Below are 111,314 nucleotides of genomic sequence, written 5' to 3'. Positions count from 1 at the left end.
GGGAAACGATCAGCAGGGATTTTTTCATGGGTTTTCCTTAAAATTCAAAATTAAACACAATTGTTGCGATTAATAATTACCGGTAATTATCGCTCATTAGGTCGTCTTCGAAGGCTTTCGTACCTGGAAATGGTGCCTGCCAGACAACGGAAACTTCCTAACCGAATATTATAGCGATTTTTAGTGCGTCGCAATAGGACAAACAGTCGTTCCCACAACTATTTTGCGATATCGCAACATTTAACTTTCGACTTCCTTTTAGGGAAATCGTGCCTAATTACCAGCGTTCGCATCGAACACACGCATTTTACCCGGAACTGGCTCACAATCCAGTTGAGTTTGCATACAAACCGGGGCTGGATTCTAACCAAATTGTAATAAAACGTTCCGAACTGGTCTGGACATCGGCCGGCGAGTCGAAAACCGCTTCACCACGGAAATGTTCAGCATGAAAGCGGCGCACGATATCGCGCTGGTCGGCGATGCAGAAGGAATCCGTCAATTGCCGCAGGTTCTGGCTGGTGCGGCGCACTTCCAGCAAATGGCCGTAGTCCTTCAGCAGGCGCAGGAAGCGGGGCGCGTCGCGCTCCATGTGGCGGCCGTCGTGCGCCACCAGCTGCAGGCGCCCGCCGTTCTGGAAGAAGCGGCGCAGCAGGGCGTCGGTGGCGCTGCTGCCCAGTTCCCAGATGGCGAAGTCCGGATCGAACATCTCCAGCGTATGCTCGGCCCGGCCGAGGCAGTTGGACAGGTGCTGGGCAAACTCCGCCCGCGTCGTGAAGGGAAATGCCTGCCTGTCCATATTGCCTCCTTGTTTAGTCCAAACCCTTTAGCCCAGTTCGATCCAGCCGTCCTGGTACCAGGTATAGAGCGCGTCCATGACGTCGTCCGACGCCTGCGCCATCTCCGCGCCGGCCAGCGCGCGGTTGTTGGCCAGCAGTTCGAGGGTGATCTTGTCGGCGCGGCTGACGCCGAACGATTCGCCGTTGATGAAGACATTTTTACCGCGGTACAGCATCTGCGTCTTGCGCGACAGCACCAGGCCTTTTTTCGCGGCCGCCTCGGCGAACTTGCCGACCGTCAGCGGCTTGGCCGGGCCGGTGAAGAACACATTGTGCTTGGGCTCGGACATGTACTCGCCGAAGAAGATGGTGATGTCTTCCTCGGTGAAGCGCACCTTGTTCAATTCCTCGGCCAGCGAGCTCAGCATGTGACGGGGGATCTCCGCCGGCTTGGCGGTCGCCTCCAGTTCCGGATCGGCGTAGCGGCCCGGCAGGTCGATCGAGTCGGCCATGAACTGCAGGAAGGCTTCGCCCAGCTCCTGGTACGACGGCGAACGGAAGCCGATCGAATAGGTCTGGCAATCGCCGATGGCGACGCCGTCGTGCGCGTAGTGCGGCGGCAGGTACAGCATGTCGCCCGGATTGAGCACGAACTCCTCGTTCGGCTTGAAGTTGGCCAGGATCTTCAGCGGCAGGCCCTCGACCAGGCTCAGGTCCTTTTGCGGGCCGATCTTCCAGCGGCGCTGTCCCTGCGCCTGCAGCAGGAACACGTCGTAGGAATCGAAGTGCGGACCGACGCCGCCGCCGTCGGTGGCGAAGCTGACCATCAGGTCGTCCAGGCGGGCATCGGGGATGAAGCGGAACTGGCGCAGCAGCGCGTCGGCCTTGGCGTCGAACAGGTTGACGCCCTGGACCAGCATGGTCCAGCCCTTCTGCGTCATCGGCGGCAGGCTTTCCAGCGGGCCGTGCTGCATATTCCACTCGCCGTCGACCGAGGTGATCAGGCGCGATTCGGCGTGGTTGGTCGCGGCCAGCTTGGTCAGCGCCTCCATGCTCAGCAGCGGTTTGAAGCCGGGGATGGCTTTACGGATCAGCAGAGGCTTCTTGTGCCAGTAGTCGCGCAGGAACTGCGCCGGCGTGATGTCGCCGAGGAGAGGTAATTTTTTCATACCGCATTATAACCATCCGCCGCAGCAATTGCCGGGCCGGCGGCGGCCCGGGCGGCGATCCAAGGTATAATCGCGGGGCTTATATACAGAAAGGAATTAGAAATGAAGATTGCCAAGAACACGGTCGTGACTGTGAATTACAAGCTGTCCGATGCCCAGGACAATCTGATCGAAGACGGCCGTCAGCCCATGGTCTACCTGCACGGTGGCTACGAGAACACCCTGCCAAAAATCGAAGAAGAACTGGACGGCAAGGAAGTCGGCTATTCGTCCATCATCCAGATCGAACCGGAAGACGCGTTCGGCGACTACGACGCCGCGCTGGTCAAGGTCGAGCCGCGCAACCGCCTGCCGGAACCGCTGGAAGTCGGCATGCAGTTCGAAGGCATGCCGGATGGCGACGATGGCGAAGAGGCGATGATCTTCACCGTCACCGATATCGCCGACGACAAGGTCGTCCTGGACGGCAACCATCCGCTGGCCGGCATGGCGCTGCGCTTCTCGCTGAGCGTTGCCGAAGTGCGCGAAGCGTCGGATGAGGAAATCGCCCACGGCCACGTGCACGGCGCCCACGGCCACCACCACGGTGACGAGGACGACGAAGGCGAAGACGGCGACCACGTCGCCATCCACCCGATTCACTAAGTCCTAGTGCGTCAAGGCGTCGTTTCGGCGCCGCCGCCCTTCAATGCAAAGAGGGTGGCGGTGCCCGGAGCGACGCGCACCTCGGCCCATTCGGCGGCCAGGCTCAGATGTCCCACATTGCCGCGCCAGTTGATGGCGGCCTCGGTCCCGGCGGACGCGCCGCCCTGGGTATCGATCAGCAGCACCTTCCCTTTGAATTTTTCCGCCATCGCCCGTATCTGCCGGCGCGGTTCGGCGAAGCCGTCCTGCTTCGATTGAAAACTCGGCAGCAGCGAAAACCCTTCCTCCGCCTGCACGCCGACGTCGCCGTCCGAGAACAGCACCAGCCCTTGCAGCTTCTGCCGCTCGGCCAGCGTGAACAGGCGGTGCAGCCACGCGCGGTTGGCCACCAGGCGGTCCTCGTACTCGCTGTTGCGGCCGGCCTCGGGGCGGAAGTGGTTGTTATTCGCCGGCAGGTTGATGGTGGCGAACAGCACCTTGCCATGTTCCCAGTGCGCGTTCTCGGCGTAGCTGCGGAACTTGGCGGTGGACGACAGCCGCGTGAGCGGCATGCGCTTCGCGCCCAGCGATTCGGCGTCGGCGTAGAACAGTTCGCGCAGGCGGTTCAGGCGTTCGATGGCGTTCGAGCGGCCGGCGGAATTGAGGCAGCCGCTCCAGTCGCTGCCGGCCAGCGACACGATCATCGGCGGCGGCGACTCGTCCAGCAGCGCGCGGCGCTGGGCATACAGCTTGTCGCTGCAAGGCTCGCTGGCGGACTTGATGCCGGTGGCGACGATGAAGGCCGGATTGACCTGCGCCGCGTCGGCGATGGCGCGCTTGAGCACCGCTTCGTCCGGAGCGTTCTTGAACGAGTGGCCGATCACGCCGAAGCGGAAGCCGGCCGTCGGCGGTACCGCCTGCGCAAACAGCGCCGCCGACGCGACGATCGCGCCGAGCAGCATGCGGCGGGTGCAGCGCAGGCGCATCATGCCTGCGCCGTCTCCGTCAGGCGCTTGAGCTGATACAGGCGCTCCAGCGCTTCGCGCGGCGTCAGCGCATCGGGATCCAGCTCGTCCAGCGCATCGAGCAGCTCGCGCATGGCGGGGCTGGCGGCGGCCGGCGCGGCGGCGATCTCCTCGTCGTCGGCATCGGCCACCGGCGCGGCGAACAGGTCCAGCTGCGGACGGGCGTCCAGCGCCTGCGATTCCAGCCGCGCCAGATGCTTGCGCGCGGCCTTGATCACCGGCTGCGGCACGCCGGCCAGCTGCGCCACCTGCAAGCCGTAGCTCTGCGAGGCGGGGCCGTCCTGCACCGCGTGCAGGAACACGATGCTGTCCTTGTGCTCCACCGCCGACAGGTGCACGTTGTGGGCGGTCGGATGGCTGTCCGGCAGCTGCGTCAGTTCGAAGTAGTGGGTGGCGAACAGCGAGAAGCTGCGGCTGGTGTCGATCAGGTGGCGCGCGATCGCCCACGCCAGCGCCAGGCCGTCGAAGGTCGACGTGCCGCGGCCGATTTCATCCATCAGCACCAGCGAATGCTCGGTGGCGCCGTTGAGGATGGCCGCCGCCTCGGTCATCTCGACCATGAAGGTGGAACGGCCGCCTGCCAGGTCGTCGGTCGCGCCGATGCGGGTGAAGATGCGGTCGATAGGGCCGATCACCGCGCTCGCCGCCGGCACGTAGCTGCCCATGTAGGCCAGCAGCGTGATCAACGCCACCTGGCGCATGAAGGTCGATTTACCGCCCATGTTCGGGCCGGTGATCAGCAGCAGCCGGCGCTCGTCGACGAAGCGGCAGTCGTTGGCGATGAAGCGCTCGATCTGGTTTTCCACCACCGGGTGACGGCCCTCGGCGATGTTGATGCAGGGCGTGTCGACCAGCTGCGGCGCGCACCAGTTGTGGCGCAGCGCGTGGTCGGTCAGCGAGACCAGCGCGTCCAGTTGCGCCAGCGCTTTCGAGATGGTCTGCAGGCAGCCGATGAACGGCGCCAGGTCGCCCAGCAGCTGGTCGTACAGCATCTTCTCGCGCGCCAGCGCCTTGTCCTGCGCCGACAGCGCCTTGTCCTCGAAGGCCTTCAGCTCCGGCGTGATGTAACGCTCGGCGTTCTTCAGCGTCTGGCGGCGGCGGTAGTCGTCCGGCACCTTGGTGGTCTGGCCGTGCGTGACTTCGATGTAGAAGCCGTGCACCTTGTTGTACTCGACGCGCAGGTTGGCGATGCCGGTGCGGGCCCGTTCGCGCGTCTCCAGGTCGACCAGGAACTGGCCGGCGTTTTCCGACAGCGCGCGCAGCTCGTCGAGCTCCGCGTCGAAGCCGCGCGCGAACACGCCGCCGTCGCGCACCATCGCGGCCGGCTCCTGCATCACGGCGCGCTGCAGCAGGTCGAGGCAGGCTTCCGGCGTGGCGATGTCGGCGTGGATGGCGTTCAGCAGGCCGTCGGCGTCGGTCAGCGCGGCCTGCAGGCCGCGGCGCAGCGCCGGCAGTTGCTGCACGCCGTCGCGCAGGCTGGCCAGGTCGCGTGGACGCGCCGACAGCAGCGCGATGCGGGTGGTGATGCGTTCGATATCCGGCACCTGGGCCAGCGTGTGCGACAGCGAGCCGGTGGCGTCGGCCTGGCCCAGCGCGGCGATGGCCTGGTGGCGCGAGCGGGCGATGCCCTGGTCGCGGCGCGCATGGTGCAGCCAGTGGCGCAGCAGGCGCGAACCCATCGCCGTGCGGCAGTGGTCCAGCAGCGAAAACAATGTCGGCGATTCCTGGCCGCGGATGGTCTCGGTCAGTTCCAGGTTGCGGCGGGTGGCGGCGTCGAGGCCGATGAATTCGTTCTCGGTTTCGGTGGCCAGCGTGCGCACGTGCTGCAGGCCGCGTCCCTGCGTGGACTGGGCGTAGCGCAGCAGCGCGCCGGCCGCGCCGAACGCGGCGCCCAGGCCGTCGGCGCCGAAGCCGGTCAGGGTGGCCACGCTCAGCTGATCGAGCAGCGCCTTGTGGCCGCTGACGACGTCGAAGTGCCAGTCGGGCACCCGGTTGACGTGGCAGGGAATGGTTTCCTCGAACAGGTCGGCGTTATCGCCGCGCAGCACCTCGGCCGGCGCGATGCGCTCCAGCTCCTGCTGCATGCGCGCCTGCACGGTGCGGCTGTCGCCGGAGAACTCCATCAGCTTCAGCGCGCCGCTGGCCAGCGACAGCCACGCCAGGCCGGCGGTGGCGACCTTGCGCTGGCTGATGATGCACATCGCCAGCAGCGGACGTTCGGCCTTCTCCGGCAGCAGGTCGGCGTCGGTCAAGGTACCCGGCGTGACCACGCGCATCACCTTGCGTTCGACCGGGCCCTTGCTGGTGGCCGGATCGCCGATCTGCTCGCAGATCGCGCAGGACTCGCCGATCTTGACCAGCTTGGCCAGGTAGCCCTCGAGCGAATGGAACGGCACGCCGCACATCTTGATCGGCTGGCCGTTCGAGCTGCCGCGCGCCGTCAGCGTGATGTTCAACACGCGCGCCGCTTTTTCCGCATCCGAATGGAACAGCTCATAGAAGTCGCCCATGCGGTAGAACACCAGCATGTCCGGGTACTCCGCCTTGATGGCGAGGTACTGCTGCATCATCGGCGTGACTTTTTCGGTAGGACTGTTCTTGACGGCTGCGGCGTTGATTTCGTTCGGGACGGTGGTCATTGGTTCTTTTTCGGCGATGCATGAGTCGGTTTTGCGGCGGCTCAACCGGCCACCGCGCTGAACCCGTCATTTTACCGCGTTCGGCTGTGCCACTGGAGAATTTGCAAAGGGCGGGTGCGGATCTGGATTGGTGCCTGCGATGCACCAGCATGTATCCCTGTCGGGCACTACCGTCGCCGGTCCTGCGCGGCCATGCTTCGTCGCGCAAAATTGCCCGGGCTCGCAAAGCGGCGGCCGATAGTGCGATCCGGCAGAGCGTATTATTATTGTAGGAACGTTTTGGACGGGTGATATTTGCAGTAGAAAACACTTCGTAACCAATTTTATAGGATGACTTGATATGACATTGCGCCATCGCCAATCACCGCTGGTGTTATTTGTCGCATTCCCCCAAATGGGGCTGCTGGACCTGACCGGCCCCCAGTCGGCATTTTGGGTCGCATCGAAGAATATGGTGAAGCGTGGCGCGCCCGGTTACGACCGGCATACCGTCAGCTTGCACGGCGGACTGATTCAAACAGCGGAAGGGGTGGGCATAGACACCCGGCCGTTCAGCGATTTCGAGGGCAGCGAGATCGACACGATAGTGGTTCCGGGGGCGCCGTATGTCTTGGCGGCACTGGAGGAAGTCCAGGAAACCGTGGACTGGATACATGTCAACTCCCAATCGGCGCGCCGCACGACCTCGGTTTGCACGGGTGCTTTCCTGCTGGCCCAGGCGGGCTTGCTGCAAGGGAAGCGGGTCGCAACGCACTGGGCCATGTGCGACGAGTTGCAACGGCGCTTTCCCGCGCTGAGCGTGGACCCGGAGGCCATCTTCGTGCAGCAGGGCGCCACCTGGACTTCAGCCGGCGTTACCGCCGGCATCGACCTTGCGCTGGCCCTGATCGAAGCGGATTGTGGCCGGGACATGGCCATGCAGGTTGCCAAGGAGCTGGTGGTTTTCCTGAAGCGCTCAGGGGACCAGGCGCAGCATAGCGAGTTGCTTCGGGCGCAGTCGAAGGATACTGCGGTCTTTGACGAACTGCACCTGTGGCTGTCGGAGAACCTCGGCATGGCCGATCTTTCGGTGAGCGTGCTGGCCGAGCGTGCGTGCATGAGCCCGCGCAACTTCTCCCGCGTGTACAAACAAAAGACCGGCAATGCTCCCTTCAAGGCGCTGGAGTTGTTTCGCCTGGAGGCGGCACGGCGCCTGCTTGAAAACTCGGAGCGGAATCTGGACCAGATCGCCCGCCAGTGCGGCTTTGCCGACGAGGAGCGCATGCGGGTGACTTTCCACCGCAATCTGGGGATTTCGCCGTCGGATTATCGGAAGCGCTATTCGCGCCCTGCCGAAGCTCAATAGGCAAGGGGTTCGACGGCGGCTTGTCCGCCCCCGGGCGTGAAATGCGTAATGCAATGCAGGTCCAGCGCGCGGATATGCAGGGTCATGTAGTCGATGAAGACCCGTATCCGTTGCGGCAGGTGGTGGCGGCTCAGGTAACACACATAGTGGCCGCGATCGTCGGGCGCGTAGGAGGCGAGGCAGGCCACCAGCCGGCCGGCGCGCAGGTGATCGCATATCTGATAGCCCGCCATCTGCGCCAATCCCTCGCCATCGAGCACGGCCTGTAACACCAGGTCGGCGTCGTTGTAACTGCTGCTGGCCTGGGGCAGGAATTTTTTCTCAACCCCGCCCACCTTGAACTGCCAGTCGCAAGTCCGGCCGGAGGCCAGCAGCAGGTTGATGCATCGGTGCTGCGCCAGTTCGCCGACGGTGTGTGGCATGCCGTGCTTCCGAACGTATTCGGGGGATGCGCAAACCAGCATTTGCATGGGTATCAGCTGCTTCGCCACCACCTGGCTGTCATCCATGCGGCCATTGCGGAATGTCACGTCGATCCGGTCGGAGATCAAGTCGGCCTGGCTGTCGTCGAGCAGCAGCTCGACCCTGATCTCCGGATAGCTCTCGCGGAAACCGCGCAACAGCGGTGCCACTATCTTGCGCCCGAAACCCACCGTTGCGCCGAGACGCAGCAAGCCCCTCGGCGCCCCGCTGCGCAGTTCGCGCATCTCTTCAATCGATCGGACGATGCGTTCCACCCCCGGTTTGCAGTTCTCGTAAAACAGCTCGCCTTCGCCCGTCAGCGAGGTGCTGCGGGTGGTGCGTAGAAACAAACGGGTATCGAGTTGCCCCTCCAGTTTTTGCACGCTACGACTGATCGCCGAGCGGCCGATGCCGAGTCGCTCCGCCGCCTTGGCGAAGCTCCCCTCATGGACCACTGCGATGAAGGCGACCACGCCCGCGTAGGTGGTGGCGAAACTCGACGCCAGCGGGTCGATCTCGTGGTTCGGTTGGAGTTGATGAAGTGCCATATATACGCCTAATCACGTTGTCACATACGACCCAACTATATGGGGCAGCGTCTGCGCAAGGTCGGTAGTCAGGGCGGAGTGCCTGCTCAGCGCGATCCTTGTTTCCTGAATGGGATGTTAGGTTCGAACTTACCCGACGTAAATGACAAATATCCCTTTAATTATGACAAGCGCCCACGCGATTGTTGCCCCCCATGAACCATCGTGCGGCCCGCCGCAGGCCTACCGCACTGCCGGGGGCGAGCCTAGAATTTCTTCAGCAATACCGCGCTATCACATCCATCTCGAAAGGCAGGACAATATGAAAATCGTCGTTATCGGAGGCTCCGGCCTCATCGGAAGCAAGCTGGTCAACATTCTCCGCGCACGCGGCCATGAGGTGCTTCCTGCTTCGCCTGCATCCGGCGTCAACACCATCACCGGCGAGGGACTTGCCCGGGCGCTGGCCGGGGCCGACGTGGTGGTGGACGTCGCCAACTCTCCCTCGTTCGAAGACCAGGCGGTGATGGAATTCTTCCAGACTTCCGGCCGCAACCTGCTGGCTGCGGCCGCAGCGGCGGGTGTCCGGCATCACGTCGCGCTGTCTGTCGTCGGCGCCGACCGCCTGCCCGACAGCGGCTACCTGCGCGCGAAAATCGCGCAGGAAGAGCTGATCCGAAAATCGGGCCTGCCTTACACCATCGTCCGTGCGACCCAGTTCATCGAATTCCTCGGCGGCATAGCCACGGCAGGCTTCGATGGCCAGGTGATACGCCTGTCGTCCGGCTTGATGCAGCCGATCGCTTCGGACGATGTCGCCGCCGCCGTGGCCGACTTTACCCTGGGTGGTCCCATCAATGGCATTGCTGAAATTGCCGGCCCCGAGCGCGAGAGCATGGCCGGCCTGGTGCAGCGCTATCTGAAAAGCACCAATGACGCCCGTCCTGTCGTGGCCGACGCGCACGCACGGTACTTCGGCGCAGAGCTGGCCGAGCTTAGCCTGGTGCCTATCGGTCAGGCGCGTTTGGGCACGATCACGCTCGGGCACTGGCTGAAGACCGCCGGCGCCGTGCACAAATAAGTCGGTCCGGCAGCAGGTCTGCCGGGATGAATGTTGGCCCATGGTGTGGCCCAGACGTAGGAGCTTCCCCCCAATGAAAGAACTGTCCCCGCCACCGACTTCCATGCTGGATAAATACGTCGGTGAGAACTTTAAACCCCTGTACTCGACCAGTGTCAGCGTGACCGGCGGGATCGCATCGCACGGACGGGCTTCGGGCGTAGCCCGCTCGGACGACGGCAGTCTCGACGTCGAGCTGCGACTGCCGAAGGCGCTTGGCGGCCCCGGTGGCGGCACCAATCCCGAGCAATTGTTTGCCGCTGCCTTGGGCGCCTGCTTCCACGGCGCGCTGAACTTGCTGGCAACCAAGGCCAACATCAAGTTCGAAGGCTGCCAGGTCAACGTCTCCGTCTCTTTTGGACGAGACCCGGTGGACGGACTTTATATGCTGGTTGCCGAGGTCACCATTGAAATCCCTGGCGTCCCCGTCCCGGCGGCGGAAGAACTGGTTCGAAATGCGGAACGCGTGTGCCCGTACACCAAGATGGCGAGGCACGGCATCATTTGCATCGTCGCCTTGGCCAAGCCGGCGCGGTAGCGCCGGCAGTGGCACTCCCAGGCAATATTTTTTGAAAGAGAAAATCATGAATATCTTTGACGGCGGTCCCGACAACGCAGGCCCGGGGGAGCTCAACCCGCGACGCCAATTCCTGCGCTACATGATATCCAGTCCACTGCTCGGCAGCGGTGCTGGCCTTGCCACCTTGACGTCGCTGCTGGCGGCCTTGCCGGAGGCTGCCCAGGCGCAGAGCTACGATGTGTTGCGCGCCCAGACCAAAAAAATCGGCGACATTATTGACGCTCCGGAAGATGCGCTCGATGTGTTTGACTTCGAGCCGGCGGCGCGCAAGGCTTTGCCGCCCGCCCATTACGGTTATCTCGCCACCGGCGTCGACGGTGACGCCACACTACGCGCGAACAGCGAAGACTACGCCAGGATCCGCATCAAGGCGCAACGCCTGGTCGACGCCCGCAAGATAGACACCCGTCTTCAATTGCTGGGCGCCACCTTTGCCAGTCCGATCTATATCTCTCCCATCAGCAGTCAAGGCGCCTTTCATTCAGACGCGGAAGGGGCCGTGGCACGCGCCGCGCGCGCCAGGGGCATGCACATGATCTTGTCCTCGGTGGGCAACACGTCGATTGCCGATGCGAGCAAGGAGCATGGCTCCCCCGTCTGGCTGCAGGTATATCCGACCGATGACTGGAACGTGACGATGGCGTTGATCAGGAAGGCGGAAGCGGCCGGCACGCCCGCGATCGTGCTGACCGTCGACCGCCAGGGCGGGCGCAATACGCAGACGCTGTTCCGTTACCGCCGCCAGGACGACCGGACTTGCATTGCCTGCCATGGCGGCGGCTTCGCCAATGAGGTGTCGCGCAAGCCGAATTTCCAGGGGATCGACGTGTCGAAAGTCACCAACCTGTACGGCACCGGCATGACCTGGGACTTCGTGGCGAAGCTGCGCATGGCCACCAAAATGAAGGTGATACTGAAGGGCATCATGACGGCCGAGGACGCGACAAGAGCGGTCAAGGCCGGCGTCGACGGCATCATCGTTTCCAACCACGGCGGAAGGGCGGAGGAGAGCCTGCAGTCGACGATCCGCGCGCTACCGGATGTGGTGACGGCGGTCGGCGGCAGCATTCCGGTGCTGGTCGACGGCGGGGTACGGCGCGGCACCGACGTCTACAAGGCTCTCGCGCTGGGCGCGACCGCCGTGGGCATCGGCCGGCCCTATTGCTGGGGCCTGGCGGCCTTCGGCCAGCCGGGCGTCGATGCGGTGCTGGCCATCCTCCAGCGCGAATTCGAAACCATCATGCGGCAAGCCGGAGCGACCACGCTGAAGCAGATTACGGCGGCGTCTGTCATCAGCGACTTTAATCAAGCGTCGCGCTGATTCCGGGAAGCCCTATGCAAACCCTTGCCTTCTCTGCTGAGTTGGTCAGCAAGCGGACGATCCAGGTACATGTGATGCACAAGTGTCCTATCGTCAGCGCGGGCTTGAGCGCCATCCTGTCCATGCAGCCCGACTTCCGCGTCAGCACTGGTCCGTGCAGTGCGTTGTTGCGCGTGGGCGCCTGCGTCGTCATCGCCGACTACGAATCCGGCATCGCCGTGGCGCGTGAGCGTTGGCGTCAAGCCAGCGGGTATTCCGTCCAGCCGGTGCTCGCATTGACCTATCAGGTGAAGGCCAGCGCGATCAGGCATGCGATGGAGAGCGGCGTACGCGGCTATGTCATCCAGGGTTGCGATGCCAGCGAGGTGGTCGAGGGCGTACGCATGCTGAGCCGCGGCGATTGCTACCTCAGCCCGATGGCCGGCCGCCTGGAAGCCGAGTGGCTGCGACGAACGCCATTGACCCAGCGCGAGGCGGAGGTCTTGCAGGTGCTGGTGCGCGGAAGTTCCGACAAGGTGATTGCGCGAGGACTCGGGATCGGGGTCGGAACCGTGAAGAGCCATATGAAGCAATTATTCCAGAAACTGGGCGTGTCCACCCGGACCCAGGCCGTCATCAAAGCCATGGATCTTGGGCTGCATGAGCCGCTAGAAAACATGGGGGGCTGGAATATATAGCGACCGATTGATGCTGATAGGGAACCACTGTGAAGCCTGGCATGGCACTACCGAAGCACGGGCTTCCGCCACTAGACTAGATGGCCAACAACAGGAGAAACACATGTTCAATATTAAGAAATTCGCCGCCGTGTTTTGCACCATGGCTAGTGTGATCGCCACGCAGCACGCGAGCGCCGCCCCGGATGCATTGGTTACGCCACTGATCGAGAAGCCATTCAAAAAACTGCCCGGCAAAGAGGGGCTGATGCTGCTGGTTGAATATCCGCCGGGCGCCGTCGACCCGGTCCATCGCCATGACGCGCATGGCTTCATCTATGTGCTGGAGGGCTCCATCGTGATGGCCGTAAAAGGCGGGAAGGAACAGACGCTGACGCCCGGCCAGACGTTCTACGAAGGCCCCGGGGACATCCACACGGTGGGCCGCAACGCGAGCGCCACCAAGCCTGCGAAGTTTCTGGTTTTCCTGGTCAAGGACGAGAAAAAGCCGGTGTTGATACCGGTGAAGTGAACGCTGCGGTACCAAGGTTTGTTTTCATCTTTTTCATCTTCAATAGGAGCTGTTCATGCGTATTCCTTTCATCGCAACATCTTGCTTGTTGCTTGCCTCCGCCAGCGCTTACGCGGCGGACGTGAAATCCATCTCCCGCCTGGCCGCCGGGCCGGATAACATTCTGTTCGTCGCCGACTGGAAAGCGGCGCGCGTGCACGCCATCACGCTTCCGGCGGCGCCGCAAAAACCGGCCGGAACGGTGTTCAACATACTGGACCTGGAGGAGCGCCTGTCCCGCCAGGTCGGCGGCGCCAAGGTCACCGTCGAGGACATGGTGGTCCGGCCCGGCACCGCCGAGGTGTATGTCGCGATCAGCTACGGCGCCGCGAAAACGCCGGCGCTGATTGCGGTGACCAGCGACAAAAAGACCCGCCGCATCGACCTGAAGGCGGCGCCGTCGACCTCGGTGGCGCTGCGCAACGCACCTACCACGAACTACAGTTTTTGGAAGGAGACGCCCGAGCGCAGTTTCACTGTCACCGACATGAAGTGGCGCAACGGCGAGCTGTTCGTCGCCGGCCTGTCCAATCAGGATTTCGCGTCGACCCTGCGGCGCATCCCGTATCCGTTTGGGGCGCAGCAGTCGGCCACCTCGGTGGAAATCTATCATGCCGGTCACAACCTGATCGAGACGAGGGCGCCGATACGGGCGATGAGCTTTGCGACCTGGGGCGGCAAGCCCTACCTCGTGGCCGCCTATACCTGCACGCCGCTGGTGACCATTCCGCTCGACGACCTGAAGGATGGCGCCCACGTCCGCGGCAAGACGGTCGCCGAACTCGGCTACGGCAACACGCCCGCCGACATGATCTCGTACACCAAGACCGAGCAGGGCAAGGCTGAAGATTTTCTTTTGCTGGTCAATTTCAGCCGTGTGGCGAACGTCATCCCCGTGTCGCAACTGGAAAGCGCGGACGCCGGCCCGGGCATCGAAAAGATCGTGCCGTTCGGACAGGTTACCGGTGTGAACGTGGCGCAAGTTCCGCTGGCCGGCACGCTGCGACTCGACAACCTGGACGAGAAGTCCTTCATCGTCGTGCGCCGGGAGCTTGAGCAAGATGCGCTGCAACTGGTCTCCATGGGGAAGGACTTGAGCTTCCGCCTGTCCGACCACGTCTCGGAGTATGCGTTCCCGGAATACAGCTTCAAGGGCAACGCCTTCCAGATGCAATACGTCAAGCCGCGGCTGGACGTTCTGCTGAAGGAAGAGGGTTTCCCTGACTTCATCAAGGCATCGGAGTAGTCCATGCATCCGCGTCCATCGATTGCCGCCGCCGCGCTGGCCGTTGTGCTGAGCGGCACTTGCGCCGCGCAGCAAGCGCCGCGCGTGGTGCTGGTTCAGCCATCGGCGGCCGAGGTTCCGGCCAACCTGCTGCGCATCTCCATCGAGTTTGCAGCGCCCGCCGAAGGTCCGGTCCTGCCCAGGCTTGCCATGTCGCACACCGATGGCAGGCCGGTCCAGCAACCGTTTCTTCAGCAGGAGCTGTGGTCCCCGGACGGCAAGATCCTGACCATCCTGATGCATCCGGGGCGCGTCAAGACCGGCCTGCAGGCGAGGGAGGAAATGGGGCCCATCCTGGCGGCCGGGGATGACGTCGTCCTGGCGCTGGACGGGCATCCTATCCGGCGCTGGCGTGTCAGGCCAGCGGAGGAGAACGGCCCGCGATCGACGGCGTGGAAACTGTCGACCGTAGAGGCCGGGTCGAAGCGAGCCCTCGTCGTGGCGCTGGATAGGCCCATCGATGGCCGGGAGGCCGACTACCTGGCGATTGCGGACAGCCACAACCGGCGGATCGACGGACGCGCCCAATTGAAGGACGGTGAAAGGGTCTGGACCTTCACGCCGAGGGGGCCATGGCGGGCCGGCGCGTACAAGCTGGTCGCCCGTGGCACTTTGGAGGATCCCGCCGGCAATCGTTTGGGGGGCCAGTTCGAAACGGCAATTGACACGCCGCCCAGCTCTCCGGTGGATGCGGTGATCGACTTCGCTGTGGGGCCGGGCGGGAGACCAGGCGCAGGCATGCACCCGGCACAATCGGACCGGCAATGACGATACAGGAATAAGTCATGAACAGCTTTCTACTAACAGCCGTCTGCGCCGGCGCCATCGCCGCCCTTGCGGGGTGCGCGAGCGATGGCGGATCCCGGCCGCAATCGAGGATCGCGGCCGCGGACGGCTTGACGGCCGAGAATGCCCTGCGCACGGCGCAGCTGTCGCCGGCTGCGTGGCCCCGGCAGGATTGGTATATGCGTTACGGTGACGCGCAACTCGATGCCATGATCAAGGAGGCGCTGGCCAACAATCCCGGTATCCGGGTGGTCGATGCCCGGGTACGACTGGCGGCCGCGGCCGCAGGCGTCGCAGCATCGGCACAATCACCGCAACTGTCGGCCGGCGCCCGGACCAGCCGGCAACTGTTCAGCGCAAACAGCACCGTTCCCAAGCCGCTTGCCGGCAACTGGGCTTGGAGCAATGACGCCGGCGTCAACCTGTCCTACGAGCTGGATTTCTGGGGCAAGAACGAGGCTGGCCTGGCAGCGGCCATCGGCCGCCTGCGCGCCAACGAAGTGGAATCCCGGGCGGCGCGCCTGATGCTCGCCGTCACCATCACGCAAGCTTATTTGCGGCTGTCGCAAACCTGGGCGCAACTGGACCTGGCCGAGGCGACATTGCGGCAACGCGAACAGGTACTCGCATTAACGGCGCAGCGCGTGCATGCGCACATAGACTCCCGCGTCGACCTCAAGCAAGCGGAAATGGCGCTCCCGGTGCAGCGCGAACAGCTGGCCGCCACCCGCGAAGCGCTGGCGCTGGCACGTTATCAGCTGGCGGCCTTGCTGGGCGCGGGGCCGGATCGTGGCGACGCCATTACCCGGCCACGCTTGCCGAAATCGGCCCCGGTCGCGGTACCGGCGTACCTGCCCAGCGACCTGATCGCAAGGCGCCCGGACCTGGTTGCCCAACGGTGGCGTGTCGAAGCGGCTGCGCAGGACATCAAGCTTGCCCAAGCCCAGTTTCTGCCATCGTTCAATCTCGGCGCCCTGATCGGTTTGCAGAGCCTGGGATTTGACCGCTTCCTCAACGGCAGCAGCCGCACGACCGGCGCGGGCTCGGTCCTCAGCCTGCCGATTTTCGATGGGGGCCGGCTGCGCGGCAACCTGGCCGCGCGGGATGCCGAATACGACGCCGCCGTGGAGCAGTACAACCTGACCTTGCTTGAGGCTGTGCGCGACGTGGCCAGCCAGCTGACCTCGATTGCCGCGCTCGCAGAGCGGGCCGCGCTCCAGGCCGACGCATTGGCCGCCGCGCAGCAGGCAAACGACCTGGCCATGCAGCGTTATCGGGCCGGCGTGGGCAACTATCTGCAGGTGCTGGCAACGGAAGTCCAGGTCCTCGCGCAGTCGCGCGCCAGCATCGACCTCGACACGCGGGCGTTCGACCTTGAGATCGGCCTGGTCCGCGCGCTCGGTGGCGGCTATGCGATGGACGTCGCGGCGCCCGCTTTAAACTAACTTTGCACAAGGTGCGCCATGACTACACCAGACACTTCTCCAACCGATGCCGCCAGCGGCGGCGCCGGCAAGGCCCTCCGCGTCGGCGCGGCCGCATTGATTGCCTCCGCCGTCGGGGCCGCCCTCTGGATGCACTACGCCGACGGCGGCAGCGAGACCACGGAAGACGCCTACGTCGATGGCAACGTGGTCCAGGTGACGCCACAACTGGGCGGCACGGTGACCATGATCGCCGCCGATAACACGGAATTTGTCGCAGCCGGCCAGATACTTGTGCAGTTCAACGATGTGGATGCCAGGCTGGCGCTGGAGCGCTCGCAGGCCCAGCTGGCGCGTGCGGTCAGGCAAGTGCGCGCGCAGTTCGCCAACGCCACGCAAACCGGCGCCAATGTGGCGCTGCGCGCGAGCGACCTGGCCCGGGCCGAAGCGGACCTGGCGCGCCGGTGCCAACTGGTGGACAACGGCGCGATTTCCGGGGAGGAACTCACCCACGCGCAAGATGCCGTGCTGGCATCCCGCGCCGCCTTGTCGGTCGCGCGTGAACAGCAGAGCAGCGCCAGGTCGCTGGTGGACCGCACCAGCATCGCCACGCATCCGGACGTTCAGGCCGCCGTGCTGCAATTGCGCGACGCCTATCTGGCGAATGCGCGCACCCGCGTGCTCGCGCCGGTGAGCGGCATCGTCAGCAAGCGCGGCGTGCAGCTGGGCCAGCGCGTCAACGCCGGCACGCCGTTGATGTCCATTGTTCCTGCCGAGCAGATGTGGGTCAACGCCAACTTCAAGGAGTCGCAGCTGCGCCACCTGCGCATCGGACAAACGGTGACCCTGCAAGCCGACCTGTATGGCAGCGCGGTGCTTTATCACGGCACCATCGTCGGACAGGATGCGGGAACCGGCAGCGCGTTTTCGCTGCTGCCTGCGCAAAACGCCAGCGGCAACTGGATCAAGGTCGTCCAGCGCGTGCCGGTACGGGTCGCCATCGCGCCGCAGGAACTGGCGGCGCATCCGCTCAAGCTCGGCTTGTCGATGCAGGTGGCAGTCGACACCCGCCGCCGCGATGGCGCCGTCGCGATGACGCAGCCTGGCAAGCGCAGCAACTATCGGACCGATGTGTTCAACGGCGAGCTGGCGAAAGCGGACGACCTGGCTGCGCGAACCATCGCGGCCAATCTGGGCGCCGCTGCGGCGCGCTGACATGGACGCCGCCCGCCATCCGCAGCAGCCGGCGCTGCTCGCAACCATATTCATGCTGAACAGCGTGGAGTTTTTGCAGACGGGGATGATCGCCTTCAGCGCCAGCGCCATCATGGGGAGAATTAACGTATCGCCGGATGAATTCGTCTTCGCGACGGTGCTGTATGCGGCGATCGCCATCACAGCGATTGCAACGCAACACTGGATGGTCGAGCGTCTCGGCTGGCGCGCCTTCGTTCAGTTGTCGGTGGCGCTATTTGTCGTCGGCGGCGCGATCTGCGCGACGAGCGGTTCGCTCGCTCCCTTCCTGCTCGGCCGTGCGATCATGGCCTGCGGAGGGGGCGGCTTCATGACCACGGCGCGCCTGCTGATCAACCTGATTCCGCCCAGCCCCGAGCGCTTGAAAGGGATTGCCGCCTTCGGCACCGCGCTGGCGCTTGGCAATGCACTGGCGCCCTGGGTCGCGGTCACGGCTTTCGACACCGACAACTGGAGCGCCATTTTCGCCATCCCTTCGGCGATTGCGGCATCGGCCGTCGTCTTTGCGAACGCTTGCCTTCCGCGCGGGCTGACACTCGACAAGGACAGGAGCCAGTCCAGCCCATGGCTTGCCGCGTCGATTTTCTGCGTGAGCCTGCTTTCGCTCTACGCGGTACAGCGCGCGGTCTACGACTTCTACAGCGACGCGGTGCCGCTGCTCGTTTGCCTGGTTGCCGGCCTTGCGGGCGGTTGGCTGGTCATACGCCAGCAGCGCCGGCACGCTCGTCCGATGATCGCATTTCTCCGTCTCATGCATCCACGCTATCTGACCGGGCTTGCCGTATTTTCCTTATGCTACGTTATTCTCGGCGCAAACAATGCGATGCTGCCGCTGCTGCTGCAGCGTTCCCTGGGCGCGCCCTGGCGGGCTGTCGGCACGATGCAGACTATCGGTCTGATGTCGTCCCTGCTTGCGTTCGTCGCCATGGTGATGCTCCTCAAGCGATGGCCGTCGGCGCGCAAGTTTTACGTCGCCGGCTTCGCCTTCCTGTTCTTTTTCGCCCGGCAGCTGTCGCGCCTGACGCCGGAGGCCAGTCTATGGGAAGATGTGCTGCCGGCCATCGCTGCCTTTGGCGCTTTCCTGATCCTGGCGATGGTGACCACGGCAATCCACAGCTTCGCCGATTTGCAGAACGATCCAATCGGCTTCAACCACGGCCAGATGGTCAAGAATATGGGCTCCCAGTTTGGCGTTGCCCTTGGTGTGGTCGGATCGACGCTGTTGATGCAGTGGCGCATCAGCGAGCACACTACAACGCTGGCGGAGCGATTCCATGGCGGTAGCGCGCTGTTCGTTGGCCCGCGCGACCAGCTAAACGCCGGCATGGATGCGCCACAGGCGGTCGTACAGCTCAGTCAGATGCTCACCCAGCAGGCGAACCTGTTGGCCGGACTCGAGTATTATTCTCTGCTCATGGTCGTGGCGGTCGCCCTGGTCGGGATCGTGATGGTTCAACGTGTGTTCAAATAGCGCAATGCCTTTCCAGGAACGTCTCCGGCCCCGCTATTCACTACAAATTGTAAGGACGCAGCTATGAATAAGCCCATCAAAATTCTTTTGCAGACCACCATCGTAACCACCGACAACGACTGGCATATCGGCCGTTTCTCTTTGCTGCGCGATTTGCTAGCCGGCTTGACCGGCGCCGACGGCAAGCCGCTGTTTGACGTGACCGCGCGCGATCGCGTCAGCGTCGGCAACGCCGATCCGGTACTGTCGACCTTGGCGGAGTCGGACTATGGGCAAGTGTGGCTGTTCGCGGTCGACACCGGCGACGGCTTGCATGCCGACGACAGCGCGGGGCTATCGGCGTTCCACCGCAGAGGCGGGGGCTTGATGGTTACGCGCGACCATATGGATTTGGGCTGTTCAATCTGCTCGATAGACTTGATCGGCGCGACGCATCTTTTCCATACCCACAATCGCGCAGCGGGCAGCCCGCTGCCGGCGCCCGACGATCGCGGCACGCCGCAGATCCTGTGGCCCAATTTTCATTCGGGGGCAAACGGCGACGCTCAGCGCATCACAGTCGTCAAGCCCGCGCATCCGGTGTTGTGCGATGCGGAGACGGACGACGGCCTGGTACATTATCTGCCGGCACATCCGCATGAAGGGGCGGTCGATGCTCCCGCCGGCGTGGCGCAGGCGCGCGTGATCGCCACTGGCATCAGCAAGGCCACCGGCAACCCGTTCAATATAGCCGTCGCGATCGAACCGGCTGCCGGCAACGGGCCGGTGATCGCGCAATCCACTTTTCACCATTTTGCCGACTACAACTGGAATCCGCAGCTGGGCAGCCCCGACTTCGTGAGCGAGGCGCCGGGGAACAGTCTGGCGACGACTCCTCACGCACTGCGTTCAGTGCACCGTTACGTCAGCAACGTCGCGCTGTGGCTGGCCGGACGGCTGGGCTCCGTCGGGCTCGTCAATCTTCCTGATTGAACTGGCGGTGCGCGCCTGGCTCGGAGCGCCAGTAAATAAAGCTCCGCACCGCGCAAAAGCTGTGATAAGATCGGTCCTGTTATCGATAACTTGAGGTTCAGCGGTTTTCGGTAGCGGTTGTTTCACCGTCACTCGCCAGTGTTTAGGCGGCCGTCCCGGCCGCTTTGATCCGGCGGCATTTTCAGCCGCCGGCCTTTTTTCGTCCGTACACTTGCTGCGTGGCGGTGCAACACCGCGTCCGGGCCGCTAAACTCGGGCTTTGCGCCTGACTTTGCTGGGTTTTCTCAACCTGACCGCATATAATCGACACTTGCCTGAACAACCGGAATCAATGGTGCCTGTAAAACAAACTGACCGTAGCCAGAGTGGCGCAACCATCTACGACGTCGCCCGGATAGCCGGCGTCTCGGCGATGACCGTGTCGCGCGTCATGAACGGCAATACGCACGTCTCCGAAGCCACGCGCGACAAGGTGGTGGCGGCGGCCGCATCGCTCAACTACCAGGTCAATTTTGCCGCGCGCGCGGCCCGCATCGGTACGCTGGGCGTCGGCCTGTTGTACAGCAATCCCAGCTCGGCCTACCTGAGCGCCTTCCTGGTCGGCGCGATGGAGCAGTGCAGCCAGAGCGGCGGACAGCTGATCCTGGAGCGCTGCGACGACATGCGCAGCCAGCGCAGCGCCATCGCCCGGCTGATCGCCAACGGCGCCGACGGCATCCTGGTGCCGCCGCCGCTGTGCGATTCCAAATCCGCGCTCAAGCAGCTCGACCAGATCGGCATGCCGACCGTCGCCATCGCCACCGGCCGGCCGCTGGCCGGCGTCTCGGCCGTGCGCATCGACGACTATGAAGGCGCGATGGCGATGATGCGCTACCTGCTGGAGCGGGGCCATACCGACATCGCCTTTGTGCAGGGCGATCCTCTGCACACGCCGGCGCAGCTGCGCTACCAGGCCTACCTGGACGCGATGGCGCAAGCCGGCCTGACGGTGGCGCGGGAACGCGTCGCACCGGGCCTGTTCACCTACCGTTCCGGCCTGAGCGCGGCGCGCCAGCTGCTGGGCCGCAAGAGCCGCCCCAGCGCCATCTTCGCCGCCAACGACGACATGGCGGCCGCCGTGATCGCGGTCGCCCATGGCCTGCACCTGCAGGTGCCGGAAGACCTGGTGGTGTGCGGCTTCGACGATACGCCGGTCGCCACCACGGTCTGGCCGGAGCTGACCACCATCCACCAGCCGATCGGCGATATGGCGCGCGCCGCCGTCGACCTGCTGATCGAGCAGATACGCCGCCGCCGCGCCGGCGGGCCCGCGGCGGTGCAGCACAAGCTGATGCCGTTCACGCTGATCGTCCGCGAGTCGTCGGACCCGGCCGCCGCCGGCATCCAGGACGGCGACGCGCTTACAGGATAAGGATGCCCTGCAGCGAAGAGATGCGCTGCGGATCGGACCAGCCTCCCAGCAGGCGGCCGGCCGCATCGAACTCCAGCAGCTGACGGCCCTTGGCGCCGTTGTCCGGTCCATGCCCCTGCCAGTTGGCCACCGCCAGGTGGCCGTTATCGAGCTGCTGGAAGCTGGCATAGAAGAACGGCGCGATCTCCGGCGCCATGTTGCCGTCGCTGTCGCCGGCGCCGCCGAATGTGCGGGCCAGCCGACCCTCGGCATCGAAGCGCGCCATGAAGCCGCCATAGCCGGCCGCCACCAGCGTCGAGCCGTCGGCGCAGCGCTCCGCCTTCCACGCATGTTCGAAACCCGGCGCGCGCAGTTCACGCAGCGCGTTCAGCGCGCTGTCGGTTTCCAGAATATGATCGTTCATGCACAGCAGGTAGCTGCCGCTGGGCGTGGGGCGCATCAGCCGCACGTAGTCGCCGTCGCGGCGCGCGGTGCGCAGCAGCTGGCCGCCGCCGTCCAGCGTCAGTACGTTGATGCCGCCTTCGCCGTCGAGGTTAAAGCCGGTCACCAGCGTTGTGCCGTCGTCCATGCGCCGGGCCGAGGTCACGTCGGCCCAGCGGTCGCAGGCCGCCAGCACCTCGCCGCTGCCGATGTCGATCTCGAAGTAGCCGCGCTCGAAGCCGATCAGCGCGCGGTTGGCCTCCAGCCGCTGCATGTCGCGCGCCAGGGGGAAGTCGGCCAGGTCGCGGCTCCAGCCTGCGCCGGGGCGGGTGGTGTCGATCAGCGACAGCCGCTGGCGGCCTTCGTCGATGGCCAGCAATCGGTGGTTCAATGTCATGTGTGCTCCGTGTTACCAGTAGGATGTCCAGCTGCGGCTCAGGCGCAGCAGGGCTTCGAGATAGAAGTAGTCGCCCCAGATGCAGCTCTCGTCGATGCCGACGCCGTGCGGCTTGTGGTAGACCGCGTGCCGCAGCAGGCCGCCGCCGGGGATCTCGTCGCCCTGATAGTGTTCGGACAGCTGGCGCACCGTGCGCAGCGCGGCGCGCTGGTAGTCGTCGCGCAGCGGATCGAGCAGCGGCAGGTTGTTCGACAGCTCCAGCAGGCCGCAGGCGGCGATGGCGGCGGCCGAGCTGTCGCGTTCTTCCTCGCCCGAGGTGAAGATCAGGTCCCAGTAGCAGATGCCGTCCTCCGGCAGCCGGTTCAGGTAGTAGTTGGCCAGTACCTTGGACAGCGCCAGCAGCCGCGTATCGCCGTTGTGGCGGTACACCAGCGGGAAGCCGGAGATGCCCCACGCCTGGCCGCGCGCCCAGCACGAATCGTCGGCATGGCCCTGGTGGGTCTTGCCGTGGCGCGGCGCGCCGCTGGCCGGATCGAAGTAGAAGGTGTGGAAGGTCGAGCCGTCGGCGCGCACGATGTGGCGCGCGGCCGCTTCGATATGGCGGTTGGCGGCGTCTCGGAAGGCCGGGTCGCCGCTGTAGGCGCTGGCCCAGTACAGCAACGGCAGGTTCAGGTTGCAGTCGATGATCATGCGGCCGGCCTGTTCGGGATCGTTCAAGTCGCCCCAGGCCTGGATGATGCCGGCGCGCGGCTGGTAGCGTTCCAGCAGCAGGCGCGCCGCGCCCATCGCCGCCCCGGCCGCGACGGCGCTGCCGGTCAGTTTGTAGGCCGACACGCAGGACAGGCTGTACAGGAACCCGAGGTCGTGGTGGTTGACGTTGTGGCGCTCGGCCTGGCGCCGGTGGAAACTGAGCACGTGGCGCTCGGCGGCTTCGCGGTAGCGCGGGGCGCCGCTGGCCTCGTAGGCCAGCCACAGCATGCCGGTCCAGAAGCCGTTGGTCCATTCGTCGTTGCCCATCGCCGGATACACGCCGCCGACGCTGGACGGCGCCGGGAACTGGTCGCCGAAGTGGGCAAGGTTGCGGTCGACGGCGGCCAGCGCGCGCGCCAGCGCCTGTTCGACCATGCGCTGGTCGTCGCGCTGCGGCGCGCTGCCGTTCTTCAGTTGTTCCATGACGGCGGGGTTAAGAGACGGAGGCATTGGATTCCTTTGCAAGCGGGGCAGGTGAGTTCATGCGTTTGATTTCGGGCGGCGTGGCTTCCAGCGCCCAGGCGGACAGCGCGAGGAACACGGCGCCCAGGCCGGCCAGCAGCAGGTAGGTGGCCGGGAATCCGAGCAGGTCGTAGCTCTTGCCGACCAGCGGCGACAGGATCGCCAGTCCCAGCGAATGGCCGAAGCTGACGCCGACCATGTACAGCGTGGAGGCCAGCCGGTTGTCGAAGTGATGGGCGATGTAGCGGAACACCGACACCACCAGGATCGGCAGCTCCAGCGAGTGCAGCATCTTGAGCACGGAGATCGACAGCGGACCGACCGCGAAGCTGGAGCCGCCTATGCGCAGCAGCATGATGGTACCGGCCAGCATCAGTCCGCGCTTGGCGCCGATGCGGCGCACCAGCAGCGGCGACAGGAACAGGCCGCCGGCCTCGATGAAGATCTGCGCCGAGTTCAGGTAGCCGAACATGGCGGCGCCCTGTTGCGGCGTCGGGAACAGCGATGCGAAGTAGCTGGGGAACTGCTGGTCGAACACCAGGTACAGATTGGTCACGCCGAGGATGAACACCATGAAGCGCCAGAACTTCGGATCGCCCAGCAATCCCAGCGCGTCGGCCAGCTTGACTTTGCCGGCGGCGGACGTGGCCTCGTCGTCGGCGCCGCCGCCGGTCTTCCACAGTGCCAGCATGGCGATCAGCAGCAGGCCGGCGCCGGAGGCGATGAAGAAGTTGATGCCGGGGTTGATGTTGTACAGATGGCCGGTCAGCATGGCGGCGCTGGCGAAGCCCAGCGAGCCGCACAGCCTCACGCGGCTGTACTCGAAACCGTGGCGGCGGCCGATGCGGTCGACATACGATTCGATCGCGTAGCTGCCGGCGATGAAGGTGACGCCGAGATAGACGCCGCCGACGGCCGCGCCCAGCAGCAGGTTGGCCTTCAGCAGCGGCGCGTAGACGTAGACGAAGAACAGGCCGCACAGGCTGCACAGCGTGCCGACCGCCCACAGGATGTGCTTGCGCGTGCCGACCTTGTCGGAGATGAAGCCATACACCGGCTGCGAGCACATGGCGGCGATGAAGTTAGCGGAGAACACCACGCCGGCCTCGGCGCCGCTCAGCTGCAGCGTGCTGCGCAGCCACAGCGTCAGCAGCGACACGCTCATCGCCTGCGCGAAGAAGTAGATGAAGACGAAGCTGGCGAGGAAGCGGAAATGGTTTTGCTTGTCGGTCATGGCCGGCTCCCCGCGGTGGCCGCGACGGGCGTGATCCAGATCGCCTGGCCGCCGGACGGCGACAGGCGCGCTTCGATGACGCTGGAGGCGTCGACCAAGCGGCGCTCGATCGTCACGTGGGTCCCTTTGGCCGTTGCGGGCGCGCCGGCGTCGTCCGAGTAAATGCTGGCCTGGTACTGCTTGCCCGGCGTGAGGAAGTCCAGCTTGACCGACAGCGCGCGGGCGTCGTTGTTGGTGATGCTGCCGATGAACCAGTCCTCGCCCTTGCGGCGCGCGGTGGTGATGAACTGGCCGGGCATGCCTTGCACGATCCTGGTCTGGTCCCAGGTGGTCGGAATGCGGTCCCAGAATTCCAGTTCCGGCTCGTTGTGCTCCATCTCCGGCTTGTCGTACCAGTACAGCGTCTGCAGCGGGCTGTAATAGATCGCCGCCAGCGCCAGCTGGTGCGCGTGGGTGGTCTTGATGCGCGGGTCGAAGTAGCAGATCGTGTAGTCGGCGGCGCCGGCCAGGTAGCGGGTGAAGGGCAGTATCGTGTTGTCGGTGGCGCTGGGCATTTCCTCGTTGCCGCGCACGCCCTCGGCGGTCATCAGGTTCGGCCAGGTGCGCTGCTCGCCGGTCGGACGCCAGTCGTCGTGGACGTTGACCATGATGTGGGCGTCGGCCGCCTGGCGTATCGCCTGGTTGATCCAGGTGGACCAGCGGTGCGAGCCGACCTGCACGAAACCGAACTTGACGCCCTTGACGCCCCAGTCGCGGTAGGTCTTGAACAGCGTGTCCGATTGCGTCAGCAAGGCTTGCTGGTTCACGTACAGCCAGACGCCGATGCCCTTGCTCTTGCCGTAGGCGATGATGGCCGGCAGGTCGAAGTCCGGTATCGCCACCTTGCCGGCGTCCGAATCGAAGCTGAAGGCGGGGCCGTACCACTTCCAGTCGAACAGGATGTACTGCAGGCCGCGGCGCGCGGCGAAGTCGATGTTGGCCCTGGCGCTGGCGGTGGTCTGTGTCATCACGCGCATGATCTTGCCGGGCTTGATCCAGTCGGGTTGCGCGATGCGCGAGGGCGGATTCAGGTTGAGGATGAAATAACTATGCTCGGCCAGCGCGGCGGCCGATCCGGCGACCATGATGCCGCGCCAAGGCGTGGAAAACGGCGAGATCAGGTCGGCCGCGTCGTGCATCGACGTGACCAGCGTATTCGGCCGCTCCTTGCTCAACTTGAACTTGGTGCGCGAGTAGTCGACCATCTGTGCTTCCAGCAGGCTGACATGGATGCCGCCCAGCAGTTCCAGCGTCAGCGGACGCTCGGATTCGTCGGGCCAGTCGACCAGCTCCAGCTGCTTGTAAGGCGCCTGCGCCCAGCCGTGGTACCAGGCCTTGGCGCCCACCGGCAGCGCGAACTCGGTGTTGTCGGCCGTGATGCGGTAGTAGCTGCCCTTCGGGTGCTCGGGGAAGCTGAAGCGGAAGGCCACGCCTTCGTCGCAGGCGCGCACTTCCAGCTGCAGCTTGTAGTCCGGGTTGTCGTCCTTGACCATGGCGATGGTCAGCAGGTTGTAGCGGTCCGGGATCGCGGCTTGCTCGCCGTAGCCCGGCGTCCAGCTGCTGTCGTGGGTCGTGACGCTGCTGCCGGTGATGGCCAGGTTGTCGAACCATCTGGCGCGACGGTCCACCTTCAGCGCCATCGCGCTTTCGGACAGATGGTTGTCCAGCCGCAGCTCAAGCAGCGAATCCAGGATCACCGGCTTGTGCTTGTAGTTGACACGGTAGTACAGCCGCCGCTCGCCGCCGGCCAGCACCTTTTGATAGAAGATGTACTGCAGGTTGTTGTCGGGCGAGGAGACGCTGGCAAGGTGGTGCTGCTGCGTTGACTGGGCATGCGCTGCCGGCGGCATCAGCGCCGTCAGCAGCAGTCCCAGCAAACTGGCAAGGATTTTCATTGTTGTCTCGATTATTATGATTGTACTGCCTGGTGATTGTAGACCGACACGGCCGGCAGCTGCTGCTGCAGCTGTTCCAGCGTCGGCGGGGCGGCGCCCGGCGCCAGGCAGGCCGCCGCGCCGCCGGCAACCGCGTAGCGCAGGTGCTGGTCCATACCGGCTTCCGGCTGCCGCATCAAACTGTAGAGCAGGGCGGCGATGCTGGCGTCGCCGGCGCCGACGGTGTCCGCCACCCGCACTTCCGGCGCAGGCGCGCTCCAGGTATGCCCGCCGTGCAGCAGGCGGGCGCCGGCGGCGCCCAATGTGTAAAGGTAAAGCGCCCCCGGATTGAGGGCGCGCAGCGCGGCCAGCGCCGGTTCCGGATCCTGGCAGCGGAACAGGCCGCACAAGTCCTCGTCCGACACCTTGATCACGTCGGCCAGCGCCGTCATCTGCCGCAGCACCGGATCGTAGCGTTCGTCCATCAGCGCCCGGTAGTTCGGGTCGTAGCTGATCGCCACGCCCTGTTCTTTAAGCCGCACGGCCAGCGCCAGCAGCGTGTCGCGCAGCGGCGGCCGCGCCAGGCTGATGCCGCCGAAATGCACCCACGACGCCGCGCCGTGCCAGCCTGCGGGCAGCCGGTCAGGATCGAAGTACAGGTCGGCGCTGTCGTCGCCGACAAAGAAGTACCGCGGCGGATTGCGCTCGTACACGATGGCCAGCAGCGGCGAATGGCCCAGCCGCTGCAGGAAACGCGAATCGAGTCCCGCTTCGGCGCTGGCCCGCAGCAGCGCGTCGCCAAACACGTCGTCGCTGACCGCGCCGGCAAAGGCGCTCGGCACGCCAAGGCGGGCCATCACGCGGGCCACGTTCCAGGTCGAGCCGCCGACCTGGCTGGTCCAGTTGTCGGCGCCGTCGCGCAGCATGTCGGTCAGCGCCTCGCCGGCCGAGACGAAGACGGGCAGGCCGCTCATGCCTCGCTCCCCAGCACGTGCAGCACTTCGTAGCATGCGCCCATGGTGTGGTAATCGACCTTGCCGGCCGGGCTTTTCTCGTCGCCGAGTTTTTCGTTGGCGGGGCCCAGTATGCGATACCAGGCGCCATGCCGGTGGTCGACGAAATGCCGCCAGCTATAGGCCCACAGCTGGTCGTACCAGACCCAGTAGCCTTCGTCGCCGGTGCGCTGCGCCAGCACGGCGGCCGCCGCCAGGCTTTCGGCCTGCACCCAGAAGTATTTGTCGGCGTCGCAGATCTCGTCGTCGGGGCCGAAGCCGTAGTGGATGCCGCCGTGTTCCGCATCCCAGGCCTTGGCGACGGCGAGGTTGAACAGATCGGCGGCGCGCGGCGCCAGCCATGCCGTCTCGCCGTCGAGCGCCACCGGATGGCGCTCCAGCTGGAGCAGCAGCTTGGCCCATTCGGTCAGGTGGCCCGGCTGGTAGCCCCACGGCCGGAAGATGTTGCTCTTGTCGTGGCGGTTGTAGTCCCAGTCCACCGACCAGTCGGGATGATAGTGTTCCCAGATCATGCCACCGGCCAGCGCCGCCTGGCGCACGGTGATGTTGTAGGCCAGCAGGGCGGCGCGTTGCAGGTAGTGGGTTTCGCCGCTGGCCTCGAAGGCCGCGATCAGCGCCTCGCAGGCGTGCATGTTGGCGTTCTGGCCGCGATAGGGATCCAGCACGCTCCAGTCGGCGCTGGCCTGGTCGGCATACAGGCCGTGCTCCGGCTGCCAGAAGCGGCGTTCCATCAGCTCGAAGGTTTCCGTCATGTAGGCGCGCGCCTCGCCGACGCCGGCCGCCAGCGCCTGCGCATAGGCCAGCAGCACGAAGGCCAGGCCGTAGCAGTGGTTGTCGGCGTCGATGACCTGCTTCCTGCCGTCCTTCCAGGACAGCTGCCAGGCATAGCCTCCGGTGCGCGGATTGCGGTGCGCCTGACGCAGGAAGGCCAGGCCGTGATGCAGCGCCTCCAGGTAGGCCGGATCGCTGAACTGGCGCCAGGCCTTGGCGTAGTTGAAGATGAAGCGCGTGCTGCTGACCAGGTGCCGCGTGTGGCTGTCGTAGACTGTGCCGTCGTCGCGGAAGAAGTGGAAGAAGCCGCCGCTGGGATCGATGCAGCGGGGGTGGTAGAATCGCATGGTGTGGGCGATGTGCGACAGCAGCATCTCGCGCGAGCGAAAATCTGGAAGCATGGTCAATCTCCTTGGCGGGCGTTCGGCCACGCCGCGATGCGGTAGCGCGTGTGCCACGGTTGGTCGGGATGCAGCGCCAGGCCGAGGCGGTCGGCCAGCGGATGGCCGGCCGGCGCCTGCGCCACGCGGCCCAGGTCGAACAGGCTGTTGAGCGGTTCGGCGCCGATCGCCAGGTGGCGGCTCATCCACGGATAGTTGATGCGGCCGCCGTTGCTAATCCATAGCATCAGGTCCGGTAGCTGTTCCGTGTCCCACCACATGCCGACGCTGGCGTCGTAGTCGAGGTAGTGCAGGGCGAACGGCGGCTGGCCACCGGTTCCGCTCAGGTCGCGCACCTGAACCAGTTCCTCGGTGGGCATGGTCAGCGGAAGCCTGGTCAGGTCGAGCGGTCCGTCGACGCCGGCCAGGGCCGACAGCGTGGCCGATCGGGTGTCCGGCAGCAGCCGCGAGACGGCGCCGGGCGGGCAGGCCGGATAGCTGTGGATGCCGGCATGGGGGCCCAGCGCCATTTGCACCCGGCCCGGGGCCGGCGGAATGCGGAAGGTCGGATGCAGGCCGACCGGCACGCGCGCCGCGCGGCGCGCCCAGATGCTGAGGGAGATGTCGAGCGCGGGCGCGTCCGGATCGGCGGCGATCACGCGTTCGATGCGAGCGATGGCGCTGTCGGCCGGGTACTCGATCGCCAGGTGTACGCGCAGCGCGCTGGCCTCGATGCAGGTCCAGCGCTGGTTGGCGGCGTAGCCGTGCATCCAGGCGTCGTCGCTGGCGCGCGTGTGCCAGCCGGGCGGCAGGATGGCCGGGATGTCGGCGCGGCCGAAGGGCACGCACGGCCATTCGCCGCGCAGGCGGCGCAGCACGCCGGGCAGGCCGGCGGCGCCGGTGGTGCCGGCCCATGGCGCCACGTGCATCAGGTCCAGTTCGCGCTCGTCGTCCAGGCGCAGGCTCACCGGTCCCAGCATGCCGCCCAGCGGCTGCACTTCGGCGCTGCCGTGGTCCCAGTTCAAACGCCAGCCGCGGCCGCCGTTGCCCGGTGCGGCAGTGTCGGCGCCGGGGACGGCATGCATCGTCGGATGCTTCATCGGGCCAGCCATCCGCCGTCCACCGGCATGACCGCGCCGTGGACATAGTCGCTGGCGCGGCTGGCGAGGAACACGGCGACGCCGGCCAGGTCGTCGGGACGGCCCCAGCGGCCGGCCGGAATGCGGGCCAGGATCGCCGCCGAACGGTCGGCGTCCTCGCGCAGCGCTGCGGTGTTGCTGGTCTCGAAGTAGCCGGGCGCGATGGCGTTGACGTTGATGCCCAGCGCCGCCCATTCATTGGCCAGCGCGCGCGTCATGCCGGCCAGCGCGCTTTTGCTGGCGGTGTAGGCCGGCACCCGTATGCCGCCCTGGAACGACAGCAGCGAGGCGACGTTGATGATCTTGCCGCCGCAGCGTCCGGCCATGTGCCGGGCCAGCGCCTGCGACAGGAAGAACACCGAGCGCAGGTTGGTGTTGACGACGGCGTCCCAGTCTTCCTCCGTGACGTCGAGGCTGTCGGCGCGGCGGATGGTGCCGGCGTTGTTGACCAGGATGTCGACGCCGCCGTTGAAGGCGATGGAGGCGTCGGCCACCCTTTGCAGCGGTTCGGTCGAGCCGAAGTCGGCCTGCACGAACAGGAAGCGCCGGCCCAGCGCCCGCACCTGATGGCCGGTGTCGTCCGCCGCGCTGCGGCCGGCGGCGACGATGTCCGCGCCGGCTTCGGCCAGGGCCACGGCGATCGCCTGCCCCAGCCCCGTATTGGCGCCGGTGACCAGCGCGGTCTTGCCGTTCAGATTAAATAAATCGGACATGGCGGCTCCTATTTCAACTGGCAGATATCGAGCACGTTCATGTCGGTATAGTCGAGGTTTTCGCCGCCCATGGCCCAGATGAAGGTGTAGTTGGCGGTGCCCGATCCCATGTGGATGGACCACGGCGGCGACATGACCGCTTCTTCATTGGCGACGATGATGTGGCGCGCCGAATCCGGCTCGCCCATGAAATGGAACACCCGCTCGGTCTCGCTCAGCTTGAAGTAGAAATACACCTCGGAGCGGCGCTCGTGCAGGTGCGGCGGCATGGTATTCCAGACGCTGCCCGTTTGCAGCACCGTCAGTCCCAGCAGCAGCTGGGCGGACTGGCAGACACCCGGGATCACGTATTGGTAGATGGTGCGCGCGTTCGAGGTTTCGGCGCTGCCGCGTTGCAGCGGCACCGCCTGCGCATGGGTGATTTTCTTCAGCTCGAAGCGCGCGTGCGCCGGCGTCGAGACCAGGTAGAAGCGCGCCGGGCGGCCGCCGTCCACCGATTCGAACGTGACGTCGGCGCAGCCCATGGGGATGTACATGCCGTCCAGCGGCGCCAGCTCGAAGCGCTCGCCGTCGACGGTGACGATGCCGTCGCCGTCGGCGACGTTGATGATGCCCAGTTCCCGCCGCGCGAGGAAGGGCTGGCCGGCCGCCGAGGCAGGTTCCGTATGGCGCGGCAACATGATAGCCTGCGTCACAGGCGCTGCGCCGCCGACCACGAAGCGCTCATGGTGGCAGTAATTGAGCTTGACCTGGTCGGCGGAAAACAGCTGGCTGATCAGATAACGATCGCGCAATTGGTCGTTGCTGACGCCGGACATCATATCGGGGTGGGTGGCGTGAAAGATTTTATCGTACATGGATGGTCTCCTGATGGTGTCTGTCCGGCGCCGATGTCGATGCCGGACTATCTTTTCATCAAATATTACAGTAAGCTGTTATCGATAACAAGAAAAACTATCAAGGAGACCGCATTGAGATCGACGACGTGTAGTTTGATTCTGGCCCTGTTGCCCATGCTGGCCGGCGCGCAGACGGCGGTTTCCGCCACGCGCGCGCCCTGGGTGGCCGACCTGGGCGACGGCCGCTATCAGAACCCGGTGCTGCACGCCGACTATGCGGATCCGGACGCCATCCGCGTCGGCGATATGTACTACATGGTGTCGTCGAGCTTCAACAACGCGCCGGGACTGCCGCTGCTGCAGTCGTCGGACCTGGTCAACTGGGAACTGGTCGGCCATGCGCTGCCGGCCTTGCCGCCGGCATCCGTGTTCGCCGTGCCGCAGCCGGGCAAGGGCGTGTGGGCGCCGGCGCTGCGCCACCACGCTGGGAAATTCTGGATTTTCTATCCCGACCCCGACTTCGGCGTGTACGTGATGACGGCGGACCGGTTCGCCGGACCGTGGAGCGAGCCGCACCTGCTGCTGGCGGGTAAAGGCATCATCGACCCGGCGCCGCTGTGGGACGACGACGGCAAGGCATGGCTGGTCCATGGCTGGGCCAAGAGCCGCTCCGGCATCAACAACATCCTGACGCTGCGCAGCATGAGCCCCGATGCCACGGCGCTGCTCGACGCGCGCGGCAAGGACATCATCAACGGCGACCTGCTGCCGGGCTACCACACCATCGAAGGGCCCAAGCTGTACAAGGCCAACGGCTATTACTATGTGTTCGCGCCGGCCGGCGGCGTCGAGCAGGGCTGGCAGTCGGTGTTCCGTTCGCGCCGCATCGAGGGGCCGTATGAGGACAGGATCGTGATGGCGCGCGGCACCTCGCCCATCAACGGGCCGCACCAGGGCGCCTGGGTGGATGGCGCGGACGGCAAGGACTGGTTCCTGCACTTCCAGGACAAGGGCGCATACGGCCGCGTGGTGCACCTGCAGCCGATGCGCTGGCGCGACGGCTGGCCGGTGATCGGCGCCGAGGCCGGCCAGTCCGGCGTCGGCGAGCCGGTGGAGAATTACGACAAGCCAGCCGGCAAGGACCGCGGCGTGCTGGTGCCGCCGACCGGCGACGAGTTCGCGTCGCCGCGTCTCGGCCTGCAATGGCAGTGGAACGCCAATCAGGCCAAGGGCTGGTACGCGCTCGATGCGCGGCGCGGCCACCTGCGGCTGTACGCGCAGCCGGCCGCCGGCAGCGCGCGCATGGCGCCGTCGGTGCTGACGCAGAAATTCCCGGCTCCCGCCTTCACCGTGGAGACGAAGCTGGAGCCGCACGGCGCGCAGCTGCAACGCGCCGGCCTGGTGGTGCTGGGTGTGCAGTATGCCTGGCTTGGCCTGCGCCGGAGCGGCGGCGTCACGCAACTGGCGCTGTCGCGCTGCGAGACGCCGGCGCTGGCTTGCGTGGAGCAGGTCGAGCCGTTGCCGGTGACGGTCAAGGGCCCGGTCTACCTGCGCGCGCGGGTGGAAGAGGGCGCTCTGGTGCAGTTTTCATACAGCCTGGATGGCGTGGCCTACACGCCGGCGGGCAAACCCTTCCAGGCGGTTGCTGGCCGCTGGGTGGGCGCGCAGATCGGTTTGATGAGCCTTGCCGCCGAGGGCGTGCAAGACCGCCAGTCGTTTATCGATGTCGACTACTTCCGTGTCGGCCAATAAAACACAATCAGGAGACAATGCATGAATATTCGAATCGCCAGCGCCGTTGCCGCGCTGTTCCTGGCTGCCGGTCCGGCGGCCGCCGCAGCTTCGCAGTTGCAGGTGTTTCCGTTCGTGGAAGCGGTACGCTACTCGCATCACAACGACGACTACACGGTGCGGGTGCGCACGCCGGGTGGCGTCTGGCAGGATCTGTACGAGTACAAGGTCAAGGTTGACCTGGACAATCCCAGCGATGCCTCGATGGTCTATTTTAATTTCGACGGCCCGGTCGAGGTGGCGGTGCAGAAGAACAACGGCCGCTTCAGCGAAGTGAAGATACGGCCATCCGGCAAGGGCATCAAGCCTGTGGTGCGCGGCCGCACCGCGTACTTCACGCTGACGCGCCCGGAAAACCTGAGCATTGAGTTCGACGACGACCACCTGCACAATCTGCACCTGTTCACGCATGCGATCCGCAAGGACATGCCGGCCGCGCCGCCACGCGCGGCCACCGCGCCGATCGGCAACGGCACGCCGCCGGACTTCACGCAGCCGGTGGTGTACTTCGGCCCCGGCGTGCATGACGGCGAGTTCAATGTGCGCTCCAATTCCACCGTCTACATCGACGGCTCGGCGCTGCTGAAACGGCCGCTGATCGTCAACGGCGTGGAAAACGTCAAGATCTTCAGCGACGGCCTGTTCGACAGCGTCGATATGCTGACCATCAAGAATTCACGCCATGTGCTGATCGACGGACCGATCTTCTTCAACCAGCCGCACGGCACCATGCGCTGCATCACCTCGCAGGATATCGAGGAGCGCAGCATCCGCACCATCGGCGGAGGCAAGTGGTCGGACGGCCTGGGACACTTCGCCTGCGAGCGGGTGACCGTGGCCGACAGTTTTATCCGCACCTCCGACGACAGCGTGACGCTGTACAACCACCGCTGGGATATCTGGGGCAATACGCGCGACATCGTGGTCAAGGACAGCACCTTGTGGGCCGACGTGGCGCACGCGGTCATGATCGGCATACATGGCAACACGCCGACGCCGGCCCATCCGGAGCCTGAAGTGCTGGAGCGCATCCGCTTCAGCAATATCGACATCCTCGACCACGACGAGGACGATCCGGAATACGAGGGCGCGATCGGCATCATGGCCGGCGACGACAACCTGGTGCGGGACGTGACGTTCGAGGATATCCGCGTCGACCGCATCGAGGAGGGCAAGCTGTTCAACCTGCACATCGCCTACACGCCCAAGTACAACACCAGTCCCGGACGCGGCATCGAGAACATCCTGCTGAAGAATATCAGCTTCACGGGAGAGGGCGCGCCCAGCGCCTCGGTCATGTACGGCTACGATGCGCAGCACAAGGTCAAGAACATCGTCATCGACAATGTCACCGTGGGCGGGCGCAAGCTGACGGCGCCCGAAATCAACCTGCTCGATATCGGCCAGTTTGTCGAAGGCGTCAGTTTCAAGTAGTTTTTATGTTGTGGCTTCCAAGCTACAATTTACCGACAAGATATCGATAACAGAGAAAACCGTGGACATCTGAAAAGGATGTGATACCATCAATCCTGTTATCGATAACTTGCTTAGACGAATTATCCGATACGCAACAAGAAAAGGAGCGGCACTGCTCCATCACGCGCACAAAGCGCGGATCGCACAACAACGGAGACATAAAATGAAGATGAAGATCAAACACACGCTGCCGGTTTCCGCGCTGGCGTTGACCGTGGCGCAGGGCTTGTTCGTGGCGCCGTGCGCGCTGGCCCAAGCCCAGGCGCAGGGAGCGGATGCGCAGGACGTGACCGTGGTGGTGACCGGCATACGTGCCAGCGCCCGCAACGCGCTGGCGATCAAGAAGGACTCGATTGAAATCGTCGATTCCATCACCGCCGAAGACATCGGCAAGCTGCCGGATCCCAACGTTGCCGAGACCCTGACCCGGATCCCCGGCGTGCAGGGCTACCGTTATGGCGGCGAGGGCGCCTCGCCGGTCGGCGTCGGTTCCGGCCTGACCATCCGCGGCCTGTCCGGCCAGACGGCGTCGCAGGTCAATGGCCGCGCCTACTTTACCGCCGGCGGCCGCGAATACAATATCGAAGGCGCGATCCCGGCCATGATTGCCGGCGTCGACGTGTACAAGAATCCGACGGCCGAGCACATCGAAGGCGGCATCGGCGGCCTGGTGAATATCCGCACCCGCAATCCGAGCGACTTCAAGGGACCGACCGTGTCGCTGGGCGTGTCCGGCCGCTACAACGACCTGGCCAAGGAAAAGGATCCGGAGCTGTTCGGCCTGGTCGCCAACAAATGGACGCTGGAAGGCGGCGGCAAGCTGGGCGTGATGGCCGCCGCCGTCTACCAGAGCAGCACCGGCCGCTCCGACAACAACCCGGCCAACGGCGGCGCCAACTTCAAGCGCGCGGTGCGCGCCGACAGCGCCGAGTACAAGACGCTGGCCGCTGCCAACACCGCCAACAGCCCGAATCAGCCGCTGTCGAGCTATGTCGGCCGTTCCGACGTCAGCTATCTGGCCGGCGTGCCGACGCTGCCGACTTCGGCCACCGTCGGCGCCAACACGCCGAACCTGACGGGTCTGTCGGCCGAGCAGATCGGTAACATCATGACGGCGCCCGCCATCACCAACAACGCGTTCCAGGAAACCATCATGCGCGTGCGCCGCGGCCTGAACCTGGCCGCCGACTACCGCCATGACAACACGCTGCGCTTCTTCACCGAGTTCAATTACACCTACTACCTGTACCACCAGAACTACCGCGGCCTGAACTCGGTCGACGGCGCCAACGTGCAGAACCTGACCACCACGCCGTTCGCCTTCACCGAAGGCCTGGCCAACCGTAACATCAACGGCGGCAGCAACGATGTGCTGGCCAACCAGCGCCTGCTGGGCGGCACCTTCCTCAACTCCACCGTCAACACCGTCGGCGGCGACGAGCATACGCCTTACACCACCTGGATCGCCGCCGGCGGCGCCGACTGGAACCCGACCCCCGAGCTGGCGATCAAGGCCGAGTTCAACTACATCAAGTCGAAGAAGACCCAGGACAACCGCTCGGTCAACATGGACTCGAAGGCCGGCCTGTACTGGAACACCACGCGCCTGGCCGACGGCACGCCGCACCAGCTGAACTTCACGGGCCCGAACCTGGGCGATGCCGCGAACTTCGTGTTCCGCGACTACGCCAACGGCACCAACCAGATCACGGACGACAAGGGCAGCGCCAGCGCCATCAGCGGCAAATACACGGTGGGCGAGGGCTTGCTGCGCACCGTGAAATTCGGCACCCGCTACGCGAACCAGGAAAGCCGGTTCAACAGCTACAACTTCTCCGGCAAGCCGCTGACGGTGGACGGCCTGCCGCTGAACGCGGCCCGCAGCAACGGCATTTCGGCCGATACGCTGGGCGTGACGCAGCAGTCGCCGACCAACTTCATGGACGGCGACGCCGGCTACTCGGGCGGCTACGTGGTGTACACGCCGGGAGCGCTGCTGGGCAACCAGGTCGCCAACCTGTTCCCGAAGGCGGGCATCCCGCAGGATAACGCCTACGTCGAAAACATCGGCGCGCGCCGCTTCCTGCGCGAGAACACGCTGGCAGGCTACGTGATGGGCGAATTCTCGGCGCTGGACGACCGTATCACCGGTAACGTCGGTGTGCGCGTGGTGCGCACCGACAGCAAGGCGGTGGCCATGAACAGCCTGACGGCCGGCGTGTTCACGCCGACTTCCACCAAGACGAGCTACACCAACACCTTGCCATCGTTGAACCTGACCGGCTTTATCACGCAGGACTTCCTGGCCCGCTTCGGCTACGCCAAGGGTCTGACGCGCGCGCCGCTGGACCAGTTGAACCCGACCCTGTCGGTCAACACCGTGACCGGCACCGGCAACGCCGGCAACCCGGCACTGCGTCCGCAAACCGCCAACAGCTTCGACCTGTCGCTGGAACGCTACTTCAGCAAGACCAACTACGTGTCGGCGGCGGTCTTCGACAAGGAGATCGATGGCTTCTTCAACGGCATCGTCGAATGCCAGACCGTGGCCGGCGTGCCTGCCTACAGCGGCAGCCAGAACAACAGCTGCAGCAACGGCCAGTACCAGATCACCAAGTCGGTGAACTCGGAGAAGGGCGATGCGCGCGGGATGGAACTGGCGGGCCAGTACTTCTTCGACAGCTTTGCCGCGCCGCTGAAGAACTTCGGCGTGGCCGGTTCGTACACTTATGTTAAGACGTCGAACCCGGTCAACTTCGGCACCGCCGCCGCGCCGCGCATCGTCGATTCGATCCAGCCGTTCCAGTCCAAGAACAGCTACAGCGTCTCCGGCATGTACGAGGACACCAAGTGGTCGGCACGCCTGGTCTACACCTGGCGTTCGGATTCCATCCTGTTCGGCGCGTCGGCCAATCCTATCGATGCGCGCGGCATTTCCGCCACCGGCATCCTGGATGGCTCGGTCAACTACAACATCGACGAAAACTTCACCTTGTCGTTCAACGCCTCCAACATCCTCGACAAGGCGCTCAACCGCTTCGTCGGCGAGCCTGGCGCCTACCAGACCGGGATCGAGCGCCAGCACTATGCCAACGGCCGCACCTTCAGCCTGGCGCTGCGCTACAAGTTCGGCAAGTAATGTAATCGGTTGACAGCGGTACCGCATGGCGAGCTTCGGCTCGCCATGCGCGTTTGGCGGGCGGCTCGCCCCCGGCGATAGACATTTTCGACCCTTTGGCGTCTAATGAATTTTGGGACAGCTTAAGTTATGTGAAGAAATGAAACTATTCCAAGTATGCGCGATGACGGCAGGGGTGTTGCTTTCCTGGTCCGCCATGAGCGAACCGCTCCGGATTCAAACGATCCAGGGGCCACCATGGGGATTTGTCGGCAGCGACGGCAAGCCCACCGGCATGATGTATGAAATCGGAAATCGCATTGCGGAGGAGGCTGGGTTCTCTTACACAAACGCGCTGGTTCCCTACGCCCGCACCGCCCTCGAAATCGAAACCGGCGGCGCCGACTGTATCTTGCGGTTCAGCAATGAGCATATGGCGCGGGTCGCCGTACCGGTGGCCAGCGTTGCCACCATGCCCGTCATTTTGGTCGGCCCCAGCGGAACGCGTTACAACAACCTGGCCGAGTTGCGCGGCAAGACCGTCGGCGTGGTGCGTACCAGCAATTATGTGGAACAATTCGACAGCGACAGGGCGATCCAGAAGTACCCGGTCAACGATTACGTGACGATGGCGAAAATGCTGGCCATGCGGCGCCTGGACGCGGGCGTCGGCTCCAGCGTGGGCTTGTTTTACGGCGCCTATATGGCCGGCGTCAAACCGGAGGAACTTGGCGTTCCCCTGGTCCTGGGCAGCAACGATTTCATCTTGTTCCTTTCCAAGAAAAGCGCGAAGCCGGAAACGATCAGGGCGCTGAAGGGATCGGTGAGGAAACTCACTGCCAGCGGCGAGATCAAGAAAATCATGGGCAAGTACACCAGCTTCGATGTTGAATTGCCACAGAAATAGACCGCAAGGCGAAAAACGTCGCGCTCTCCACCCGGCTTGGCGCCGCTATTTTCCTGGCCGGCTCCCGACGCGCGACTGTGCCCATTTGACCGACTCGAACCAGGCGACGCTCAACGCGGCAAGCATGGCGCTGGCGAGCAGCAGCGGCAGGCCGGGCAGTGAAAACGCAAACAGTTCGCGTATGGTGTCCAGATAGAGCACCAACAGCAACAGCGACACGGCTGCAAGGCTGATCCAGGCAAACGCCCGGTTCGACGCATGCCGCCGCCATGACGGCAGGGACCAGCTGCGATTGACGTGGATCAGTCCCAGGTTGGACAGGATGAGGGCGAGGAAGGTGGTGGTGCGCGCGATGTCGTCGGACTTGCTGACGTCCCGGGCCAGCAGGTAAAGGCCCACCAGCATCAGCAGCAGGCCGCCCCCCTGCAGCAAGCCGCGTACCAGGATCTCGCGGTCGAACAAATGCATGTCCGGCCTGCGGGGCTTGCTCACCATGGCGTCCGCTTCCATCGGCTCCGCCTCGAACACGATGGAGCAGGCCGGGTCTATCACCAGTTGCAGAAACAGTATGTGCACCGGCATCAGCAGCATTGGCCAGCCCAGCGCCACCGGCAGGATAGACAGCCCGACGATGGGCACGTGCACCGCGACGATGAAGACGATGGCCTTGCGCAGATTGGCGAACAAGCGGCGGCCGTGCTGGACCGCCAACAGCAGCGACGAGAAGTCGTCCCTGAGCAGGACCAGCGCCGCCGCCTCGCGGGCGACGTCGGTGCCGCGCGCGCCCATGGCCACGCCGATGCTGGCCGCCTTGAGCGCCGGCGCATCGTTGACGCCGTCGCCGGTCATGGCGACGATGTCGCCCCGGCGGCGAAAGGCCTGCACCAGGCGCAGCTTCTGTTCCGGGGCGATGCGGCAAAAGACGTCGGTATCCTTGAGCCGCGCTTGCAGCGCCGTGTCGTCCATCTGCGCCAGCTCGGCGCCGGAGAGCACCCCGCCCGCTGCGCCGGTGATACCCGCCTGCTGCGCGATGGCCAAGGCCGTGGCCGGATGGTCGCCGGTGATCATCACCACGCGCATCCCCGCGGCGTGACATTGCGCCACCGCCCGAGGAACCTCCGGCCGCACCGGGTCTTGCAATGCGACCAGGCCGAGGAACACAAAGTCAAACACATGCTGATTGTCCGGCAGGCCGGCCGCCGGGAAGGTGGCGCTGGCGACGCCGATCACGCGCAAGCCGTGGTCCGCCATCGCCGCCACTTGCGCCGAGATGTCCGCCGCCCGCGCGGGATCGAGGTGGCACAGGTCGATGATGGCTTCCGGCGCACCCTTGGCCGCGATCAGGTATTCGGTGCGGTCCGGCGATTGCCACACCCGCGACATGGCCAGCATCTGCCGCGACAGCGGATAGTCGTCAATCAGGGCCCAGTCGGAATGCAGGTGTTCCGTGTTGGCCAGCAGGCGCGTGCCGGCCTGGCCGATGGCGGCCTCCATCGGATCGAACGCTTGCCGGTGGCTGGCGAGGACGGCATATTCGAGCAGGCCATGCAGCGCCTCTTGCAGCACAGCGGCGGCCGGGGCGCGGCAATCGTAGCTGGATTGTTCCGACCAAAGCCGCACCACCTCCATGCGATTGGCGGTGAGCGTGCCGGTCTTGTCGACGCACAGCACCGTCGTCGCCCCCAGCAATTCAATGGCGGGTATGCTGCGCGCCAGGATCTGTTCGCGTCCGAGCCGCCATGCGCCCAGCCCCAGGAACAGCGTCAGGATCACCGGCAATTCCTCGGGCAGGATCGCCATGGCCAGTGTCAACCCCGCCAGCAGCCCCTGCAGCCAATCCCCGCGCAGCCACCAATGGGCGAACGCTAGGCCGGCCGCGAGGCACAAGCCGCCGATGGCGACGGCCTTGACCACGGCGCGCGTTTCCAGCTGAATCGGCGTCAGCTCTCCGCCCAGCGCGGCAAGCGATGCGCCTATGCGCCCCAGCGCGCTGTGCGCTCCGGTGGCGATCACCAATCCGCTTGCCGTTCCTTGCGTGATCAGGGTGCCGGAATAGACGCGGCTTTCCACATCGCCGCCGGCGCCGGACGCGCCGTGCCTGCTCACCGGCACCGACTCGCCCGTGAGCATCGACTCGTCCACCGTCAGATTCGACGCGTTGAGCAGGTCGATATCGGCGGGAACGCGGTCGCCCTCCGCCAGCAGCACCAGGTCTCCCACCACCAGTTCCCTGCCGGCGATGCGCTCCTGCCTGCCGTCCCGCATGACCAAGGCGCGAGGACAGGACAGGTCGCGCAAGGCGTTCAGCGAACGCTCGGTGCGCCGTTGCTGGAAGAATGTGATGCAGATGACGATGCACACAAAACCCAGCAGCATCAGCGCTTCGTTGCGGTCGCCCAGCGCCAGGTAGATGACGCCGCAGGCCACCAGCAGCAGAAACATCGGCTCCGAGACCACGTCCAGCAGCAGGCGCCCAGCGCTCAGCGGGCGCGAGGTGGGCAACTCGTTCGGGCCGTTTTTACGCAGCCTCTCCGCGGCCTCCGAAGCGCTCAGGCCTTCATTTTGCAGTCGTGCCGACATGGAATCCATCCTATTTTCTGTGCAAGCGTAGCACATCGCATGCGGGAAATTGCCGGTGCCATCCGATGGTGCTCAGAATTCCTTAATGTCGCGCGGCGACCATGTCATTGCGCCGGCGAGGTTTCCGCCTCCAGCCTGGCCTTGACACTGTTTGACCAACGCAGAGGAGCATTCGATGAAAGATATTCAAGCCGCGCCCGGGGAGGGCGAAAACCACAGCCAAGTCCAAGGCACGATCCAGGTGTGGGACTTGCCCGTCCGCCTGGTGCACTGGCTGATGGTGTTCTGCTTTGCCGGGGCTTATCTGACGGCGGAAATGGACGCATGGCGCCTGGTCCACGTGACCTTGGGCTACACGATGGCGGCATTGGTCTGCTTCCGCCTGGGGTGGGGATTTTTCGGCACGTATCATGCGCGGTTTTCCATCTTTGTGCGGGGACCGCGGGCGACCCTGGCCTATCTCCGCTCCCTGCCAAGCGGACGGCCGCAGCATTTTACCGGACACAACCCCGCCGGCGCCGTCGCCATCCTGCTGATGCTGGCGATCGCCCTGGCGCTGACCGCCTCCGGTTGGCTGCTGTATGCCGAAAAGGCCGGCGCATGGATGGAGGAGGTGCACGAGCTGATCGCGAACCTGATGCTGGCCGTGATCGCCCTGCACGTTGCCGGCGTTCTGGTAGCGAGCCGGCTGCATCGCGAGAATCTGGTGAAGGCGATGTTCACCGGGCGCAAGCGCGGCGTGCAAGCCGGGCCGGCGCAAGGGCCGGGACTGCGCGGCGGCATCGCATTCCTGCTGCTACTGCTGGTGTTGGGATTCTGGTGGTGGCAAGGCAGCGGCGCGGATATCCCCGGCGACGGCAAGGTGGCGGCTTCGCGCGAGCGCAGCCATGCCGGAGCCGAGGATGACTGAGGTGTTTCGTGGGATAATCCTGAGATGCATATACTACTCGCGGAAGACGATAGATTGCTCGGTGACGGCCTGCAGGCGGGCTTGCGCCAGCTCGGTTTCCAGGTTGACTGGGTGCTGGACGGTGCGGCTGCCGCGCGCGAGTTGCGGACGCAACCCCCTTATGCCGCGGCCGTGCTCGATCTGGGGCTGCCGCTGAAGGACGGCCTGGCCGTGCTGGCCGAAGTGCGGCAGGCCGGCGTCATGGTGCCGGTGCTGATACTGACCGCACGCGATACGGTGCCTGACCGTATCCGTGGCCTGGATATCGGCGCCGACGACTATGTGGTGAAACCGGTGGACTTGTATGAACTGGCGGCGCGCCTGCGCGCCCTGATCCGCCGCTCCCATGGCCAGGTCCAGCAGTACCTGCGGGCCCGCGACATCGAGCTCGACGCCGCCGCCAGGATCGTGCGGCGCGCCGGCGCGGTGGTGTCGCTGTCGGCGCGCGAGTTTGATCTGCTGCAGGCGCTGATGCTCAATGCGGACCGGGTGTTGTCACGCGAACAGCTGGAACAATATCTTTACAGTTGGGGGCAGGAGGTGGAGAGCAATGCGATTGAGGTGCACATCCATAACCTGAGGCGCAAGCTGGGGGCCGATCTGATACAGACGGTGCGCGGCGTCGGTTACATGCTGTTGCGGGCGGCGGCCTAGCATGACGGGCCGCCCGGCGTCATTGCAAGGCCGCTTGATCCGATCGGTGTTGGCGGTGGTCACCCTGATATGGCTGCTTGCCGCCGGCCTGACCTGGTTCGATGCCCGGCATGAACTGGACGAACTGCTCGACGCCCATCTGGCGCAGTCGGCGGCGTTGCTGCTGACGCAAAGGCTGGGCGATTTCGACAGTGATGAGATCGCGCCCGGCACGCCGGGCGTCCGGCATGTCGCCTCCGCCACCGTCATGTTCCAGGTCTATCAGGCCGGCCGGCTGATACTGAAGTCCGACGATGCGCCGGACCAGCCCCTGATGGCGCGCGGCGCGGCGCGGCCCGGCTATGGCGTGGTGACGCATGGGGGGAAGTCCTGGCGCGCCTACGCGGCGCCGGACAGCGCGCGGCGACTCGATGTCTTTGTCGCCGAGCGCCTGGCATCGCGGCAGGAGATTTTGTGGGCGGTGCTGCGCAGCAGCCTGTGGCCGCTGCTGCCGGCCTTGCCGCTGCTGGCCGTCGCCACGTGGTGGACGGTGCGCCGTGGGACGGCGCCGATACGCGCGTTGAGCCGGGCGGTGCTGTCGCGGCAGCCGCAGGCGCTCGAGCCCATCGCGGTGCCGGGCCTGACGGTGGAACTGAGGCCGCTGCTGTCATCGATGAACCAGCTGTTCGAACGCATCGTGGAATTGCGCGATGCGGAGCGGCGCTTCACCGCGGACGCGGCGCATGAATTGCGCACGCCGATCGCTGCCATTCGCATGCAGGCGCAGGTGGCCGCGGCAGAGACCCAGCCGGAAGCGCGCCGGCACGCATTGGCGGCCACGCTCGACGGTTGCGATCGCGCGACCAGGCTTGTTGAGCAGCTGCTGACGCTGTCGCGGCTGGAAACCACCGGCGTGGTCGAGCGGAGGCCCGTCGAATTGCGGCAACTGGTGCGGCAGGTGCTGGCGGAGGTGGCGCCCAAGGCCGCGGGCAAGCAGCAGGAACTGAGCCTGGATGCGGAAAAGGAATGCCCGGTGCTGGGCGACGACATGCTGCTGATGGTCTTGGTACGCAACCTGATCGACAACGCCGTGCGCTACAGTCCGGCCGGCGCCCGCATCGCCGTGCGGCTGGTATGCCAGAATGAGCGCTTCAACCTCAGTATCGAGGATAGCGGCCCCGGGATCAGTCCGGCCCACCTGGCCAGGCTGGGTGAGCGCTTCTTCCGGGTGACGGGCAGCGGGGAGAGCGGGAGCGGGCTGGGATGGTCGATCGCGCGGCGGATCGCCACCACACATGGCTTCGAGCTAGGCGCGGGGAGCTCGGTGTCGCTTGGCGGCATGGCGGCCAGCGTGGCCGGACCACTGGCCGTGTACGCACAATAGGAAATGGCGGACAAAATGTCGATACTAAAAAATCGTAGCGCCGTACCCTTGCTGTGCGGCTGGGCCCTGGCTGTGTTGCTGCCCATGGCGAGCAGCGGCGCCGAAGTCAGGATGGCCTTCGGTGAAAAAATTCCGCCGTTCTGCTTTCCCGAGACCGACTCGGGCATCGAGATCGAGATCATCCGCGAAGCGCTGGCCTTTCGCGGCCACGTCCTCAAGCCGGCATATTATCCGTTTGCCCGCATCCCGATCGCGTTCAAGGCAGGCAGCGTCGACGCGGCCATGACGGACCTGGGCGAGAACATGGACAAGGCGGGCGGATACTATGGCGAGCCGGCGGTTTTTTATGACAACGTGTTCATCACTTTGAAGGAGCGCAACGTGACGATCAAGACGCCGGCGGATTTGCGCGGGTTGACCGTCATCGCGTTTCCCGGCGCCGCCAGGCGCTATCCCTTGTGGCTGGACGACGTGAAAAAATCCGGGCGATATTTTGAGCAAAACAACCAGTCGCTCCAGGTCATGACGCTCAATGCCGGGCACTACGATGTCGCCCTCAGCGATCGAAGCATATTCAGGTATTTTTCATCGGCGCTGCAGAAGACCAAGGATTTCCGTCCCAAGCCCGTGGTCATGCACAGCTTTGTGAAAATGAATCCCCAGGACTACCGCCCGGTATTCCGGGATCCCGTGGTCCGCGACGACTTCAACGCCGGACTGCGGCAGTTAAAGGCGGCCGGGCGGGTCAATGCGATCTATAAAAAATACCTGGGAGAGCAGCAGGACTAGCGCGCGGACGCCCTCGCCAAGGGCTTTTCGCCGGCCGTTGTAATCTGTTTGTAATCTGCGCGTAATGTTTGGGTCATGGGCTGGTTTCTATACTGGGTTTTTAACCTCGATAAAGGACTGGACCATGAAACGCTCACTCATTGCCGCCGCCACGCTGCTGGCGGCCAATCTCGCTGTCGCCGCGCCGTCGGTACACAACGTCGTGCTGGTGCACGGCGCCTATGCCGACGGCTCCGGCTGGAACGAGGTGATCGCCCGCCTGCAGAAAGCCGGCATGCACGTCACCTCGGTGCAGAACCCATTGACCTCGCTGGCCGACGATGCCGAGGCCACGCGCCGCGTCCTGGCGCTGCAGGACGGCCCGACGATCCTGGTCGGCCACTCGTGGGCCGGCACCGTGATCAGCGAGACCGGCAACGATCCGAAAGTGGCGGCGCTGGTGTACCTGGCGGCGCGCGCGCCGGATGTCGGCGAAGACTACGGCGCTTTGGCGGCCAAATTCCCGGCGCCGCCTGCCAGCGCGGGCCTGGTCAAGTCGCCGGATGGTTTTGCACAGCTGAGCGAGCAGGCCTTTGTGCGCGACTTTGCCGGCGACCTCGATCCGGCGCAGGCGCGCGTGCTGTACGCATCGCAGGGACGGATTTCGCAGACGCTGTTCTCCGGCCGTACCACGCAGGCCGCCTGGAAGAATAAACCCAGCTACTACGTCGTGTCGCAGAACGACCGCACCACGTCGCCGGAACTGGAACGCTTCGTCGCCAAGCGCATGGGCGCGAAGACCATCGAACTGGCGTCCAGCCATGTATCGATGATCTCGCACCCGGACGAGATTGCAAACCTCATCCTTGAAGCAGCGAAGTAATTACTGAACGCCGACCAGCACGGGAGTAGCGCTGCCCGTGCCGGCCTCGGTCACCATCAGGCGGTCGGCCTTGGCCGCCGCATCGCTGGCGGCCTGCGCGCGCACCGGCCCGATCATGGTGCCGTTGGCCATCCCCGCGTCGTTGGTGCGGAAGCTGCCGACCGGCGCCGCCTGGCTGCTGAGCGTCACGTTATAAACCGTATTCGGCTTCAGCTTGTACAGGAACACTTCCATCGCATCGACCACGCCCAGGTTGCGCACCACGACAAAGCCCTTGCCTTCGCCGGTTGTCGGCTTGAGCGCGATGTTGTGCGAATCCTGGTTCACGCGCGGCACCAGGTTGGAGCGGTCGTCGGCGGACGGCGCCACCTTGGACAAATACACCAGCGCTTGCGGCGCCTGCCCACCGGGCATGGTGGCGACGATCTTGTTGGTCGCGGGATCGATGACCTGCACGCCGTCGCCGTTTTCCAGACCGACGTAAATGCGGCTGCTGTCGTCGGACGTCCAGATCCCGTGCGGCAGGGCGCCGGTCGGGATGGTGGCCAGCAGCCTGGCTTCCTTGCCGGTGGTGTAGACCTTGACGACGTTCTCGCCACCTATGGTCACGTAGGCGCGCACCTCGCCGGCCACGGTGGCGAAGGCCAGGTGGTTGGAGATGAAGCCGGTGTCGATCACGCCGGTCACCTCCAGCGTCCTGGTGCTGATGCGGGTGACCTTGCCGACGTCCTTGTGCGTCATCCAGATCTCGCTGTAGTCGGGCGTGAATTGCAGGAACGGCGAGAACGGACTGACCACGCCGATGCGCTTGACGACGGTGTGCGTCGCCACGTCGATCACATCGACGGTCGGCGTAAAGCTCGACACGGCAAAGGCCAGCTTGCCGTCCGGGTGGAACTGCACCATGCCGGGACCGAGGTCGGTCTGGATGCGGCGCGTTTCCTTGAACGTGAGCGGATCGATGACGGAGATGTAGTCCTCGCCGCGCACCACCACCCACACCTCCTTGCCGTCGGCGCTGAAGAATCCCTCGTGCGGCGAGCGGCCCACATAGGTCTTGCCCTTGACCTTGTTGGTCGCGGTATCGATGAAGGTCACCGAATTGGAACCGTTGGAAATGGCGATCAGCGTCTTGTGATCCGGCGAGAAGCCCAGGCCGTGCACATTGATCTCGCCGCGATACAGCGGTGACAGCACGTCCGGCCGAGCGTTGCCCAGCTTGATCTGGCCCAGCAGCGTGTTGCTGGCGGGGTTGAAGACGGAAATGGTATTGGTGTTCTGGTCCGCGGTGTAGACGCGGTCCAGCGGCGACGGCGCGGCGGCGGCATAAGCCGACAGCAGCGTTCCTACCGCGAAAGCGATGGTTTTCATTTATTTGCCCCTTTATTGGTCTCTTGTGGTTGTCGTTGCAGCCAGGCCTGCATCACCTTGATTTCGTTCTGCTGTTCGGCGATGATGCCCAGCGCCAGGTTGCGGATCTCCGGGTCCTGGGTGTACAGCAGCACTGCTTTCGCCATGTCGACGGCGCCCTGGTGGTGCGGCATCATCATGGTGACGAAATCGTGTTCGCTCACGCCGTTCATCGGCGCCTGCTTCATGCCGGCGTCCATCACGGCCATGGCGTCGTCCATCAGCGCGTCGAAGGTTTTGGCGGTGCTGGCGACGAATGCCGGCGGCGGCTGGCCGCTGTCTGCGCTGTCGCCGTGGTGGTGATGTTCCTGGGCGCCCGCCTGCGACGCCGCCAGCGCCAGGGCGCCGGCGAAGCCTAGACGGAGCGCGCCGCGTAGTGCTCCACGTGGTGCGCGCATGGCCTTAACCGCGATACAGCGGGTTGGAGGCGACATACACCGTGACCTTGTGGTCTACACTGCCTGCCGGGGCGATTTTCGACAGGTCGAAGGCGGCTTCGTCGTGCAGCGTGTCAAAATGCCAGGTGAAGCTGGTGCCGTTGGACTGGAATTCCACGGTATCGCCGTTGTCGACGTTGACCCAGGGCGTGTTGGCGTTGATGACGATATGGCGCTGGGCGTTGGATGGCGCCACGGCGCTGCCGTATTCGGCGGTGCCGTTGGCGGCGAAAGCGGTGGAGGCGGCCAGGGTTGCGGTCAGGGCTGCGGTCAATGAGGCGATGCGGATGGCGTTGAACATGATGATTCCTATAGTGAGTTGACTGTCGGGGAGTCGATGCATTTGCTGTATCGATGGAGCCAGTCTAGAGAGCCGCCGCTGACGGGAAGATGACGTGCAAATGACAGATTTGTAATCCAAACGGCCTGCGGAAAAGCCGACAATGCTGCATCTGGAGGTAGATCATGAAAATTCTGGTTGTTGAAGACGAGCCGAAAGCGGGCGATTACCTGGTCAAGGGCCTGCAGGAATCCGGCTACGTGGCGGACCTGGCGCGCAATGGCGTCGACGGCCTGGCGCTGGCGCTGGAGCACGACTACGAACTGATCGTGCTGGACGTGATGCTGCCGCAAATGGACGGCTGGGCGGTGCTGAGCAAGCTGCGCGAGCGCAAACAGACGCCGGTGCTGTTCCTGACCGCGCGCGACGACGTGGCCGACCGCGTCAAGGGACTGGAGCTGGGCGCCGACGATTACCTGGTCAAGCCGTTCGCCTTTGCCGAACTGCTGGCCCGCGTCAAGACGCTGATGCGCCGGGGGCCGGTGCGCGAGATGGAAATGATACGCGTGGCCGACCTGGAAATCGACGTGCTGCGCCGCCGCGTCACGCGCCAGTCCACGCGCATCGAGCTGACCGCCAAGGAGTTCGCGCTGCTGCACCTGCTGGCCAAGCGCCAGGGCGAGGTGCTGTCGCGCACGCAGATCGCTTCGATGGTGTGGGACATGAACTTCGATTCGGACACCAACGTGGTCGACGTCGCCGTGCGCCGGCTGCGCGCCAAGATCGACGACCCCTACACCACCAAGCTGATACAGACGGTGCGCGGCATGGGCTATCTGCTGGAAGCGCGGTCATGAAGCTTCGTCCGCTGTCGTTGACGCTGCGCGTCGCGCTGCTGCTGTCGGCGGTCGCCATCGTCACCTTCCTGGCGGCCGGCGCCTACCTGTATCAGACGCTGGCGCGGCAGATGTCCTACCGCGACGACGTGGAACTGATCAACAAGGTGATGCAAATCCGCCGCATCGTGGCCGAGCTTCCGTCGCCGCAGGCCATCGCGCGCGACAAGCGGCCGCTGATGGACACGCTGTTCGGCCACAACGACTTCATGCTGCGCGTGAACGGGCCGGATGGCGCGCCGCTGCTGCAATCGTCCACCACTTCGCGGCCGCTGCCCAAGGTGGACAGCGTGCCGCCGCAGCGCGAGCTGACGCTGGACGACATCCACGACTGGATGCCGGCCATGGGGCGTGGCCGCATGGTCAGCGCGGTCGGGCTGGCCGGCGGCGAACCGGTCAAGATCACGCTGGCGCGCGAGCGCTCCGACCGGCTGCAACTGCTGCGTCGCTATACCTCGGATCTGCTGGCCGCGCTGTGTGGCGGCGCCGCGCTGGCCACCTTGCTCGGCTATGCGATCGTGCGCCACAGCATGCGCCAGCTGCGCTCCGTCATCGGCAAGGCCAACGAGATCAACACCAACCGTCTCAACACCCGTTTGTCGGTGGGCGACGCGCCGGTCGAGCTGCGCGAGATGGGCGAGGCCTTCAACGCCATGCTGGACCGGTTGGAGGACGGCGTGCAGCGCCTGTCCGGCTTTGCCGCCGACCTGGCGCACGACCTGCGCACGCCGGTCAACACGCTGATGGTGGAAACCCAGGTCGCGCTGTCGCGCCCGCGCACGGTGGAGGAATACCAGTCGCTGCTGGCGTCCAATTCGGAAGAGTACGAACGGCTGGCGCGCATGATCGAGAACACGCTGTTCCTGGCGCGGGTCGACAACGCCCAGCTGGCGCTGCAGCGCGAAACGCTGGACCTGCGCACCGAGCTGCTGCGCATCCACGACTACTTCGAGATCCTGGCCGACGACGTCGGCGTCGCGCTGACGGTCGATGCGCCGGCGCTCGAGGCGCATGTCGACCCGGTGCTGCTGCAGCGCGCCGTCAGCAACCTGGTGTCGAACGCGATCCGCTACACGCCGGCGGGCGGCGCGGTGCGCCTGTCCGCGCGCAGGATGGAGCAGGGCGTGGAGCTGGCCGTCAGCAATACCGGTGCCGGCATCGCGCCGGAACATTTGCCGCGCATCTTCGACCGCTATTACCGTGCCGACGCCGCGCGCTCCAACCAGGCCCATTCGGCGGGGCTCGGGTTGTCCATCGTCCGTGCCATCATGGAGTTGCACAATGGAAACGTCCGGGTCGAGAGTTTGCCGGGACAGACCACTACGTTTTACCTGCGGTTTGGTTCCGCGGACAAGTAAATAAAAAAATTAAAAAAACATGTCGATTTGATGCGTGCTGCTTCGTCGTAGAGGTAGAGTGACGATTCACTCGCTTCAACCCACATCAAGGAGATCACCATGACTGCAAAAGTAGATGCCATTCCAGAAGGTATGCACAGCGTCACCCCGCACCTGGTTTGCGAGGGGGCGGCCGACGCCATCGAGTTCTACAAGAAGGCCTTCAACGCCGTCGAAACGGCGCGCATGCCCGGCCCGAACAACAAGTTGATGCACGCCGCCGTCAAGATCGGCGATTCCATCGTCATGCTGGCGGACGATTTTCCCGACTACGGCGGCCTCGGCCCGAAAGCGCTGAAGGGCAGCCCGGTCACGCTGCACCTGTACGTGAAGGATGCGGACGCCATCTTCGCCCAGGCGGTGGCCGCCGGCGCCACCGTCAAGATGCCGATTGCCGACATGTTCTGGGGCGACCGCTACGGCCAGGTCACCGATCCGTTCGGCCACCACTGGTCGATCGCCACCCACATCAAGGACATGACGCCCGAAGAAATGAACGAGGCGATGAAACAGCAAACCCCGCCTTGCGAATAAGGAGACCGTCATGCGTTTCATGATTATCGTAAAAGCCACCGAGGATTCCGAGGCCGGCAAGATGCCGAGCACCGAGCTGCTGACGGCGATGGGCAAGTTCAACGAGGAGCTGGTCAACGCCGGCGTGCTGCTGGCCGGCGAGGGTCTGCATCCCAGCTCCAAGGGGGCCCGCATCCGCTACGACGGCGCCAGCCGCACCGTCATCGACGGCCCGTTCTCCGAGACCAAGGAATTGATCGCCGGCTTCTGGCTGATCCAGGTGAAATCGAAGGAGGAGGCCATCGAGTGGATGAAGCGTTGTCCGAACCCGATGGAAGTGCCGTCCGAAATCGAGATCCGCCAGGTGTTCGAGATGGAGGATTTTGGCGAAGCCGCCACACCCGAGGTGATCGCGCAGGAAGAAGCCTTGCGTGCCCGCCTGTGATGCTGCTACCTTAGCCGTAACAAAAACAGGAGCATTCCATGGAATTCATGATACTGCGCCGGGCCAACCAGAACACCGAACGCGGCCAGCAGCCGCCGGCGCTGGAGCCGGGAATCTTTTTACGTCCGAGCGCCGAAGCGGTGCGGCTGGTGCGCCGCGACGGCGTATGGAGCCAGAGCCAGGGGCCGTTCTCGCCCAAGGAGCTGGTGGCCGGCTTTACGCTGATCGAGGCCGAGTCGCGCGAGGATGCGATCGAGCAGGTGCGCTGGTTTCCGCTGTTCGACAGCGGCGCAGTCTATGAAATCCGCGACCCCGGCTGCCCTGGCGGCTGCGTCGGCTTCGATGATCGCGGCACGGCGGCGGGCACGCTGCCGCGCCGCGACGAAGCGCTGACGCGCTACGTGGTGTTCATCCGTTCAGACGCCGACATGGAGGCCAACAGGGTGCCGCCGGCGGAAGTCATCGACGTGATGAACGCCTACAACGAAGCGGGCGTGCGCCAGGGCGTGCTGCTGGCGGGCGAAGGACTGCGCGGTACGTCCAATGCCGCGCGGGTCCACTTCGCCAATTCGAAGACGACGGTGGTCGACGGCCCGTTCACCGAGGTGAAGGAACTGATCGCCGGCTACTGGATGCTGCAGGCGGCGTCGATCGACGACGCCATCGCCTGGGCCAAGGCCTATCCCTATCCCAGCCCCGGCGACCTGACGCTGGAGATACGCGAAGCCTGCGAGCGTATCGCCCACCAGGAATTTACCCCGGAAATGCGCGCCGCCGAGGAACGCCTGCGCGCCGAGCTGCTGGAGACGGGCCTGCGCGAAGCCTTCAGCAAAAAATCCCGTGCCCGCCAAGGTTGACAAGGTCGTCGAGGCGGTCTGGCGGATGGAGTCCGCCAAGATCATCGCCGTGCTGGCGCGCATGCTGCGCGACGTCGGCCAGGCCGAGGAGCTGGCGCAGGACGCGCTGGTGCTGGCGCTGGAGCGCTGGCCCGAGACCGGCGTGCCCGATCAGCCGGCCGCCTGGCTGACCGCCGTGGCCAAGAACCGCGCGCTGGACGTGCTGCGCCGGCGCCAGATGCACCAGGAAAAAGAGGCGGAACTGACCTACGAACTGGAGGGCGTGCTGCAGGACGCCTCGCCCGACCTGGATGCGGCGGTGGCCGACGCGCTGGAAAACGACATCGGCGACGACCTGCTGCGCCTGGTGTTCGTGGCCTGCCACCCGGTGCTGCCGACCGAAGGCCGCGTGGCGCTGACCTTGCGCATGCTGGGCGGCTTGAGCACCGAGGAAATCGCCCGCGCCTTCCTGGTGCAGGAATCGACGGTGGCGCAGCGCATCGTGCGCGCCAAGCGCACGCTGGCCGAAGCCAAGGTGCCGTTCGAGGCGCCGCGCGCGCACGAGCTGGTCGAGCGGCTGGCGTCGGTGCTGCAGGTGATCTACCTGATTTACAACGAAGGCTATTCCGCCAGCGCCGGCGCCGACTGGATGCGGCCCACCTTGTGCGAGGAGGCGCTGCGCCTCGGCCGCATCCTGGCCGAACTGGTGCCGGGCGAGCCGGAGGTGCACGGACTGGTGGCGCTGATGGAGATCCAGTCCTCGCGCGCCCGCGCCCGCGTGAATGCCAAGGGCGAGCCGATACTGCTGCTGGAGCAGGACCGCGCGCGCTGGGACCAGATGCTGATACGGCGCGGCCTGGCCGCGCTGGAGCGCGCCGCGCACACCGGCCGTGGCCTGGGGCCGTATGGCCTGCAGGCGGCCATCGCATCCTGCCATGCGCGGGCGCGGACGGCGGCCGACACCGACTGGGGCCGCATCGCGGCGCTGTACGACGCCTTGTCGCAGCTGGCGCCGTCGCCTGTGGTGGAACTGAATCGCGCGGTGGCGCTGACCATGGCCTTCGGACCGGAGGCGGGGCTGGAGGTGGTCGATGGATTGATGGATGTGCCGGCGCTGAGGAACTATCACCTGCTGCCCAGCGTGCGGGGAGATTTCCTGGCCAAGCTGGGGCGCCACGACGAAGCCCGCATCGAATTCCAGCGCGCGGCGGAGCTGACGCAAAACGAGCGGGAACGCGCGCTGCTGCTGGCGCGCGCCGGCGCTAAATGAGCCGGGCCTGGAACCAGGCCAGCGCGTCCTCCCACAGCGGCTGCGCCTTCGCCTTGAAGTAGCCCATATGGCCTATGGCGCCAACGCCGGCGCGCGCGGGGTCGATGGTGACGGCGGTGACGCTGGCGTTGCGGTAGCCGGCCATGAAGGCGTCGCGCGAGGCGGGGCGTGCCCACAGGTCGTCCAGCGCGTTGACGGCCATCACCGGCATGCGCACGCGGTCGTAGCTGGCGCGGATGCCGTGCATGTCAGGATCGTCGAAGAAGTAGTGCGGGTAGCGGCACCAGCCTTTCCATTGACGGTAGACGTCCAGCGGCAGGTCTTCGCCCATGCCCAGTTTGCTCCACGCCAGATAGCCCTTCCAGCGCGTCAGTATCGGGCCGGCGATGTTCCACATGATCCAGACCTTGATGCGTTCCAGCGGTGGCATCCAGCCGTGCCAGCCGGCGCCGGTGGCGAACAGGTAGCAGGCGGCGATCTTGTGCTGGTTAGGCAGCAGGCCGAGCGCGTGGCCACCGTAGGAATGGCCGATCATGAACAATGGCAGCCCGTCCTGCTTGCTGGCGTCCATGTGCTCGACGGCGGCGGCCAGGTCGAGACGGCCCCAATCCAGGTAATCCATCTTGAAGCCCTTCAGCGTGGCCGGGCGCGACAGGCCGATGCCGCGATAGTCCAGCGTCAGCACGCGGTAGCCGCGCGCCGCCGCGAACTCGGCGAAGCGGCGGTAGTAGCCCTGCGGCACGCCGGTGGCGCTGGCGACGATCAGGTGCGCGCGGATGTCGCCGGCGGCGGGGTAGAGCGTGGCGGCGATCGGGTAGCCGTCGGCGGCCTTGAGCATGAGTTGCTGTTTGATCATTACGGTTTTCCTTGGAGTTGTGCGCGCAGCAGGGGGAACAGGGTGGCGCTGACCAGTTCCATCGGCGCCACGCTGCCGGCCACGCGGGCTTGCAGCAGGGCGCCCTCGTAGGCCGCCACGATCAGCGCGGCCAGGCCGCCGGCGTTGGCGATTTTTCCGGAGGCCTCGAAGGCCTGCGCCAGCCGATCGCGCACGGCGGCAAAGCCGTCCGACAGCGCCTGCCGGATCGCGACATCGTCGACTTCCGATTCGAGCGCCACGGTGGCCAGCGGGCAGCCGCGCTGGAAACCGCTGGCGGCCAGCAGTTGCTGCGCCTTGCTGGTCCACAGTTCCAGCGCGACCACCGGGTCGGGCGAGGCGGGCAGCAGCTTGTCGAGCAGGGCGCACAGGTCGGCCACCTGCTGCTGGATGGCGGCCACCGCCAGTTCGGTCTTGCCACCGGGAAAATGATGATAGAGGCCGCCCTTGGGGGTGTCGGCGGCGGCCAGGATTTCGCTGATGCCGGCGCCATGCAGGCCCTTGCGCTGCAGCGCATCGCCCATGGCACGAATCAGCCGGTCTCGGGTGGGTAAAGTAGTCATGTCATGGACTGTACAGACCGGTCGGTCTGCTGGCAAGTGAAAAATCCGGGGTCAGAGCTGACATTTGGACACGGGCTCAGCCGTAGCGCCGGCTACGGCTGAGCCCGTGTCCAAATGTCAGCTCTGACCCCGGATTGTTTAGAAGGTGGCTTCGAGGATTTTTACCAAGGATTCGATGCCGTCGGCGTCGGTCTGGTCGAAGCGGTTCGGCAGCGGGCTGTCGAGGTCGAACACGCCGACGATCTCGCCGCCGGCGCCGCGCACCGGCACCACCAGCTCCGAGCGGGAGTTGACGTCGCAGGCGATATGGCCGGGGAAGGCGTGCACGTCCGGCACGACGATGGACTTGCCTTCGACCACGGTGGTGCCGCAGACGCCGCGCCCCTTCTTGATGCGGATGCAGGCCGGCTTGCCCTGGAACGGTCCGAGCACCAGCTCGTCGCCCTTGAGGAAGTAGACGCCGGCCCAGTTCAGGCCCGGCATGCTGTTGAACACCAGCGAGCTGAAGTTGGCGGTGTTGGCGATCAGGTCGCTCTCGCCGTGCACCAGGCCGCTCAGTTGCGAGCGCAGGTCGCCAAACATGGCGATCTTGGCTTCGGGGGAGTCGGTGCTGTAGGCGGTGTCGCTGAGGGTGAAAGTCATGGTTTTCTTCTAAGAAAAAATTCGCTAAGCCGATATGGTAGCCGTTTCGGCGCCGGCGCGCTGCCGGTCACGCCAGCGTTTCGCCGGCCAGGCGCCGCAGCAGGGCGGCGGCGGGATGGTCGTCGGCGACGATCAGGCCGAGGCCGGCCGCCAGCTCGTCCCCTTCCTTCAGCTTGCGGTAGGCGATGCCGGGGCGGCGGATGGCGGCGAAGGAGGCCGGCAGCAGCGCCATGCCCTTGCCGGCCGCCACGTCGCTGAGCAGCACGTGATGATCGTGCGGCTCCAGCAGGAAGCGGGGCGCGAAGCCATGCTTGCGGAACACGGCGTGGCAGTGGTCGAAGAAGGCCGGCTGGCGCGCCCGTTCGAACCAGTACACCGGCTGCTCTTGCAGGTCGGCCAGCGCCAGGCTGCGGCGCCGGGCCAGCGGATGGCGGCTGGCCAGCGCGACCAGCGTCGGCTGTTTTCCCAGTTCCAGCACAGGCAGGTCGAAGGTCTTGGTCGGCAAGGCGATGACGGCCGCGTCCAGCCGCCTCGCGCGCAGGCGGGCGACCAGGCGCGGCGAGGCGTCGAACAGCACATCCAGCGCCACGGCGCCGCCGGTCGCCGCCGACAAGCTATCGGTGAAGGCGCGGAACAGGTCGGACTCCATCGACGAGGTCAGGCCCAGCCGCACTTGCTGCCGCATGCCGGGCTGGCGCGCCTGCAGCGCCAGTTCGGCGTCGTCCAGCAGCGCCAGGATGCGCAGCGCGCGCGGCAGCAGGTCGGCGGCGGCCGGCGTCAGGGCCACGTGCTGGGTATCGCGCTCGAACAGCTTGACGCCCAGCCGCTCCTCCAGCTGCCGCACCGCGCGGCTGAGCGGCGGCTGCGTCATGTGCAGCTGCTCGGCGGCCTGGCGGAAGTTCAAGCACTGCGCGACGGCGACAAAGATCTGCAGCGCGTGGGTATCGAGTTTTCTCATGATACTGAAAAGGTATCACGATTTTTGACATTCCGCCGCCGGCCGCGCGCGCCTAGACTGGCTTCATCACTCACCAACTGGAGCACATCATGAAACTACCGCGCATGGGACTGGGCTGCATGGGCATGTCGGAATTCTACGGCGCCACCGACGACGCCCAATCGCTGGCCACGCTGGAGGCCGCGTACGAGGCCGGCGTTACCCTCTACGACACCGCCGACAGCTACGGTATCGGCCACAACGAAGAACTGCTGGGCCGCTTCTTGCGCGGCAAACGGCAGCAGGTGACCGTCGCCACCAAGTTCGGCCTGGTGCGCCGGGCCGGCAGCTACGAGCGCCGCGTCGACAACACGCCGGCCTACATCCGCGCTGCTTGCGAGGCGTCGCTGCGGCGGCTGGGCGTCGAGCATATCGATCTATACTATATACACCGTTTCAACCTGGCCGAAATGCCGCTGGAAGATACCATGGGCGCATTGGCCGACCTGGCACGGCAGGGCAAGATCGGCGCCGTCGGCGTGTGCGAAGTCTCGCCGGCCACGCTGCGCCGCGCCGCCGCCATCCATCCCATCGCTGCCGTGCAGAGCGAGTACTCGCTGTGGACGCGCGATCCGGAGGACGGCGTGCTGCAGGCCTGCCGCGACGTCGGCGCCGTGTTCTGCGCCTACAGCCCGCTGGGCCGGGGCTTCCTCACCGGTACCGTCGCGCCGCTGGAGGACGGCGACTTCCGCAAGCTCAGCCCGCGCTTTGCCGAAGCCAACCTGCAGGCCAACCAGCGCATCGCCGGCATCGTGCGCGACCTCGCCGCCGGGAAGGGCTGCACGCCGGCGCAACTGGCGCTGGCCTGGCTGCTGGCGCAGGGCGAGGACATCATTCCCATCCCCGGCACCAAGCGCATCCCTTACCTGCTGGAGAACCTGGGCGCTTTGCGGATACAGCTGAGCGCCGCCGAACTGGCCCGCATCGACGCCGCGCTGCCGCCGGGGATGGCCGCAGGCGAGCGCTATCCGCAGGAAGGCATGAAGGGCTTGAATGCATGAGAGCAGTCGAGGCCGCTATTCCTAACGACTCCTAGCCGTTTTCCGAGGCACTCCTACGATATTTGTAGGCACCCTCCGATGGCGCGTCAGCGCGACCCGCGATACTCTGGTTGGCAGTGCGCCGTGCTTCCAGACCGGCGCTTTTGTTGACCAAAGAAAACGGATTCGCTATGCCGACCAGAAAAAAGAACGTAGTCCTGCTGCGTCAGGGGAAGCACAGGTTATCGTCAAGTGCGGACAGAACCGTGCCGGGCGGACCGCCGAGGCTGTCACCGGAAATCGAGGCCATGCTGATGATTGGTGACGAGCATGTTTTAATCAACCAGGAAATGGATGAGAATATCGGCTTCATGACGGAATTTATCGAGCCTGTGTGATCTTGGTGCGGTGACGGACAGAGAAGACATTCCGCGAACACTACAATCGGGCATCGAATTTCGAAAGCAGCCCATGTCCGATATGGTGGTAGTGCGCAAGGAAGGCTTGTACTGCGTCCCCGGCCGGTTTTATATCGATCCATGGCGTCCAGTGGAGCGCGCCGTGATCACGCACGCCCATGGCGACCACGCGCGCGGCGGCCATCAACACTATCTGACGGCGGCGCCCGGCGTGCGCATCATGCAGTCGCGGCTGGGGCCGATCTCCGTCGATGGACTGGCCTACGGCGAGCGGGTCACGCACAACGGCGTGACGCTGTCGCTGCACCCGGCCGGTCATGTGCTGGGCTCGGCTCAGGTTCGCATGGAATACCAGGGCGAGGTCTGGGTGGCGTCGGGCGACTACAAGATCGAGCCCGACAGCACATGCGCGGCCTTTGAACCGGTGCGTTGCGACACCTTCATCACGGAATCGACCTTCGGCCTGCCGGTGTATCGCTGGCAGCCGGAGCGCGAGGTGTTTGCCGACATCAACGAATGGTGGCGTGCCAACGCCGGGCAGGGCCGCGCCAGCGTCATGCAATGCTACAGCTTCGGCAAGGCGCAACGGATATTGAGCGGACTCGATCCGTCCATCGGCCCCATCATCTGCCACGGCGCGGTGCAGGCCCTGAACCAGGTCTACCGTGACGAAGGCGTGGCGCTGCCGCCCACGGTGATGGTGACCGACGTGCCCAGGGATGCCATCGGCAGCTCCATCGTCATCGCGCCGCCGTCGGCGGCCGGGTCGCCGTGGATCAAGCGCTTCGGCGACTTCAGCGACGCCTTCGCCAGCGGCTGGATGCAGCTGCGCGGCGCGCGCCGGCGGCGCGGCGTCGACCGCGGCTTCGTGCTGTCCGACCATGCCGACTGGCCGGGGCTGATGCAGGCCATCGCCGCCACCGGCGCGCAGCGCGTGATCGTCACGCATGGCTCGATACCGGTGCTGGTGCGCTGGCTGCAGCAGCAGGGCTTGCAGGCAAGCGGCTTCGATACCGAATATGGCGACGACGAGGCGGACGAGTCTGTCGCAGCCCCGCCGGACGGAGGCAGCGATGCATGAATTCTCCCGTCTCTATGCGGAGCTTGACGAGACCACGGCCACCAGCCGCAAGCTGGCCGCGTTGCAGGCGTATTTTTCCAGCGCCGCGCCGCAGGACGCGGCCTGGGCCGTCTACTTCCTGGCCGGCGGCAAGCCGCGCCAGGCCGTGCCGACCAAGCTGCTGCGCCAGTACGCCATCGAATACTCGGGCCTGGACGACTGGCTGTTCGACGAGTGCTACCACGCCGTCGGCGACCTGGCCGAAACCATCGCGCTGATCCTGCCGCCGCCGTCCCAGCACAGCGGGATCGGCCTGGCCGACTGGATCGAGCTGGCCATCGCCCCCCTGCGCGGCGCGGCGCCGGAAGCGATCCGCGCCGCGCTGTTCCTGTACTGGGACCAGCTCGACACGCGCGAACGCTTCCTGCTGACCAAGCTGATCGGCGGCGGCTTCCGCGTCGGCGTGTCGCGCCTGCTGGTGACGCGAGCGCTGAGCGCCGTCGCCAAGGTGGACAGCAAGGTGCTGGCGCAACGCCTGATGGGCTGGACCGATGGCAGCGTCAGCCCGACGGCGGCCGGCTTCCTGCAACTGATCTCGGCCCACAGCGAGGACGAGCACGCGCAGCGCGGCGGCCAGCCCTATCCGTTCTTCCTCGCCCACGCGCTGGAGCGCGACCCCGCCACGCTGGGCCAGCTGGCGGACTGGCAAGTCGAATGGAAGTATGACGGCATGCGCGCGCAACTGGTCAGCCGCGGCGGGCAGAACTGGATCTGGTCGCGCGGCGAGGACCTGATCACCGAACGCTTTCCCGAACTGGCGGCGCTGCGGCTGCCGGATGGCGTGGTGATCGACGGCGAAATCCTGATCTGGAACGGCCACGCCCCGGCGCCGTTCGCCGACCTGCAGAAGCGCATGGGGCGCAAGCAGGTCTCGGCGCGGCTGCTGGGCGAGCTGCCGGCGGTGATGGTAGCCTACGACCTGCTGGAGCTGGATGGCCAGGACCTGCGCCACCTGCCGCAGTCCGGCCGGCGCCAGCTGCTGGAAAAGCTGGTGCGCAAGCTGCAGGGCGCGCCGCAGCTGCGCCTGTCGCCGCTGATCGCGGCGGAAAGCTGGGAACAGCTGGCGGAAATCCGCAACGAGTCGCGCGAGCGCGGCGTCGAGGGCATGATGTTGAAGGCTGTCGACGCGCGCTACGGCGTCGGCAGGACCAAGAGCGAAGGCACCTGGTGGAAATGGAAGATCGATCCCTACAGCGTGGACGCGGTGCTGATCTACGCGCAAAGCGGCCACGGACGGCGCGCTTCGCTGTACACCGACTACACCTTTGCCGTGTGGGACGCCGATACCGACGGCGAGCGCAAGCTGGTGCCCTTCGCCAAAGCCTATTCCGGCCTGACCGACGCCGAGATCGCGCAGGTCGATACGGCCATCCGCAAGACGACGATAGAAAAATTCGGGCCGGTGCGCAGCGTCACGCCGAGCATGGTGTTCGAGATCGGCTTCGAGGGCATCGCCAGTTCGCCGCGCCACAAGTCCGGCATCGCCGTGCGCTTCCCGCGCATCCTGCGCCGGCGCGAGGATAAATCGATAGAGGATGCGGACACGCTCGACGTCTTGAAAAGCCTGCTGGCGGCGCCATGAAGGGCGAGGGGGCGGTCGAGGCATGGTTTGCCGCGCGCGGCTGGCGCGTGTTTCCGTTCCAGCGCGAGGTGTGGGCTGCGGCGGCGCAAGGCCGGTCCGGCCTGCTGCACGCCAGCACCGGCGCCGGCAAGACCTACGCCGTGTGGTTCGCCGCCCTGCGGCGCGCCGCTGCCGCGAACAAATCCAGGGCCGGCCTGCGCGTGCTGTGGATCACGCCGATGCGCGCGCTGGCCGCCGACACCTTGCGTGCGCTGGAACAATCGGCCGCCGACCTGGCACCGCAATGGCAGATCGAATCGCGCACCGGCGACACCTCGTCGGCCCAGCGCGCGCGCCAGAACAAGCGCCTGCCCGAAACCCTGATCACGACGCCCGAAAGCCTGACGCTAATGCTCAGCAAGGCCGACGCACGCGCGCAGTTCGCGCAGCTGGACATGGTGGTCGTCGACGAATGGCATGAGCTGATGGGGAACAAACGCGGCGTGCAGACGCAGCTGGCGCTGGCGCGGCTGCGCTTGTGGAATCCGGCGCTGCTGGTATGGGGCTTGTCTGCCACGCTGGGCAACCTGGCCCGCGCGCGCGAGGTGCTGATGCCGGACGGCGTGATCGTCGAAGGCCATGTGGCCAAGGAGATCCGCGTCGACACGCTGATACCGGAAAATCCGTCGCGCTTCCCGTGGAGCGGCCATCTCGGCATCCAGATGCTGGCGCCGGTCATCGCCGAGATCGAGCGGCACGCCGCCACGCTGGTGTTTACCAACACGCGTTCGCAGGCGGAGCTGTGGTACCAGCACCTGCTCGATGCGCGGCCGGATTGGGCCGGCTTGATCGCGCTGCATCACGGCTCGCTGGACAAGGAAGTGCGCGATTGGGTGGAGCAGGGCTTGAAGCAGGGCCAGTTGAAGGCGGTGGTGTGCACGTCGAGCCTGGACCTGGGCGTCGATTTCCTGCCGGTGGAGCGCGTGCTGCAGATCGGCAGCGCCAAGGGCATCGCGCGCCTGCTGCAGCGGGCCGGCCGCAGCGGCCACGCGCCGGGCCGCGTGTCGCGCCTGACGCTGGTGCCGACGCAGAGCATGGAGCTGCTGGAGGCGGCTGGCGCCAGGCAGGCGGTGGCCGCGCGCGACATCGAAGCGCGGCAGGTGCCGGAAAAGCCGCTCGATGTGCTGGTCCAGCACCTGGTGACGATCGCGCTAGGGGGCGGCTTCCGCTCCGAAGCCCTTTACGCGGAAGTGCGCAGCGCCTGGTCGTACCGCGATCTGAGCGAAGAGGAATGGCAGTGGGCGCTGGACTTCGTCGCGCGCGGCGGCCAGGCGCTGACCGTCTATCCCGAGTACCGGCGCGTGCTGCAGGATGAGGAGGGCGTCTACCGCGTGCCGGACGTGGCGCTGGGCAGGCGGCACCGCATGGGCATCGGCACCATCGTGTCGGAATCGTCGCTGCAGGTGAAATACGTCAGCGGCGGGCGTTTGGGTAGCGTCGAGGAATCGTTCATCTCCCGTTTGCGCCAGGGCGATCACTTTCTGTTCGCAGGCCGCGTACTCGAATTCGTGCGCCTGCACGAGATGACGGCCTACGTGCGCCGCGCCACCGGCGCGCGCGGCGCGGTGCCGCGCTGGCAAGGCGGCAAGATGCCGCTGTCGTCGGAACTGGCGCACGCCGCGCTGGAGCAACTGCGCCTGGCGGCGCACGACCGCTACGACGGCCCCGAGATGCAGGCGCTGCGACCGCTGCTGGCGATCCAGCGGCGCTGGTCCGCATTGCCGACGCCGGATACCATGGTCGTCGAGAGCATGCAAAGCCGGGAGGGCTGCCATTTGTTCGTCTACCCGTTCGCCGGCCGCGCGGTGCATATCGGGCTGGCGTCGCTGCTGGCGTGGCGCGTCGGCTGCATCATGCCGGTGACGTTTTCGATCGCCGTCAACGACTACGGCTTCGAGCTGCTGGCGCCGCAGCCGCTGGACTGGGCGACGCTGTTCGGCGGCGAGCGCGGCGACCAGGTGCCGCTGCTTGGCACCGGGCGCCTGCTGGAGGACGTGCTGGCCAGCCTGAACGCGAGTGAGCTGTCGCGGCGCCGCTTCCGCGAGATCGCCCGCATCGCCGGCCTGGTGTTTCAGGGTTATCCCGGCCAGCCGAAAAGCGCGCGGCAGCTGCAGGCGTCGTCGTCGCTGTTCTTTTCGGTGTTCAGCCAGCACGACGCCGGCAACCTGCTGCTGACGCAGGCGCAGCGGGAAGTGCTGGAGCAGGAACTGGAGCTGGGCCGCCTGCGCGCCACGCTGGAGGAGCTGCATGGCCGCGCCATCAGCTTCAACGCCGTCAAGCGCGCCACGCCGTTCGGCTTCGCGCTGATGGTGGAGCGCTTCCGTGAAAAGCTCAGCACCGAGAAACTGTCGGACCGCGTCGCCCGCATGGTGCGCGAACTGGAAAAGGCGGCCGGACCATGAAACGCGAAGACCACGCGGCCTTGCCGCTGCAGCTGGCCGGAGAAGAGGTGCTGCTGCTGGCGCAACGGGCGCTGTACTGGCCGCGCGAAAAGATGCTGGTCGTGGCCGACATCCATTTCGGCAAGGCGGCCTCGTTCCGCAAGCTGGGTGTGCCGGTCCCCGGCGGTACCACCTCGGCCAATGTCGCCGCGCTCGATGCGTTGATCGCGGCCTGCGACGTGCGGCACATCATGTTCCTCGGCGACTTCCTGCATGCGAAGGCGGCGCATGCCGACGCCACGCTGGCCGTCATGCTGCGCTGGCGCCTGCGTCATCCGGCGCTGCGCCTGACGGTGGTGCGCGGCAACCATGACGCCCACGCCGGCGATCCGCCCGCCGCGCTGGATATCGCAATGGTCGACGAGCCGCATGTGCTGGCGCCGTTCGCGTTCTGCCATCATCCGGACATGCTGGTGCCGTCCTACGTGCTGGCGGGCCATGTGCATCCGCTGTACCGCTTGCGCTGCGGCTGGGAGTTGCTGACGCTGCCATGCTTCCTGATCGGCGACACGCGCATGGTGCTGCCGTCGTTCGGCGCCTTTACCGGCGGCCACGCGGTGGCGCCGCAACCTGCGGAGCGCATCGTTGTCAGCACTGGCGACGCCGTGTTCGAAGTGCCGGGCCCAGCGTAATTGAGTTTCGCTCAGGTGGGAAAACCGGTACCCGGAATGATCCTACAGTGCTCACTGCACACGTCCTATATTGTGTGGCTGGGCTGTGCACTACGATGGCTGCTCCTGTGTAGCAAGCAGGCGACGCGATCAAAGGAGACCCATCATGGCGACGAATCAAGACAAGGATCAAAGTAAGGATCAAGGCAACAAGCAGGGCGGCAAATCCGGCAGCCAGCAAAGCGATACCAGCAAGCGCGGCTTCGCTTCCATGGATCCGGAACAGCAACGCGAGATAGCGGCTGAAGGCGGCCGCGCGGCGCATGAAAAAGGTACGGCGCACGAATTCACTTCGGAAGAGGCGCGCCGTGCCGGCAGCATGAGCCACAAGAACGATACGCGCAGCAGCCAGAGCAGCTCGCCCGGCAGCGCATCGCGCAGCGGTGGAAAAGCCGGCAGCGAGGAGGAAGACGAGGACCGCGGCAAGGGTAGCCGTGGCGGCTCATCGGGCGGCTCGGGCTCCAAGTCCTGACGCTTGATCCTCCGAGTGTTCAACGCTGAAAAACCTGCAGGCAAGCGCCTGCAGGTTTTTTTTACAGGCAGATGGTATGCCGGCCCACTTCCTGCGCAGGCTGGCCGGTGACGGCGGCCTTGGCGATATGGAGCAGCTGCTTCATCTTGCTGGAGCCTGCGTCCCAGTATTCGGCCGACTGTATCTTCAGGCGTATCAGCGCCAGATGCGGATCGTCCAGCCCGCCGGGGAACCAGCCGCGTGCCATAGGATTCCATAATTCCCGCGCCTTGGCGCGGTCCTTCAGCAGATAAGCCTGGCCATACACCGACAAATAGGTATGGTGCCCGGGGTCGGAGAAACTCACGTTGACGTTGGGATGCTGCTGCAAATCGTTGATGAAGCCCGCCTCGTCCGAGGTGATGAACCACATATTGCCTTCGTTGTCGATTTGCTGGGTGGTCAGCGGACGGCTGCTGAGCACATTGCTATCGTCGGTCGTGGTGAACATGCCGAAGCGCACACTCTTGATCTTGGCGGCAAGGGTGTTGATTTGTTCCTGGGTATAGAGCGGCATGATGCGCCTCCATGATAATAGTGGATGGATCTGGCTAACCTTAGCCTGTGCCGCCGCACGCTTCTGTACGGAACTGCACGTAGCTTTACATTCTTAATACATGAAGGTGATTGACTTCCCAAATGATAATAATTATCATTTGTGTTTGTTCGTAAAAGGAAACTGTGTGAGCGCACAAAATGCCAGCCGCGCTGTCTGGCTGAAGAACCTGCACCAATGGCACTGGATCAGCTCGGCAATGTGTTTGCTGGGCATGTTCCTGTTCAGCATTACCGGCATCACCCTGAACCATTCGTCGCAGATCGAGGCCAAGCCGGTCGTGGTGCGCAAGCAGGCGCAATTGCCGGCGCCGCTGACGGCGCAGCTGCGCGTGTATGCCCAGGCGCACGATGGCGCCAAGGATCCGTTGCCGGCCGCCGTCGAGCAATGGCTGAACGACACCTGGAAGGTGCAGGCCGGCGGCCGCCCCGCCGAATGGGCGGCCGATGAAGTCTACCTGCCGCTGCCCAAGGCCGGCGGCGACGCCTGGGTGCGCATCGCGCTGGAAGACGGCGCCACCGAATTCGAAAACACCGACCGCGGCTGGATCTCGTGGCTCAACGACGTGCACAAGGGGCGCAACACGGGCGCGGCCTGGAACTGGTTCATCGATATCTTTGCCGTGGCCTGCCTGGTGTTTTGCATCACCGGCCTGCTGATCCTCAAGTTCCATGCGGCGAACCGGCCGTTCACCTGGCCGATGGTGGGCCTGGGCATCCTGATTCCGTTTGTTATTGCGCTGCTGTTCATTCACTAAGTTTATACATTCTTTTTCGACAGGACCTACATGAAATTACGCTATTCCATCGCACTGAGCCTGCCCCTGGCCAGCGCATCGGCCATGGCCGCCGATCTGGCGCTGAAACTTGACGTGCCGCAGCTGAACGTGGCGGAATATCATCGTCCCTACATCGCCGCGTGGCTGGAAAACGCCGACCAGAAAGTGGTCGCCAACCTGGCCGTGCTGTACGACGTCAAGAAGAAGGACAACGCGGGCACCAAGTGGCTCAAGGATGTGCGCCAGTGGTGGCGCAAGAGCGGCCGCGATGTCGAGATGCCGATGGACGGCGTCAGCGGCGCGACCAAGGCGCCGGGCGAGCATACGCTGACCATGTCGAAAGCCGCGCTGGACAAGCTGCCGGCCGGCCAGTACACGCTGCTGGTGGAAGCGGCGCGCGAAGCCGGCGGCCGCGAAGTGGTCAAGGTGCCGCTGCAATGGCCGCCGAAGTCGGCGCAGAACCTCACCGGCCAGGGCAAGGAAGAACTGGGCGCCGTGGTGGTACAACTCAAACCTTAAGGCGCGCCATGTTCAAACTTAAACTGAATAAAACCCTGATCGCTTTGGCGCTGGCTGGTCTGTCGCTGAGCGCGCAGGCGCACAAGCCGTGGCTGCTGCCTTCGTCCACCAACGTCGAAGGCAAGGAAGCCTGGGTCACCGTCGATGCGGCCATCTCGGAAGGCTTGTTCGATATCGACCACCAGCCGCTGAAGCTGGACGGCATCGTCGTCACCGGCCCGGACGGCGGCAAGCTGGAGCTGCAGAACGTCAGCAACGGCAAGCTGCGCAACACCTTCGACCTGAAGCTGCCGGCGCCGGGGACCTACAAGATCGCGCTGGTGTCGCAAGGCGTGATGGGCAGCTACAAGAACAAGGAAGGCGAAATGAAGCGCTTCCGCGGCACCGAGGAATCGCTGGCCAGGGATGTGCCGTCCGACGCGACCGAGGTCAAGTTGTCGCGCATGCAGAGCCGCCTGGAGACTTTCGTTTCCACCGGCACGCCGGACATGGCGGTGTTCAAGCCGACCGGTGTCGGCCTGGAGCTGGTGCCGGTCACCCATCCGAACGACCTGCGCGCGGGCGAGAAAGCCACCTGGCGCTTCCTGCTGGACGGCAAGCCGGCGGCCAACCAGGCGTTCAGCCTGATTCCCGGCGGCGTGCGCTATCGCGGCACGCTGGGCGAAATCCGCAAGAGCACCGACGCCAAGGGCGAGATCACGTTTGATCTGCCGGCGGCGGGCATGTACCTGGTCAGCAGCGCGTGGCCGGCCGCCGCGCCGCAAACGCCGGGCCAGCCGCCGCAGATGGCGCCGCGCCGCGTCAGCTACGCGGCGACGGTGGAAATCCTGCCGCAATAAACAATAATGCGCCGGGTACTCCTGCCTCATATTATTTCCGAAGACCCGGCGCCGGCAGGCGGCGCGATCCGCGATTTTGCCGGCCGCAGCATGGGCACGAGCTGGTCGGTGCGGCTGGTGGCCGCGCCGGGCGACGCACTGGCCCATATCGCGCAAGGGCTGCAGCGGCAGCTCGATTGCGTCGTGGCGGAGATGAGCCACTGGGAAAGCGATTCCGACCTGGGCCGCTTCAACCGGTCCGCCGCCGGCAGCTGGCACGTGTTGCCGCCGGCGTTTTTCGATGTGCTGGCGTTTGCGATGGAGGTGGCGCGCGAGTCGGGCGGCGCCTGCGATCCTTGCGCCGGCGAACTGGTCAACCTGTGGGGCTTCGGCCCCCATGGGCGCTTCGACCAGCCCGGTTTTGTGCCGCCTTCGGGCGGGCGGATAGAAGCTGCGCTGGCCGCGCGGCCGGTGCTGCTTGAGCGCGAGGGAAGGCGAGCGTTGCAGCCGGGCGGCGTGCAGCTGGATCTGTCGGCAGTGGCCAAGGGTTACAGCGTGGACCGGCTGGCGTTTTATTTGAAGAGCCAGGGCATCCTGCATTTTCTGGTCGAGGTGGGCGGCGAGCTGCGCGGCGCCGGCGTCAAGCCCGATGGCCAGCCGTGGTGGGTGGCGCTGGAGCAGGTGCCGGGCATGGCGGCGGACGAACTGGTGCTGGCGCTGCACGGCCTGGCGGTGGCGACGTCGGGCGACTACCGGCGCTATTTCGAGCTCGATGGCCGGCGCTATTCGCACACCATCGACCCGCGCAACGGCATGCCCATCGCCAATGACCTTGCCTCGGTTACCGTTGTGCATCCACAATGCATGGCCGCCGACGCCTGGTCCACCGCGCTGACCGTGCTGGGCGCCGAACAAGGACTGCGGCTGGCCGAGCGCCTTGGTCTGGCGGCCCGCTTTGTCGCGCGCGGCGGCGCCGAACACCTGAGCACCCACTTACGAAACATGCTGGACGAATGATCTGGACCAACGACCCCACCCGATTGATGCTGGTAGCCAGCCTTGCGATGAGCTATGGGCTGGTTTGCCTGGCGCCTTACCTGCGCACGCGCCGCAAGCGCGAAGCGGCGCAGCGCGCCAAAGATGAAGCGGCCGCGTCACCAGGCTGGATCATCGCCTATGCCAGCCAGACCGGCAACGCCGAAGAACTGGCCGGACAGACTCTGGCCACGCTGCGCCTGGCCGGCATTCCCGCGCAACTGAGCGAGCTGTCCGAGCTGCATGCGGCCGACCTGCAGCGCGCCGAACGCATCCTGTTCCTCGTCAGCACCTACGGCGAAGGCGACGCGCCGGATGCCGCCGCGCATTTCGCCGGCCGCCTGATGACCGGAAACCTGCCGCTGCCGCAACTGCATTACGCCGTGCTGGCGCTGGGCGACAGCGCTTACGCCCAGTTCTGCGGTTTCGGTCGCGCGCTCGATCAGTGGCTGCAGGCGCAGGGGGCGCAAAGCTTGTTCCCGCGCATCGAAGTCAATCGCAGTTCGGCCGCCGCGATCGGTGCATGGCGTCAGCAGCTCAGCCATCTGGCCGGCACCAGCGACGCGCCGGACTGGAGCGCGCCGGCTTTCGACAACTGGCGATTGGCCGGGCGCGTGCTGCTCAATCCCGGCAGCGCCGGCGCGCCGGTCTACCATCTGGAACTGGAACCGCAGAGCGGGGAACTGGCCGACTGGCAGTCCGGCGACCTGGTGCAGATTGCCGCGCCGGCCGATGCTGAGCGTCCGCGCGAATATTCGATCGCCTCGATTCCGGCGGATGGCCGCGTGCACCTGCTGGTGCGCCTGCACAGCCATGAGGATGGCAGTCATGGTGTCGCCTCGGGCTGGCTGACGCGGCAGGCTGACATCGGCGCGACGATACAGCTGCGGCTGCGCCAGCATCGCCGCTTCCGCCTGGAAGACAACGCGGCGCGGCCTTTGATCCTGATCGGCAACGGCAGCGGCATCGCCGGACTGCGCGGCCATCTGAAGGCGCGCGCGCTGGCGGGGCAGGGCCGCAACTGGCTGCTGTTCGGCGAGCGCAACGAAGCCCACGACTACCACTACCGCGAGGAGCTGCAAGCATGGCGGCAGGCCGGCATGCTGGAACAACTGGACATGGTGTTCTCGCGCGACCAGGCCCAGCGCCGCTACGTGCAGGACAGCCTGGCCGAGCACGCCGGGGCGGTGCGCGGCTGGATCGACGATGGCGCCGCCATCTATGTGTGCGGCAGCCTGGAGGGCATGGCCGGCGGCGTCGACGAGGCGCTGGCCGCCATCCTGGGCCGCGAGCGGCTGGACCAGCTGGCCGCCGCCGGCCGCTACCGGCGCGACGTTTATTGACCGTTTATTGACGCGCGTTCCGCATCGTCGTCTTTACTCTGCGCCGGCTTGTTCGAGGCCGCGCGCCAGGCTGGAGATGCTGGGGTTGTCGATGAAGACGCAGCGCTTGCCGTTGCGCTTGCAGTAGTCCTTGACCCGCCAGTATGCGCTGTGGCTGATGCAGCCGGTCTGGCAGATCACCAGGTCGGCCGCCGCCAGGCTGGCGTCGAGGCGGTTGGCGTTGTCCTCCAGGCCGCCGTCGTGGTGCGAGAACTGCGCGCCTTCGCGTTCGATCAGTTCGCGGTAGGTGGCGACGTTGCCGCTGCGCCCGCCCACGCACAGCACCGAGCGGTCGCTCAGGCGCAGGGGCATTTTCATCACGTGCTCGACGACCTGGCGAGTCTCTTCTTGTATCGGCGCTGCCGGTTCGGCGGCACGCATCGCTTCCACTTTTAGCTCGACGATCTGGTTGCGCAGCGCGCGTTCGCGCTCCTCCATCTGCGCCAGCCTCTCGGCCAGCTTGGCGCGCGATTCGAGGCCGGGGATGGACTGGCGCAACTGCTCCAGCTCCGTCCGCAGCGAATCGATCATGCTGTCCTTGCCGACCGCCTGCGCACGCAGCTGCATCAATTGCACGGCGTGCCTTTCGGCGTCGGCGGTCTTTTCCGCCAACAACGCGGCGCCGCGCTGTTGCGCCTTGTTCAGGTCGTGCGCCAGGCGCGCGTTCTCGGCCAGCGTGGCGTTGAACTTGCCGATATCGGCACGCACGCAGGCGCCAGCCTGGTGCTGCACCATGTGCAGGTCGCGGCACATCTGCTCTTCCAGCTCGGCGCTGCAGCGCGGATGCGTGAGGCCGGCCCAGAACGCGCCGGCCACGTCGCCGTTGGCGACGGCGACGCGCCACATCGCGGCCACCTGTTCGGTGGTCTTGGCGGCACGGAAGCGCAGCAGCACGGCGGCATAGCGGCGCTCCAGCTCCTTCTGCAGCGCCTCGGACAAGCGGTTGCGGCTGCCGCACTCGGTGACGGCGCCCACGTGCACTTCATAATCGTCGGCCACCACCTTGCCGGACGTGACTTTGTCCACCAGCTTGCGCAGCACGCCCAGCGGAAAACCGACGCCGACCAGCGGGCAATGGCAGGCGTGACTCAGTTCCCACAGCCGGCGGCGGCGCGAGGCCTGCGTGTCGTCGTTGGGCTGGAACATGGCAGCCGGCGTATCGTGTTTGTCGCACATGGCCGGCTCCTATGCGGTGGCCGGCGCGGTGCGGGCGCGCGCCATGATGCGGCTGAGGAAATTGCTCTTCTCCTGCAACTGCATATTGCGCTCGACCACCTGTGCCCATTGCTCGGACAACTGCTGGCAGGTGGCTGTCAGCACCGGCGCCAGGTCGGGCAGGCCGGCCAGCGCTTTCAGGTGGCGCTCGATCACGGAGGCCAGCTTGACGCAGCCGCCGGCGTCGTCGCTGCCGGCGGTGTAGTGCGACATCAGATGCAGCACGGCGGACAGCATCAGTTCTGGATTATGCCCGCCCTGCGAGGGCGCGAGAAAAATCGGATTGCTACGGTCTATGGCCATCAAACGCTCCTTTGGTTCGAAAGGGGAGTCTGGCTGGCGGTACTGCTGGCTACTCAGGGGAGTGGGCGCGGCGGCGCCCGGGTACGCGATCAAACGCGCCTGGTCAGGCGGTCAAAATCAGCTTGTTGAGCTGGGTGATGCGCAGGCGGTAAATCCGCCCCGCATGTTCGATTTCGACCTCGCGCCCACCGTCCATCAGGCCGGCGCTGCTGATGCGCTTGACCGGCGCCATGGCGTGCGCGGTGGCGCTGGCGGCGGGACGGGCGGCGATTGCCGGTGGTGTGGCGGGCAGGGTGGTGGACATAGTCTTCCTTCCTTAAATAAGAATGATTCGCATTTGTATTCATTATTGAGGAAGGCGGAACGGAATGCAAGCCTTATTTGGCTATCGTGCGGGACTGCGCGGAGGCGGGACAAAAAAAGACCCAGCTGGGAGGCCGGGCCGAAGGCTGGGTAAATTTGTCGGACTGCGCTGTGGGCTGCGCGGCTACAGCGCTGCCAGCAACTGTCCCGGAGGTACCGCTTCGCTGCCCTTGGTCTTGGCGGCCGCCAGTTGCTTGGCGCGGGTACGGGACGGCGGCAGGCGGCGCAGAGTTTTCAGAGCCTCCGGATCCTTGATGCCGATGGTGCGTTGATCGACGCTGATCAGGCCGATCTCGTTGAAGGCCGACAGCGTGCGGCTCACCGTTTCCAGGGTCAGGCCCAGGTAGCTGCCGATTTCATGGCGCGTCATGCGCAGGTTGAACAGTTTGCTGGAATAGCCCATCTGGGCGAAACGCTCCGCCAGCGACACCAGGAAACGCGCCACGCGGGCCTCGGCGCTGAGCGCGCCCAGCATGCCGATCATCGCCTGTTCGCGCACCAGTTCGCGGCTCATAACGCCGTACATCATATTCTCCAGTTCAAGATGGACTCTTCCTAACGCTGTCAGTTTTTTGAACGGCAGCAGTATCAGGTCGCAATCGGACAATGCCACGGCCTCTGAGGAATAATGACGGGTGTGGATGCCGTCCACGCCTAGCATATCGCCCTTCATCGGAAAGCTGAGCACCTGCTCATTGCCGAACTCGTCGATCAGCACGGTTTTCAGAAAACCGGAGTTGACGATGTACAAGGTGTCGAAGGGTTGGCCGATGGTGTGGATGCGCTGGCCGGTCTTGAACTGAACGTGCTGGAACAGCAGTTCTTCCGTGGTGACCGAGCAGGCCGCCGGTATATGCAGCAGGTCGCAGACTTCCTTCAGGTTCGACCAGAGCCGCCCCTGACGCTGGCGGCCCGCTTCCATCGACGAGGACTGCATCGTCGTGGTGGTGGCTGGACGAATTTCAGACGTATGCGTAGACAGCATGTTGTTCTCCTGTGTACAGGTATTGCTTTTCGAATGGAAGGGAACTGGGGTGTGCCGCGTTGCTTTGTTTCCTGTTGGTTTGTCATGCGGCACCGTGCTGCGGATCTTGTAGCTGTGCAGCAAAATCGTATGGTTTCAGTATGCCAACGGAGGGGGGAGATAGATATCAGCAATGGCTGAATATGCGCGTAGGAGCTAGCGCAGGATTGTAGGAGTACTCCTACTGATCCGGTCGGAGGTCAGGTTTTGAACGGGGATAACAAGCGGTGCGCGACAGCATATTGCACCATTTCGGACAGGGAATTCATGCCCATTTTCTGCATAATCCGGGTTTTATGCGTGCTGACGGTTTTAACGCTCAGATGCAGGCTGTTGGCGATTTCAGTGATCGACTTTCCCGCGACCAATAAAGAAAACACTTCAAACTCGCGGTCCGACAGCTGTTTATGCAACAGGCTCTCGTTCGGCATCATGATGTTCAAGGCCAGCTGCTCGGCCACTTCGGTGCTGATGTAGGGCCGGCCGGAAGCGACCTTGCGGATCGCGCCGACCAGCTGGGTGCCGGCGCTTTCCTTGGTCAGATAGCCCTGGGCGCCGGCGCGGATGGCGCGCACCGCGTACTGTTCTTCCTCGTGCATGGTCAGGATCAGGATGGCGAGCTTGGGCGCCTCCGCCTTGATCTGGCGGATCAGGTCGACGCCGCTGCGGCCGGGCATCGACAAATCAAGCAGCAGCAGGTCGAACCCGCCCTGTCGCACGTGGCCCAGCACCTCGAAACCGTCGATGGCCTCCCCCACGATATCGATGTCCGGCGCGCCATCGAGTATGCGCTTGAGACCTTCGCGCATGATGGTGTGGTCGTCGGCGATGACAATTCGAATCATAAGGGCTGCTATAAAAAGTGATTAATGGTATTTATGGTTGTGCTTGAGCTAAGCTTATTATCTTACTATAAAAAGCATCTGATATGCGCTTTTTATTTGCCTGGCTCCTTGATGAGGCGGTGAACCAGCACAGGAATTTTGGCGTGCGACAATACCTTGTTGGTTACACTGCCCAGCAACAATTGGCCCCAGCCGCTGCGGCCGTGCGAGCCCATGAAGATCAGGTCGCAATGGTGTTTTTCCGCCACGTCGACGATCTTCAGCGCCGCGCTTTCGGCAAACACCGTCATTGCCTCGCAGGGAACGGCGCGGCGCGCGCAGGAATCGACCACGTCCTGCGTGTGCTCCTTGCCCGCTCGCAGCATCGAGGCCCGGTATTCCTCCTCGCTGGGGTAGCTGGGAGGAATGATTTCCACATAGATCGGGTACTGGTATTCCGGCGCTACAAACAGCACCAGCACCTCTGCCTTCATCTGCTCGGCAAAAGCGACCCCGGCACAGGCGGTTTTACTGGATACGGCCGAACCGTCGGTGGTGATCAAGATTTTCCGGTACATGGCGAACCTCCTTTTCAAACCAACGCGCTACTTTAATTGTAGTCGCGATTTACATTATTATTAGTCTGGAAATACTTGATGTTTATCAAATAAATCCGCTTTATCCCATGGTACTAGTGTCGGCTTTCATACTTTTTACCGCTTTTTTTTGCATAGGGGCACTACTTTTGTGTCTCAAGGCGTGTTTTGACGATGTATCCGATGTTAGTATCTCCAAATACAACGAAACTTGGCCAGCACCCGGAGCGCAGGGCAGGCTAGCCGACTCTGGGATTGAATAATCTGGCTGCGCCCTGCTACACTCGGGTACGTGCGTTATATTGCCAAGCTGCATCAATGGCATGCAAGTTTCGGGCAGCAATTTTACAAATTATGGAGAAGCAGGGATTATGACCAACGCCGCTGATGATTTCGACGCATTATTTGATGAAGTGTCTGCTCAGAGCAAGACCGCAGCGCCCGCTCCAGCGCCTGCCCCCGCACCAGCCGCCGCGGAAGACGACCTGGAAAGTCTGTTTGACGAAGTCTCTTCGGCCACACTGGCTCCCGCCCCCGTAGCCGCTCCGGCCCCGACCGCCGCCGCGGTTGCTCCCGCCGCTGGCGAAGCCGCGGCCGACGGCGAAGACAAGCCGATGTTCGAACGCCTTGGCGGCATCGTCCGCCTGCTGCACGATTCGCTGCGCGAACTGGGCTACGACAAGGCGCTGACCGAGGCGTCGTCGCAAATCAACGACGCCCAGGACCGCCTCGAGTACGTCGCCACGCTGACCGAGCAAGCCGCCAACAAGGTGCTCAACACCTTGGACGAGGGCATGCCTGAGCAGGACTCGCTGTCGAAAAAATCCAAGGACATGGAAAACCGCTGGGCCGACCTGTTCGCCGGCAAGCTGAGCCTGGAGCAGTTCAAGCAACTGGCGGGCGACTCGCAGGCGTTTGCGGTGGCCGTGTCGGCCGCCACCGAGGCCGAAAAAGCCCGTTTGCTGGAAATCATGATGGCCCAGGACTTCCAGGACATCACCGGCCAACTGATCAAGAAAGTCGTGAACATCACCAAGACGGTGGAGCACGAACTGGCAGAACTGCTGCGCGACAATGCGCCGCCGGCGGTACGCGAGAAAATCGCGCAAAAAGAAGTGTCTCTGATGTCCGGCCCATCGGCTCCGACCGTAGCGCTGAACCAGGACAATGTCGACGACCTGCTTGCTGATCTGGGATTCTAATGGACGATATGCTCAAGGATTTCGTCGTCGAGGCGATGGATCTTGCGGTCAACGTTGAAGAGCATCTGCTGCGGCTCGAACGCGACCCGGACAACAAAGAGACGCTGAACGCGGTGTTCCGCTCGTTCCACACCATCAAGGGCGGCGCCGGCTTCATGGGCCTGCCTGCGATGGTGGCGGCGTGCCACCTGACGGAAAACCTGTTCGACGCGCTGCGCACCGGTGCCGCGCCGGTGACGCCGATCGCGATCGAGGCGGCGCTGCAGGCGTCCGGCTTCGTGGCCGACCAGCTCGCCGAACTGAACAACGGCGCCGAGCCGGACAGCCTGCCGGCGATGCCGAAGGATCTGGAAATCATCCTGACCGACGCCATCGAAGGCAAGACCAGCTCCGCCGCGCCCAAGGCAGCCGCCCCGGCGCCCGCGCCTGCGGCCGCCGCGCCGGTCGCCGCCGCGGCAGCTCCGGCCGCCGCGCCGTCGGCCGATGGCCTGGACTGGGAAGGCATGTACGAAACCGTGATGCCGCCTGGCAGCTACACGCGTTCGGCGCCAGCGCCGGCCGCCGCAGCCGCGCCATCGGCGTCGGCGATCCCCGCCGCCGAGCTCGCCGCTGTCGTGGCCGCCGTGCAAGCCGGCGCGCCAACCACGGCCGCCGCTCCGGCCAAGGCCCGCGAGGCGCGCGAAGAGCGTCCGCAGGCCGCGCCGGTCAAGGAAGAGTCGATCCGCGTCGACGCCGTCAAGCTCGACGCGCTGCTGGAAGTGGCCGGCGAATCGGTGCAGGCCGCCAACCAGGCCGCCGTGCTGCTGGAACGCCTGCTGCAATTCAAATTCGAAGGCCAGGCCCAGACCTTGATGGCGACGCTGGCGGAAACGCTGGAACGCGCCTCGCGCTACTCCACCGAACTGCAGCGCGCCACCCTGGCGACCCGCATGCAGCCGGTCGGCCGCCTGTTCCAGAAGTTCCCGCGCCTGGTGCGCGAGCTGGCCAAAGACCTGGGCAAGGACGTCGAGCTGACCATCGAAGGCGCGGAGACCGAAGTCGACCGCGTGGTGGTGGACAGCCTGTACGATCCTCTGGTGCACATGCTGCGCAACTCGCTGGACCACGGCGTCGAATCGCCGGAGGACCGCCTAGCCGCAGGCAAACCGGCCAAGTCGTATATTTCGCTCAAAGCATGGCAGGAAGCAAATAGCGTTATGATTGTGCTGCAGGACGACGGCAAGGGCATGGATCCGGTGGTGCTGCGCACCAAGGCCCAGCAGAAGGGCCTGATCTCCGAATCCGCGCAGCTGACCAACGACGAATGCTTCCAGCTGGTATTCTTGCCGGGTTTCTCGACCAAGGAAGTGGCCTCCAGCGTGTCCGGCCGCGGCGTCGGCATGGACGTGGTGAAGACCGCCGTGGAGAAAAACCGCGGCGCCATCCATATCGAATCGTCGCTGGGCAAGGGCACCAAGTTCGCCATCCGCCTGCCGATCGAACTGTCGATCGTGCCGACCATGCTGGTATCGACCTCGGGCGCCGCGCTGGCGCTGCCGATGGCCGTGGTCCAGCGCGTGGTCGAGCTGCCGGAAGTGTTCATGGAAGTGGGCGGCGCGCCGGTGCTGAAAGACCAGGGCCGTCCGCTGCCGGTACGCTCGCTGGCCGATTCGCTGGGTTACGAGAGCTGCCGCGAGAAGGTGGGTATTGTTGTCGCTGCGCCACAGCCGTACATCCTGGCGGTGGAAGCGGTCGACGGTACCGCCGACCTGGTGATTAAACCGATGACGGCGATCGCCGTCGAGGGCATTACCGGCACCGCGCGCTCGGCCGAGGGCGAACTGGTGCTAGTGGTGGGCCTATCGTTCCTAATGGACGGATGTCGAGGTAGTGTACGCATGGCGGCTTAGTCTCGGGACTGAGTCAGAAAGACCAAAAGCCTGCGTCCACGCAGGCTTTTTTTTCGTTCGCGTTTTTATTTGCAATACCGAATTTTGTAAAAGGAGTCATAAAAAGTGTATCAACAGGCGGAACCGAGTCGGCTCACGAGGCCGGCCAGCGGCGGCTGCTATTGCATTGCACAATATGGCATAATCGAAGTGGATCACTCACACAGGCAGAAGTAGTTCCCTTAATTGGGTACTCATCAATCATCATGAAGACGCTTTACGACAAACTCTGGGAATCGCACGTGGTCAAGGCCGAGGAAGACGGCACCACGATCCTGTATATCGACCGCCACCTGGTGCACGAAGTCACCAGCCCGCAGGCATTCGACGGCCTGCGCGCCGCCGGCCGCGCGCCGTGGCGCGTGTCCGCCAACCTGGCGGTGGCCGACCACAACGTGCCGACCACCGGCCGCGCCGACGGCATCGCCGACCCGGTCTCGCGGCTGCAGGTCGAAACGCTGGACAAGAACGCCAAGTCCTACGGGCTGACCTATTTCAACATGAACGACAAGCGCCAGGGCATCGTCCACGTGATCGGGCCGGAGCAGGGCGCTACCCTGCCGGGCATGACCGTGGTCTGCGGCGACTCGCACACGTCCACCCACGGCGCGTTCGGCGCGCTGGCGCACGGCATCGGCACCTCGGAAGTCGAGCACGTGCTGGCGACCCAGACGCTGCTGCAAAAGAAATCCAAGTCCATGCTGGTGCAGGTCGACGGCCCGCTGCCGGCCGGCGTGACCGCCAAGGACATCGTGCTGGCCATCATCGGCAAGATCGGCACCGCCGGCGGCACCGGCTACTGCATCGAATTCGGCGGCTCGACCATCCGCGCGCTGTCGATGGAAGGCCGGATGACGGTCTGCAATATGGCGATCGAGGCGGGCGCGCGCGCCGGCATCATCGGCGTCGACGACGTCACCATCAATTACGTCAAGGGCCGTCCGTTCTCGCCGGTGGGCCCGCACTGGGACCGCGCGGTGGACTACTGGCGTACGCTGCACAGCGACGCCGGCGCCAAGTTCGACCTGGTCGTCACCCTGAACGCCGCCGAGGTCAAGCCGCAGGTGACCTGGGGCACGTCGCCGGAAATGGTGACTTCGATCGACGGCCGCGTGCCGGATCCGGACCTGGAAAAAGACAGCGTCAAGCGCGACGCGATGGAAAAGGCGCTGGTCTACATGAACCTGAAGCCGAACACCGCGATCGAGGACATCCGCATCGACAAGGTCTTCATCGGCTCCTGCACCAACTCGCGCATCGAGGATTTGCGCGCGGCGGCGGAAGTGGTGCGCGGCAAGCACCGCGCCTCCAACGTCAAGCTGGCGATGGTGGTGCCGGGTTCCGGACTGGTCAAGGATCAGGCCGAGAAGGAAGGCCTGGACCGCATCTTCAAGGATGCCGGTTTCGAATGGCGCGATCCGGGCTGCTCGATGTGCCTGGCGATGAACGCCGACCGCCTGGAACCGGGCGAGCGCTGCGCGTCGACCTCGAACCGCAATTTCGAAGGACGCCAAGGCCAGGGCGGACGCACCCATCTGGTGTCTCCAGCCATGGCGGCGGCAGCCGGTATCGCCGGCCATTTTGTCGACGTGCGCGCGCTACGTTAAGTCTTCCACCACCCATTGAGACCAACATGAAAAAACTGATCGCTCTGACCATCTTCGCTCTGACCATCACCGGCTGCAACACCATTGCCGGCATGGGCAAGGATGTGCAGAAAGCCGGCCAGGCGGTGCAGGGCGCCGCGGGCCATTGAACCCGACCCGACCGCGCGCCGCCCCGTGCCGCGCGGTCCACATATAAAGCATCATGGATAAATTTACGATCTACGAAGGGCTGGTCGCACCGCTGGACCGCGCCAATGTCGACACCGACGCCATCATTCCGAAGCAATTCCTGAAGTCCATCCATCGCACCGGCTTCGGCCCGAACCTGTTCGACGAGTGGCGCTACCTGGACCACGGCGAGCCCGGCCAGGACAACAGCCGCCGTCCGCTCAATCCGGACTTCGTGCTCAACGAGCAGCGCTACCAGGGCGCGTCGATCCTGCTGACGCGCAAGAACTTCGGCTGCGGCTCCTCGCGCGAGCACGCGCCGTGGGCGCTGGACCAGTACGGCTTCCGCGCCATCATCGCGCCGTCGTTTGCCGACATCTTCTTCAACAACTGCTACAAGAGCGGCTTGTTGCCGATCGTATTGCCTGAAGCGCAGGTTGATCACCTGTTCAATGAAGTCAAGGCCTTCCCCGGTTACCGTCTGGTGGTCGACCTTGAGCAGCAGCGCATCTCCACCAGCAATGGCAGCGTCTCCTATCCCTTCGAGATCGACGCCTTCCGCAAATACTGCCTGATGAACGGGCTCGACGATATTGGCCTGACCCTGCGTCACGCCGACGCTATCCGCGGCTTCGAAGAGCGCCATCTGGCAACCCAACCTTGGTTGGCCAACGTCATCTAATTTCGAAGAACTAACATGAAAATCGCAATCCTCCCGGGCGACGGTATCGGCCCGGAAATCATCGCGCAGGCAGTCAAGGTCTTGAATGTGCTGGGCGAAAAATTCGAGCTGGAAAGCGCGCCGGTCGGCGGCGCCGGCTACGCGGCCCACGGCCATCCGCTGCCCGAGGGCACGCTGGCGCTGGCGAAAGCGGCCGACGCGGTGCTGTTCGGCGCCGTCGGCGACTACCAGTACGACAAGCTGGACCGCCCGCTGCGTCCGGAGCAGGCCATCCTCGGCCTGCGCAAGAACCTGGGCCTGTTCGCCAACCTGCGTCCTGCCATCCTCTACCCTGAACTGGCCGGCGCCTCGACGCTGAAGCCGGAGGTGGTGTCCGGCCTGGACATCCTGATCATCCGCGAACTGACCGGCGACATCTACTTCGGCCAGCCGCGCGGCGTGCGCGAGTGCCCGGACGGTCCGTTCAAGGGCCAGCGCGAAGGCTTCGACACCATGCGCTACGCCGAAGGCGAAATCCGCCGCATCGCCCACGTGGCGTTCCAGGCCGCGCAAAAGCGCGACAAGCGCCTGACCAGCGTCGACAAGGCCAACGTGCTGGAAACCTTCCAGTTCTGGAAAGACATCGTCACCGACGTGCACAAGGAATATCCGGACGTCGCGCTCGAGCACATGTATGTCGACAACGCTGCGATGCAGCTGGTGCGCGCGCCGAAGAAGTTCGACGTCATCGTCACCGGCAATATGTTCGGCGACATCCTCAGCGACGCGGCCGCGATGCTGACCGGCTCGATCGGCATGCTGCCGTCCGCTTCGCTGGACGCCAACAACAAGGGCCTGTACGAGCCGTCGCACGGTTCCGCGCCTGACATCGCCGGCAAGGGCATCGCCAATCCGCTGGCGACGATCCTGTCGGCCGCGATGATGCTGCGCTTCTCGCTGAACAAGGCCGAACAGGCCGACCGCATCGAGACCGCCGTCAAGAAGGTACTGGCGCAGGGCCTGCGCACCGCCGACATCTACGAGGCAGGCACCACCAAGGTGGGCACCGAGGAAATGGGCAACGCGGTGGTCAAGGCACTGGCATAAAAATTTAAAGACAAGGAAGAGCAAAATGAAACTCGTAGGCTTGGTAGGTTGGCGCGGTATGGTGGGTTCGGTCCTGATGCAGCGCATGCAGGAAGAGGGCGATTTCGCCCACATCGAACCGGTGTTCTTCACGACGTCCAACCCGGGCGGCAACGCGCCGGCAATGGCGAAGAATGAAACCAAACTGAAAAGCGCGACCGACATCGACGAACTGAAAAAGTGCGAGATCATCATCTCGTGCCAGGGCGGCGACTACACCACCGAGGTGTTCCCGAAACTGCGCGCGGCCGGCTGGAACGGCTACTGGATCGACGCCGCGTCGACCCTGCGCATGGAGAAGGACGCCGTCATCGTGCTGGACCCGGTCAACCTGCACGTCATCAAGGACGCGCTGGGCAAGGGCGTGAAGAACTACATCGGCGGCAACTGCACCGTGTCGTGCATGCTGATGGGCCTGGGCGGCCTGTTCCAGCACAACCTGGTCGAGTGGATGACCTCGATGACCTACCAGGCGGCTTCGGGCGGCGGCGCCCAGCACATGCGCGAACTGCTGACCCAGTTCGGCACCATCAATTCGTCGGTGAAGGCGCTGCTGGACAATCCGGCGTCGGCGATTCTGGAAATCGACCGCCAGGTGCTGGCCACCCAGCACGGCTTGTCGGCCGAGGAAACCAAGCAGTTCGGCGCGCCGCTGGCAGGCAACCTGATCCCGTGGATCGACAAGGACCTGGGCAACGGCCAGTCGAAGGAAGAGTGGAAGGGCGGCGCCGAGACCAACAAGATCCTGGGCCTGGGCGCGGACTTCGGTTCCAAAGCGATTCCAGTCGACGGCCTGTGCGTGCGCATCGGCGCGATGCGCAGCCACTCGCAGGCGCTGACCATCAAGCTGAAGAAGGACGTGCCGATCGACGAGATTCACGACATCATCGCTTCCAACAACCAGTGGGTCAAAGTGGTGCCGAACACCCGCGAAGCGTCGGTCACGGACCTGTCGCCGGCCGCCGCCACCGGCAGCCTGACCATTCCGGTCGGCCGCCTGCGCAAGATGAGCATGGGCGATGATTACCTGTCGGCATTTACCGTCGGCGACCAGCTGCTGTGGGGCGCGGCCGAACCGCTGCGCCGCATGCTGCGCATCGTGCTGGACAAGTAATACCAGGCGTCAATTGTTAAAGCTGAAGGGGTTTTCTCTATGTGCTCTCATAGGGAAAACCCCTTTTTTTGGTTTAAAGTTGGCGTAGACGTTACACATCCTCATGTATCACTAGAGAAACATCGTGCAAAGCTTGCGTGCCCCGGAGCATGATGATATGTTGGTATATCTGGGAAAGTAACATTTTCCCTCTGACAACCTAATGCCGCCCACTATGCCCGTACCGACTCGCTCCAGCATTGTTTCATTCGCGTTGAAGACACTCACCGGCGCTGTCGCCAGTGCGGTGTTAGTGGCTGCTACGGCCAACGCCGCCGGCCTTGGCAAACTGACCGTGCTGTCCTCGCTGGGACAACCGCTGCGGGCCGAGATCGAGCTGACCGCCGTGTCGGCCGACGAAGCCGGCGCGCTGGTCGCCAAGCTGGCGCCGGCCGAGGCGTTCCGCGTCGCCAATATCGATTTCAACCCCACCCTGTTGTCGCTGCGCTTCGAGATCGAGCAGCGCAATGGCCGCCAGATTATCCGCGTCACGTCGTCCCAGCCGGTCAACGAGCCCTTCGTCGACATGCTGCTGGAGCTGAACTGGACCGGCGGCCGCATGGTACGCGAATACACCTTCCTGCTGGACCCGGCCGAGATGCGCGCGACCCAGTCGCCGCAAGTGGCCGCGCCGGTGGATCTGGGCCGCAGTGCGGCCGCTCCAGCCGCCGCGCCCGCAACCCCGGCCGCGGCACCGGTCGCGCCGAGCGCTCCCGCGCCGGCACGCCAGCCGGCCGCCGTGTCGCCGCCTGCGCCGTCCAGCAAGTCCGCCAGCGAATACACCGTCAAGGCGGGTGACAACCTGACCCGCATCGCCAACCAGGTCAAGCCGGTCGATGTGTCGCTGGACATGATGCTGGTGGCCCTGTACCGCGCCAATCCGGAAGCGTTCTCCGGCAATAACATGAACCGCCTGAAGTCGGGCCAGATCCTGGCGGTGCCGGATTCGGACACCATCCGCAACACCGCGCCCGAGGGCGAGGCGCGCGGCGTGGTTGTCGCGCATGCGGCTGATTTCAACGCCTACCGCGCCAAGCTGGCGGGGCAGGTCGCCAACAGCACGCCGGCCAAGGAGCCGGACGCCACGCAAAACGTGTCGGGCAAGATCACCGCCAAGGTGGAGGAAAAGCCGAACGCGGTCAATGCCGCCAAGGACAAGCTGACGCTGTCGAAAACCACGGCCAGCGCGCCGGTGCAGGGCAAGACCGGCCTGGCGGTGGAAGACAAGATCGCCAAGCAGAAGGAACTGGACGACGCCGCCGCGCGCATCAAGGAGCTGGAAAAGAACACCCGCGACCTGGAAAGCCTGATGGCGGTAAAGAGCAAGACCGCAGCCGATGCCAAGCAGGCTTCGGCCTCCGCCTCCACTGCGGTCTCCGCATCCGCCGCAGCCTCGGTCGAAGCATCCGCGCCGGCCAAGCCCAAGCGTACGCTGGTGGTGCCGCCGAAGCGCATCGCCGAGCCTAGCCTGTACGAAACGCTGATGGAGAATCTGAACTATGTCGGCCTCGCCGCCGCCGCGCTGCTGGTCGGTGCGGGAGCGATGATCGCCTCGCGCCGCCGCAAGAAGTTCGTGGTGCCGGCGGAAGAGCCGAGCATCCTGGGCGATACCGCCATGCCGTCGCAGTCGCTGATCGCCGAGGCCGGCGGCCAGAGCGTCGACACCAACAACAGCGTCTTCAATTCCAACTTCGCGCCGTCGGCCAGCCAGCTGGACACCAATGAAGTCGATCCGGTGGCCGAGGCCGACGTGTACATCGCCTACGGCCGCGATGCGCAGGCCGAGGAAATCCTCAAGGAAGCGCTGCGCACCCATCCGGAACGCCACGCGGTCCGCCTGAAGCTGCTGGAAATCTATGTGACGCGCAAGGATGCGCGCTCGTTTGAAAACCAGGCCAGCGAACTGTATTCGATGACGCGCGGCCAGGGCGACGAATGGGCGCAGGCCGCCGCGATGGGTCAGTCGCTGGATCCATCCAATCCGCTGTACAGCAATGGCTCCGGCGATGGCTCGACCATGTTTGCCGCCGCCGCGCCGGCTGTTGCCGCAGGCGCCGCCGCAGCCGCATTCTCGGCTTCCGACTTCGGCAGCGATTTCAACGCACCCGCCCCGGCCCCTGCGCCGGCCGATGGCGGCCTCGACCTGGATCTGGGCATGGATGCCGCCCCGGCCGCCGACGGCAACGGCATGGACTTCGGCAGCGACATGGAAACGGCCTTGCCGCAAGCGGCCGATGCGGCGATCTCGCCGGCATCCGTGGCGGCGGAATCCGACAACCTGATGGATTTCGACCTGGGCGGCCTGAGCTTCGAACCGGTGCCGGCGGTTGGCGCGCCGATTGAAATGCCGGCCGCGCCCGCCGAGCCGGATCCGGCGGAAGACGCGTTCAACCTGGCTTTCGACACCCCCGCACCGGCGCCTGCGCCTGCGGCCGAGCCGGCCGCCGCACCTACGCCGGCCCCGGCTGCCGAGGACCTGAGCATGGACTTCGGCCTGGACCTGCCTGCGGAAGCGATGGCGACTGCGGAAACGGCCAAGCCGTCCGCCAGCACCGACCCGCTCGACCTGGACCTGATGGGCTTTGATATTCCGGACGTGCCGGCCGCACCTGCGCCAGCCGTTGCCGAACTGAGTCCCGACGACTTCGACCTCCCGGCCGCCGAGGAAATCACCCCGGCACCGCCACCGGCGGCGCAGGAGTTCGACCTGTCCGGCATCGACCTGGACCTGGACAGCGCCCTGGGCGGCGGGGGGGCCCCCGCCCCCCCCACCGGGGGCGTTTTTTTCCCCCGCGCCCCCCCCCCCCGTGCACCCGCCCGCCGCGGGGGGGGGGGGCCCCCCCGCGGCCGCAACCGAGGCGGCGCCAGCCCATGCGCGCGACGACACGCTGTCGGCGCACCACATGGAAATGGACACCAAGCTGGACCTGGCGATCGCCTATCAGGAGATCGGCGACAAGGAAGGCGCGCGCGAGCTGCTGGACGAGGTGCTGCGCGGCGGCAGCGACGACCAGATCGCCAAGGCCAACGCGATGCGGGCCCAATTGGGGTAATGCCGCTCCGTATATAATGGCTGACTCAGACATCAGATCGGGCAGCAATTGAAACGGATAGCAATCGGCGTCCAGTACGACGGCAGCGCCTGGCACGGCTACCAGAAGCAGGAAGACGGCCACACGGTGCAGGACCAGCTGGAACAGGCGCTGGAGAAATTTGCCAGGGTGCGCCTGGCCACCACCTGCGCCGGCCGCACCGATACCGGCGTGCACGCGCTCGAACAAGTCGTCCACTTCGACACCGACCTGAACCGCGACGTCCATTCCTGGGTGCGCGGCGTCAATGCCTTCCTGCCGCCGTCGATCGCCGTGCGCTGGGCCAAGGAACTGGGGGGCGACCCGACGGTCGACGATTTCTTCCATGCCCGCTTCAGCGCCCGCGCCCGCACCTATCACTACGTGCTCTACAACAACCCGACGCGCTCGCCGTTGCTGGAAGGGCGCGCCGGTTTCTATTTCCGCCCGCTGGACGTGGAACTGATGCAGCAAGCCGTCGCGCCGCTGCTCGGCTGGCACGACTTCACCGCCTTCCGCGCGGCCCAGTGCCAGGCCAAGTCGCCGGTCAAGCTGATGCACGATATCCGGATCAAGCGCCACGGCGAGCTGGTGGTGTTCACGATTACCGCCAACGCCTTCCTGCACCACATGGTGCGCAACCTGGTCGGCTCGCTGGTCTACATCGGCACCGGGCGCGAAAAGCCGGAATGGCTGGGCCAGCTGCTGGAAACCAAAGACCGCCACGCCGCCGCGCCGACCTTCATGCCGGACGGCCTGTACCTGGCCAAAATCGATTACGACCCCAAATGGGAACTGCCGCTGGAGACCACCAGCGCGCTCCCCTGGTTTTAAAGGAAGAGTATGCGCACCCGTATCAAGATCTGCGGCCTGACCCGTGTGGAAGACGTGTTAGCGGCCGTGGCCGCCGGCGCCGATGCGATCGGCTTCGTGTTCTATCCGAAGAGCCCGCGCTACGTGACGGCTGAGCAGGCCGCCGAGCTGATCCGCGCCGTGCCGCCGTTCATCACCTGCACCGGGCTGTTCGTCAACGCCTCGCCGGAGCAGGTGGCGGCCATCGTCAAGGTGGCGCCGATCTCGCTGATCCAGCTGCACGGCGACGAAACGGTGGCGCAGTCCGCCGCCATCGCCGCGGCGGCCGGACGACAATTCATGCGCGTGTTCCGCGTCAAACCTGACACTCTGCCGTCCGATTTGTTAGAATACGAGCAGCAATGCCGCGCCGCCAGTCCCTTGTTCACCAGCCTGTTGCTGGATACCTATGTGGATGCCTATGGCGGTGCAGGAAAGGGTTTTGATTGGTCTCTCATTCCAAAAGATCTCGCGCCTCGGGTCGTTTTAAGTGGTGGCTTGAGCGTACACAACGCGACTGACGCGGTGGTAGGTGTACGCCCCTACGCCGTCGACATCAGCAGTGGTGTCGAAGCGTCCAAGGGGATCAAGGATGCCCGCAAGATCGCCGACTTTGTCGCGGCGGTGCGGGCCGGAGATGCCATTATTGAAAGCGAAACCCATCATGAACGCTCCAGCGAAGGCCCTGTTCCACGCTAAAGACTACGACCTGCCCGATACGAAAGGCCATTTCGGTCCGTACGGCGGCTCGTTTGTTGCCGAAACCCTCACATACGCGCTTGCCGAGCTCAACGAAGCTTACGAGCGCTACAGCAAAGATCCCGAGTTCCTCGAAGAGTTCCGCTACGAGCTCAAGCACTTTGTCGGCCGTCCATCGCCGATCTATCACGCCAAGCGCTGGTCGGAAATCGCCGGCGGCGCGCAGATCTACTTCAAGCGCGAAGACCTGAACCACACTGGCGCGCACAAGATCAACAACGTCATCGGCCAGGCCCTGCTGGCCAAGCGCATGGGCAAGCCGCGCATCATCGCCGAGACCGGCGCCGGCCAGCACGGCGTCGCCACGGCCACCATCTGCGCCCGTTTCGGACTCGAGTGCGTGGTCTACATGGGCAGCGAGGACGTCAAGCGCCAGGCGCAGAACGTCTACCGCATGAAGCTGCTGGGCGCGACCGTGGTGCCGGTGGAGTCCGGCTCCAAGACGCTGAAGGACGCGCTCAATGAGGCCATGCGCGACTGGGTCACCAACATTGAAAACACCTTCTACATCATCGGCACCGTGGCCGGCCCGCATCCGTACCCGATGCTGGTGCGCGACTTCCAGTCGGTGATCGGCGAGGAATGCCTGGTGCAGATGCCGGAAATGACCGGCCGCCAGCCGGACTACGTGGTCGCCTGCATCGGCGGCGGTTCGAACGCGATGGGCATCTTCTACCCGTACATCGACCAGAAGGACGTCAAGCTGATCGGCGTGGAGGCGGCCGGCGAAGGGCTGGATGGCGACAAGCACGCGGCCTCGTTGACCAAGGGCTATCCGGGCGTGTTGCACGGCAACCGCACCTATCTGCTGCAGGACGGGAACGGTCAGATCATCGAGACCCATTCGGTGTCGGCCGGCCTGGATTACCCGGGTGTCGGGCCGGAGCATGCCTACCTGAAGGACAGCGGCCGCGCGCAATACGTGTCGATCACGGACGAGGAAGCGCTGCAGGCTTTCCACGATTGCTGCCATATCGAAGGCATCATCCCGGCGCTGGAATCGTCGCACGCGCTGGCCTACGCGGCCAAGCTGGCGGCAACCTTGCCGAAAGATCAAATAATTTTGGCCAACCTGTCGGGCCGGGGCGACAAGGACATGCATACCGTCGCAGAGCGTATGGGTTTGAATTTTAATTAAGGAATCGGCATGTCCAACATCGCAGCAACTTTCAGCGCCCTGAAGGCGCAAAACAAGACCGCGCTCGTCACCTTCATCACCGCCGGCGATCCGGCGCCCGAGCTGACCGTGCCGTTGATGCACGCGCTGGTGGCCGGCGGCGCCGACATCCTGGAACTCGGCGTGCCGTTTTCCGATCCGATGGCCGAAGGCCCGGTGATCCAGCGCGCCTGCGAGCGGGCGCTGGCGCACGGCGTCGGCATCCACGACGTGTTCGGCTACGTGGCCGAGTTCCGCAAGACCAACCAGACCACGCCCGTGGTGCTGATGGGCTATGCGAACCCGATCGAGCGCATCGGTCCGGCAGCCTTCATCGCCAAATCGAAGGCGGTGGGGGCGGACGGCGCCATCGTGGTCGACTACCCGCCGGAAGAGTGCGAAGAGTTCGCCGCCGCCATGCGCGCCGCCGAGCTGGACCTGATCTTCCTGCTGGCGCCGACCTCGACCGAGGAACGCATCGCGCAGGTGGCCAAGGTCGGCGGCGGCTTCAGCTACTACGTCTCGCTGAAGGGCGTGACGGGCGCCGGCAACATCGACACGGTGGACGTGGCGAAGCGCCTGACGGCGATTCGCAAGCACGTCAAGCTGCCGATCGGCGTAGGCTTCGGCATCCGCGACGGCGCCACCGCGCGCGCCGTGGCCGAGGTGGCCGACGCCGTCGTCATCGGCAGCCGCATCATCCAGGAAATCGAAACCGCAGGCAAAGAAGGCGCAGTAGCAGCTGTGCAATCTTTCGTTTCTGGCATCAGATCCGCACTCGACGCTTGATTTGCCTCGCCCCCTAGGGGAATACCTCTAAAAACCCGTCAATTCCATGACGAAGTTTAAAAATTGTTGTACTGCAAAGTTCGACAGGGGGGCGAGAAACGGCTACACTTCGGCCACAAAGTTAGCTGCAAGGAGAATTTATGAGTTGGTTGGAAAAACTGCTGCCCCCACGAATCCAGCGTTCCGACGCTGCCGCGCGCAAGACCATGCCCGAGGGTCTGTGGGTCAAATGCCCGTCCTGCGAAGCCGTGTTGTACCGCACCGATCTGGAATCGAACCTGCACGTTTGCCCTAAATGCGACCATCACATGCGCATCCGCGCGCGCGAACGCCTCGACAGCCTGCTCGACGCCGGCGGCCGCTACGAAGTCGGCATGGACACGCTGCCGGTCGATACGCTGAAGTTCAAAGACAGCAAGAAATACCCTGACCGCCTCAAGCAGGCGATGGAAGCCACTGGCGAGACCGACGCGCTGATCGTCATGGGCGGCGCCATCATGAGCATGCCGGTCGTCGTGGCCTGCTTCGAATTCGAATTCATGGGCGGCTCGATGGGCTCCGTGGTTGGCGAGCGCTTCGTGCGCGGCGCGCAAGTGGCGCTGGAACAGAAGGTGCCGTTCATTTGCATCACCGCCACCGGCGGCGCCCGCATGCAGGAAGGCCTGCTGTCGCTGATGCAGATGGCGAAAACCACCGCCATGCTGACCAAGCTGTCCGACAAGAAGCTGCCGTTCATCAGCGTGCTGACCGACCCGACCATGGGCGGCGTGTCCGCCTCGTTCGCCTTCATGGGCGACGTGGTCATCGCCGAGCCGAAGGCGCTGATCGGCTTCGCCGGCCCGCGCGTGATCGAAAACACCGTGCGCGAAAAACTGCCGGAAGGCTTCCAGCGCGCCGAGTTCCTGGTCACCAAGGGCGCCGTCGACATGATCGTCGACCGCCGCAAGATGCGCGAAGAAATCGCCCACCTGCTGGCTCTGCTGCAGAATCAAGCCGTCGAAGTGATCGCGTAAGGCGGTCGCTTCAAAACGACCGCAGCGGCGTTGCGGCGTCTCGCCGTGCTAACGCACTGTCTTCGCCGCCGCGCCTTGCTGCGCTCATTTTGAAGCAACCGCCCTCGCTTCCCGACGCTGCGGCGCGCAATCGGCTATCATGCCGGCCTGCGCGCCGTTTTCACTTTTGAGCCACCATCATGTCGAACCCAACTACTTTGCCCGCCTGGCTTGCGCTGCTTGAATCGCGCCATGCCGAAACCGTCATCAACATGGGTCTGGATCGCGTTCTCGCCGTCAAGGAACGCCTGAACCTGAGCTTCAGCTGCCCCGTCATCATGGTGGCCGGCACCAACGGCAAGGGTTCGACCTGCGCCATGCTGGAATCGATACTGATGCGCGCCGGCTACAAGGTCGGCCTGTACATCAAGCCGCATTTCCTCGATTTCAACGAGCGCGCCCGCGTCAACGGCGAGCTGGCCAGCGACGAGGTGCTGGTGGCCGCCTTCAACGCCGTCGAGGCGGTGCGCGGCGACACCACGCTGACCTATTTTGAATTCACCACCCTGGCCATCATGCATCTGCTGTCCGGCGCGGGCATGGATGTCGTGATCCTGGAAGTGGGCCTGGGCGGCCGCCTGGACGCGGTCAACATCGTCGACGCCGACGTTTCCATCGTCACCAGCGTCGATATCGACCACACCGATTACCTGGGCGACACGCGGGAAGCGATCGGGTTCGAGAAGGCCGGCATTTTCCGTCCCGGCCGGACCGCGATCTGCTCGGACCCGGTGCCGCCGCAATCGCTGATCGACCACGCGGCGGCCATCGGCGCCGACCTGTGGCTGATGGGCCGCGACTTCAACTATTCCGGCGACAAGCAGCAGTGGAACTACGGCGGCCGCTCGCAGCGGCGCAACTCGCTGGCCTATCCGAGCCTGCGCGGCGCCAACCAGATCCTCAACGCCTCGGCCGCGCTGGCCGCGCTGGAGGCGCTGAAGCTGGAATTGCCGGTCGGCGCGCAGGAAGTGCGCACCGGCCTGGTGACGGTGGAGCTGCCGGGCCGCTTCCAGGTGCTGCCGGGCCGTCCGACCGTCATCCTGGACGTCGCGCACAACCCGCATGCCGCCTCGGCGCTGAACCAGAACCTGGGCAACATGGGCTTCCATCCCTACACCTATGCCGTGTTCGGCTCCATGCACGACAAGGATATCGACGGCGTGGTCGCCGCCATGTCCGAGCACGTGGACCACTGGTGCCTGACCACGCTGCCGTCGCCGCGCGCGGCCAGCGCCTCCGAACTGGCGGCAAAAGTGCAAATTGTGCAAGCCGACAAAGCGGAGCGCACCATCAATATCTTCGAAGATCCGGCCTCAGCCTACGCAAATGCGATCAGCCGGGCCGGGGAGAATGATAGAATTGTGGTCTTTGGATCTTTCCTCACGGTCGCCGGCGTCATGGCGACGCGAAAATCCTCATTCCATTGAACGCACAGGACTGAAATCACGCATGGGCTTGTTCTCGAAACTCGGTAAAAACAAGCAAGAAACTGCTGCGCAAGACAGCGGCTATTACACCAGCGCAGATGACCAGGCGATGTCGGAGCGCGCGCGCTCCAAGCGCGCCTCGTCGGCCGATGGCAACGCCAAATCCCGCCGTTCGCGGGACAACGAGGCCGACGATCCGGTGTTGCCGGAAAAGAAACGTGCGCGCCGCCGTCTCGTCGGCGCCATCGCGCTGGCGCTGGGCGTGGCGATCGGCTTGCCGATGGTGCTCGATTCCGAGCCGAAGCCGCTGGCGTCCGACATTGAAATCAAGATTCCGTCCAAGGACAAGCCTGCCGAAGCCCCCGCCGCCGCCCCCGTCGCCAACAGCGCCGCGCTCGACAGCAAGGAAGAAATCGTCGACGACGCCAAGCTGGCCGTGAAACCGTCGCCGGCCATTGCCGCGCCAGCGCCCGCACCTGCCAAGCCTGACACCGCCAAGCACGAAGCCGACCTGAAGGCCGAAGCCAAGGCCAAGGCCGACCAGATCGCCAAGAACAAGGCCGACAACGAAGCCAAGGCCCGCCAGGACGCCGACTACAAGCAGGAACTGGAGCGCAAGCAGGCCGAGGTGAAGGCGGAAGCGAAGGCCAAGGCCGACGCCGAACGCAAGCTGGCCGAGGCGAAGGCCGCCAAGCAAGCCGAGAAACCGGCGGCGACGTCGGAAGACGCGCGCGCGCTGGCCATCCTGGAAGGCAAGAGCGCCGCCAAGCCGGCCGCCGCCGAGTCCGGCCAGAAGTTCGTGCTGCAGGTGGCCGCGCTGTCGGACAAGGGCAAGGTCGATGAGCTGCGCGACAAGCTGAAAAAAGCCGGCATCAACTCCTTCACGGAGAAGGCGCCGTCGGGCGAGGTGACCCGCGTCCGCGTGGGGCCGTTCACCAGCAGGGACGAGGCAGAAAAAGTGAAGGCCAAGCTGACCGCGATGGGCTTGAACGGCCGTCTCGAAACCGTCTGATCCAGCCGGCTGCCCGACGTGACGATTTTTGATTACCTGGTGATTTTCGTGCTGGTCGCGTCGGTCATCATCGGCATGATGCGCGGACTGGTGAAGGAAGTGCTGTCGCTGGCGGGCTGGGTGGTGGCCTTCGTGGTCGCCAACGCCTACGCCGCCGCGCTGGCGCAGCTGCTGCCGCCGGTGGTGCCGGGCGAAGTGCTGCGTCTGATCCTGGCCTTTATCGCCTTGTTTATCGGCGTGCGAATTTTAATGGGCCTGCTGGGCATGGCGCTGGGCGCCTTGCTCGATGCCGGCGGCCTCGGGCTGGTCGACCGCTTGCTGGGCATGGTGTTCGGTTTCGGCCGCGGCCTTGTAATCGTGTTGGCCGGCGTCATCTTGTGTGGGATGACGTCGATACCGCAACAGGCATTCTGGAAGAATGCGCTATTGAGTCCGCTCGCGGAGACCGGGGCGCATATGGTGAAAGCCTTCCTTCCCGCTGCCATGGCGCAGCATGTAAATTTTTGAATTCTTTAAATCCGTAGCACCAAGTCCAGGAGCAACATCATGTGTGGCATCGTCGGCGTCGTATCCCATCAACCTGTCAATCAACTGCTGTATGACGCGCTGCTGCTGCTGCAGCACCGCGGCCAGGATGCGGCGGGTATCGCGACCAATCACAGCAGCATGTTCGCCATGCACAAGGCCAACGGCCTCGTTCGTGACGTCTTCCGTACCCGTAATATGCGTACGCTGCAAGGCAATTCCGGTATCGGCCACTGCCGCTACCCAACGGCCGGCTCGTCGAGCGAGGAAGAAGCGCAGCCGTTCTACGTCAACGCGCCGTTCGGCATCACGCTGGCGCACAACGGCAACCTGACCAACTGGGAACAGCTCAAAAAGGAAATGTTCCAGAACGACCGCCGCCACATCAACACCGATTCCGATTCGGAAGTGCTGCTGAACGTGCTGGCCCACGAAATCCAGAAAGCCACCACCGGCATCTCGATCGACGCCGACACGATCTTCGAAGCCGTGACCGTGCTGCATCGCCGCGTGCGCGGCGGCTACGCTGCCGTGGCGCAGATCGCCGGCGTCGGCCTGCTGGCCTTCCGCGATCCGTTCGGCATCCGTCCGCTGTGCCTGGGCATCAACGAAACCGAGCAGGGCGCCGAATACCTGATCGCCTCCGAGTCGGTGGCGCTGGAAGGCATGGGCTTCCGCTTCGTGCGCGACATCGCGCCGGGCGAGGCCGTCTTCATCGACGCCGACAAGCAGCTGCACAGCCGCCAGTGCGCGGACAATCCGTCGCTCAACCCTTGCGTGTTCGAGTTCGTCTACCTGGCCCGTCCGGATTCCGTCATCGACGGCGCCTCGGTCTACGCCACCCGCCTGAAAATGGGCGAGTACCTGGCCGAGAAGATCAAGCGCGAATTCAAGGACGGCGAGATCGACGTGGTCATGCCGATTCCGGATTCGTCGCGTCCGGCCGCGATCCAGCTGGCGCTGGCGCTGAACGTCGAGTACCGCGAAGGCTTCATCAAGAACCGCTACATCGGCCGCACCTTCATCATGCCGGGCCAGGCCGCGCGCAAGAAATCCGTGCGCCAGAAGCTCAACGCCATCGCCTCCGAGTTCAAGGACAAGGTCGTGCTGCTGGTCGACGATTCGATCGTGCGCGGCACCACCAGCCGCGAGATCGTGCAGATGGCGCGCGAAGCGGGCGCGAAGAAAGTGATCTTCGCTTCGGCCGCGCCGCCGGTGATCTACCCGAACGTGTACGGCATCGACATGCCGACCCGCGACGAGCTGATCGCCTACGGCCGCACCACCGAGGAAGTGTGCCGCGAGATCACCGCCGACCACCTGGTCTACCAGGACATCGACGCGCTGAAACGGGCGATCTCGGACGTCAATCCGGCGCTGAAGAATTTCGAGGCTTCGTGCTTCGACGGTGTCTACGTCACCGGCGACATCTCGAAGGACTACCTGGACAAGCTGGAGTACGCGCGCCACCATCCGAAGGCCGCCGCGCCGGAAGACGCGGGCCGCTCGCAACTGAACCTGAACCTGGCTGTCACCGAAGCCTAACCTTCGTCATTCCCGCGCAGGCGGGAATCCATACTGAGCCTGCGTGCTCGCGTTCTATGGGTTCCCGCCTGCGCGGGAACGACGTGCGAGAATGCACATGAACGACAAGAAAAACTACGGTTTCACCACCACCATCCTGCACAACGACCGCCTGAAAGGCATCGAGCACGGCTCGCTGCACAAGCCCATCCATACCTCGGTCGCCTTCGGCTACGCCGACGCGCGCCAGCTGGCGTCCGTGTTCCAGGGCAAGGAGCCGGGTTTCCGCTACGGCCGCCAGGGCAACCCGACCATCTCCGCGCTGGAAGACAAGGTCAACAAGATGGAGCAGGGCGTCGGCACGCTGTGCTTTGCCACCGGCATGGGCGCGATCGGCGCCGTGTTCCAGTCGCTGCTGCGCGCCGGCGACCACGTGGTGTCGTCGGCCTTCCTGTTCGGTAACACCAACAGCCTGTGGCAGACCACGATGGGGCAGGGCGTGGCCGTGTCCTTCGTCGATGCCACCGACGTCGCCAACGTCGCCGCCGCCATCACCGACCAGACCCGCGTGGTGTTCGTCGAAACCATCGCCAATCCGCGCACGCAGGTGGCGGATTTGCGGCGCATCGGCGAACTGTGCCAGCAGCGCGGCATCCTCTACATCGTCGACAACACGATGACCACGCCGTATCTGTTCCGTCCGAAATCGGTCGGCGCCGGCCTGGTGATCAATGCGCTGACCAAGTCGATCGGCGGCCACGGCAACGCGCTGGGCGGCAGCCTGACGGACACCGGCGTCTACGACTGGAGCAGGTTCCCGAATATCTACGAGAACTACAAGAAGGCCGCGCCCGCGCAATGGGGGCTGGCGCAGATCCGCGCCAAGGGCCTGCGCGACTTCGGCGCCTCGCTGGCGCCGGAAGCGGCGCACCACATCGCCGTCGGCGCCGAAACGCTGGCGCTGCGCATGGAACGCACCAGCAGCAACGCGCTGGCGCTGGCCGGGATGCTGGAGGCGGACGAGCGCGTCGCCGCGGTTCACTATCCGGGGCTGAAGTCGCACCCGCAACATGGCATCTCGACCGAGCTGTTCCGCAGTTACGGCTCGCTGCTGAGCTTTGAGCTGAAGGACGGCATCGACTGCTTCGATTTCCTCAATCGCCTGAAATTGGCGATTCCGGCGTCCAACCTGGGCGACACGCGCACGCTGGTGATTCCCGTGGCCCACACCATCTTCTACGAGATGGGCGCCGAGCGCCGCGCGTCGATGGGCATCGCCGAATCGCTGATACGGGTGTCGGTCGGCATCGAAGACGCCGACGATCTGCTGGACGACTTCGCCTGCGCGCTGGAAGGCTGCTGATACAAAACTGCACATTTGAATATTTGTGCGCAGTTATCTTTTTCTATACACTTGGCTTTAATATATTTAAAGCCAAGGGGCGGAACAATGAAAACTGCTTTGGTGTTTGCGTTAACGCTGGCCGCGGCCGGCGCAGTCCAGGCCGAAGACCTGCAGAGTGACCAGCACAGGGCCCGCCAGTCCGACATCGACTACTACACCCAGCGCTACGACGGCGCCGATGTCGCGCTGGCCAGGTTCAACTGCGTCAAGCCCGACATTCCCACCCGCTCCGAAACCAAGCAGGACATCAAGGCCGTCGGCGCCGGCATCGACGCCTGGATGGCTTGCTACAACGGTTTCGTCAAAAAACTGCACGACGTGCTTCCTGTCGGCAAAGCCATTCCGGACGATCTGGTCGACCTGATGACGGACGACGAGTTGAAGCAAGCACTGTCCCGGCTGGATCACGCCTACGCCGCCGTCTACGCCGAAGGCAAGCAGCGCGCCGACCAGATCATGGCCGCCCGCGAAGCCTGGCAAACCAAGACCAACGAATTCGTCGCCACCGAGAACGCCCGCACGCAGCAGGTCGCCCTGGTGCAGCAGACCGAGGCCCGCAACGGCGCCTCGACCGCGCGCGCGTCGGGTCCGGTGCCCACGCTGGCGGTCAAGCACTGAATTGTTTTGCCAAATCCTTAAGTTTGGTTATACACTTGGTTTTTCAGACTATAACTAAAAAGGTGTGACATGAAAGCTTCGTCGATAATCGGGTTGTGCATGGTATTGGTCAGCGGCAGCGTGCTGGCGGATGAGCTGGCCGATGCCGACAAGTTGATGGCCGCCAAGGACTACACCCGCGCGCTGCCGATCTACGCCAGGCTGGCCGCCGGCGGCAACGCCGTCGCGCAATTCCACATGGGCGAACTGTACTGGTACGGCGAAGGCACGGCGGTGGATATGGCCAAGGGCGACGAGCTGTTCAAGAAGGCCGCCGATGCGGGCGTGGCCGACGCCAAGGCGGCCTTGCAGATGACGCCGCAGCGCCAGGCCAAGCTGAGCCAGATCGACTACTACGCCAACAAGTACGACGGCTCGGATATTACGCTGAGCAAGTTCAACTGCGTCAAGCCGGACATTCCAGCGATGTCCACCAATGCCAGGGACATCAAGGCGGTCGGCGTCAACGTCGACGCCTGGCTGGCCTGCTACAACGGTTTCGTCAAGAACCTGAACAGCCTGCTGCCAGCCGGCAAGGCAATCCCGGCCGACCTGCCCAACCTGATGACGGATGCCGAATTTGCCCAGTCCATCGCGCGCATGGACCAGGCCTACGCGGCCGCCGGCGCCGATGCGAAGAAGCAGGCCGACAGCGTGAACCTGGCGCAGGCAGCCTGGGAAGCCAAGACCACCGAGTACGTCAAGACCGCCAGCGCCCGCAGCCAGAACGCGCTGACCCAGCGCCAGGCGGAAACCGACCAGCAGCAGAACTGGGACCAGAACATGCGGGTCGGCAGTTCTATCATGGGCAAGAGCACCAAATAACTACGATGTGATAACCGGGAGTAAACGATGAGAGTTGCAATAATTGCTGGTCTGATGATGGTGATGGGCACGCAGGCTTGGGCTGCGGGGACGACCGATGTGGACCAGATCGTGGCCAAGCGCCGCGCGCACCAGGCGGACATCGACTATTACACCAGCCGCTACGACGGTGCCGACCTGGCCGCCAAGGCCAACTGCGCCGAGCCGGCGATGCCCTCCCATTCCGCTTCCCGCGACGGCGTCAAGCAGGTGCGTAACAATATCGCTGAATGGAGTGAGTGCTACAACCAGTTCATCGGCAGCTATAACGCCTTGTTGCCGGCCGGCAAAGCCATTCCGGCCGACGTGGCGGCGGTGATGACCGATGCCGAGCGCAAGGTCGCGGCCACGCGCATGGATATGGCCTATACCGAGATCGCCATGGAGATGCAGCGCAAGGCGCAGGCGCTGGACGTCAAGGCGGAGTTGTGGGCGCAGGCCACCTCGGAATTCCTGAAGGACCCGAGCTACGTCAAGCACTTCAAACAGAACTACTATTCGGTCAACAACAGCGACAACGGCATGGCTTCCTACGTTGTCGGCAGCGCCATGCCTGGCCAGCGTCCGACCGCGGACAACCGCCGCTAAGACCATAGCGGCGTCCGGGTAGCTGGCGCGAACTTAGTGCCAGCTGCGCATCAGGCCGACCGCCAGGCCTTCCAGCGCGAACTCGTCCGCTTCCGGATCGACCTTGATGATCTTGAAGTCCGGATTCTCCGGCAACAATTCCACCGTGGATCCCGTCTTCCGGTAGCGCTTGACGGTGACGTCGTTGCCGATGCGGGCCACGACGATCTGGCCGTTCTTGGCGCTGTCCACCTTCTTCACCGCAAGTAAATCGCCATCCATGATGCCGGCGTCGCGCATCGATTCGCCGCGCACCTTGAGCAGGTAGTCCGGCTTGGACGAGAACATCGCCGGATCGACGCTGTAGCTGGTTTCCAGGTTTTCCTGCGCCAGGATGGGCGAGCCGGCGGCCACGCGGCCGATCAGCGGCAGCGACATCATCAGCGACGGCGGCACCTTCGGCATCGCCGGCTCGGCATGCACGCCCAGCAGGCGGATACCGCGCGAGGTGCCGGCGGCGATCTCGATCGCGCCCTTGCGCGCCAGCGCCTGCAGGTGCTCCTCGGCCGCGTTGGCGGATTTGAAGCCCAGTTCATTGGCGATCTCGGCACGGGTCGGCGGGAAGCCGGTGTTTTCGATGGCATCCTTGATCAGATTGAGAATTTGTTCCTGTCGTGCGGTGAGCTTGATCATAGAGTCCGTTGGGCCTGTGTATATAGACAGTCTGTATTTTTGTACAGTGTGAGAGGAAATGCAAGAGGATTTGTTGCTTTGCGCGAAATAAATTCATGCGGCCTCATAGGGCGGGGAATTTCGGCGGCGGGCCGGGGCTGGTTTTTTGGCCCAAAAGCTGATATAGTCGCGGGCTTACCTCTTCCCACACCTGTCTTGACGCCAGGGTGGGCTATATTCACAGTCCTTAAGGGAGTTTGCATGCGTCACTATGAAATAGTATTTATCGTCCACCCGGACCAGAGCGAGCAAGTGCCCGCCATGATCGAGCGTTACAAAACCACCGTAACGACCCGCGGCGGCGCCGTGCACCGTGTTGAAGATTGGGGCCGTCGTCAGATGGCTTACTCGATCCAGAAACTGGCTAAAGCACACTACATCTGCCTGAACATCGAATGCGACAACGAGACCCTGGTCGAGCTGGAAACCGCCTTCAAATTCAATGATGCCGTGCTGCGTCACCTGACCGTCAAGATGAAGAAAGCGGAAACCGCTCCTTCGCCGATGATGAAGTCGGTACAACGTGAAGATGCAGCGAAATCGCATCGCACCGAAGCTCCAGCAGCCGCTGCTGCTCCTGCGGCCTAATTGTTTCAGAACCGGGCTGAATCAGCTCCAGTGAATGTAAGCCAATTCATCGCCTTGATCGCCGAACGGGACGCCTTGCGCTATACCCCGGCCGGCATGCCGATCGTGAACGCTGTCCTGCAGCACCGGTCGCAGCAGATGGAGGCGGGCATTGCCCGATTGAGCGAGTTTGAAATTTCCGCGGTTGCCGCGGGCGAGATTTCAGGCCGCTTCAGTCAGGCGCCACTGGCAGGCATGTATCAGTTCACCGGTTTTCTGAACAAGAAGAATCGCAATAGCAAAAGCCTGGTGTTTCACATCATTGATTTTAGTGCTGTCCCAGACAGCTCAATTTAAATACAGGAGCCTAAAATGGCATTCGGTAAAAAGTTCGACAAAAACAAGCTCAAGCTGAAAGAAAAGCGCAAGCAACAAAACCCATTGTTCAAACGTAAGAAGTTCTGCCGCTTCACCGCAGCAAACGTTGAACAAGTTGACTACAAAGACGTCGACACCCTGAAGGACTTCGTCCAGGAAAACGGCAAAATCATGCCAGCACGTCTGACCGGTACCAAGGCGCACTACCAGCGTCAAGTTGACACCGCAATCAAGCGCGCCCGCTACCTCGCGCTGCTGCCTTACACCGATCTGCACCACGCTTAATTGCGTAGTCTAGATAAGATCCTGGAGAAGAACTATGCAAATCATTCTGTTAGAAAAAGTCGTCAACCTGGGCAACCTGGGTGAAGTCGTTAAAGTTAAAGACGGTTACGCACGTAACTTCCTGATTCCGCAAAAAATGGCTCGCCGCGCTACCGCGTCGGCCGTTGCTGAATTCGAAGTCAAGCGCGCTGAACTGGAAAAAGCTGCTGCCGCCAAACTGGCCGCCGCGCAAGCCCAAGGCGAGAAACTGAACGGCATGACCGTGAACGTTTCGCAAAAAGCTGGTGTTGACGGCCGTCTGTTCGGCTCCGTCACCAACTTCGACATCGCTGAAGCGCTGACCAAAGCTGGTTTCGCCGTTGAAAAAGCTGCCGTGCGCATGCCTACCGGTCCTCTGAAGACCGTTGGCGAGCACCCGGTGAGCGTTGCTCTGCACACCGACGTGGTGGTGGAAGTGACCGTTGCTGTCGTAGGCGAAGCTGCCTAAGATTTGAGCGGGCGGCAACGCCTGCCAAGCTTGCAACATCGAGAAAAAAGCCGGGCTAGCCCGGCTTTTTTCTCGTCATAATTTTGTAGTATGGCACAAACAAGCAGGTATAATTCGCGCCATGAACGCCCCTTCCGATCCGCAAGTAGATTCACTCCGCGTCCCGCCGCATTCCATCGAAGCAGAACAGTCCGTCATCGGCGGCCTGCTGCGCGACAATGCCGCGTTCGACCGCATCGCGGACATGATGCATCCGGAAGATTTCTACCGCTACGACCACCGCATCATCTTCGAGCAGATCGTCAAGATGATCAACGGCTCCAAGCCGGCCGACGTGATCACCGTATTTGAAACCCTGACCCAGCTGGGCAAGGCCGAGGACGTCGGCGGCCTGGCCTACCTGAACGCGATGGCGCAAAACACGCCGTCGGCCGCCAACATCCGCCGCTACGCCGAGATCGTGCGCGACCGTTCCATCCTGCGCCAGCTGATCACCGTGGCCGACGAGATTTCCGGCCAGGCGTTCAGCCCGCAGGGCAAGGAAGTCAAGCAGATGCTCGACGAGGCCGAATCGAAGATCTTCGCCATCGCCGAGCAGGGCGCCCGCGGCGCCGCCGGCTGGACCGCCGTGCAGCCGCTGCTGACCCAGGTGGTCGAGCGCATCGACGAGTTGTACTCGCGTGAAAACCAGTCCGAGATCACCGGCGTGCCGACCGGCTTCATCGACCTCGACCGCATGACCTCCGGCCTGCAGCCGGGCGACCTGGTCATCGTGGCCGGCCGTCCGTCGATGGGCAAGACCGCATTCTCCGTCAACATCGGCGAAAACGTCGCCATCGAGGCCGGCCTGCCGGTGGCGATCTTCTCGATGGAGATGGGCGGCGCCCAGCTGGCGATGCGTATGCTGGGCTCGGTCGGCCAGCTCGACCAGCACCGCCTGCGCACCGGCCGCCTGAACGACGAGGACTGGCCGCGCCTGACGCACGCCATCCAGAAGATGAACGACGCCCAGTTGTTCATCGACGAAACCCCGGCGCTGAACCCGATCGAGATGCGCGCCCGCGCGCGCCGCCTGTCGCGCCAGTGCGGCAAGCTGGGCCTGATCATCGTCGACTACCTGCAGCTGATGACCGGCTCGACCCAGGGCGACAACCGCGCCTCCGAAATCTCGGAGATCTCGCGCTCGCTCAAGGGCCTGGCCAAGGAGCTGCAGTGCCCGGTGATCGCGCTGTCGCAGCTGAACCGCTCGCTGGAGCAACGCCCCAACAAACGTCCCGTCATGTCCGACTTGCGCGAATCCGGCGCTATCGAGCAGGACGCGGACGTCATCATCTTCTTGTATCGCGACGAGGTCTACAATCCGGACTCGCCCGATAAAGGAACGGCCGAAATCATTATCGGTAAGCAGCGTAACGGCCCGATCGGCGCGGTGCGTCTGACCTGGATCGGCCAGTACACCAAGTTTGGTAACTACGTCGGTAATCTGGCGCTGTACCAAGGCGACTAATCTTTACGCCGGCCCACCAGGCCGGCGCCCGCAGCAAATTAATAAACGGAGAAAGACATGTTTGGACGCTTGATGCCCACCGAGGGCAAATTTTTTGACCTGTTCAACCAACACGCCGACCTGTGCGTCAAAGGTGCAAAAGAGATGCTGGGCCTGATGTCCAATTTCGACGACCTGGAAAACCGCGTACACGCGATCGAGTCGATCGAAAAGCAAGCCGACAAGATCACCTACGCCACCGTCGACCTGCTGCACAAGACCTTCATCACGCCGATCGACCGCGACGACATCCACAAGCTGATCACCCGCATGGACGACATCCTCGACCTGCTGGAAGACGCCGGCCAGACCGTCTCGCTGTACGACCTGCATTCGGTCACGCCGGAAGCCAAGCGCCTGGCCGAGCTGGTGCTGGCCTGCGCCGAGAAGGTGCGCGACGCCGTGGCGCTGCTGCACAACATGGACAACTCGCGCCAGATCGTCGCCATCTGCGAAGAGATCGACCGCCTGGAGTCGGACGCCGACCACGTGATGCGCGCCGCCATGTCCAAGCTGTTCCGCGACGAACCGGACGTGCGCAACCTGATCAAGATGAAGGCCATCTACGAAATCCTGGAAACCGTGACCGACCGTTGCGAAGATGTGGCCAACATCATCGAAGGCATCATCGTCGAAAACGCATAATTACAAAGAACTGTCCAAAACATGCATACCCTACAAATCAGCATCTACGTGCTGGGCCTGTTGATTGCCCTGGCGCTGGTGTTTGACTTCATGAACGGCTTCCACGACGCCGCCAACGCGATCGCGACCGTGGTCTCGACCGGCGTGCTCAAGCCGCAGACCGCCGTGGCCATGGCCGCCGTGTTCAACTTCACCGCGATCTTCGTGGTCGGCCTGCACGTCGCCTCGACGGTGGGCAAGGGCACCATCGACCCGGGCATCGTCGACCAGTACGTGATCTTCGGCGCGCTGGTCGGCGCCATCGCGTGGAACCTGTTCACCTGGTACTACGGCATCCCGTCGTCGTCGTCGCACGCGCTGATCGGCGGCCTGGTGGGCGCGGCGGTGGCCAAGTCCGGCACCAGCGCGCTGGTCGGCGGCGGCCTGCTGAAGACGGTGCAATGGATCATCCTGTCGCCGCTGATGGGCTTTGTGTTCGGCTCCATCATCATGCTGATCGTGTCGTGGATCTTCGTGCGCTCGACGCCGCGCCGCGTCGACAAATGGTTCCGCCGGCTGCAGCTGGTGTCGGCCGCGTCGTACAGCCTCGGCCACGGCGGCAACGACGCCCAGAAAACCATCGGCATCATCTGGATGCTGCTGATCGCGGTGGGCCAGGTGCCGGCCGGCGAAGCGGCGCCGCCGCTGTGGGTGGTGGTGTCGTGCTACACGGCGATCTCGTTCGGCACGCTGTTCGGCGGCTGGCGCATCGTCAAGACCATGGGCCAGAAGATCACCAAGCTCAAACCGGTGGGCGGCTTCTGCGCCGAGACCGGCGGCGCGCTGACCCTGCTGATCGCCTCGCACTTCGGCGTCCCGGTCTCGACCACGCACACCATCACCGGCGCCATCGTCGGCGTCGGCTCGTCGCAGAAGATGTCGGCGGTGCGCTGGGGCGTGGCGGGCAACATCGTCTGGGCCTGGGTGTTCACGATTCCAGCCTCGGCCTTCGTGGCCGCGCTGGCCTGGTGGGTCGGTCACCACATCATGTAAAACAAGGGGAGCCTCGGCTCCCTTTTTTTCGCCGTTGTAAAAAAACCAGCTCATGCGACTTGCTTATTGCCTTGACAACTCCTTCGTGTCAGCATGATGGCGCCCGGCGCCGCCGGCCTATCATGCGAATGAGGAGAATTTCATGGGTAATCGCTTTCTGCGTATCGCCGTTGTGTATTTCCTCGCCGGCATCGCGCTCGGCATCGTCATGGCGGCGTCGCAGGACTTCGTCATGCGCCCGGTCCATGCGCACGTCAACCTGCTCGGCTGGGTCAGCCTGGCGCTGTTCGGGCTGTTTTATCGCAGCGTGCCGGCGGCTGCCGCTACCCGGCTGGCCAAGGCGCATTTCTGGCTCTACAACGTTGCGCTGCCGGTCCAGATGATTTCGCTGGCGCTGTTCCTGAACGGCAGCACGGCGGTCGCTCCCTTGCTGGGCCTGGCGTCGGTGACGCTGGCGACTGGCGTGATCTGTTTTGCCGTCAACCTGTGGCGTTACACGCAAGACTAGCTGCGCATCGTCTCGCCGGGCTGGTCGAGCCCCAGCATCCTGGCCGCCATCGCGCGCGCCAGCACGGACGGCGGCGGAACCTCGACCGGCAGGTCGGTGAATGCCTCGTCGATCGCCAGGTTCGCCAGCCCGTGTGCCAGGCTCCATCCGGTCAGCGCCAGTTCCGGGCCGCGCGCCGCATCGAAGGCGGTGGCCGCCGAGACCAGCACATTGAACGCCGCCTCGGCGGCCTGCTTCAACTCCGGATGGCGGGACTTTTGCGCCAGCATGGGACCGAACATCAGGCGGAACTGCGCCGGCCGCGCGCGGGCGAATTCGACATACACCTCGCAGATGTCCATCAGCCGCTCGCCCTGGCTGCGCGCGCTTGCGTCATTCGCCGCCGCCATCGCCGCCGCCAGCGCGGCAAAGGCGCGCGCCGCCACCGCGGCCAGCAATTGCTCCCTGCCGGCAAAGTGATGATAGGGCGCGGCGTGCGACACGCCCGCGGCCTTGGCGACCTCGCGCAAGGTCAGCGCCTGCGCGCCGTCCTGCGCCAGCAGCGCGTCGGCGGCATCGAGCAGGCTGTCGCGCAGATTGCCGTGGTGATAGGGTTTAGTGGTCATAAAGTCATCTTGACAGGGGAAAGATATAATCGCACTATACATATCTTTCCACTGTAAAGATTAGGGGCGATCATGTACCACTTTATTGTCGGCCGCAAGCTGCGGCGCGCTTTTGGATACATTAACGCGGGAGCGTACGAGCGGGTGTTGCCGCAATTCGCGGCGTCGCACCGCCATGTGATGTACGGTGCCCATCCGCTGGCCGGCGAGCGCCGCACGGTGGCGTCGACGGCGCAGTGGTATGCGCGTCTGGCGCGGCTGCTGCCTGGATTGCGCTTCGACATCGCCGCCATCGCCGTCGCCGGCTGGCCGTGGCGCACCGTCGCCACGGTGACCTGGAAGGACCGTTTCACGCTGCCGGACGGCAGCACCGGCTCCAACCAGGGCGTGCATGAATTCGAATTGCGCTGGGGCCGCGTGCACAGGATGGTGATCCATTGCGACACCGCGAAGCTGGAGGACTACTGCCGCCGCATGGCCGCGGCCGGCATGGCCGAAGCGGCCGCCGCGCCGATCGCCGATGCCTGAAACATTGGCGGGCGTTGGCTGGGCCTGTCGATGCTTGTCGGCCTGCCGCGTCCCAAATACGCTATCATTCCGCCTCTTTCCAGTTTTGTCCGGTTGCCATGAAAGTTCCCCGCAATAAGCGTTATTCCCGGCGCCAGCACCAGCTTGAAGCGCTGTTGAATATCGCCCTGCTGGGCGGCCTGGTCAGCGCCCTGAGTTACCGTTGCGGCTTGCACGGCCGCCTGGGCGTTACGCGCCATGAGCTGGCGCTGCCGGTTCAGCTGCGCCTGCCCCAGCCGCTGAAGATCGCCTTTGCGTCCGACTTCCACGCCGGCGCGCCCACCCACCCGGGCATCTTCGCGGATTTATTCGCCAGCATCGCCGCCGAAGAGCCGGACCTGCTGCTGCTGGGCGGCGACTATGTCTCCGGGCCGGCCGGCAATGCCGCGGTGTTGTGCCCGGCGCTGGCGGCCTGCCGTCCGCCGCTGGGCAAGTTTGCCGTGCTCGGCAATCATGATTTGTCGACCGACGATGGCGAGATCGCGCGCCTGTTCGAGGCCGTGGACGTGCAGATGCTGGTCAACCGCGCGGTCGCGCTGCCTGCGCCGTTCGGCAATGTCTCGGTCTGCGGCATGGACGATCCCTGGACCGGCGAACCGGACGGCGCCGCCACCTTTGCCGGCGCCGGCGCGGTGCGCCTGCTGCTGATGCACGCGCCGGATGGCTTGCTGATGCTGGACGGCGAACGCTACGACATCGGCTTTGCCGGCCACACCCACGGCGGCCAGATCGCGCTGCGCGACGGCACGCCCCTGGTGATGCCGACCGGCCCGCTGTCGCGTCCCTATCACTACGGCCGCTTTCCCGTGCGCGGCAACGGCGAGCTGATCGTCAGCCGCGGCGTCGGCTGCAGCGGCGTGCCTGTGCGCATCAACGCCGATCCGGAACTGGTGATCTGTACTGTGCAATAATTTGCGCTATGCAGACAACGATACATATTTCCAGGGAAGACGCCGGGGCCGCCGATGCGGTGGCGCTGATGGCGGAGCTGTCGACAGCGCTGGCGGCGATCACCGGCGACAGCGGCAACGCCTCGTTCGACGCGGACGATGTGCGCGGCCCGACGGCCTGTTTCGCGGTGGCCCGCGATGCGGCCGGCGCGGCGCTGGGCTGCGGCGCCTTCCGGCCGTTGCAACCCGGCGTGGCCGAGCTCAAGCGCATGTATGCGCGCCACGGCACCGGCGGCGTCGGCAGTGCCGTGCTGGGTTTCCTCGAGGATCAGGCGGTCGCGCTGGGCTATCAAGCGCTGTGGCTGGAGACGCGGCTGGTCAACCGCCGCGCCGTGGATTTTTACGAAAAGCACGGCTATCGCCGGATTGCCAACTACGGCAAATACATCGGCAACCCGCTGGCCGTTTGTTTTGAAAAACAATTATGACTAAACGCCGCGTGTTCACTGGCATGTTGATGCTGTCGCTGGCCGCGCAGGCGGCGGGACCGGTAGGCGACCGTCTGGCCGAGCGCCGTGCGGCCGCCCAGGAGGCGCGCGGCGACATGGACGAAGAGGAGGGTGCCGCCGCGCCGTTCACGCTGCCGGATGGCGTGCGCCGCCTGGCCGACCAGTCTTACGGCGCCGGCCGGCTCCAGCGCTACGACGTCTACCTGCCGCCCAGGGCCGACCACGCGCCGGTGATCTTCATGGTGCACGGCGGCGCCTGGCGCACCGGCGACAAGGCCAATGCGCAGGTGGTGCGGAACAAGGTGTCGCGCTGGACCGCGCGTGGCATCATCGTGGTGTCCGTCAATTACCGGCTGCTGCCGGAAGCCAGCGTCGCCGTGCAGGCGGAAGATGTCGCCGGCGCGCTGGCGGCGGTACAGGCCGGGGCCGCAGGTTGGGGCGGCGACCGCAATAAATTCGTGTTGATGGGGCACTCGGCCGGCGCGCATCTGGTGGCGCTGCTGGCTGCCTCGCCGTCCGCGGCGATCTCGCGCGGCGCCACGCCCTGGCTGGGCACGGTGTCGCTGGACAGCGCGGCGATGGACGTGCCTGGATTGATGCAGCAGCGGCATTTTCCGCTGTACGATCAGGCCTTCGGCAAAGATCCCGCCTACTGGGCGGGCGTTTCGCCGCTGGCGCAATTGAAGCCCGGCGGTGCGCCGTTGCTGGCGGTATGCTCGTCGCGCCGGCGGGATGCCTGTCCGCAATCGCAGGGCTTTGCCTCCGGCGCCGGCAAGCTGGGCATCCGCGCCCAGGTGCTGCCGCAGGACAAGAGCCATCGTGAAATCAACGAAGCGCTGGGCCAGCCCGGCCCCTATACGGACGCCGTGGAAAGTTTCCTGTCCAGCCTGGATCCGGCGCTGGCGTCCCGGCTGGGCAGGTAGCACAGGTCGGCCCCGCGCACGATAGCTGTCAGCGTGGTCTTACACGGCCGCGCTCCGGGCGCCGCTTCCGTGTGGGCGGGTTGAAGGTCACAATATTGCCTGTCATTTAAAAGGCATTGCGACCATGAGAATCATCGATCAGCGTTACCTCGCCAGCGACAACCGCTATTCCACCCAACCCTGCCTGCTCGGCATCCTCGAACTGGACCGCGACACCCCCACGCCCGCCGCCATGGCCGCGCTGGAACGGCGTCTGCAGGCCGTCCTGCCGGGCCTGCGCCGCCAGCGTCCGCTCATCGGCAAGCGCGCGGACGACGTGCCGCAACTGGTGCAGCTGGTGCAGCAGGTGGCGATGGAATTGCGCCGGCTGGCGTTCAATGAAGTGACGCTGGGCTTTGTCGGCGTGGTGCCGCACATGCGCAACCGTTACCGCCTGGTGCTGCCGTATTCGTCCAAGGCCGCCGCCGCGCCCGCGCTGGCGATGGCCACCCGGCTGGTCGACGCCTTGCTGGCCGGCCGCTCGTTCAACCTCAAGGCCGGACTGACCCGCCTGCGCGTGCTGGCCGACCGCCGCGCCAGGCCGCGCGGCTACTTGATGCAGACCGCCCGCACCATCTTGATGTCGGTGATCCCCAGCAGCACTTTCTCGATGCCGTCCATCTTCAGCGTCAGCATGCCGTCTTCCAGTGCGGCGGCCAGCAGCTGAGCGACGCGCGCGTGCTCCTGCAGCAGCTTCTTGACCTTGTCCGAACCCGTCATCAGCTCGTGCAGGCCGACGCGCCCCTTGTAGCCCTTGTTGCATTCGTCGCAGCCGACCGCGCGGTACAGCGTGAACTTGCCGTCCTTGGCATAGCGCTCGCGCCAGCCGGCCAGCACGGCCGCGCGGCCGGCGGCGGCGTCCTTGATGAAACTGTCGGTGTTGAGCAATTCCTCGCAGTATTCCGTCAGCAATGACTGCAGCTCGGCATCGCCGGGCGTGAACGCCTGCTTGCATTTTCCGCACAGGCGCTTGGCCAGCCGCTGCGCCAGGATGCCCAGCAGCGCGTCGGCGAAATTGAACGGGTCCATGCCCATGTCCAGCAGCCGCACGATCGATTCCGGCGCGCTGTTGGTGTGCAAGGTGGCGAACACCAGGTGGCCCGTCAGCGACGCCTCGATGCCCATGCCGACGGTTTCCTTGTCGCGCATCTCGCCGACCATGATGATGTCCGGATCGGCGCGCAGGAAGGCCCGCATCACGGTGGCGAAGTCCAGCCCGGCCTTGCGGTTGACCTGCACCTGGCGCAAGCCTTTCTGCGTGATCTCGACTGGATCCTCGGCGGTCCAGATCTTGGTGTCCGGCGTGTTCAGGTAGTTGAGCACCGAGTGCAACGTGGTGGTCTTGCCGGAACCGGTAGGGCCGCAGACGAAGAACAGGCCGTACGGCTTCTCGATGGTGGCGCGCAGCCGCTCCAGGTTGAACGGCAGCACGCCGAGCTTGTCCAGCGGAATCGGTTCGCCGGCCGCCAGGATGCGCATGACGATGTCCTCGACCCCGCCGGCCGACGGTATCGTCGCCACCCGCAGCTCGATGTCGAGCGGCCCGTATTTCTTGAACTTGATCTTGCCGTCCTGCGGCTTGCGGCGCTCGGAGATGTCGAGGTCGCACATGATCTTCACCCGCGCCGCCAGCGCGCTGCGGTAGGCAGCGGGAATCTCGATGTAAGGCACCAGCGTGCCGTCCTTGCGGAAGCGGATGCCGGTCTTGCCCTTGCCCGGCAGCGGTTCGATGTGGATGTCCGACACCCCCTGGCGGTAGGCGTCGATGATGATCTTGTTGAGCAGCTTGACCAGCTCGTTCTCGACCGCCTCCGACACCTCGCCGGAGCCGCCTTCGCCTTCCTCGTCGTCGGCGTCCATGCCCGACAGCAAGTCGCCGACGCTGCCGCTGTCGCCGGCCGCGCCGAAGAAATGCTCGACCATCTGGCGGAACTCGCGGTTGCTGGTGACGCGGAACACCGGCTTGGCTTTGGGGAAGATCTGGTTGACGATGTGCGTGTGCGCCACCCGTTCCGGATCGAGCGCCACCACCAGCATGCCTTCCTTGTTTTCCTCCAGCGGCATCCAGCCCGATTCCTCGATGTACTGGCGCTTCAGATTCCTCAGCAGGTCCACCGGTTTGATGCGGTCCGGCTTGACGTGCTCGTACGGCACGCCGAAGAATTTTTCCAGCGATGCGCCGATGGCCGCCGGCTTGACCTCGAATTCGTCGATCAGCACGTCCTCGATGTCGATATCCTTCTTGCGCGCCGAGCGGGTCGCCAGTTCCAGCTCCTGCGCCGACAGCACCGCCTCGGTCACCAGCCCGTCATATTTGGTGCGTACCATCTGCGGGGGCTTCATGCGTTGGCTGAAGGCCACCGACAGCGTCTCGCACAGCTCCTTGACGCCGTCCTCGGCGATGGCGGAGAAAGGCCCGCGTTCGCGGTTGTTGATGAACTGGACCACGCCCAGCAGCTCGCGCGACTGCACCGAGATCAGCGGCGCCACCAGCATCTGCCGGGTACGGTAGCCGGTGCGCTGGTCGACGCCCTGCTGAAAACGCAGCTCCGGCGAGTGGCGCGCCAGCTCGGCCTGGTCGTAGACGTCGGCGATGTTGACGGTCTTGCGCGTCAGCGCCACGTAGCCGGCGATGCTGGCCGGCGTGACCGCCAGCTTGAGGTCGCGGAAGGAAGTGAGGCCGGTCTTGACTTTGGAGACGATGTAATCCTTTTCGTGATCCATCGCGTACAAGGTGAAGCGGTCGCAGTTGAACAGGTCGCAGAACTCCATGCCCAGGTCGAGCATGATCTCGTCCAGGTTGCTGGTGGCGTGGATCTTGGTGGTGACCGTCTGCAGCTTCTGGAAAAACGCCAGCCGCAGGTCGACATCACTGGGGTGAAGACTGGAGCCGGCGTCGTTCATCATCGCTTTCGCTAGGTCAGTTGGACTTCCATGCCTTCATAAGCGAGGAAGACTTTCAAGTTGCCCAGCAGCGGCGCATGGCGTGCCATGACTTCGGCGAACACGGCTTCGAGTTCGTCGTCGCTGCGGGTCGGTTCATGATGAGTGCAGTATAGCGCCTTGGCGCCGGTGCGCAGCGCCATGGAGAACGCCGAATCGAAGGTGCCGTGGCCCCAGCCCTGCTTGGCCGGGTATTCCTCGCGGGTATAGGAGCAGTCGACGATCAGCGCGTCGACGCCCTGGACCACGGCGTCGATGGCGGCAGTGCGCTCTTCCATCCATCGCTGGTAGGCGGCGTGCTCGGGATGGCCGGCGGGATGGATGTTGTAGTGCGGTTCATGGTCGCCGGTGAAGAACACCGACTTGCCGTTGCACTGGATGCGGTAGCCCAGGTCCGTCACCGGATGGTTCATCACCACGTTCTGCACGGTGGCGTCGCCGACCTCGATGGTCTCGTCCACCAGCAGGGTGCGGTATTCGATGGTGGCGTCCATCTGCGTTTCGCTGACCGGAAAGTAGCTGTTCTGCAATTGCACGCCCATCACGTGCTCGATGCCGTTGCCGGTCACCGGGTCGGTCACGCCGTGCAGGCGCACGCGGCTGCCGCGCACGAACAGCGGCGTGAAGAAGGGCAGGCCGTGGATGTGGTCCCAGTGGCTGTGGGTGATGAAGATGTTGGCGTGGATGCCGCCTTCTTTTTTGTTTTGCAGCAGGGATTGGGCCAGCGAAAAGATGCCGGTGCCGCCGTCGATGATGATCAGGGTGTCGTCGTCGCTGCGCACTTCGATGCAGGTGGTGTTGCCGCCATAGCGCGCCGTGCGCGGGCCGGGGGAGGGAATCGAGCCGCGCACTCCCCAAAATGTGAATTTCATACAGAGTCCCTGTTTTTTGCTGGCGATCGCCTGTTGTTACTTGTTGTTTTTGCTTTTGTTTTTTTGTGTGTTGCTATCGGTCGATGATAGCTTTTTTTTTCCGCAACAGGGAAAAACCCGACACAGTCGCGCTAATTTTATGGCTGGGATCATTTCCTGATGTACAACAGCTTGCGCTAGAGCTACACTTCTAAACTGCGTCCGCGCGTGCGCGCCGCAGTCTCCATCCCAAACAGGTATTAAAAGAACAACCATGCAAGAGTTGAATCAAACGCAAATCGCACAGCGCCTGGACCAGCTGACAGAGCTCAGCGTCGAACTGGGCAGCAGTCACGATACGGATACGCTGCTGGAGCGCATCCTCGTCGTTGCGAAAAGCATGACCAACGCCGACGGCGGTACCCTGTACCGTCCCAGCGAGGACAAGCGTTTTCTCGATTTCACGATTCTGCTCAACGACACGCTCAACACCCGCCAGGGCGGCGCCACCGGCGACCCGATCACGGCGCCCGGCGTGCCGCTGTTCGACGAGAGCGGCGCCAAGAACCTGGCCTCGGTGGCCGCCTATGCCGCCCACTTCGGCC

General features: G+C 64.7%; 110 protein-coding genes and 1 pseudogene (2 of these 111 cut by a window edge). 77 read left to right on the top strand and 34 right to left on the bottom strand.

Going from position 1 to position 111,314, the window contains the following annotated elements:
* The 3 genes from ACCD07_RS01820 to ACCD07_RS01810 all read right to left on the bottom strand — a co-directional run.
* Positions 1-28 carry the beginning of a hypothetical protein gene (locus tag ACCD07_RS01820; protein ID WP_176654333.1) on the bottom strand. It extends 212 nt beyond the left edge of the window, so 28 of the gene's 240 nt are visible here — the first part of the coding sequence; it begins with the start codon at positions 26-28; its stop codon lies beyond the left edge, outside the window.
* 294 nt (positions 29-322) lie between these two features.
* A complete protein-coding gene (locus tag ACCD07_RS01815; RefSeq protein ID WP_176654334.1) occupies positions 323-799 on the bottom strand; it encodes a hypothetical protein in 477 nt (158 codons plus the stop codon).
* 27 nt (positions 800-826) lie between these two features.
* On the bottom strand, positions 827-1,948 hold the full coding sequence (locus ACCD07_RS01810) for a JmjC domain-containing protein (protein WP_413446330.1): 1,122 nt from the start codon (positions 1,946-1,948) through the stop codon (positions 827-829).
* Between the two features lie 102 nt (positions 1,949-2,050).
* Between ACCD07_RS01810 and ACCD07_RS01805 the strand changes: the two genes are divergently transcribed.
* Positions 2,051-2,593, top strand: a complete 543-nt coding sequence (locus ACCD07_RS01805) for an FKBP-type peptidyl-prolyl cis-trans isomerase (protein ID WP_176654336.1) — start codon at positions 2,051-2,053, stop codon at positions 2,591-2,593.
* Between the two features lie 11 nt (positions 2,594-2,604).
* Here ACCD07_RS01805 and ACCD07_RS01800 read toward each other — a convergent pair whose 3' ends face one another.
* Positions 2,605-3,558, bottom strand: coding sequence for a hypothetical protein (locus tag ACCD07_RS01800; protein ID WP_413446373.1), 954 nt, complete (start codon positions 3,556-3,558; stop codon positions 2,605-2,607).
* On the bottom strand, positions 3,558-6,236 hold the full coding sequence (gene mutS / locus ACCD07_RS01795) for a DNA mismatch repair protein MutS (RefSeq protein ID WP_413446329.1): 2,679 nt from the start codon (positions 6,234-6,236) through the stop codon (positions 3,558-3,560). Before mutS ends, ACCD07_RS01800 begins: the two co-directional genes overlap by 1 nt.
* Positions 6,237-6,576: 340 nt before the next feature.
* Here mutS and ACCD07_RS01790 point away from each other — a divergent pair, with 340 nt between their 5' ends.
* Complete coding sequence (locus tag ACCD07_RS01790) at positions 6,577-7,581, top strand: GlxA family transcriptional regulator (RefSeq protein ID WP_353404043.1); 1,005 nt, start codon at positions 6,577-6,579, stop codon at positions 7,579-7,581.
* Here the strand turns inward: ACCD07_RS01790 and ACCD07_RS01785 are convergent.
* Complete coding sequence (locus tag ACCD07_RS01785) at positions 7,575-8,591, bottom strand: LysR substrate-binding domain-containing protein (RefSeq protein WP_413446328.1); 1,017 nt, start codon at positions 8,589-8,591, stop codon at positions 7,575-7,577. The two genes, ACCD07_RS01790 and ACCD07_RS01785, sit on opposite strands and share 7 nt — an antisense overlap.
* 301 nt (positions 8,592-8,892) lie before the next feature.
* On the opposite strand from ACCD07_RS01785, the gene ACCD07_RS01780 reads away from it, so the two are divergent.
* The 12 genes from ACCD07_RS01780 to ACCD07_RS01725 all read left to right on the top strand — a co-directional run bounded on the left by ACCD07_RS01780 (position 8,893) and on the right by ACCD07_RS01725 (position 21,421).
* Entirely contained in the window at positions 8,893-9,651 is a 759-nt protein-coding gene (locus ACCD07_RS01780) for an SDR family oxidoreductase (protein ID WP_413446327.1), read from the top strand.
* A gap of 73 nt (positions 9,652-9,724) precedes the next feature.
* Complete coding sequence (locus tag ACCD07_RS01775; protein WP_413446326.1) at positions 9,725-10,228, top strand: Ohr family peroxiredoxin; 504 nt, start codon at positions 9,725-9,727, stop codon at positions 10,226-10,228.
* A 121-nt stretch (positions 10,229-10,349) separates the two neighbouring features.
* Positions 10,350-11,591 (top strand): alpha-hydroxy acid oxidase, encoded by a 1,242-nt coding sequence (locus tag ACCD07_RS01770; RefSeq protein ID WP_413446325.1) that lies wholly within the window; start codon positions 10,350-10,352, stop codon positions 11,589-11,591.
* Positions 11,592-11,605: 14 nt separating this feature from the next.
* The gene (locus ACCD07_RS01765) at positions 11,606-12,268 is read left to right on the top strand and encodes a LuxR C-terminal-related transcriptional regulator (RefSeq protein WP_413446324.1); all 663 of its coding nucleotides are present in this window, start codon (positions 11,606-11,608) and stop codon (positions 12,266-12,268) included.
* A gap of 142 nt (positions 12,269-12,410) precedes the next feature.
* Positions 12,411-12,779 (top strand): cupin domain-containing protein, encoded by a 369-nt coding sequence (locus ACCD07_RS01760; RefSeq protein ID WP_413446372.1) that lies wholly within the window; start codon positions 12,411-12,413, stop codon positions 12,777-12,779.
* A 121-nt stretch (positions 12,780-12,900) separates the two neighbouring features.
* Positions 12,901-14,064, top strand: a complete 1,164-nt coding sequence (locus tag ACCD07_RS01755) for a hypothetical protein (protein ID WP_413446323.1) — start codon at positions 12,901-12,903, stop codon at positions 14,062-14,064.
* Positions 14,065-14,067: 3 nt separating this feature from the next.
* Positions 14,068-14,871, top strand: coding sequence for a hypothetical protein (locus ACCD07_RS01750; RefSeq protein WP_413446322.1), 804 nt, complete (start codon positions 14,068-14,070; stop codon positions 14,869-14,871).
* A 17-nt stretch (positions 14,872-14,888) separates the two neighbouring features.
* A complete protein-coding gene (locus tag ACCD07_RS01745; protein ID WP_413446321.1) occupies positions 14,889-16,334 on the top strand; it encodes an efflux transporter outer membrane subunit in 1,446 nt (481 codons plus the stop codon).
* Between the two features lie 18 nt (positions 16,335-16,352).
* On the top strand, positions 16,353-17,528 hold the full coding sequence (locus tag ACCD07_RS01740; protein WP_413446320.1) for an HlyD family efflux transporter periplasmic adaptor subunit: 1,176 nt from the start codon (positions 16,353-16,355) through the stop codon (positions 17,526-17,528).
* A 1-nt stretch (position 17,529) separates the two neighbouring features.
* Positions 17,530-19,038 (top strand): MFS transporter, encoded by a 1,509-nt coding sequence (locus ACCD07_RS01735; RefSeq protein ID WP_413446319.1) that lies wholly within the window; start codon positions 17,530-17,532, stop codon positions 19,036-19,038.
* A 63-nt stretch (positions 19,039-19,101) separates the two neighbouring features.
* Positions 19,102-20,010: a hypothetical protein gene (locus ACCD07_RS01730; RefSeq protein ID WP_413446318.1), complete on the top strand. Its 909-nt coding sequence runs from the start codon at positions 19,102-19,104 to the stop codon at positions 20,008-20,010.
* A gap of 331 nt (positions 20,011-20,341) precedes the next feature.
* The gene (locus ACCD07_RS01725) at positions 20,342-21,421 is read left to right on the top strand and encodes a LacI family DNA-binding transcriptional regulator (RefSeq protein ID WP_176654393.1); all 1,080 of its coding nucleotides are present in this window, start codon (positions 20,342-20,344) and stop codon (positions 21,419-21,421) included.
* On the opposite strand, the gene ACCD07_RS01720 is transcribed toward ACCD07_RS01725, so the two are convergent.
* Genes ACCD07_RS01720 through kduI form a run of 9 tightly spaced genes read right to left on the bottom strand, consistent with a single transcriptional unit; the run spans position 21,411 to position 31,470 of the window.
* Positions 21,411-22,238, bottom strand: coding sequence for a hypothetical protein (locus tag ACCD07_RS01720; RefSeq protein ID WP_413446317.1), 828 nt, complete (start codon positions 22,236-22,238; stop codon positions 21,411-21,413). The two genes, ACCD07_RS01725 and ACCD07_RS01720, sit on opposite strands and share 11 nt — an antisense overlap.
* Positions 22,239-22,250: 12 nt before the next feature.
* Positions 22,251-23,438 carry a glycoside hydrolase family 88 protein gene (locus tag ACCD07_RS01715; protein WP_413446316.1) on the bottom strand — a complete coding sequence of 396 codons (1,188 nt, stop codon included), beginning with the start codon at positions 23,436-23,438 and terminating at the stop codon, positions 22,251-22,253.
* Complete coding sequence (locus ACCD07_RS01710) at positions 23,422-24,684, bottom strand: oligosaccharide MFS transporter (RefSeq protein WP_413446315.1); 1,263 nt, start codon at positions 24,682-24,684, stop codon at positions 23,422-23,424. Before ACCD07_RS01710 ends, ACCD07_RS01715 begins: the two co-directional genes overlap by 17 nt.
* Positions 24,681-26,618, bottom strand: a complete 1,938-nt coding sequence (locus tag ACCD07_RS01705; RefSeq protein WP_413446314.1) for a glycoside hydrolase family 97 catalytic domain-containing protein — start codon at positions 26,616-26,618, stop codon at positions 24,681-24,683. The genes ACCD07_RS01710 and ACCD07_RS01705 overlap by 4 nt, the downstream gene beginning before the upstream one ends.
* A gap of 14 nt (positions 26,619-26,632) precedes the next feature.
* Complete coding sequence (locus ACCD07_RS01700; RefSeq protein ID WP_413446313.1) at positions 26,633-27,571, bottom strand: carbohydrate kinase family protein; 939 nt, start codon at positions 27,569-27,571, stop codon at positions 26,633-26,635.
* On the bottom strand, positions 27,568-28,782 hold the full coding sequence (locus ACCD07_RS01695) for an AGE family epimerase/isomerase (RefSeq protein ID WP_413446312.1): 1,215 nt from the start codon (positions 28,780-28,782) through the stop codon (positions 27,568-27,570). The genes ACCD07_RS01700 and ACCD07_RS01695 overlap by 4 nt, the downstream gene beginning before the upstream one ends.
* A gap of 2 nt (positions 28,783-28,784) precedes the next feature.
* Entirely contained in the window at positions 28,785-29,861 is a 1,077-nt protein-coding gene (locus tag ACCD07_RS01690; protein ID WP_413446311.1) for a hypothetical protein, read from the bottom strand.
* Complete coding sequence (gene kduD, locus ACCD07_RS01685) at positions 29,858-30,613, bottom strand: 2-dehydro-3-deoxy-D-gluconate 5-dehydrogenase KduD (RefSeq protein ID WP_413446310.1); 756 nt, start codon at positions 30,611-30,613, stop codon at positions 29,858-29,860. The genes ACCD07_RS01690 and kduD overlap by 4 nt, the downstream gene beginning before the upstream one ends.
* An 8-nt stretch (positions 30,614-30,621) precedes the next feature.
* The gene (gene kduI / locus ACCD07_RS01680) at positions 30,622-31,470 is read right to left on the bottom strand and encodes a 5-dehydro-4-deoxy-D-glucuronate isomerase (RefSeq protein WP_413446309.1); all 849 of its coding nucleotides are present in this window, start codon (positions 31,468-31,470) and stop codon (positions 30,622-30,624) included.
* Between the two features lie 114 nt (positions 31,471-31,584).
* Between kduI and ACCD07_RS01675 the strand changes: the two genes are divergently transcribed.
* The 4 genes from ACCD07_RS01675 (at position 31,585) to ACCD07_RS01660 (ending at position 38,744) form a co-directional block, all read left to right on the top strand.
* On the top strand, positions 31,585-33,204 hold the full coding sequence (locus ACCD07_RS01675; protein WP_413446308.1) for a glycoside hydrolase 43 family protein: 1,620 nt from the start codon (positions 31,585-31,587) through the stop codon (positions 33,202-33,204).
* A 21-nt stretch (positions 33,205-33,225) separates the two neighbouring features.
* Positions 33,226-34,677: a hypothetical protein gene (locus tag ACCD07_RS01670; protein WP_413446307.1), complete on the top strand. Its 1,452-nt coding sequence runs from the start codon at positions 33,226-33,228 to the stop codon at positions 34,675-34,677.
* A 205-nt stretch (positions 34,678-34,882) separates the two neighbouring features.
* Positions 34,883-37,858: a TonB-dependent receptor gene (locus tag ACCD07_RS01665; protein ID WP_413446306.1), complete on the top strand. Its 2,976-nt coding sequence runs from the start codon at positions 34,883-34,885 to the stop codon at positions 37,856-37,858.
* Between the two features lie 139 nt (positions 37,859-37,997).
* Entirely contained in the window at positions 37,998-38,744 is a 747-nt protein-coding gene (locus ACCD07_RS01660; protein WP_413446305.1) for a substrate-binding periplasmic protein, read from the top strand.
* A 45-nt stretch (positions 38,745-38,789) separates the two neighbouring features.
* Here the strand turns inward: ACCD07_RS01660 and ACCD07_RS01655 are convergent, their stop codons facing one another.
* Positions 38,790-41,324, bottom strand: coding sequence for a cation-translocating P-type ATPase (locus ACCD07_RS01655; RefSeq protein ID WP_413446304.1), 2,535 nt, complete (start codon positions 41,322-41,324; stop codon positions 38,790-38,792).
* A gap of 175 nt (positions 41,325-41,499) precedes the next feature.
* On the opposite strand from ACCD07_RS01655, the gene ACCD07_RS01650 reads away from it, so the two are divergent.
* The 5 genes from ACCD07_RS01650 to ACCD07_RS01630 all read left to right on the top strand — a co-directional run bounded on the left by ACCD07_RS01650 (position 41,500) and on the right by ACCD07_RS01630 (position 45,941).
* A complete protein-coding gene (locus ACCD07_RS01650) occupies positions 41,500-42,234 on the top strand; it encodes a cytochrome b/b6 domain-containing protein (protein ID WP_413446303.1) in 735 nt (244 codons plus the stop codon).
* Positions 42,235-42,258: 24 nt separating this feature from the next.
* Complete coding sequence (locus ACCD07_RS01645) at positions 42,259-42,927, top strand: winged helix-turn-helix domain-containing protein (protein ID WP_176654406.1); 669 nt, start codon at positions 42,259-42,261, stop codon at positions 42,925-42,927.
* A gap of 1 nt (position 42,928) precedes the next feature.
* Complete coding sequence (locus ACCD07_RS01640; RefSeq protein ID WP_413446302.1) at positions 42,929-44,290, top strand: ATP-binding protein; 1,362 nt, start codon at positions 42,929-42,931, stop codon at positions 44,288-44,290.
* Between the two features lie 15 nt (positions 44,291-44,305).
* Positions 44,306-45,079 carry a substrate-binding periplasmic protein gene (locus tag ACCD07_RS01635; protein ID WP_353404067.1) on the top strand — a complete coding sequence of 258 codons (774 nt, stop codon included), beginning with the start codon at positions 44,306-44,308 and terminating at the stop codon, positions 45,077-45,079.
* Between the two features lie 124 nt (positions 45,080-45,203).
* Positions 45,204-45,941, top strand: a complete 738-nt coding sequence (locus tag ACCD07_RS01630) for an alpha/beta fold hydrolase (protein WP_353404068.1) — start codon at positions 45,204-45,206, stop codon at positions 45,939-45,941.
* Here ACCD07_RS01630 and ACCD07_RS01625 read toward each other — a convergent pair whose 3' ends face one another.
* The 3 genes from ACCD07_RS01625 to ACCD07_RS01615 are packed head-to-tail and all read right to left on the bottom strand — an operon-like array spanning position 45,942 to position 48,089.
* Entirely contained in the window at positions 45,942-47,312 is a 1,371-nt protein-coding gene (locus ACCD07_RS01625) for a YncE family protein (protein ID WP_413446301.1), read from the bottom strand.
* Positions 47,309-47,749, bottom strand: a complete 441-nt coding sequence (locus tag ACCD07_RS01620) for a DUF305 domain-containing protein (protein WP_413446300.1) — start codon at positions 47,747-47,749, stop codon at positions 47,309-47,311. Before ACCD07_RS01620 ends, ACCD07_RS01625 begins: the two co-directional genes overlap by 4 nt.
* 4 nt (positions 47,750-47,753) lie before the next feature.
* Complete coding sequence (locus ACCD07_RS01615) at positions 47,754-48,089, bottom strand: CzcE family metal-binding protein (RefSeq protein ID WP_413446299.1); 336 nt, start codon at positions 48,087-48,089, stop codon at positions 47,754-47,756.
* 164 nt (positions 48,090-48,253) lie between these two features.
* Between ACCD07_RS01615 and ACCD07_RS01610 the strand changes: the two genes are divergently transcribed.
* The 6 genes from ACCD07_RS01610 to ACCD07_RS01585 all read left to right on the top strand — a co-directional run bounded on the left by ACCD07_RS01610 (position 48,254) and on the right by ACCD07_RS01585 (position 53,425).
* The gene (locus ACCD07_RS01610) at positions 48,254-48,925 is read left to right on the top strand and encodes a heavy metal response regulator transcription factor (protein WP_176654413.1); all 672 of its coding nucleotides are present in this window, start codon (positions 48,254-48,256) and stop codon (positions 48,923-48,925) included.
* Positions 48,922-50,322 carry a heavy metal sensor histidine kinase gene (locus ACCD07_RS01605; RefSeq protein WP_413446298.1) on the top strand — a complete coding sequence of 467 codons (1,401 nt, stop codon included), beginning with the start codon at positions 48,922-48,924 and terminating at the stop codon, positions 50,320-50,322. The genes ACCD07_RS01610 and ACCD07_RS01605 overlap by 4 nt, the downstream gene beginning before the upstream one ends.
* Positions 50,323-50,421: 99 nt before the next feature.
* Positions 50,422-50,895, top strand: coding sequence for a VOC family protein (locus ACCD07_RS01600; RefSeq protein ID WP_176654415.1), 474 nt, complete (start codon positions 50,422-50,424; stop codon positions 50,893-50,895).
* A 10-nt stretch (positions 50,896-50,905) separates the two neighbouring features.
* Positions 50,906-51,319 (top strand): YciI family protein, encoded by a 414-nt coding sequence (locus ACCD07_RS01595; protein ID WP_176654416.1) that lies wholly within the window; start codon positions 50,906-50,908, stop codon positions 51,317-51,319.
* 38 nt (positions 51,320-51,357) lie between these two features.
* Positions 51,358-52,176 (top strand): YciI family protein, encoded by an 819-nt coding sequence (locus ACCD07_RS01590; protein ID WP_413446297.1) that lies wholly within the window; start codon positions 51,358-51,360, stop codon positions 52,174-52,176.
* A 25-nt stretch (positions 52,177-52,201) separates the two neighbouring features.
* Positions 52,202-53,425: an RNA polymerase sigma factor gene (locus tag ACCD07_RS01585; RefSeq protein ID WP_413446371.1), complete on the top strand. Its 1,224-nt coding sequence runs from the start codon at positions 52,202-52,204 to the stop codon at positions 53,423-53,425.
* Here the strand turns inward: ACCD07_RS01585 and ACCD07_RS01580 are convergent.
* The 4 genes from ACCD07_RS01580 to ACCD07_RS01565 form a co-directional block, all read right to left on the bottom strand.
* On the bottom strand, positions 53,418-54,281 hold the full coding sequence (locus ACCD07_RS01580) for an alpha/beta fold hydrolase (RefSeq protein WP_413446296.1): 864 nt from the start codon (positions 54,279-54,281) through the stop codon (positions 53,418-53,420). The two genes, ACCD07_RS01585 and ACCD07_RS01580, sit on opposite strands and share 8 nt — an antisense overlap.
* Positions 54,281-54,862, bottom strand: a complete 582-nt coding sequence (locus ACCD07_RS01575; RefSeq protein ID WP_413446295.1) for a TetR/AcrR family transcriptional regulator — start codon at positions 54,860-54,862, stop codon at positions 54,281-54,283. Before ACCD07_RS01575 ends, ACCD07_RS01580 begins: the two co-directional genes overlap by 1 nt.
* Before the next feature lie 138 nt (positions 54,863-55,000).
* Positions 55,001-55,504, bottom strand: coding sequence for a GAF domain-containing protein (locus tag ACCD07_RS01570; RefSeq protein WP_413446294.1), 504 nt, complete (start codon positions 55,502-55,504; stop codon positions 55,001-55,003).
* A 67-nt stretch (positions 55,505-55,571) separates the two neighbouring features.
* Positions 55,572-56,462, bottom strand: coding sequence for a LysR family transcriptional regulator (locus ACCD07_RS01565; RefSeq protein WP_413446293.1), 891 nt, complete (start codon positions 56,460-56,462; stop codon positions 55,572-55,574).
* A gap of 89 nt (positions 56,463-56,551) precedes the next feature.
* On the opposite strand from ACCD07_RS01565, the gene ACCD07_RS01560 reads away from it, so the two are divergent.
* The 7 genes from ACCD07_RS01560 (at position 56,552) to ACCD07_RS01530 (ending at position 64,225) form a co-directional block, all read left to right on the top strand.
* The gene (locus tag ACCD07_RS01560; protein ID WP_413446292.1) at positions 56,552-57,502 is read left to right on the top strand and encodes an aldo/keto reductase; all 951 of its coding nucleotides are present in this window, start codon (positions 56,552-56,554) and stop codon (positions 57,500-57,502) included.
* A gap of 146 nt (positions 57,503-57,648) precedes the next feature.
* Positions 57,649-57,879 (top strand): hypothetical protein, encoded by a 231-nt coding sequence (locus ACCD07_RS01555; RefSeq protein WP_176654422.1) that lies wholly within the window; start codon positions 57,649-57,651, stop codon positions 57,877-57,879.
* A 73-nt stretch (positions 57,880-57,952) separates the two neighbouring features.
* Entirely contained in the window at positions 57,953-58,981 is a 1,029-nt protein-coding gene (locus tag ACCD07_RS01550; protein ID WP_413446291.1) for a ligase-associated DNA damage response exonuclease, read from the top strand.
* The gene (locus tag ACCD07_RS01545) at positions 58,974-60,602 is read left to right on the top strand and encodes an ATP-dependent DNA ligase (RefSeq protein ID WP_176654424.1); all 1,629 of its coding nucleotides are present in this window, start codon (positions 58,974-58,976) and stop codon (positions 60,600-60,602) included. Before ACCD07_RS01550 ends, ACCD07_RS01545 begins: the two co-directional genes overlap by 8 nt.
* Positions 60,599-63,043 (top strand): ligase-associated DNA damage response DEXH box helicase, encoded by a 2,445-nt coding sequence (locus tag ACCD07_RS01540; protein ID WP_413446290.1) that lies wholly within the window; start codon positions 60,599-60,601, stop codon positions 63,041-63,043. Before ACCD07_RS01545 ends, ACCD07_RS01540 begins: the two co-directional genes overlap by 4 nt.
* Positions 63,040-63,714 carry a ligase-associated DNA damage response endonuclease PdeM gene (gene pdeM, locus ACCD07_RS01535; protein WP_413446289.1) on the top strand — a complete coding sequence of 225 codons (675 nt, stop codon included), beginning with the start codon at positions 63,040-63,042 and terminating at the stop codon, positions 63,712-63,714. Before ACCD07_RS01540 ends, pdeM begins: the two co-directional genes overlap by 4 nt.
* A gap of 145 nt (positions 63,715-63,859) precedes the next feature.
* The gene (locus tag ACCD07_RS01530) at positions 63,860-64,225 is read left to right on the top strand and encodes a KGG domain-containing protein (RefSeq protein ID WP_176654427.1); all 366 of its coding nucleotides are present in this window, start codon (positions 63,860-63,862) and stop codon (positions 64,223-64,225) included.
* Positions 64,226-64,286: 61 nt separating this feature from the next.
* Here ACCD07_RS01530 and ACCD07_RS01525 read toward each other — a convergent pair whose 3' ends face one another.
* Entirely contained in the window at positions 64,287-64,781 is a 495-nt protein-coding gene (locus tag ACCD07_RS01525) for a pyridoxamine 5'-phosphate oxidase family protein (RefSeq protein ID WP_176654428.1), read from the bottom strand.
* A gap of 166 nt (positions 64,782-64,947) precedes the next feature.
* On the opposite strand from ACCD07_RS01525, the gene ACCD07_RS01520 reads away from it, so the two are divergent.
* From ACCD07_RS01520 to ACCD07_RS01500, 5 genes are read left to right on the top strand one after another with little or no spacing between them, the layout of a single operon-like run.
* Positions 64,948-65,577, top strand: coding sequence for a PepSY-associated TM helix domain-containing protein (locus tag ACCD07_RS01520; protein WP_413446288.1), 630 nt, complete (start codon positions 64,948-64,950; stop codon positions 65,575-65,577).
* A gap of 30 nt (positions 65,578-65,607) precedes the next feature.
* On the top strand, positions 65,608-66,117 hold the full coding sequence (locus tag ACCD07_RS01515; protein ID WP_353404084.1) for a DUF2271 domain-containing protein: 510 nt from the start codon (positions 65,608-65,610) through the stop codon (positions 66,115-66,117).
* Between the two features lie 8 nt (positions 66,118-66,125).
* A complete protein-coding gene (locus ACCD07_RS01510; protein WP_176654431.1) occupies positions 66,126-66,956 on the top strand; it encodes a DUF4198 domain-containing protein in 831 nt (276 codons plus the stop codon).
* Positions 66,957-66,962: 6 nt separating this feature from the next.
* A complete protein-coding gene (locus ACCD07_RS01505) occupies positions 66,963-67,952 on the top strand; it encodes an FAD:protein FMN transferase (RefSeq protein WP_413446287.1) in 990 nt (329 codons plus the stop codon).
* The gene (locus ACCD07_RS01500) at positions 67,949-69,313 is read left to right on the top strand and encodes a sulfite reductase subunit alpha (protein ID WP_413446286.1); all 1,365 of its coding nucleotides are present in this window, start codon (positions 67,949-67,951) and stop codon (positions 69,311-69,313) included. The genes ACCD07_RS01505 and ACCD07_RS01500 overlap by 4 nt, the downstream gene beginning before the upstream one ends.
* Before the next feature lie 33 nt (positions 69,314-69,346).
* On the opposite strand, the gene ACCD07_RS01495 is transcribed toward ACCD07_RS01500, so the two are convergent.
* From ACCD07_RS01495 to ACCD07_RS01470, 6 genes are all read right to left on the bottom strand, one after another.
* Complete coding sequence (locus ACCD07_RS01495) at positions 69,347-70,528, bottom strand: DUF2325 domain-containing protein (RefSeq protein WP_176654434.1); 1,182 nt, start codon at positions 70,526-70,528, stop codon at positions 69,347-69,349.
* 9 nt (positions 70,529-70,537) lie between these two features.
* Entirely contained in the window at positions 70,538-70,870 is a 333-nt protein-coding gene (locus ACCD07_RS01490; protein ID WP_353404089.1) for a hypothetical protein, read from the bottom strand.
* 103 nt (positions 70,871-70,973) lie between these two features.
* Positions 70,974-71,174 (bottom strand): hemin uptake protein HemP, encoded by a 201-nt coding sequence (hemP, locus tag ACCD07_RS01485; RefSeq protein WP_176654436.1) that lies wholly within the window; start codon positions 71,172-71,174, stop codon positions 70,974-70,976.
* 183 nt (positions 71,175-71,357) lie between these two features.
* Entirely contained in the window at positions 71,358-72,155 is a 798-nt protein-coding gene (locus ACCD07_RS01480) for a Crp/Fnr family transcriptional regulator (protein WP_176654503.1), read from the bottom strand.
* A gap of 302 nt (positions 72,156-72,457) precedes the next feature.
* Positions 72,458-73,102 carry a response regulator transcription factor gene (locus tag ACCD07_RS01475; protein WP_090314830.1) on the bottom strand — a complete coding sequence of 215 codons (645 nt, stop codon included), beginning with the start codon at positions 73,100-73,102 and terminating at the stop codon, positions 72,458-72,460.
* Positions 73,103-73,194: 92 nt separating this feature from the next.
* Entirely contained in the window at positions 73,195-73,659 is a 465-nt protein-coding gene (locus ACCD07_RS01470; protein WP_176654437.1) for a universal stress protein, read from the bottom strand.
* A 389-nt stretch (positions 73,660-74,048) separates the two neighbouring features.
* On the opposite strand from ACCD07_RS01470, the gene ACCD07_RS01465 reads away from it, so the two are divergent.
* The 22 genes and pseudogenes from ACCD07_RS01465 to ACCD07_RS01360 all read left to right on the top strand — a co-directional run bounded on the left by ACCD07_RS01465 (position 74,049) and on the right by ACCD07_RS01360 (position 97,223).
* Complete coding sequence (locus tag ACCD07_RS01465) at positions 74,049-74,879, top strand: protein phosphatase CheZ (protein ID WP_176654438.1); 831 nt, start codon at positions 74,049-74,051, stop codon at positions 74,877-74,879.
* A complete protein-coding gene (locus ACCD07_RS01460) occupies positions 74,879-76,768 on the top strand; it encodes a chemotaxis protein CheA (protein WP_413446285.1) in 1,890 nt (629 codons plus the stop codon). The genes ACCD07_RS01465 and ACCD07_RS01460 overlap by 1 nt, the downstream gene beginning before the upstream one ends.
* Before the next feature lie 242 nt (positions 76,769-77,010).
* Complete coding sequence (gene leuC / locus ACCD07_RS01455; protein WP_413446370.1) at positions 77,011-78,414, top strand: 3-isopropylmalate dehydratase large subunit; 1,404 nt, start codon at positions 77,011-77,013, stop codon at positions 78,412-78,414.
* A 26-nt stretch (positions 78,415-78,440) separates the two neighbouring features.
* Positions 78,441-78,563 (top strand): entericidin A/B family lipoprotein, encoded by a 123-nt coding sequence (locus ACCD07_RS01450; RefSeq protein ID WP_176654440.1) that lies wholly within the window; start codon positions 78,441-78,443, stop codon positions 78,561-78,563.
* Positions 78,564-78,616: 53 nt separating this feature from the next.
* The gene (leuD, locus tag ACCD07_RS01445) at positions 78,617-79,264 is read left to right on the top strand and encodes a 3-isopropylmalate dehydratase small subunit (protein ID WP_176654441.1); all 648 of its coding nucleotides are present in this window, start codon (positions 78,617-78,619) and stop codon (positions 79,262-79,264) included.
* Positions 79,265-79,279: 15 nt separating this feature from the next.
* Entirely contained in the window at positions 79,280-80,350 is a 1,071-nt protein-coding gene (leuB, locus tag ACCD07_RS01440) for a 3-isopropylmalate dehydrogenase (protein WP_176654442.1), read from the top strand.
* A gap of 25 nt (positions 80,351-80,375) precedes the next feature.
* On the top strand, positions 80,376-81,503 hold the full coding sequence (gene asd / locus ACCD07_RS01435; RefSeq protein WP_176654443.1) for an aspartate-semialdehyde dehydrogenase: 1,128 nt from the start codon (positions 80,376-80,378) through the stop codon (positions 81,501-81,503).
* Between the two features lie 202 nt (positions 81,504-81,705).
* A pseudogene (locus ACCD07_RS01430) lies at positions 81,706-82,497 on the top strand (FimV family protein); the annotation flags it as partial.
* A 1,948-nt stretch (positions 82,498-84,445) separates the two neighbouring features.
* Positions 84,446-84,595 (top strand): FimV/HubP family polar landmark protein, encoded by a 150-nt coding sequence (locus ACCD07_RS01425; protein WP_413446369.1) that lies wholly within the window; start codon positions 84,446-84,448, stop codon positions 84,593-84,595.
* 48 nt (positions 84,596-84,643) lie between these two features.
* Positions 84,644-85,447, top strand: coding sequence for a tRNA pseudouridine(38-40) synthase TruA (gene truA, locus ACCD07_RS01420; RefSeq protein ID WP_413446284.1), 804 nt, complete (start codon positions 84,644-84,646; stop codon positions 85,445-85,447).
* Positions 85,448-85,456: 9 nt separating this feature from the next.
* Positions 85,457-86,164 (top strand): phosphoribosylanthranilate isomerase, encoded by a 708-nt coding sequence (locus ACCD07_RS01415; protein WP_176654446.1) that lies wholly within the window; start codon positions 85,457-85,459, stop codon positions 86,162-86,164.
* Complete coding sequence (gene trpB, locus ACCD07_RS01410; RefSeq protein WP_176654447.1) at positions 86,130-87,362, top strand: tryptophan synthase subunit beta; 1,233 nt, start codon at positions 86,130-86,132, stop codon at positions 87,360-87,362. The genes ACCD07_RS01415 and trpB overlap by 35 nt, the downstream gene beginning before the upstream one ends.
* A gap of 9 nt (positions 87,363-87,371) precedes the next feature.
* The gene (gene trpA, locus ACCD07_RS01405) at positions 87,372-88,169 is read left to right on the top strand and encodes a tryptophan synthase subunit alpha (RefSeq protein WP_413446283.1); all 798 of its coding nucleotides are present in this window, start codon (positions 87,372-87,374) and stop codon (positions 88,167-88,169) included.
* A gap of 140 nt (positions 88,170-88,309) precedes the next feature.
* Positions 88,310-89,182 carry an acetyl-CoA carboxylase, carboxyltransferase subunit beta gene (accD, locus tag ACCD07_RS01400; protein ID WP_176654449.1) on the top strand — a complete coding sequence of 291 codons (873 nt, stop codon included), beginning with the start codon at positions 88,310-88,312 and terminating at the stop codon, positions 89,180-89,182.
* 179 nt (positions 89,183-89,361) lie between these two features.
* The gene (gene folC / locus ACCD07_RS01395) at positions 89,362-90,648 is read left to right on the top strand and encodes a bifunctional tetrahydrofolate synthase/dihydrofolate synthase (RefSeq protein WP_413446282.1); all 1,287 of its coding nucleotides are present in this window, start codon (positions 89,362-89,364) and stop codon (positions 90,646-90,648) included.
* 22 nt (positions 90,649-90,670) lie between these two features.
* Complete coding sequence (locus tag ACCD07_RS01390) at positions 90,671-91,660, top strand: SPOR domain-containing protein (RefSeq protein WP_413446281.1); 990 nt, start codon at positions 90,671-90,673, stop codon at positions 91,658-91,660.
* Between the two features lie 18 nt (positions 91,661-91,678).
* Positions 91,679-92,167 (top strand): CvpA family protein, encoded by a 489-nt coding sequence (locus ACCD07_RS01385; protein WP_353405303.1) that lies wholly within the window; start codon positions 91,679-91,681, stop codon positions 92,165-92,167.
* A 39-nt stretch (positions 92,168-92,206) separates the two neighbouring features.
* Complete coding sequence (gene purF / locus ACCD07_RS01380; protein WP_353405304.1) at positions 92,207-93,730, top strand: amidophosphoribosyltransferase; 1,524 nt, start codon at positions 92,207-92,209, stop codon at positions 93,728-93,730.
* 97 nt (positions 93,731-93,827) lie between these two features.
* Positions 93,828-95,072: a cystathionine gamma-synthase family protein gene (locus ACCD07_RS01375; protein ID WP_413446280.1), complete on the top strand. Its 1,245-nt coding sequence runs from the start codon at positions 93,828-93,830 to the stop codon at positions 95,070-95,072.
* An 87-nt stretch (positions 95,073-95,159) separates the two neighbouring features.
* Complete coding sequence (locus ACCD07_RS01370; RefSeq protein ID WP_353405306.1) at positions 95,160-95,732, top strand: hypothetical protein; 573 nt, start codon at positions 95,160-95,162, stop codon at positions 95,730-95,732.
* Positions 95,733-95,831: 99 nt separating this feature from the next.
* Positions 95,832-96,596: a tetratricopeptide repeat protein gene (locus ACCD07_RS01365; protein ID WP_413446279.1), complete on the top strand. Its 765-nt coding sequence runs from the start codon at positions 95,832-95,834 to the stop codon at positions 96,594-96,596.
* A gap of 27 nt (positions 96,597-96,623) precedes the next feature.
* Positions 96,624-97,223, top strand: coding sequence for a hypothetical protein (locus ACCD07_RS01360; protein WP_413446278.1), 600 nt, complete (start codon positions 96,624-96,626; stop codon positions 97,221-97,223).
* 33 nt (positions 97,224-97,256) lie between these two features.
* On the opposite strand, the gene lexA is transcribed toward ACCD07_RS01360, so the two are convergent.
* Positions 97,257-97,895 carry a transcriptional repressor LexA gene (lexA, locus tag ACCD07_RS01355; RefSeq protein ID WP_176654458.1) on the bottom strand — a complete coding sequence of 213 codons (639 nt, stop codon included), beginning with the start codon at positions 97,893-97,895 and terminating at the stop codon, positions 97,257-97,259.
* A 240-nt stretch (positions 97,896-98,135) separates the two neighbouring features.
* Here lexA and rpsF point away from each other — a divergent pair, with 240 nt between their 5' ends.
* From rpsF to ACCD07_RS01315, 8 genes are all read left to right on the top strand, one after another.
* A complete protein-coding gene (gene rpsF, locus ACCD07_RS01350; protein WP_028819549.1) occupies positions 98,136-98,522 on the top strand; it encodes a 30S ribosomal protein S6 in 387 nt (128 codons plus the stop codon).
* A 30-nt stretch (positions 98,523-98,552) separates the two neighbouring features.
* Positions 98,553-98,858, top strand: coding sequence for a primosomal replication protein N (gene priB, locus ACCD07_RS01345; RefSeq protein ID WP_176654459.1), 306 nt, complete (start codon positions 98,553-98,555; stop codon positions 98,856-98,858).
* Positions 98,859-98,873: 15 nt separating this feature from the next.
* Positions 98,874-99,164, top strand: coding sequence for a 30S ribosomal protein S18 (gene rpsR, locus ACCD07_RS01340; RefSeq protein WP_008450941.1), 291 nt, complete (start codon positions 98,874-98,876; stop codon positions 99,162-99,164).
* A gap of 34 nt (positions 99,165-99,198) precedes the next feature.
* Complete coding sequence (gene rplI / locus ACCD07_RS01335; RefSeq protein WP_090314782.1) at positions 99,199-99,651, top strand: 50S ribosomal protein L9; 453 nt, start codon at positions 99,199-99,201, stop codon at positions 99,649-99,651.
* Positions 99,652-99,772: 121 nt separating this feature from the next.
* Positions 99,773-101,158, top strand: a complete 1,386-nt coding sequence (locus ACCD07_RS01330; RefSeq protein ID WP_176654460.1) for a replicative DNA helicase — start codon at positions 99,773-99,775, stop codon at positions 101,156-101,158.
* A 57-nt stretch (positions 101,159-101,215) separates the two neighbouring features.
* Entirely contained in the window at positions 101,216-101,842 is a 627-nt protein-coding gene (locus ACCD07_RS01325) for a DUF47 domain-containing protein (RefSeq protein ID WP_008450935.1), read from the top strand.
* A gap of 21 nt (positions 101,843-101,863) precedes the next feature.
* On the top strand, positions 101,864-102,874 hold the full coding sequence (locus ACCD07_RS01320; protein ID WP_176654461.1) for an inorganic phosphate transporter: 1,011 nt from the start codon (positions 101,864-101,866) through the stop codon (positions 102,872-102,874).
* Between the two features lie 142 nt (positions 102,875-103,016).
* On the top strand, positions 103,017-103,382 hold the full coding sequence (locus tag ACCD07_RS01315) for a cytochrome-c oxidase (RefSeq protein ID WP_176654462.1): 366 nt from the start codon (positions 103,017-103,019) through the stop codon (positions 103,380-103,382).
* On the opposite strand, the gene ACCD07_RS01310 is transcribed toward ACCD07_RS01315, so the two are convergent.
* Positions 103,379-103,987 (bottom strand): TetR/AcrR family transcriptional regulator, encoded by a 609-nt coding sequence (locus ACCD07_RS01310; RefSeq protein ID WP_413446277.1) that lies wholly within the window; start codon positions 103,985-103,987, stop codon positions 103,379-103,381. The genes ACCD07_RS01315 and ACCD07_RS01310 overlap by 4 nt on opposite strands.
* A 72-nt stretch (positions 103,988-104,059) precedes the next feature.
* Here ACCD07_RS01310 and ACCD07_RS01305 point away from each other — a divergent pair, with 72 nt between their 5' ends.
* The 5 genes from ACCD07_RS01305 (at position 104,060) to ACCD07_RS01285 (ending at position 107,582) form a co-directional block, all read left to right on the top strand.
* Positions 104,060-104,515, top strand: coding sequence for a nuclear transport factor 2 family protein (locus ACCD07_RS01305; RefSeq protein ID WP_353405313.1), 456 nt, complete (start codon positions 104,060-104,062; stop codon positions 104,513-104,515).
* Positions 104,516-104,670: 155 nt separating this feature from the next.
* Complete coding sequence (locus tag ACCD07_RS01300; protein WP_413446276.1) at positions 104,671-105,465, top strand: metallophosphoesterase; 795 nt, start codon at positions 104,671-104,673, stop codon at positions 105,463-105,465.
* Positions 105,466-105,473: 8 nt separating this feature from the next.
* Positions 105,474-105,932: a GNAT family N-acetyltransferase gene (locus ACCD07_RS01295; RefSeq protein ID WP_176654466.1), complete on the top strand. Its 459-nt coding sequence runs from the start codon at positions 105,474-105,476 to the stop codon at positions 105,930-105,932.
* The gene (locus ACCD07_RS01290) at positions 105,929-106,876 is read left to right on the top strand and encodes an alpha/beta hydrolase (RefSeq protein ID WP_413446275.1); all 948 of its coding nucleotides are present in this window, start codon (positions 105,929-105,931) and stop codon (positions 106,874-106,876) included. Before ACCD07_RS01295 ends, ACCD07_RS01290 begins: the two co-directional genes overlap by 4 nt.
* 124 nt (positions 106,877-107,000) lie before the next feature.
* Positions 107,001-107,582: a hypothetical protein gene (locus ACCD07_RS01285; RefSeq protein ID WP_413446274.1), complete on the top strand. Its 582-nt coding sequence runs from the start codon at positions 107,001-107,003 to the stop codon at positions 107,580-107,582.
* On the opposite strand, the gene ACCD07_RS01280 is transcribed toward ACCD07_RS01285, so the two are convergent.
* Both ACCD07_RS01280 and ACCD07_RS01275 read right to left on the bottom strand, forming a co-directional pair.
* On the bottom strand, positions 107,465-109,819 hold the full coding sequence (locus ACCD07_RS01280; RefSeq protein ID WP_413446368.1) for an ATPase, T2SS/T4P/T4SS family: 2,355 nt from the start codon (positions 109,817-109,819) through the stop codon (positions 107,465-107,467). The two genes, ACCD07_RS01285 and ACCD07_RS01280, sit on opposite strands and share 118 nt — an antisense overlap.
* Positions 109,820-109,830: 11 nt before the next feature.
* Positions 109,831-110,730: an MBL fold metallo-hydrolase gene (locus ACCD07_RS01275; RefSeq protein WP_176654469.1), complete on the bottom strand. Its 900-nt coding sequence runs from the start codon at positions 110,728-110,730 to the stop codon at positions 109,831-109,833.
* A 253-nt stretch (positions 110,731-110,983) separates the two neighbouring features.
* Between ACCD07_RS01275 and ACCD07_RS01270 the strand changes: the two genes are divergently transcribed.
* Positions 110,984-111,314: the start of an HD family phosphohydrolase gene (locus ACCD07_RS01270; protein ID WP_176654470.1), read on the top strand. The gene runs 1,298 nt beyond the window's last position; only the first 331 of its 1,629 coding nucleotides appear in the window; it begins with the start codon at positions 110,984-110,986; the stop codon falls past the right edge of the window.

This window comes from Duganella sp. Dugasp56 (assembly GCF_047304105.1).
Lineage (GTDB): Bacteria > Pseudomonadota > Gammaproteobacteria > Burkholderiales > Burkholderiaceae_D > Rugamonas > Rugamonas hordei.
Note: the sequence above shows the minus strand (reverse complement) of the source record. Positions and strands in the feature narration are given on the sequence as shown.

Bases quoted from the DNA above. Each gene is read 5' to 3' on its own strand.
- ACCD07_RS01710 (WP_413446315.1), bottom strand. From the start codon at position 24,684: ATGACCGACAAGCAAAACCATTTCCGCTTCCTCGCCAGCTTCGTCTTC.
- ACCD07_RS01425 (WP_413446369.1), top strand. From the start codon at position 84,446: ATGGAAATGGACACCAAGCTGGACCTGGCGATCGCCTATCAGGAGATC.
- ACCD07_RS01580 (WP_413446296.1), bottom strand. From the start codon at position 54,281: ATGATCAAACAGCAACTCATGCTCAAGGCCGCCGACGGCTACCCGATC.
- ACCD07_RS01290 (WP_413446275.1), top strand. From the start codon at position 105,929: ATGACTAAACGCCGCGTGTTCACTGGCATGTTGATGCTGTCGCTGGCC.
- ACCD07_RS01725 (WP_176654393.1), top strand. From the start codon at position 20,342: ATGGTGCCTGTAAAACAAACTGACCGTAGCCAGAGTGGCGCAACCATC.
- ACCD07_RS01390 (WP_413446281.1), top strand. From the start codon at position 90,671: ATGGGCTTGTTCTCGAAACTCGGTAAAAACAAGCAAGAAACTGCTGCG.
- ACCD07_RS01640 (WP_413446302.1), top strand. From the start codon at position 42,929: ATGACGGGCCGCCCGGCGTCATTGCAAGGCCGCTTGATCCGATCGGTG.
- ACCD07_RS01705 (WP_413446314.1), bottom strand. From the start codon at position 26,618: ATGAAAATCCTTGCCAGTTTGCTGGGACTGCTGCTGACGGCGCTGATG.
- ACCD07_RS01310 (WP_413446277.1), bottom strand. From the start codon at position 103,987: ATGACCACTAAACCCTATCACCACGGCAATCTGCGCGACAGCCTGCTC.
- ACCD07_RS01470 (WP_176654437.1), bottom strand. From the start codon at position 73,659: ATGTACCGGAAAATCTTGATCACCACCGACGGTTCGGCCGTATCCAGT.
- ACCD07_RS01370 (WP_353405306.1), top strand. From the start codon at position 95,160: ATGAAAACTGCTTTGGTGTTTGCGTTAACGCTGGCCGCGGCCGGCGCA.
- ACCD07_RS01670 (WP_413446307.1), top strand. From the start codon at position 33,226: ATGAATATTCGAATCGCCAGCGCCGTTGCCGCGCTGTTCCTGGCTGCC.
- ACCD07_RS01495 (WP_176654434.1), bottom strand. From the start codon at position 70,528: ATGTGCGACAAACACGATACGCCGGCTGCCATGTTCCAGCCCAACGAC.
- ACCD07_RS01815 (WP_176654334.1), bottom strand. From the start codon at position 799: ATGGACAGGCAGGCATTTCCCTTCACGACGCGGGCGGAGTTTGCCCAG.
- ACCD07_RS01780 (WP_413446327.1), top strand. From the start codon at position 8,893: ATGAAAATCGTCGTTATCGGAGGCTCCGGCCTCATCGGAAGCAAGCTG.
- ACCD07_RS01785 (WP_413446328.1), bottom strand. From the start codon at position 8,591: ATGGCACTTCATCAACTCCAACCGAACCACGAGATCGACCCGCTGGCG.
- ACCD07_RS01730 (WP_413446318.1), top strand. From the start codon at position 19,102: ATGAATAAGCCCATCAAAATTCTTTTGCAGACCACCATCGTAACCACC.
- ACCD07_RS01280 (WP_413446368.1), bottom strand. From the start codon at position 109,819: ATGAACGACGCCGGCTCCAGTCTTCACCCCAGTGATGTCGACCTGCGG.
- ACCD07_RS01740 (WP_413446320.1), top strand. From the start codon at position 16,353: ATGACTACACCAGACACTTCTCCAACCGATGCCGCCAGCGGCGGCGCC.
- ACCD07_RS01775 (WP_413446326.1), top strand. From the start codon at position 9,725: ATGAAAGAACTGTCCCCGCCACCGACTTCCATGCTGGATAAATACGTC.
- ACCD07_RS01770 (WP_413446325.1), top strand. From the start codon at position 10,350: ATGATATCCAGTCCACTGCTCGGCAGCGGTGCTGGCCTTGCCACCTTG.
- leuD (WP_176654441.1), top strand. From the start codon at position 78,617: ATGGATAAATTTACGATCTACGAAGGGCTGGTCGCACCGCTGGACCGC.
- ACCD07_RS01480 (WP_176654503.1), bottom strand. From the start codon at position 72,155: ATGGAAGCGGGCCGCCAGCGTCAGGGGCGGCTCTGGTCGAACCTGAAG.
- ACCD07_RS01605 (WP_413446298.1), top strand. From the start codon at position 48,922: ATGAAGCTTCGTCCGCTGTCGTTGACGCTGCGCGTCGCGCTGCTGCTG.
- ACCD07_RS01660 (WP_413446305.1), top strand. From the start codon at position 37,998: ATGAAACTATTCCAAGTATGCGCGATGACGGCAGGGGTGTTGCTTTCC.
- ACCD07_RS01645 (WP_176654406.1), top strand. From the start codon at position 42,259: ATGCATATACTACTCGCGGAAGACGATAGATTGCTCGGTGACGGCCTG.
- ACCD07_RS01695 (WP_413446312.1), bottom strand. From the start codon at position 28,782: ATGCTTCCAGATTTTCGCTCGCGCGAGATGCTGCTGTCGCACATCGCC.
- ACCD07_RS01275 (WP_176654469.1), bottom strand. From the start codon at position 110,730: ATGAAATTCACATTTTGGGGAGTGCGCGGCTCGATTCCCTCCCCCGGC.
- ACCD07_RS01620 (WP_413446300.1), bottom strand. From the start codon at position 47,749: ATGCGCGCACCACGTGGAGCACTACGCGGCGCGCTCCGTCTAGGCTTC.
- rpsR (WP_008450941.1), top strand. From the start codon at position 98,874: ATGGCATTCGGTAAAAAGTTCGACAAAAACAAGCTCAAGCTGAAAGAA.
- ACCD07_RS01515 (WP_353404084.1), top strand. From the start codon at position 65,608: ATGAAATTACGCTATTCCATCGCACTGAGCCTGCCCCTGGCCAGCGCA.
- ACCD07_RS01610 (WP_176654413.1), top strand. From the start codon at position 48,254: ATGAAAATTCTGGTTGTTGAAGACGAGCCGAAAGCGGGCGATTACCTG.
- ACCD07_RS01545 (WP_176654424.1), top strand. From the start codon at position 58,974: ATGCATGAATTCTCCCGTCTCTATGCGGAGCTTGACGAGACCACGGCC.
- ACCD07_RS01465 (WP_176654438.1), top strand. From the start codon at position 74,049: ATGACCAACGCCGCTGATGATTTCGACGCATTATTTGATGAAGTGTCT.
- ACCD07_RS01570 (WP_413446294.1), bottom strand. From the start codon at position 55,504: ATGACTTTCACCCTCAGCGACACCGCCTACAGCACCGACTCCCCCGAA.
- ACCD07_RS01800 (WP_413446373.1), bottom strand. From the start codon at position 3,558: ATGCGCCTGCGCTGCACCCGCCGCATGCTGCTCGGCGCGATCGTCGCG.
- ACCD07_RS01500 (WP_413446286.1), top strand. From the start codon at position 67,949: ATGATCTGGACCAACGACCCCACCCGATTGATGCTGGTAGCCAGCCTT.
- kduD (WP_413446310.1), bottom strand. From the start codon at position 30,613: ATGTCCGATTTATTTAATCTGAACGGCAAGACCGCGCTGGTCACCGGC.
- ACCD07_RS01575 (WP_413446295.1), bottom strand. From the start codon at position 54,862: ATGACTACTTTACCCACCCGAGACCGGCTGATTCGTGCCATGGGCGAT.
- ACCD07_RS01630 (WP_353404068.1), top strand. From the start codon at position 45,204: ATGAAACGCTCACTCATTGCCGCCGCCACGCTGCTGGCGGCCAATCTC.
- ACCD07_RS01330 (WP_176654460.1), top strand. From the start codon at position 99,773: ATGAACGCCCCTTCCGATCCGCAAGTAGATTCACTCCGCGTCCCGCCG.
- ACCD07_RS01650 (WP_413446303.1), top strand. From the start codon at position 41,500: ATGAAAGATATTCAAGCCGCGCCCGGGGAGGGCGAAAACCACAGCCAA.
- accD (WP_176654449.1), top strand. From the start codon at position 88,310: ATGAGTTGGTTGGAAAAACTGCTGCCCCCACGAATCCAGCGTTCCGAC.
- ACCD07_RS01715 (WP_413446316.1), bottom strand. From the start codon at position 23,438: ATGCCTCCGTCTCTTAACCCCGCCGTCATGGAACAACTGAAGAACGGC.
- ACCD07_RS01540 (WP_413446290.1), top strand. From the start codon at position 60,599: ATGAAGGGCGAGGGGGCGGTCGAGGCATGGTTTGCCGCGCGCGGCTGG.
- ACCD07_RS01810 (WP_413446330.1), bottom strand. From the start codon at position 1,948: ATGAAAAAATTACCTCTCCTCGGCGACATCACGCCGGCGCAGTTCCTG.
- ACCD07_RS01325 (WP_008450935.1), top strand. From the start codon at position 101,216: ATGTTTGGACGCTTGATGCCCACCGAGGGCAAATTTTTTGACCTGTTC.
- rplI (WP_090314782.1), top strand. From the start codon at position 99,199: ATGCAAATCATTCTGTTAGAAAAAGTCGTCAACCTGGGCAACCTGGGT.
- ACCD07_RS01360 (WP_413446278.1), top strand. From the start codon at position 96,624: ATGAGAGTTGCAATAATTGCTGGTCTGATGATGGTGATGGGCACGCAG.
- ACCD07_RS01615 (WP_413446299.1), bottom strand. From the start codon at position 48,089: ATGTTCAACGCCATCCGCATCGCCTCATTGACCGCAGCCCTGACCGCA.
- ACCD07_RS01625 (WP_413446301.1), bottom strand. From the start codon at position 47,312: ATGAAAACCATCGCTTTCGCGGTAGGAACGCTGCTGTCGGCTTATGCC.
- ACCD07_RS01365 (WP_413446279.1), top strand. From the start codon at position 95,832: ATGGTATTGGTCAGCGGCAGCGTGCTGGCGGATGAGCTGGCCGATGCC.
- ACCD07_RS01745 (WP_413446321.1), top strand. From the start codon at position 14,889: ATGAACAGCTTTCTACTAACAGCCGTCTGCGCCGGCGCCATCGCCGCC.
- ACCD07_RS01595 (WP_176654416.1), top strand. From the start codon at position 50,906: ATGCGTTTCATGATTATCGTAAAAGCCACCGAGGATTCCGAGGCCGGC.
- ACCD07_RS01305 (WP_353405313.1), top strand. From the start codon at position 104,060: ATGTACCACTTTATTGTCGGCCGCAAGCTGCGGCGCGCTTTTGGATAC.
- ACCD07_RS01750 (WP_413446322.1), top strand. From the start codon at position 14,068: ATGCATCCGCGTCCATCGATTGCCGCCGCCGCGCTGGCCGTTGTGCTG.
- ACCD07_RS01320 (WP_176654461.1), top strand. From the start codon at position 101,864: ATGCATACCCTACAAATCAGCATCTACGTGCTGGGCCTGTTGATTGCC.
- ACCD07_RS01735 (WP_413446319.1), top strand. From the start codon at position 17,530: ATGGACGCCGCCCGCCATCCGCAGCAGCCGGCGCTGCTCGCAACCATA.
- ACCD07_RS01450 (WP_176654440.1), top strand. From the start codon at position 78,441: ATGAAAAAACTGATCGCTCTGACCATCTTCGCTCTGACCATCACCGGC.
- ACCD07_RS01700 (WP_413446313.1), bottom strand. From the start codon at position 27,571: ATGAGCGGCCTGCCCGTCTTCGTCTCGGCCGGCGAGGCGCTGACCGAC.
- ACCD07_RS01560 (WP_413446292.1), top strand. From the start codon at position 56,552: ATGAAACTACCGCGCATGGGACTGGGCTGCATGGGCATGTCGGAATTC.
- pdeM (WP_413446289.1), top strand. From the start codon at position 63,040: ATGAAACGCGAAGACCACGCGGCCTTGCCGCTGCAGCTGGCCGGAGAA.
- ACCD07_RS01490 (WP_353404089.1), bottom strand. From the start codon at position 70,870: ATGGCCATAGACCGTAGCAATCCGATTTTTCTCGCGCCCTCGCAGGGC.
- ACCD07_RS01565 (WP_413446293.1), bottom strand. From the start codon at position 56,462: ATGAGAAAACTCGATACCCACGCGCTGCAGATCTTTGTCGCCGTCGCG.
- ACCD07_RS01525 (WP_176654428.1), bottom strand. From the start codon at position 64,781: ATGCCGCTCTATACCCAGGAACAAATCAACACCCTTGCCGCCAAGATC.
- ACCD07_RS01315 (WP_176654462.1), top strand. From the start codon at position 103,017: ATGGGTAATCGCTTTCTGCGTATCGCCGTTGTGTATTTCCTCGCCGGC.
- ACCD07_RS01690 (WP_413446311.1), bottom strand. From the start codon at position 29,861: ATGAAGCATCCGACGATGCATGCCGTCCCCGGCGCCGACACTGCCGCA.
- ACCD07_RS01475 (WP_090314830.1), bottom strand. From the start codon at position 73,102: ATGATTCGAATTGTCATCGCCGACGACCACACCATCATGCGCGAAGGT.
- ACCD07_RS01285 (WP_413446274.1), top strand. From the start codon at position 107,001: ATGAGAATCATCGATCAGCGTTACCTCGCCAGCGACAACCGCTATTCC.
- ACCD07_RS01530 (WP_176654427.1), top strand. From the start codon at position 63,860: ATGGCGACGAATCAAGACAAGGATCAAAGTAAGGATCAAGGCAACAAG.
- folC (WP_413446282.1), top strand. From the start codon at position 89,362: ATGTCGAACCCAACTACTTTGCCCGCCTGGCTTGCGCTGCTTGAATCG.
- ACCD07_RS01655 (WP_413446304.1), bottom strand. From the start codon at position 41,324: ATGTCGGCACGACTGCAAAATGAAGGCCTGAGCGCTTCGGAGGCCGCG.
- ACCD07_RS01585 (WP_413446371.1), top strand. From the start codon at position 52,202: ATGGAGTCCGCCAAGATCATCGCCGTGCTGGCGCGCATGCTGCGCGAC.
- hemP (WP_176654436.1), bottom strand. From the start codon at position 71,174: ATGTCCACCACCCTGCCCGCCACACCACCGGCAATCGCCGCCCGTCCC.
- ACCD07_RS01375 (WP_413446280.1), top strand. From the start codon at position 93,828: ATGAACGACAAGAAAAACTACGGTTTCACCACCACCATCCTGCACAAC.
- lexA (WP_176654458.1), bottom strand. From the start codon at position 97,895: ATGATCAAGCTCACCGCACGACAGGAACAAATTCTCAATCTGATCAAG.
- ACCD07_RS01295 (WP_176654466.1), top strand. From the start codon at position 105,474: ATGCAGACAACGATACATATTTCCAGGGAAGACGCCGGGGCCGCCGAT.
- ACCD07_RS01805 (WP_176654336.1), top strand. From the start codon at position 2,051: ATGAAGATTGCCAAGAACACGGTCGTGACTGTGAATTACAAGCTGTCC.
- ACCD07_RS01720 (WP_413446317.1), bottom strand. From the start codon at position 22,238: ATGACATTGAACCACCGATTGCTGGCCATCGACGAAGGCCGCCAGCGG.
- asd (WP_176654443.1), top strand. From the start codon at position 80,376: ATGAAACTCGTAGGCTTGGTAGGTTGGCGCGGTATGGTGGGTTCGGTC.
- rpsF (WP_028819549.1), top strand. From the start codon at position 98,136: ATGCGTCACTATGAAATAGTATTTATCGTCCACCCGGACCAGAGCGAG.
- purF (WP_353405304.1), top strand. From the start codon at position 92,207: ATGTGTGGCATCGTCGGCGTCGTATCCCATCAACCTGTCAATCAACTG.
- ACCD07_RS01760 (WP_413446372.1), top strand. From the start codon at position 12,411: ATGGCTAGTGTGATCGCCACGCAGCACGCGAGCGCCGCCCCGGATGCA.
- kduI (WP_413446309.1), bottom strand. From the start codon at position 31,470: ATGTACGATAAAATCTTTCACGCCACCCACCCCGATATGATGTCCGGC.
- trpB (WP_176654447.1), top strand. From the start codon at position 86,130: ATGAACGCTCCAGCGAAGGCCCTGTTCCACGCTAAAGACTACGACCTG.
- ACCD07_RS01510 (WP_176654431.1), top strand. From the start codon at position 66,126: ATGTTCAAACTTAAACTGAATAAAACCCTGATCGCTTTGGCGCTGGCT.
- ACCD07_RS01590 (WP_413446297.1), top strand. From the start codon at position 51,358: ATGGAATTCATGATACTGCGCCGGGCCAACCAGAACACCGAACGCGGC.
- mutS (WP_413446329.1), bottom strand. From the start codon at position 6,236: ATGACCACCGTCCCGAACGAAATCAACGCCGCAGCCGTCAAGAACAGT.
- ACCD07_RS01765 (WP_413446324.1), top strand. From the start codon at position 11,606: ATGCAAACCCTTGCCTTCTCTGCTGAGTTGGTCAGCAAGCGGACGATC.
- ACCD07_RS01600 (WP_176654415.1), top strand. From the start codon at position 50,422: ATGACTGCAAAAGTAGATGCCATTCCAGAAGGTATGCACAGCGTCACC.
- ACCD07_RS01635 (WP_353404067.1), top strand. From the start codon at position 44,306: ATGTCGATACTAAAAAATCGTAGCGCCGTACCCTTGCTGTGCGGCTGG.
- ACCD07_RS01665 (WP_413446306.1), top strand. From the start codon at position 34,883: ATGAAGATGAAGATCAAACACACGCTGCCGGTTTCCGCGCTGGCGTTG.
- leuB (WP_176654442.1), top strand. From the start codon at position 79,280: ATGAAAATCGCAATCCTCCCGGGCGACGGTATCGGCCCGGAAATCATC.
- ACCD07_RS01790 (WP_353404043.1), top strand. From the start codon at position 6,577: ATGACATTGCGCCATCGCCAATCACCGCTGGTGTTATTTGTCGCATTC.
- trpA (WP_413446283.1), top strand. From the start codon at position 87,372: ATGTCCAACATCGCAGCAACTTTCAGCGCCCTGAAGGCGCAAAACAAG.
- ACCD07_RS01460 (WP_413446285.1), top strand. From the start codon at position 74,879: ATGGACGATATGCTCAAGGATTTCGTCGTCGAGGCGATGGATCTTGCG.
- ACCD07_RS01415 (WP_176654446.1), top strand. From the start codon at position 85,457: ATGCGCACCCGTATCAAGATCTGCGGCCTGACCCGTGTGGAAGACGTG.
- ACCD07_RS01505 (WP_413446287.1), top strand. From the start codon at position 66,963: ATGCGCCGGGTACTCCTGCCTCATATTATTTCCGAAGACCCGGCGCCG.
- ACCD07_RS01550 (WP_413446291.1), top strand. From the start codon at position 57,953: ATGTCCGATATGGTGGTAGTGCGCAAGGAAGGCTTGTACTGCGTCCCC.